Here is a 114235-nt window from a genome sequence, read left to right as displayed (position 1 = left end):
GGCAAGCCGGCCTACGTCGTCTGGCCGCGCGACCGCGACGAGGTGGCCGCCGTCGTGCGCGCCGCCCGGGCCGCGGGCGTGACGCTGACCGCGCGCGGGGCCGGCACGGGACTGTCCGGGGCCGCCACCCCCGACGACGGCGCCGTGCTCGTGTCGTTCGCGCGCCTGGACCGCATCCTCGAGATCGACCCGGTGGACGCCGTCGCGGTCGTCCAGCCGGGGGTCTCGCTGGCGGACCTCGACGCCGCCGCGGGCGAGCACGGCCTGACCTACCCGGTGCACCCCGGCGAGACGAGCGCGTCGGTCGGCGGCACGGTCGCCACCAACGCCGGCGGCATGCGCGCGGTGCGCTACGGCGTCACCCGCTCGCACGTGCTCGGGCTGGAGGCGGTGCTCGCCGACGGGTCGCTGGTGCGCACGGGCGGCAAGCTCCTGAAGATCTCGTCGGGCTACGACGTCACCCAGCTGCTCGTGGGCTCGGAGGGCACGCTCGCGCTGGTCACCGAGGTGATCGTGCGCCTGCACCCGCGCCTGCCCGCACGGCGCACGGTGCTCGCGCCGTTCCGCGGTGCCGAGGCGGTGACCGCCGCGGTCGGCGCGGTCGTCGCCTCGGGGCTGGGGCCGACGATCTGCGAGTACCTCGACGGCCCGACCATGCGCGCCGTGTGCGCGGCCGCCGAGCTGTCGCTGGGCCTGCCCGAGGCCCTCGTCGACGCCGACCACCTGCTCGTCGAGCTCGCCGGACGGCGCCAGGAGCGCGTCGACGAGGACGCCGAGGAGCTCGCCGGCGTCCTGGCCGACGCCGGCGCGGAGGACGTCTTCGACCTGCCCGCCGGCTCGGCGCGCCGCCTGGTCGAGGCGCGGGAGAAGACGTTCTGGGCGATCAAGGCCGCGGGCGCCGACGAGATCGTCGACCTGGTCGTGCCCCGCTCGGCGATGGCGGCGTTCCTCACGCGGGCCCGCGCGGCCGGCGACGCGCACGGCTCGCGCGTGCTGGGCTGCGGGCACGCGGGCGACGGCAACGTGCACCTCGCGGTCTTCCAGCCCGATCCGGCGCGCCTCGCGCAGACCCTGCACGACGTCTTCGCGGCCGGCACCGCGCTCGGCGGGGCGGTGTCGGGCGAGCACGGTGTCGGGCGCGCGAAGGCCCACCACCTCGAGGAGTTCGGCGACCCCGGCGCGCTCGACGTCGTCCGGCGCGTGCGGGCCGCGCTCGACCCCGAGGGCACGCTGAACCCGGGGTGCGCGCTGCGCTGACCGGCCGCCCCGAGCGCTACCGTGCACGCCGTGGCGGACCTCGTCATCGCCCGCAACCCCGACGCGACGTCGTCGCTCGGGTACCTGCTCCGGCTGCCCCTCGGCGACGGCCTGGTGTTCCGCACGTCGGACACCTGGCCGCGGACCAAGGCGCTCTACTGCCACCCCGCCGATCCCGGGGAGTGGCCGCCGGAGGACGAGCTGGACGTGGTCGAACGCGTCGCGCTGCGCTCGTGCGCGCGCCGGGGCGCCGCCATCGACGTCGTGCTGGATCGCGCTCGCGAGAACCGCTCGCAGATCGTGTACACCCGGGGTCGCGGTCGGGACATGGTGTTCTGGCAGTCGCCGCGGACGCGCAAGCAGGCGCGCCCGCAGGTCCGGACGCCGACGGCACGGCCCGCCGGGGTGGACGGCGACGGGCTCGAGATCGTCGTCGACGCCCACGAGCGCTACCCGTACGGGTTCCCGGGTCAGCAGGCCCGGACCGTCCGGCGCACGCTCCCGGCCGGCGACTACGGCGTCCTGCTCGACGGGACGCTGGTGGCGTCGGTCGAACGCAAGTCGCTGCCCGACCTGGTCTCCAGCCTCAGCAGCGGACGCCTGCGGTTCGCCCTCGGCGACCTGGCGGCGCTCCCGCGGGCGGCCGTGGTGGTCGAGGACCGGTGGTCGCAGGTGTTCGCGCAGCGCCACGTCCGTCCCGCGCAGGTCGCCGACTCCCTCGCGGAGCTGCAGGTCCGGTGGCCGGGCATCCCCATCGTCTTCGCCGAGACGCGGCCGCTCGCCGAGGAGTGGACCTACCGCTACCTCGCCGCCGCGCTGGCGTGGGCGCGCGACGAGCAGGCCATCGGGGTCCGCCTCCCCGGCGCGGTGCCGGAGCTGTCCGGCGCGGCGCCCTCCGGACCGTCGACCGCGGAGGTCCGGGCGTGGGCGCGCGCCGAGGGCATCGAGGTGCCCGACCGGGGACGGCTCCGGCCCGAGGTGTGGGAGCGGTACCGGGCGGCGCACGGCTGACCGGGTTGTCAGGTGGGGCTCGTCCGCCGAGACTCGTGAGCGTGGGCAACGATCTCGACGTCGTCGTCATCGGGGCCGGGTTCGCCGGGCTCTACACGATCCATCGCCTGCGCGGGCTGGGGTTCGCCGTGCACGGGCTCGAGGCCGCGGACGGCGTCGGCGGCACCTGGTACTGGAACCGGTACCCCGGCGCGCGGTGCGACTCGGAGAGCTACTACTACTGCTACGCCTTCTCGCGCGAGCTCGAGCAGGAGTGGGACTGGTCGGAGCGCTACCCCGGCCAGGCGGAGATCCTCTCCTACCTCGAGCACGTGGCCGACCGGTTCGACCTGCGGCGCTCCATCTCGTTCTCGACGACGGTCGTGTCGGCCGCCCACGACGGCGACCGCTGGGTGATCGACACCGAGGGCGGCGAGCGGTGGACGTGCCGGTGGCTGGTCACCGCGGTGGGCTGCCTGTCGTCGGCGAACGTCCCCGACATCCCCGGGCTCGACGGGTTCGCCGGCGAGTGGCACCACACCGGGCAGTGGCCGCACGAGGGCGTCGACGTCACGGGCCGCCGGGTCGGGGTGGTCGGCACCGGGTCCACCGGCATCCAGGCCATCCCGGTGCTCGCCGCGTCGGCCGGGCACCTCACCGTCTTCCAGCGCACCGCGAACTTCAGCATCCCCGCCCGCAACGCCCCGCTCTCCGCCGAGGAGGCCGCGGGCTACAAGGCCGACTACGCGGCGATCCGCGAGGTCCAGCAGGCCTCGACCAACGGGCACCCGTTCGTCGTCAGCGACGTCGACACCCTCGCCCTGCCCGACGACGAGCGCCGCGCCCTCTTCGAGCGCGCCTGGGAGCGCGGCGGGCTGCGCTTCCGCGCGGCGGTGCGCGACGTGCTCGCCGACCCGGAGGTCAACGAGACGGCGTCGGACTTCATCCGGTCGAAGATCCACGAGACCGTCGACGACCCGGCCGTCGCCGCGGTGCTGACCCCGCACGATCACCCGTTCGCCACCAAGCGCCCGCCGATCGACACCGACTACTTCGAGACCTACAACCGGGCGAACGTGTCCCTGGTCGACGTGCGCGCCGACCCGATCGCGCAGATCACGCCGGGCGGCGTGCGGCTGGCCTCGGGCGCCGAGCACCCGCTCGACGTCCTCGTGTTCGCCACCGGCTTCGACGCGCTGTCCGGGCCGCTGCTGCGGCTGGGCCTCCGCGGCCGCGACGGCCTCGCCCTCACCGAGGCCTGGTCCGAGGGCGCGGCGACCTACCTGGGGCTCGGCGTGGCCGGCTTCCCGAACCTGTTCACGATCACCGGGCCGGGCAGCCCGTCGGTGCTGACCAACATGCCGACCTCGATCGAGCAGCACGTCGACTGGATCGCCGACCTCCTCGGGCACCTGCGGGCCCACGACCTCGACGCCGAGCCGACGCCCGAGGCCCAGGCCCGGTGGGCCGACCACGTCCGCGAGGCCGCGGACGCGACGCTGCTGCCGCAGGCGGCGAGCTCCTGGTACCTCGGCGCGAACGTGCCGGGCAAGCCGCGCGTGTTCCTGCCCTACGCCGGCGGGTTCGCCCGCTACCGGGAGATGTGCGACGCCGAGGCGCAGGCCGGCTACCCGGGGTTCGCGCTGCGGGCGCGGCGCCGGGCCGCCTGAGCTCCCTCGGCGTGTCGCGCCGCGAGGATGTGGTGATCCTGGCCCTATCGGCGTGCTGTGTTGAATTGCCAGCGATGCCGCATCGCTCGTACGGGATCAGGCCGTCTGAAGGGCCGGGCGGTCGGGGTGGTCGGCGCGGACGACGAGGTCGGCGACGGTCACCGGGTCGACTTCCGTGGCGTAGCGCGCGTACGCGGGCAGCGTCCAGGCCTCGTCGGCGGGGGTGCGGCGCGCCAGCACGGTCTCGGACAGGGCGAGGTGCACGGCGAGCTCGGCCGGCAGACCGCGCCCGAGCAGCAGGGGGCCGTCCACCACGACGATGCCGCCCGCCGGGACCGCGAGGCGCTCCGCCCGCGCCGCCCGGTCGACGGCGACGTCCCAGAGCCGGGGCAGCACCTGCCCGCTGCCGCCGGGGCCGAGCGGGGCGAGCACCTCGCGGACCAGCGCGCCCGCGTCGAGCCAGTCGTCGTAGAACGAGTCCGGGTCGGTGCGCCCGCGCTCGAGGCGCACCGACGCCGGGCGCAGGAAGTCCCACGCCGACACCCGCACGACGGGCCGGGAGCGCACGCGCAGCGGGTCGACGAGCGCGTCCGCGAGCACCTCCGGGCGGGCCGGCGGCGCACCGTCGACCAGCACCCGGACGTGCCCGGGACCGGCCCGCTCGACGGCGGCGACGATCTCGTCGGCGAGCGCGGCGGGGGTGAGCGGGCGGATCGGCATCGCCCACCATCATGCGCGTCAGCTCCGCGAGCGCTCCGAGCGCGCCGCGTCCTCGATTGCCTCCTGGCCGGCCTGGTCCTCGGACGCCAGGTCGGCCTCGTCGGCCTCCGGCGGGCGCGGGTGCATCATCAGCAGCGCGATCATCGAGACCACCGCGCAGATGATGATGTAGATCGAGATCCAGGTGGTGGAGCCCGTCCCGGCCAGGATCGCGGTCGCGATCAGCGGCGCCGGCCCGCCCGCGGTGATCGAGGCGAGCTGGTAGCCCAGCCCCGCGCCGGTGTAGCGGATGCCGGTGCCGAAGCTCTCGGAGATCAGCGCCGCCTGCGGCCCGTACATCATGTCGTGGAAGATCAGCCCGAGGATGATCCCCAGCAGGATCAGCCCGCCCACCTTCGTGTTGAGCAGGGCGAAGTAGGGGAAGGCGTAGAGCCCCGTGAGCACCACGCCGATGCCGTACACCAGCCGTCGGCCCAGCACGTCGGAGAGCCAGCCGAAGAACGGCACGCTGATGATGCCCAGGCACGCGGCGAGGATGAGGTAGAGCAGCAGGTCGCTGCGTTCCAGGTCGAGCTGCTGGGTGCCGTAGGCGAGCACGAACGAGGTGAAGATGTAGAACGGCGCCTGCTCGGCGGTGCGGACGAACATCGCCTTGAGCACGTCGCGCCACTGGGTGCGCAGGGTCTCGGCCAGCGGCAGCTTGGCGACCTTGCCGGATGTCTTGACCTGCGCGAACGCCGGCGACTCGAGCACGGTAAGCCGCACCCACAGCCCGATCCCGATGAGCACCACGCTGGCGATGAACGGCACGCGCCAGCCCCACTCGAGGAACTCCGGGCCGGAGAACTGCCACACCACGAAGGTGCCGAGGGCGAGCCCGATCGGCACGCCGGCCTGCGGCCACGCCGCCATCAGCCCGCGCTGGCGCCGGTGGCCCCACTCCATCGACATGAGCACCGAGCCGCCCCACTCGCCGCCGACGCCGATGCCCTGCAGCACGCGCAGCAGGGTCAGCAGGATCGGGGCGAGCACGCCGATCGAGGCGTAGGTGGGCAGGCAGCCGATGAGCACCGTCGCCCCGCCCATGAGCAGGAGCGTCGCGACGAGGCTGTACTTGCGACCGATGCGGTCGCCGTAGTGCCCGAAGATCGCCGCGCCGATCGGGCGGGCGGCGAAGCCCACGAACTGGGTGGAGAACGCCAGGAGCACGCCGCCGGCCTCGGAGTCGGCGAAGAACAGCGGCCCGAAGACCAGGGCGGCGGCGGTGTTGTAGAGGAAGAAGTCGTACCACTCGATGGTGGTGCCGACGGTGCTCGCGACGACGGCCCGGCGCTTGAGCGCCCGACGGTCGACTCCGGCGGGAAGTGTGCTCATGGTGAAGTATGGTCACGGCCACACTCACACAGGGCAATAGGTCCGGCGCTGCGAGTGACTGCGCCGTTCGGCCCCCCGCCGCTCAGATGACCGAGAAGCGGTCGGTCAGCGCCTCGCCGTCACTGCGCGAGATGACGCAGCTGACCTCCCGGCCGCCGCGCGTGGCGCCCGCCGAGCCCGGGTCGGCGAAGGCCGCCCGGCTCGGCACGACGGCGGTCATGCGCAGGTCGTCGCGGGCGACGCCGCCCGACTCCGCGACGAGCAGGTCGGAGTCGACGTACATCGCGCAGTAGGCGCGCCCGAAGTCCGCCAGCGCGCCCTCGCCCGGGTACGACACCGCGCGGCCCTCGCCGATCGGCGCGGTCGACGCGACGACCTCGACGTCGTGGGGCGTGCCGCACTGCGCGTCGGCCTCCGGCCCGAAGCCGCCGCCGACCGCCAGCTGCCCGCGGGCGCACTGGCCCTCGAACAGCGTGTACTGCTCGAGGTCGCCGCCGGGCCCGAACGTCAGGACGTCGGGGGCCGGGGTGAACGGGCGCCAGCCGCCCATCAGCGCGCCGGCGAGGAGCACCACGAGGACGGCGCCCACGACCGTGCCGGCGACCACGACCCGTCGCGGCACGGCCGGGCGCGCCGTCCCCCCGGCGCTCAGTTCTCCTGCTCCACGCGCATCGCCTGCTCCTCCGCGGAGCCCGGCTCGTTGTCGATGGCCGCGACCTCGCCGATCGCGTCGTCGCTCGGCAGTCCGGTCGGCTCGACGCTGCCGTCCGCCGAGGACACACCGAGCTCGATCTCGCGCGCCTCCTCGGCGAGGCTCTCGGCCTCGGTGACGCCGTCGGCGCCCTCGGCGTCCAGCAGGACCGCCCCGCCCACGCCGTCGACGGCGTTCTCCGGGTCGTCGACCGACTCGTCGAGCTCGTCGATCGGCGTCGCCGCCAGGGGCCGGTCCGGCGGCTGCTCGGCCGTGGCCTCGGGCTCCTCCTGCGGCAGGCGGTAGTCGATGCTGGGCGGCTCGCTCTCCCACTCCTGGGTGCCGCCGAGGCGGACGTCCCGGCTGTAGCCCTCCGGGGTGTCCATGCCGTCCTCGAGCGGATCGGCGTCCAGGCGGTCCTCGTCCAGGATCACCGACGGCTCGGTGTCCAGGCTCGTCATGTCGTTGTCCAGGACGGCCTCGCCCCGTTCGACGGACTCCTCGCTCACGCGTCCTCGCTCCTCACCGCGACAGCGGCGGACAGTCTCCGCCGTCCCGCTGCCCTTCCCGTCACCGGGGCCCGTCATGCCCCGGCGCGGGTCGGGCGCGACGAGAGGCTCAGCCCCGGATGCGGGTGGTCGCGTCGCCCCACTCCTTGGCCCGGAGCTCGAACTTCTGGATCTTGCCGGTCGAGGTCTTCGGCAGGTCCTCGACGATCTCGACGTCGCGAGGTGCCTTGTAGCGCGCGATGGCGCCCTTGACGTGGTCGATGATGGCCCCGGGCTCCGCGGACTGCCCCTGGCGCAGGACGACGAACGCCTTCGGCCGCTCGCCCCACTGCTCGTCGGGGACGCCGACCACCGCCGCCTCGAGCACCGCGGGGTGCGAGAGCACGGCCTGCTCGACCTCGACGGTGGAGATGTTCTCGCCGCCGGAGATGACGACGTCCTTGGCGCGGTCGCGCAGTTCGACGTAGCCGTCCGGGTGCATGACCCCCAGGTCGCCCGAGTGGTACCAGCCGCCGGCGAACGCCTTGGCCGTCGCGTCGGGGTCGCGGAAGTAGCCGGACATGACGTTGTTGCCGCGCATGACGATCTCGCCCATGGTCTCGCCGTCGTGGGGCACGTCGACGAGCTGCACCGAGGCCCAGTCGGCGACGTCCTCGCCGAGCGTCTCGACCACCCGCAGCGGCTCGCACTGCAGCATCCCGACGCCCTGGCGCGCCTGCAGCTTCGCCCGCGCGTGCTCCTCGAGCCCGCGCCACTCCTCCTGCCACTGGCACACCGAGTACGGCCCGTAGGTCTCGGTGAGCCCGTAGACGTGCACGATCCGGAAGCCCATCTTCTCCATCTCGAGGATGGTCGTGGGGCTCGGCGGCGCACCGGCGGTGGTCACGACCAGCGCGTAGTCCAGCGTCCGCGCCTCGGCCGCGTTCATGATCGTGGTGACGACGGTGGGCGCGCCGTTGAGGTGGGTGACCCGGTGCTCGCCGATGAGCGCCCAGATCGCGTCGCCGCGCACCTCGCGCAGGCAGACGTGGGTCCCGCCGATCGCGGTGATCGCCCAGGGGGTGCACCAGCCGTTGCAGTGGAACATCGGCAGCGTCCACAGATAGACCGTCGACGGGTCGTGGTAGCTGTGCACGATCTCGCCGAACGAGTTCAGGTACGCGCCGCGGTGGTGGTACTGGACGCCCTTGGGCCGCCCGGTGGTGCCGCTCGTGTAGTTGATGCTGATCGTGGAACGCTCGTCGGCGACCTCCCACGCCAGGTCCTCCCCATCGGCGTGCTCCCCTGATTCGCCGCCCCGGGCCAGCAGGTCGTCCCAGCTCGTGCCGTCCACCGACGCCCCGGCGTCCGGGCCCTGCGGGTCGACCAGGTTGACGATCTCGCGCACGGTCTCCAGCGAGCCCGCGATCGGCTCGACGGTGCCCCGCAGCGCCGAGTCGACCACCAGCACGCTGGCCTGCGAGTGGTCGAGGATGTAGCGGACCTCCTCGCTGGACAGGCGCGTGTTCACCGCGACGAGCACCGCGCCGGCCAGCGGCACCCCGAAGTGCGCGACGAGCATCGGCGGCACGTTGGGCAGCAGGCACGCCACACGGTCGCCCGGCCCGATCCCGCTCGCGCGCAGCGCGCGGGCCAGGCGCTGGGCCTCCGCGGCGAACTGCGCGTAGGACATCCGCTCGGCGCCGTGCACGATCGCCGTCTTGTCGGGATACACGTCCGCGGAGCGGCGCAGGAAGGCCAGCGGCGTGAGCGGGGTGATCCAGGTCTCGGGCGCGTCCACACCCGGATCATCGCGCCTCAGGCGCCGGTGCGGGAGTCCCGGTCCGGATCCGTGACGAGCGCGGCCACCAGCGCCGCGCGCTCGGGCATGCGGGTGACGTCGGTGCGCTCGTGACGCCGCAGTCGCCCGAGGCCTTCCGCGCGGCGCTGGGCCGTCACGTCACCGAGAGCCCGGGCTGACCCCCAGCCAGCACCCCGCGGCCGCCAGCACCGCCTCGACGCCCCGGCGCAGCAGGGCGTCCGGAGCGGTGGGCACGAAGTGCGGCGAGTGCACGCCCGGGGCGCGCCCGCTCACGACCGCCGCCTCGGGGTGCCCGGGGTCGTCGGCGAAGAGCCCGGGGTCGAGCGCCCCGAGGTTCCAGAACACCGAGGGCACGCCGGCGGCCTCGCCGAAGCACCCGAAGTCCTCGCTGCCCGACCGGCGCGGCGCCTCGTGCACGTCCGTGTCGCCGAAGCGCGCCGCGAACGCCGCCCGCACCCGCTCGGTGGCCTCGACGTCGTTGACCAGCAGCGGGAAGTCGGTCAGCGGGGCGATCACGGGTTCCTGCGGGGCGCCCGACGCCGCGGTGCCCGCAGGCGTGCATCACCGGCACGGTGACGCCGTCCGCGTCGACGGCGGTGTCGCGGCTGCGGTGGGGCACGGCGTCGACCTCGGCCACCGGGAGGCCGTCCATGTCCGCCCGCAGCAGCACACGCGGCCCGGGGCCGTTGTGCAGCAGCCCGACCACGCCGGTGCCCCCGACGCCGGTGGTGACCTCGAGCCCGATCGCGCGCAGCCGGTCGGCCAGGAGCGCCGCGGTGCGGTGCTCGGCGAACGCGAGCTCGGGGTGCGCGTGCAGGTCGCGGTAGAGCGCGACCACGCCGGGGAGCCGCTCGTCGAGCCCTGCGGTCACCATGGGCCTCCGTCCGGGTCGGGAGGCCCCATGGTGTCAAGGCCGGGCGTACTCCGGACGGTCGTCCGACCCCGGCGCGGTGTCCAGGCCCGCCGCCGCCCAGGCGCGGAACCCGCCGACGACGTCGGTGGCCCGGTGCAGGCCGAGGTCCTGGAGGGCCGCGGCGGCGAGGGAGGACGTGTAGCCCTCGGAGCACAGCACGATCCACTGCTGGTCGTGGTCGGTGACCTCGGCGACGCGGGCGTCGGAGGCGGGGTCGAGGCGCCACTCGAGGTGATTGCGCTCGATCACCAGGGCGCCCGGCACCGTGCCCTCGTCGAGGCGCTGCCAGCCGGGGCGGATGTCCACCAGCCGTGCGCCGTCGGCGAGCGCCGCGGCGGCCTCGGCGGGCTCGAGGCGCCGCAGCCGGGCCCGGGCGGCGGCGAGGAGGTCGTCGATGGTGCTCACTCCGGCGATGCTCCCGGTGCGACGAGCTCCGAGCGGGTCCGGTGCAGCACGCCGGCCCGGACCCCGTAGTACGACATGGCCGACAGCGGCGGCGAGTAGGCGTGCACGCTGACCGCGGTCTCGGCCGCGCGGTTGGAGACGTCGTGCACGTGGCCGAGCCCGAACGCGACGGACCGGCCGGGGGCGAGCGCCCGGCGGCGCAGGCCGGGGCCGCGGGCGGGCAGCTCCTCGGCAGGGCACGTGCCGTCGTCGTCGCTGCCCGCGGTCCAGCGCCACTCGGTCAGCGCGCCGCGCACCACGGTCAGCGCGCCGATCGACCCGCCGTGGTCGTGGAGCTCGGCGGCCTGGTCGGTGGCCCAGGAGATGAGCCAGACGTCGAGGTGCGGGTCGGCGTGCAGGCGCCGCGACCAGCGCTGGACGGGGTCGACCTCGACCGCGTGCCGGCCGGCGTCGACCTCGGCGGCCACCTCACGGGTGAGCGCGAGCAGGTCGGCGAGGCTGGCCGGGGTCGGGCCGTCCTGCCAGCGCCGCAGGTCGGGGCGCCGCGAGCGGGGACGGGTGAACGGGCTGGCAGGAGCGTGCACGGGCTGGTCGACCAGGGCGGTCACGGAACTCGTCCTCCGGGGGTGCGGGCGTCCGCGCACGCACGTCACCGGCCGTCGGTAGCCGGTCCTCGGGAGGGCGGTGCGGTGCGGTGCGCGGGCGAGGGACGTCGCGGCCGGGATGGCACGCGACCCGTCTCGTCAGGCCCGGCGACACCGCTGGTCGAACAGGTGCGCACGACGGCTCTCCCACAGGGGGCCGAGGAGGAAGTGCTGCACGCGTGCATTGGACCACGGGGGCGGGTGTGCGTCACGTCCGGGTCGCCGCGCACGGCGGGGTGTCGGGGGGCGGTCCTAATCTGGAGCGGATCGCCTCACCACCACCACCCGGAGGGCACCACGGAGCGCACGTCTGCGTCGGCCGACAGAACGCGTAGCAGAGGGGGGAGCACGCCGAGAGGCGAGCCGGACCATCGACGTCGCCCACAGGGGTGGGTCCGGCGTCTCGCCCGCGACTGTTGGCGCCACCGGGCGCTGTCGGTCGCCGCCCTCACCGCCTCGGTGTTCGGGGTCAGCCTCGAGGCCGTCGGCCCCCTGCTCGTCGGCACGGCGGTCGACCGTGCCGTCGCCGGGTCCACCGACGGGCTCGGGTGGCTGGTCGGCGCGATGGCGGCCATCGCCGTGGTCCGCTTCGGCGCGGCGTTCCTGCGCCGCTACCTCGGCGGGCGGCTCTCGCTGGGGGTGCAGCACGACCTGCGGCGCCGCGTGTTCGGTTCGGTCTCGCGCCTCGACGGCCCGAAGCAGGACGCGCTGCGCACCGGCCAGGTGGTCTCGCGCGCCAACTCCGACCTCCAGCAGGTCCAGGGCCTGCTCGGCATGGTGCCGCTGGTGGCGGGCACGGTCGGCCAGCTCGTCGTGTCGATCACGATCATGCTGTTCCTGTCGCCGCTGCTGACGGCGGTCTCGCTGGTGGTGCTGCCGCTCGGTGTCGTGTTCACCGCGCGCCTGCGGCGCCGCCTGTTCCCCGCGACGTGGTCGGCCCAGCAGCGCGCGGCCGAGGTCGCCCAGCACGTCGAGGAGACGGTCACCGGTGTCCGCGTGGTCAAGGGTTTCGGCCAGGAGACGCGCGAGGTCGGCCGGCTGCGCGAGGCGGCGCGGCGGCTCTACGCCGAGCGCCTGCGCGCCTCGTGGCTCAACGCCCGCCTGACCCCGACGCTCACCGCGCTGCCCACCGTCGGCCAGCTCGTGGTGTTCGCGCTCGGGGGCGTGCTGGCGGTCGACGGGGCGATCTCGCTGGGCGTGTTCATCGCGTTCACCTCCTACATCGCCGCCCTGGTCGGCCCGGCGCGGCTGGTCGCGGGCCTCGTGGTCACCGGCCAGCTCGCCCGCGCGGGGGTCGAGCGCGTCTACGAGCTCATCGACTCGCAGCCCGAGATCGTCGACGCGCCGACCGCCCGCACGGTGCCCGACGGCCCGCTGGGCGTGCGGCTCGAGGACGTGCGCTTCGGTTATGCACGCAGCGAGCCGGTGCTCGACGGCCTCTCGCTCGACATCACCCCGGGCGAGACGGTCGCGCTGGTCGGCACCTCGGGCTCGGGCAAGTCGACCGTGGCGCTGCTCGCGCCCCGGTTCTACGACGTGCAGGGTGGCGCGCTGCGCATCGGTCCGCCGGACGACCTCCCGGACGCGGAGCAGCAAGGGGAGCACGCCGATAGGGGAGCCGGATCATCGATGATCGACGTGCGCGACCTGCGGCTGGACTCGCTGCGCCACGCGGTCGGCGTGGTGTTCGAGGAGGCGTTCCTCTTCTCCGACACCGTGCGCGCCAACATCGCGTACGGCTGCCCGGACGCCACCGAGGAGCAGATCCGCGCGGCCGCGGTCGCCGCGCAGGCCGACGCGTTCATCACCGCGCTGCCGGAGGGCTACGACACCCGCGTCGGCGAGCGCGGGCTCACCCTGTCGGGCGGCCAGCGCCAGCGCGTCGCCCTGGCCCGCGCCCTGCTCTACGACCCCCGCGTGCTCGTCCTCGACGACGCGACGTCCGCGGTGGACGCCACCACCGAGGCCGCGATCGGCGAGACGCTGCGCGCAGTCACCGCGCAGCGCACCACCGTCGTCATCGCCCACCGCCGCTCCACCCTCGCGCTCGCCGACCGCATCGCCGTCCTCGACGGCGGCCGCGTCGTCGACGTGGGCACCCGCCAGGAGCTGGAGGGCCGGTGCCGCCTGTTCCGCGAGCTGCTCGCGGGCCCGCCGGAACGCATCGACGAGACAGGGCGGATCGACGAGACCGGGCGGGTGCCCGACGACGCGCCGGACACCGCGGCGGCGCCGACCTTCACCCGCTCGCTGTGGCCCGACGACCCCGCGCCCGACCGGCCCGTGCCCGCCCCGGCGCCCGTCACCGTCGCGGCCGGGTCGGAGGCGCTCGCCGGCGGGATCGACGGCGGGGCCTCGCCGGAGATCCGCGCGCATCTCGACCGCCTGCCGCCCGCCACCGAGGAACCCGATGTGCACGGCGAGGACCCGACCGCGCCCGACCCCGCGTTCCGCCTCGGCAAGCTCCTGCGCCCGGTGCGCTGGGCCCTGCTGCTCGCCGTCGTGCTGCTCGGCCTCGACGCGGCCGCCACGGTCGCGTTCCCCTCGCTCGCGCGCCTCGCGGTCGACGGCGGCATCCAGGCGCGCTCGCTCGACGTGCTGTGGCTCGCCGTCGGGCTGGGCGTGGTGGTGGTCGCCCTCGACTGGTTCGTGGTCGCCGCCCAGACCGTGCTCACCGCCCGCATCGGCGAGGGCAGGCTCTTCCTGCTGCGCACCCGCAGCTTCGCCCACCTCCAACGCCTCGGCCTCGACTTCTACGAGCGCGAGCTCGGCGGCCGGATCATGACGCGGATGACCACGGACGTCGACGCGCTCTCGACGTTCCTGCAGACCGGGCTCGCGCAGGCGTTCGTCGCGCTCCTGACGATCATCGGCGTGGCCGTCGCCCTGCTGGTCACCGACGTCGAGCTCGCCCTGGTCGCGCTCGCGGTGATGCCCGTGCTCATCGTGGCCACGGTGATCTTCCGGCGCCTGTCGTCGGCGGCCTACGCCGAGGCGCGCGAGCGGGTCAGCGTGGTCAACGCCGACCTGCAGGAGAACGTCGCGGGGCTCCGGGTCGCCCAGGCCCACACCCACGAGGAGCTCTCGGCGGCCACCTTCGCCGGCAACAGCGACGCCTACCGCCGGGCCCGCCTGCGCGCCCAGCGCCTCATCGCCACGTACTTCCCGTTCGCGGCGATGCTCTCCGACCTCGCGCAGGCCGCGGTGCTCGGCGTCGGCGCCGCCCGCGTGGCCACCGGCGGCCTGTCCCCCGGCATCCTCGCCGCGTTCCTGCTCTACCTCGCGATGTTCTTCGGGCCCGTGCAGCAGCTCTCGCAGGTCTTCGACGGCTACCAGCAGGCCCGCATCGGCCTGCTGCGCATCGGCGAGCTGCTGCGCACGCCGACCTCGGTGCCCGCCCCGGAGCACCCGGTCGTGGTCGACGACCTGCGCGGCGAGGTCGAGCTGCGCGACGTCGGCTTCTCCTACGCCGGCGCCGAGACCCCGGCCCTCGCCGACTTCTCGCTGCACGTGCCGGCGGGGCAGACGGTCGCGCTGGTCGGGGCCACGGGCGCGGGGAAGTCGACGGTGGTCAAGCTCGTCGCCCGGTTCTACGACGCCTCCTCGGGCAGCGTGCTGATCGACGGCGTCGACGTCCGCGAGCACGACCTGCCGACGCTGCACCGTCGCCTGGGCGTCGTGCCGCAGGAGGCGCACCTGTTCGTCGGCGACGTCGCGACCAACATCGCCTACGGCGACCCCGAGGCCACCCCGGCCCGCATCGAGCAGGCCGCCCGCGACGTCGGGGCGCTCGAGATGATCGCCTCGCTGCCCGGGGGCTTCCGTCAGCCCGTCGGCGAGCGCGGCGGCGGCCTGTCGGCCGGGCAGCGCCAGCTCGTCGCCCTGGCGCGCGCCGAGCTCGTCGACCCGCGGCTGCTCCTGCTCGACGAGGCCACCGCCGCGCTCGACCCGTCCACCGAGGGCGCGGTGCTGGCGGCGGGCGAGCGCCTGGCGGCGCCGCGCACCACGTTCGTCGTGGCCCACCGGCTCGCCACCGCCGCGCGCGCCGACCACATCGTCGTCATCGACGCCGGCCGGATCCTCGAGGAGGGCACGCACGCCGAGCTCCTCGCCCGCGACGGCGCCTATGCCCGGCTCTGGCGTGCCGGGGCGGGGACGGTCGACGACGCGGTCGGCGAGGGCGGGCTGGTCGACCCGGACGACGACCTCGCGCGCGCCGGCTGAGCGGTCCGGGTCACCCGGTTCCGGGCGCTGCGGCTGCGTGACATGGCGCACGGTGCGTGCCCGTCCGGTGGCCCAGCGGCACCATGCGCGGGAAGAGCACTCGCATGGACCGGTGCAGTAGGCGACAGGGCACCGACCCCGGGAGGTGTCAAGCGCTAATCTGGACACGCTTCCGACGCCACCGCGACGACTGATTGAGGCGATTTCGAGTCGTGTCGAGTAGTAGCCCGACCGCCCAGTTCGGACCCAACGAGTGGCTGGTCGACGAGATGTACCAGCGCTACCTGGCCGACCCCGACTCCGTCGACGCCGCGTGGCACGACTTCTTCGCCGACTACAGCCCCGACACCGCGCCCGACGAGGCCGGGGCGCACGCGAGCGCCGGCAACGCGTCCAACGGCACGCTCTCGGCCGAGTCGGCCGAGCCGCGCGGGTCGTCGAACGGCGAGGTCGAGACGGAGACCGAGCCCGCGCAGCAGGCGCCCCAGCAGGCCCCGCCCCAGCAGGCCCAGCAGCAGGCCCCGCCCCAGCAGGCGCAGCAGCAGGCCCAGCAGCAGGCCCCCCGGCAGCAGGCCTCCCCGCAGGCCCCGAGCGAGAAGGCCCCCGTGACGAGCGCGCCGACCCAGTCGTCCCCGTCCGGCACCGACAGCACGAGCAAGCCGGCGGCCGGCACCACGAGCCCGGCGAAGTCGGCGCAGCCCGGTGCGGGCAACGGCGCCGTCGAGACGACCAAGCCGCTGCGCGGAGCGGCCAACGCGATCGCCAAGAACATGACGGCGTCGCTGCAGCTGCCGACGGCGACGAGCGTGCGCGCGGTGCCGGCCAAGCTGCTGGCCGACAACCGCATCGTGATCAACAACCACCTGCGGCGCACGCGCGGCGGGAAGGTGTCGTTCACCCACCTGCTGGGCTACGCGATGGTGCGCGCCCTCGCGGACTTCCCCAACATGAACCGGCACTTCGGCGAGGACGAGAAGGGCAAGCCCGCCGTCGTCGACCCCGGTCACGTCAACCTCGGCCTGGCGATGGACCTGCCGGGCAAGGACGGGTCGCGCTCGCTCGTGGTGGTGGCCCTCAAGGGCACCGAGAACATGAGCTTCGCCCAGTTCTGGGCGGCCTACGAGGAGATGGTGCGCAAGGCGCGCACCGGCGCCCTGACCAGCGAGGACTTCGCCGGGGTCACGATCTCGCTGACCAACCCGGGCACCATCGGCACCAACCACTCGGTGCCGCGCCTGACGGTCGGCCAGGGCACCATCGTCGGCGTCGGCGCCATGGAGTACCCCGCCGAGTTCCAGGGGGCGAGCGAGGAGAAGCTCGCCGACATGGGCATCAGCAAGATCATCACGCTGACGTCCACGTACGACCACCGGATCATCCAGGGCGCCGAGTCCGGCGACTTCCTGCGCCGCATCCACCACCTCGTGCTCGGCGAGGACGGCTTCTACGACGACATCTTCGCGTCGCTTCGGATCCCCTACGAGCCGATCCGCTGGCGCCAGGACCTGCCGTCGTCGCAGATCGACCGCACCGCGCGGATCATCGAGCTGATCGACGCGTACCGCACGCGCGGCCACCTCATGGCCGACACCGACCCCCTCTCGCACCCGCAGCGCAAGCACCCCGACCTCGACATCGCGTCGCACGGCCTGACGCTCTGGGACCTCGACCGCGAGTTCCCGGTCGACGGTTTCGCCGGGCGCGGCTGCATGAAGCTGCGCGACGTCCTCGGCGTCCTGCGCGACTCGTACTGCCGCACCATCGGCATCGAGTACATGCACATCCTCGACCCCGAGAAGCGCGCCTGGCTGCAGGAGCGCATCGAGCGCCCGCACGAGAAGGTGCCGGTCGCCGAGCAGAAGTACATCCTCTCGAAGCTCAACGCCGCCGAGGCGTTCGAGGCGTTCCTGCAGACCAAGTACGTCGGGCAGAAGCGCTTCTCGCTCGAGGGCGCCGAGACCGTCATCCCGCTGCTCGACGCCGTGCTCGACACGGCCGCCGCGCACGAGATGGACGAGGTCGTCGTCGGCATGCCCCACCGCGGGCGGCTCAACGTGCTGGCCAACATCGTCGGCAAGCCCGTCTCGCAGATCTTCCGCGAGTTCGAGGGCAACCTCGACCCGGGCCAGGCGCACGGCTCCGGCGACGTGAAGTACCACCTCGGCGCCGAGGGCAAGTTCTTCCGCATGTTCGGCGACGGCGAGACGACGGTGTCGCTGACGTCGAACCCCTCGCACCTCGAGGCCGTCGACCCGGTGATGCAGGGCATCGTGCGGGCCAAGCAGGACATGCTCGACAAGGGCCCGGAGGGCTTCACGGTCCTGCCGGTCGCCCTGCACGGCGACGCCGCGTTCGCCGGCCAGGGCGTCGTGGCCGAGACGCTGAACCTCGCGCTGCTGCGCGGCTACCGCACCGGCGGCACCGTGCACGTGATCGTCAACAACCAGGTCGGCTTCACCACCGCGCCCGAGCACACCCGCTCGACGCACTACTGCACCGACGTGGCGAAGATGATCGACGCGCCGGTCTTCCACGTGAACGGCGACGACCCGGAGGCCTGCGTCTGGGTGGCGCGGCTGGCCGTGGAGTTCCGCGAGCGCTGGAACTCCGACGTCGTGATCGACATGATCTGCTACCGCCGCCGGGGCCACAACGAGGGCGACGACCCCTCGATGACCCAGCCGGAGATGTACGACGTCATCGACGCCAAGCGCTCGGTGCGCAAGACCTACACCGAGTCGCTGATCGGTCGCGGCGACATCTCGCTCGACGAGGCCGAGCACGCGCTGCGCGACTACGGCAGCCAGCTCGAGCACGTGTTCAACGAGGTCCGCGAGCTCGAGAAGGCCGACCCCGAGCCGAGCCCGTCGGTCGAGTACGAGCAGGCCGTGCCGAACTCGCTGCAGACGGCGGTGCCGCTGGACGTCGTCCAGCGGATCGCCCGCGCGCACACCGACCTGCCCGAGGGCTTCGCGGCGCACCCGCGCGTCAAGCCGGTCCTCGAGCGGCGCGCCAAGGCCGCGGCCGCCGACTCGGAGGAGGGCATCGACTGGGCCTACGCCGAGCTGCTGGCCTGGGGCTCGCTGCTCATCGACGGCAAGCTGGTGCGCCTGTCGGGCCAGGACTCGCGCCGCGGGACCTTCGTGCAGCGCCACTCGGTGGTCATCGACCGCCACACGGGCGCGGAGTACTACCCGCTGCGCAACCTCACCGCCGACCAGGGCAAGTTCATGCCCTACGACTCGGCGCTCTCGGAGTTCGCGGCCGTGGGCTTCGAGTACGGCTACTCGGTGGCCAACACCGAGGCGCTGGTGCTGTGGGAGGCGCAGTTCGGCGACTTCGTCAACGGCGCCCAGTCGATCATCGACGAGTTCATCTCGTCCGGTGAGGCGAAGTGGGGCCAGACCTCCGACGTCGTGCTGCTGCTGCCGCACGGCCACGAGGGCCAGGGCCCCGACCACACCTCGGGGCGCATCGAGCGCTTCCTGCAGCTGTGTGCCGAGGGGTCGATGACGGTCGCGGTGCCGTCGAGCCCGGCGAACTACTTCCACCTGCTGCGCCGCCACGCCACCGACGGCGTGCGCCGTCCGCTCGTCGTCTTCACGCCGAAGTCGATGCTGCGGAACAAGGCGGCGGTCAGCCCGGTGGAGGACTTCACCTCGGGCGGCTACCGGCCGATCCTCGACGACCCGGCCTTCGACCAGACCCGGGGCGAGCACGCCCCGGAGGACGTCACGCGCCTGCTGCTCTGCGCCGGCAAGATCTACTACGAGCTGGTCGCCGCGCGCGAGAAGGCGGGCCGCACCCACGACACGGCGATCGTGCGGATGGAGCAGCTCTACCCGCTGGCCACCGACGAGCTGGGCGCAATTCTCGACCGGTACCCGAACGCCGTCACCGACGTGCGCTGGGTGCAGGAGGAGCCGGCGAACCAGGGCGCCTGGCCGTTCCTGGGCCTGTGGCTCCCGGAGCGGATGAACGGCCGCCTGCCCCACCTCACGCGCATCTCCCGGCGCCGCATGGCCGCCCCGGCAGCCGGTGTCGCCAAGGTGCACGAGGTGGAGCAGAAGGCGCTCATCGCCGAGGCGCTCGCGGACTAGCTGCTCGTGTACTTCACCGACCGCGGGATCGAGGAGCTCGAGGAGCGGCGGGGCGAGGAGGAGGTCAGCCTGGCCTGGCTGGCCGACCGCCTCCGCGCCTTCGTCGACGCCCACCCGGAGCACGCCGGCGCCGCCGACCGGTTCGCGACGTTCCTCGCCCGCGACGACAGCGACGACGAGTAGGGCGCGACTGCCGACTGCGCGGGCGCGCCGGGTTCGGCCGCTCGCCGGTTCCGAGCGAAGGGCCCCTTCGCTCGCACAGACGGGCGAGGGGCACCCTCGGCCAGAACGTCGCGTCCGGCCCGGCGCCGTCGGCCGGAGATCACGGGCACCTCGTCCACCTCGCCCGGGCCGTGGCGGTGCACCACGTGCTCCTGACCTCCCGATCAGACGGCGTCGACGCGGTCGGACTCCTCGTAGCGCAGCACCGGCAACAGAGACGGCTCGCCCGCCGCGGGGTCGGCCGCGCAGGCGTCGACCGCCGCGTGCAGGGCGGCCGCGTCGAGCCCGGCGCCGAGGAACACGAGCCGGGCGCCGGCGACGTCGGCGGAGCGGGGTGCCGGGCGCACCCGGATCGCCGTGCCGACCGTCTGCACGACGAACGGGGCGGCGCCGGGGAAGCGCACCACGCCCTTGGACCGGAACACGCCGGTCGGCCCCGCCTCGAGGAACGCCGCGAACCGCGCGGGGTCCAGCGGGGTGTCCCGCTCCACGGTGACGCTCTCCCCGGTGGCGTGCGGGTGCTCGTCGCCGGCGACCTCGCGCAGCAGCACGTCGAACGACAGCTGCCCCGACCGGGGCGGGCCGCGACGGGCCGGCGGGTCGACGAGCAGCGCCGGGTCCACCGCCCCGCGGACCACCGGGAGCACCGGGCCGGGGGCGACCGCCCGCAGCGCGGCGAGCAGCGGGGCGGGGTCGTCGACGCGGTCGACCTGGTTGAGCACGACGAGGTCGGCGAGCCGGACCGACGGGTCGGGCTCCCCGGCACCCTCCACGGCGTCGACCACCACGACCAGGACCCCGTACGCCGCGTGCCGCGCCTCCCCCGCGATGGCGTCGAGCAGGAGGCGCACCAGCTCGCGGGGCTCCGCGAGGCCGCTGGCCTCCACGACGACGAGGTCGAGGCGCGCGGCCGGCGCCGTCAGCTCGGTGAGCAGGGCGGCGAGGCCGTTGGCGTCGGTGGTGCAGCACAGGCAGCCGTCGGCCAGCGAGGTCACGGCGCTGGCCTGCCCGGCCACGAGCATCGCGTCGATCCCGATCGCGCCGAAGTCGTTGACGACGACGCCGATCCGGACCCCGTCGGCGCGGCGCAGCAGGTGGTTGACCAGCGTCGACTTGCCGGCACCGAGGTGACCGGCGACCAGCACCACGGGGACGCGACGGGGCACGCCGATCACCCTGGCACACGGTGATCGGCGCGCCCGGAGCCGCTACTACTGGATGCCCGCCGAGTTCAGCCAGTCGCGGGCCACGGTGGCGGGGTCGGGGCGGTCGGGCCCGGCGAGGCGCTGGTTGAGCTGGGTCAGCTGGGCGGTGTCCATCTTCGCCGAGATCTGGTTGAGCGTGTCGGTGACGCGGGGGTCGGACGACTTCGTCCGGTTGATCAGCGGCACGACGTTCTGGGCGGCGAAGTTGGAGCGCGGGTCCTCGAGCACGACGAAGTCGTTCTCGGGGATCGAGGCGTCGGTGGTGAACAGGTCGGCGGCCTGGACGGTGCCGTCACGCAGCGCGGCGACGGTCAGCGGCCCGCCCGCGTCGAGGGCGCGGAACTCGCGGAACGTGCAGTTGTAGATCCGCTGCAGGCCGGGGACGCCGTACGAGCGCTGCTGGAACTCCGGCGGGCCGCCGAAGGCGATCGTCGAGCACAGCGGGGCGAGGTCCTCGATCGAGCGCAGGTTGTTCTGCGTCGCGTAGGCGCGGGTGACGACGACGGCGTCCTTGTCCTCCGCGGCGCTCTGCGCGAGCAGCTGGAGCTGGGGCGGCAGGGCACCGGAGACCTGCTGGTAGACCTGGTCGGAGGCCGTGGCCGTGGCCTGCGGGTTGAGGAACTGCAGCAGGTTGCCGGTGTAGTCGGGCACCAGGTCGATCTCGCCGCGCTGCAGCGCCGGGAAGTAGGTCTCGCGGCTGCCGATGCCGAAGCGCCGCTCGACGGTGACGCCCTTGGACTCCAGGGCGCTCGCGTAGATCTCGGCGAGCAGGCGGTTCTCGGTGAAGTTCGCCGAGCCGATGCGGACGGTGCCCTGCGCCGAGGGCGCGGCGGGCTGGGTGGCGAGCGGGTCGGAGCCGCCCCCGCACCCGGCGAGGAGGACGCCGACGGCGGCGACCGCGGCCAGGAGCAGCGCGCGGGGAGATCGGATCATCGGTCGGGCCTCTCTGGGGATGGCGGGGTGGGAACGGAGGACGGGGCCGCGGCAGCGTGGCGGTCGGGACGGCCACGGAGCCGGAGACGGTCGGGACCGGGCGTCACGAACCGCCCGAGGAGCTGGAGCACGAGCTCGACGACGATGGAGAGCACCGCGACGATCAGCGCGCCGCCGAGCATCTGCGGGAAGTCGCGCACCGAGAAGCCGTCGATGATGTAGCGCCCGAGGCCGCCCAGCCCGACGTAGGCGGCGATCGTCGCGGTGGCGACCACCTGCAGCGTCGCGAACCGCACCCCGCCGAGCACGAGCGGCACGGCGGCGGGCACCTCGACCTGCAGCAGGATCTGCGACTCGCGCATCCCCATCCCGCGCGCGGCGTCGACGGCGCCCGGGTCGGCGCCCGCGACCCCGGAGTACGCCCCGGCGAGCATCGGCGGGATGGCGAGCAGCACCAGCGCGAGCGTCGGCGGCAGCAGGCCGAGCCCCAGCAGCAGCACGAACAGCACGAGCACGCCCAGCTCGGGCAGCGCCCGCAGGCCGTTGGCGACGCCGACGACCGCGAGCCCGCCGCGGCGGGTGTGCCCGATGACCGCGCCCAGCGGCAGCGCGATGACCGCGGCGATGGCGACGGCGAGCAGCGTGTAGCCGAGGTGCTCGAGCACCCGGGTCGGGATGCCGGCGGACCCGCTCCACTGCGCGGGCGCGGAGAACCACTCGACGAGACGTCCGAGCACGCCTACACCCCCGCCCCGGCGCGAGCCCACGGCGAGAGCGTGCGGCCCAGCGCGAGCCACAGCGCGTCGAAGAGGAAGGCGAGCAGGACCGAGCCGACGATGCCGGTGGCCACCATCGCCGTGTAGTCCTGCTGGAACCCGTCGGTCATCAGCGTGCCCAACGACTGGATGCCGACGAGGGCACCCACCGTCACCAGCGAGAACGCCGACACCGACGCCACCCGGATGCCGGCGGTGAGCACGGGGACGGCGAGCGGGAGCTGGACGCCGAACAACAGCCCCGCGGGCCGGTAGCCGACCGCGGTGGCCGCCGTGGTGACCGTGGCGGGCACGGCGTCGAGCGCCTCGGCCACGCTGCGCACGAGCAGCGCGACCGTGTAGATCGTGAGCGTCAGCCCGACGTTGACCGGGCTGAGGATCGGCGTGCCCAGCAGCACCGGGATGAAGACGATCAGCGCCAGCGACGGCACCGTGTAGAGCGCACCGGACAGCGGCACGAGGACCCGGCGGGCACCCGCCGAGCGGTGCGCCCACCACCCCAGCGGCAGGGCGATGACCAGGCCCAGGATCACCGGGACGACCGCGAGCAGGACGTGGGCGATCACCAGCTCGTCGATGTCGTAGCCGAACGCCCTCACCGGGGGGCGCTCCTGTCGAGCAGCGCCAGCACGTCGTCGGTGTCGACCCCGCCGCGATAGCGGCCGGCGCCGTCGACGGCGACCCCGCGTCCGGCCGGCGAGCTCAGCGCCGCGTCCAGGGCCCCGCGCAGCGTGCCGGCGGCGTCGGCCGCGGCGTCGTCGCCGTCGGTGACGTAGACCGAGCCGAGGTCGTGGCGCGCGCCGTCGGGGCCGAGCCAGGCCGCAGGGCGCTCGCTGCCGTCGAGGAGCACGGTCCACTCCCCCGGGACCGCGGGACCGGCCGTGTCGCCGTTGGCGTCGGCGCGGGTCGGCAGGTCGACCAGCCGCAGCGCGGTGGCCGGCAGGAAGCCCAGCCGCCGGTAGCCGCGGTCGCGCCCCACGAACCCGGACACGAAGTCGTCGACGGGCTGGGCGAGCAGCTCGTCCGGGGGCGCGAACTGGGCCAGCCGGCCGCCGACGCGCAGTACGGCCACCCGGTCGCCCAGGCGGATCGCCTCGTCGATGTCGTGGGTGACGAACAGGATGGTCTTGCCGAGGTCGGCCTGCAGGCGCAGGAGCTCGTCCTGGAGCTCGACGCGCACCACGGGGTCGACTGCGGAGAACGGCTCGTCCATGAGCAGCACCGGCGCGTCGCCGGCGAGCGCGCGGGCCACGCCGACCCGCTGCTGCTGGCCGCCGGAGAGCTGGGCGGGCCAGCGCTGGGCGAGCGCGTCGTCGAGCCCGACCCGCTCGAGCACCTCGGCCGCCCGCGCCCGCGCCTCGCGCCGCGACAGGCCCTGGAGCACCGGGACGGTGGCCACGTTGTCGATCACGCGGCGGTGCGGGAAGAGGCCTGCCTGCTGGATGACGTAGCCGATGCCGCGGCGCAGCTCGGCCGGGTCGCCCTGCGCGACGTCGCGCCCGGCGAGGAGCACCGCGCCCGACGTGGGCTCGACCATGCGGTTGACGGTGCGCAGCGAGGTGGTCTTGCCGCAGCCCGACGGCCCGACCAGCACGGTGATCTCGCCCTCGCGTGCCGTGAGTGACAGCGACTCCAGCCCCACCGTGCCGTCGGCGAACCGCTTCCCCACGTCCCGGAACTCGATCACGTACTGGCTCCCGGGTCCCGCCGGCGGCACAGGGTCGGCCACCGAGTCGAGGCGGAATGTAATCGGCGGCCCCGACAGCCGCGACCGATCACCGCCCCGCGACACCGGCCGGTGTGATACCGGTCTCAGCGCGGGGGTCAGCCCGCCCGGCGGTCCTCGGGCGTCAGCGGCCCCCGGCGCAGCAGCTGCGTGAACGCCTCGCCCGGCATCGCGCGGGCGAACAGCCAGCCCTGGTAGGCGTGCACGCCCAGGTCGCGCAGCACCGCGAACTGGTCTTCGTCCTCGACGCCCTCGGCCACGCAGATCTGCCCGATGGCGGCCGTGAGGTCGACGACGGCCCGGGCCACGGCGCGGTCGGACTCGCCGGTCGCCACGCCCCGGACGAAGCCGCGGTCGAGCTTGACGATCTGCGCGGGCAGCCCCGTCAGCCGCGAGAGCGAGGAGTAGCCGGTGCCGAAGTCGTCCACCGCGAAGCGCACACCGGCGGCGATGAGCTCGTTCATCTCGCGCAGGGTCGTCGACGGGAGGTCGGCCAGGCAGGTCTCGACCAGCTCGAGCACCAGGCGGTCGTAGGGCAGGCCCGCGACGGTGACGGCCTCGTGCACGGTGTCGAGGAAGTCGGGGTCGCCGGGCAGCAGCCCCGCGAGGTTGACCGCCACCGAGGGCACCGTGCCGTCGGGGCCGGACGGCGGCCACACGGCGGCCTCGCGGACGGCGGTGCGCAGCACCCAGCGGTCGAGGTCGCCCATCAGGTCGGCGGCCTCGGCCACGGGCAGGAACTTGTCGGGGAAGAGCAGGCCGTGCTCGGGGTGCTGCCAGCGCACCAGCGCCTCGGCGGTCTGCACGCGACCGTCGGCGCCGACGACCGGCTGGAAGTGCAGCACCAGCTCGTCGTTGACCATGGCCTCGCGCAGCTGGGTCTCGAGGCGCAGCGCCTCGTCGGCACCCTTCATGATCGCCTCGTCGGCGAGCGCGAACCGGCCCGTGCCGCCGCTCTTGGCCTCGAAGAGCGCGGCGTCGGCGAAGCGCATGAGGTCGCCGGTGCCCGGGTGCGCCGGCGCCGGGTCGAGGCCCGCCAGCTCGGTGGCGCGCTCCCGGCGCAGCACCTGCTCGACCGGGTCGGCCGTCGGGTCGATCTCGGGCTGGGACGGGTCGGCGTGCGCGTCGGCACCGATGGTCGCGCCGACCGCCGCCCCGACGGTCGCCGAGATCCGCACGAGCTGCCCGTGCACCGGGATCGCGGTGCGCAGGATGCCCGCGACCGTGGCCGTGAGCGCGTCCAGCCCGCCGTGCAGGTCGACGTCGGCGCACACCACGACGAACTCGTCGCCGGCGCTGCGCGAGGCCGCGCACCCGGCGGGCAGGCGCTCGCGCAGCCGCGCGGCGAGCTCGACGAGCAGCTCGTCCCCGGCGTCGTGACCCAGCGAGTCGTTGACCCGCTTGAAGTTGTCGAGGTCGCAGAACAGCACCCCGGTGCGTCGCGCCGTCGGGCCGGCGAGCAGCCGCGAGACCGTCGTGGTGAGCGCGCGCCGGTTGGGCAGGCCGGTGAGCTCGTCGTGCATGGCCTGGTGGCGCAGGCTCGCCTCGACCCGCCGCGCGTCGGTGACGTCGGTGAACACGACGAGGTGGGTGACGCCGCCGTCGTCGTGCACCGAGACCGAGACGTGCAGCTCGCACCACACCGGGTCGGCGGCGGCGCCGCCCGCGCCGCGCTCGCGGGTGCGCAGCGCCCGCGGCGCGCACGACCAGCTCACCGACCCCGCCGAACCCGCCGGCCGCGAGAGCAGCGGCGTCACCGGCCCCGGCCCCTCGGCCGTTTCGGCGGCGAGGTCGAGCAGCTCGTCGGCGCGCCGGCCGCGCAGCGCCTCGGGGCCCTGGCCGAGCAGCCGGCACAGCGCCTGGTTGGCCTTGACCAGCCGCTCGTCGTCGTCGAAGAGCGCGATGCCGACGGGGGCGACGGCGAGCAGGTCGGTGAAGCGCTGGGTCAGCGCGCGCAGCCGCTCCTCGGCCTGGCGCCGGGCGGTGACGTCGGACGCGGTGCCGAGCACGGTGCCGTCGGCACGCAGGGCGGCGTGCAGCTGCAGGATGCGCCCGGTGCCGTCGCCGAGGCGCGCCTCGGCCTCCAGCGGCGCGCCCTCGGACACCAGGGCCGTCCAGCGGCGCACGAACCCGCCGCGGTCGGCGGGGTGCAGCGCGTTGAGGAGGTCCTCCGCGCGCCGCCGGGGGCGCGCCTCGATCCCGAGCAGCTCGGCGAGCACCGGCGAGAGCCACGCGGAGCCGGAGGTGAGGTCGACCTCCCAGTGCCCCAGCCCGGCGATGCGCTCGACGTCGGCCGCGGAGGGCCCGTCGGCCAGGTCGGCGGCGGTGGCGCTCTCCGGGCCCGACAGGGGCGACGGGGGCGACGGGGGCGACGGGGCCGCCTGGGGCACCAGCACCAGCGTCGCGCCGCCCACCGCGTCCCGCCAGACCACGACGTGCACCGGCAGCGGCGCGGCCGCCACCCGCCGCAGCCGCGCGGTGAGCAGGCCCTCGGGACCCGCGCCGGGGTCGACGGGCGCGACGGCGACGAGCAGGTCGTGCAACGGGCGGCCGAGCATCCCGCGCGGCTCGACGGTGCCGGCGGGGTCGACGAGGTGGGCGACCTGGTCGCGCACGGCCACGACGCGGCCGTGGACGTCGTGGTGCAGCGCGGCGCCCGGCGGCAACGACACACCGCCCTCGGGGCCGCCGTCCGCGGGGGGCAGGACCGCGAGCGCCCCGGCCCGGTGCTTCGCCCCGGCGGCGAGGGCGAGGCCACGCGAGCCCGGCACCGGCACGGCACTCCCCACGTCTGCGCTCCCCTCGCACGCGGGTCCCGCGCCGTCCTGGATGGAACGGCCCCTCCGCGTCTGTCTCAGCAACGAAGGAGACCCGGTGGGGGTCCGGGTAGATCACCCCGTGGAGGGACGCCGCGCGACGACCGCGAGTTCCCACGCGTTCTGCTGCACGACACGGACGAACGACCTTGAGGACACCGACCGGTCGTCGCGCCGAAGCGGACGGAGTCCACGACGAGCGGCAGACGGCCCAGGGCCACTCGGCCGATGGACCACCGGATCACCCACCTGCGGAACACCGACCTACCGACCGTGCTCCCGAGGGGCCACGAACGGTCTCGATCACGCCGCGAACGTCCCGCAACCACCGGAAGGATGACGGGTGATCGGCCGGGTGAGCGACACCGACACGCCGGGGATCGTGGCCACCGCCCGGTACCCGACGCGCCGGCACCGCGAAACCGTCGTGGACGACCGGTCGCCGCGTCATCCCTGGTGCACAACTGGATGGCGTGCCACCAGGTGACGGGGGATCGCTAGTGCCCGTGCCCCTCGGCGGCGACCTCGGCGACGTGTCGGCGCACGACGCCCTCCTCGGCCGCGGCCCGGGCGACCGCCTCGGCCACCGCCGGCGCCACGCGGGTGTCCAGCGCGCTGGGCACGATGTGGTCGGCGCCGAACTCCTCGTCGCCGGCGGCGATGTCGGCGATCGCGTCCGCCGCGGCCAGCTTCATGGCCTCGGTGATGCGCCGGGCGGCCGCGTCGAGCGCGCCGGCGAACACGCCCGGGAACGCGAGCACGTTGTTGATCTGGTTCGGGTAGTCGCTGCGCCCCGTCGCGACGACCGCCGCGTGCTTGCGTGCGACCTCGGGGTCGATCTCCGGGTCGGGGTTGGACAGCGCGAACACGATGGCGCCCTCGGCCATCGACGCGATCACCGACTCGGGGATGGTGGAGCCCGAGAGCCCGAGGAACACGTCGGCCCCGGCCACCGCGGCGGCGAGGTCGCCGCGCACGCCCCGCGGGTTGGTCTGCTCGGCCAGCGCCATCTTCTCGACGTTCATCCCGTCCCGGCCCGCGTGGATGACGCCGCGGGAGTCGAGCACGACGACGTCGCTCGCCCCCGCCGAGAGGAGGATCTTCGCGCAGGCGACCCCGGAGGCGCCGGCCCCGCTGACGACGACCTTGAGCGAGGCGAGGTCGCGGTCCAGCACGCGGGTGGCGTTGCGCAGCGCCGCGAGCACGACGATGGCGGTGCCGTGCTGGTCGTCGTGCATCACCGGGCAGTCGAGCGCCTCGATCAGCCGGCGCTCGATCTCGAAGCAGCGCGGCGCCGCGATGTCCTCGAGGTTGACCGCGCCGAAGCTCGGGCGCAGGTGCACGAGCGTGTCCACGATCTCGTCGACGTCCGTGGTCTCGAGCACCAGCGGGATCGAGTCGAGGTCGGCGAACGCCTTGAACAGCGCCGACTTGCCCTCCATGACGGGCAGGGACGCGCGCGGGCCGATGTCGCCCAGCCCGAGGACGGCCGTGCCGTCGGAGACCACGGCCACCAGGCGGTGGGTCCACGTGTAGCGGGCGGTGAGCGCCTTGTCGTCGGCGATCGCGCGGCAGACCTTCGCCACCCCGGGCGTGTAGGCGATGGCGAGGTCGCGGCGACCGGACAGGCCGACGGTCGGCGTCACCGAGAGCTTGCCGCTCTCGTGCGACGCGAACACCTCCTCCTCGGTGATGTCGCGGCCGTCGAGGGCGGGCTGGTTCGTGGTGGCGTCGTTGCCGGGGTCGCTCACGGTGGCTCCAAGCGGACGGTGGGGGTCGGCAGCGTCCCGGGGGGTGGGCTGCCGAGGTCGGGATACCCGGGCGGGAGGTGGTGGCGGCACCCGCGGTCGGCGGGTGCCGGGCGGGCCGTCGGCGCGGGTGGGCGCGCGGCCCGGGCCATGCTCCTCTGGAGCGCTCTCGCTCGCCCGGTCGCGGGCGATCCTCGCGCGTCGGCGGGTCCCGTGTCTGCGTCCGGGGTCACGCGGCGCGCCGTGACCGCTCGTCGACTACCGCGCGTGCAAGCGCCCCGGGTGCGGCCACAGCCGCCAGCGGACGGGGCCGAGCGCCTCGGCCGGGCCGAGGGTGCGGGAGTCGGTGGAGGCCGTCGGCGCGTCGCCGACGGCGAACCAGCCGTCGTCGGCGGCGAGGGCCGCGCGCTTCACCGAGAGCTGGTCGGGCCGCGCCGGCCACCGGACGAGGGCGACCTCCCCGGGCCGCACCGCGGCCCCCGGGAACGCGAGGACGACGTCGCCGTCACGCAGCGTCGGCACCATCGACCCACCGCGCACGAGCACCCGCCGCGGACGGCGTGCCAGCAGCTCACGAAGGGTCCTCACCGGCGGCGCTCCACGTGTCGGCGGGCGGGGCTGGGGGTACGTTCTCTGTCGTCGGAACGATCACCATTCCCCATCAGGAAGAGGGAGGCGAGATGGGACTGCTCTCCAGCGTCCTGCGACCGCGCCTGGAGGCCACCGCACACTGCGACCTCCCCTGCGGCGTCTACGACCCGGCCCAGGCCCGGATCGAGGCCGAGTCGGTCAAGGCGATCCAGGAGAAGTACCAGTCCAACGAGGACCCGGCCTTCCGGACCCGCGCCATCCAGATCAAGGAGGAGCGCGCGGACCTCGTCAAGCACCACCTGTGGGTGCTCTGGACGGACTACTTCAAGCCCCCGCACTTCGAGAAGTACCCGCAGCTCCACGAGCTGTTCAACAAGGCCACCAAGGCCGCGGGCGGCGGCGCCGACGGCGCCAAGTCCTCGATGGACCCGCAGACCGGCCAGCAGGTCCTCGACCACATCGCCGAGATCTCGGACATCTTCTGGGAGACCAAGAAGGGCTGAGTCCCCCGCGCGGGAGCACCCGGCGCGCCCGTCCCCGGTCCCGGGGGCGGGCGCGTCGTCGTCCGCAGGGCCGCCGAACGGGTAGGAACGCCCCGTGAGCGAGACCCCCCTCGGACGCCTGTACGTCCTGCGGCACGGCGAGACCGCGTGGTCTCGCGACGGACGGCACACCAGCCGGACCGACCTCCCGCTGACCGGGAAGGGCGAGGAGGCGGCGCGGACCGCCGGGCACCTGATCCTCACCCTGCGCGGCGCCGACGCCCCGCCCCCGGCCGTCTGGACCAGCCCCCGCCGGCGTGCCACGGAGACCGCGCGGCTGGCGGGCCTGGAGCCCTCGACGGTCCGCGAGGACCTCGTCGAGTGGGACTACGGCGCCTACGAGGGCCGCACGACGCCCGAGATCCGCGAGGAGGTGCCGGGCTGGACGGTGTGGACGCACCCGTCTCCCGGCGGTGAGACCGGGGCCGAGGTGGCCGCCCGCCTCGACCAGGTCCTCGCCGACGCCGGGCGGGAGCTCGCGGGGCGTGACGTCGTGCTCGTGGGCCACGGCCACGCCGGGCGGGTGCTGATCGCCCGCTACCTGGGCCTGGACCCGTCGGCCGGGGTCGGCTTCGCCTTCGACGCGGCCTCGGTGACGGTGCTCGGCCACGAGCGCGGGGTGCCGCGCATCGACCTGCTCAACGCCCCCGGCGGCCTCGTCGAGGCCCCGCCCCTGCCGGCCGACCGGCATTGACGACCCTGATGGCGGCCGGCGTCCTGGTCCGCGACGGGCGGGTGCTCCTGGGGCTGCGGCGTGCCGACCGCGCCTCCTACCCGGGCGTCTGGGACCTGCCGGGCGGGCACGTCGAGCCCGGCGAGTCGGCGGTCGCCGCGGCCCGCCGCGAGCTGCGGGAGGAGCTGGGCGTCGACGCGGCGCTCGGGGCGCCCTGGCGCGTGCTGGTGGACGGGGACGCCGAGCTCTCGGTGTGGCTGGTCCACGCGTGGGCCGGGGAGGTCCGCAACGTCGCCGACCACGAGCACGAGCGGCTCGGCTGGTTCACCGCCGCGGAGCTGCCCGCGCTCGATCTGGCGCACCCGTCCTACCCGTCGCTGCTGGCCGAGGCGCTCGGCTAACGACCGGCCCGGAACCGGAACGACCGCTCCCCGGCCTCGGCGGAGGCGTCGAGGAAGCCGGCGTCGCGCAGCCGGTCGGGCATGGTCGCGGGGTCGACGACCACCATGGTGTCGCCGACGTGCAGCAGCCGGAAGCGCAGGCTGCGCACGCTGTCCGACCCCGCGAACACCCCGCCCGGGCGCAGCACCCGCGCCGCCTCCGCGAACACCTTGTCCTGGTGGGCGGGCGAGGGGACGTGGTGGAGCACGGTGAAGCAGACGACGACGTCGAAGCTCGCGTCGCGGAAGGGCAGCCGCGCACCGTCCGCGGTGTGCACCTGCACCCGTCCGGCCATGTCGCGGTCCAGCGCGGTCGCCAGGCGCGGGTCGACCTCCACGGCGGTCAGCGAGCCCGTGCGCTCGACCAGCCAGCGCGTCGTCACGCCGTAGCCCGGCCCGATCTCGAGGACGTCGCCGCCGAGGTCGAGGTCCGCGAGCGCCCAGGGCATCACCTGGCCGTGCATCCGCTCGGCCCAGCGCTCGGAGCGGCACAGCCGGCGGTGCATCGCGTTCATGGCCACGCCTGTCGAACCTACTGTTGCGCCCACGCGCGCGCGGGCGCGCAGAGCAGGCCGTAGAGCACCCCGGCGGCCGCGATGATGATCGGGTAGCCCCACTCCGGGCGCTGCGAGGGCACGGCGGCGTAGAACGCGCACCCGATCGTCAGGAGCTGGGCGACCAGCGCCGGCCCGCGGGCCCCCCGCTCGCCGCGCAGCAGCAGGACGGCCACGACGCCGAGCCCGAGGGCCAGGAGCAGGACGAAGCCCCAGACGGCGAAGCCCACGCCCGCGGTGGCCATGAGCACCGTCACGACGACGCCGACGACACCCTCGGCGAGCACGCCCAGGGCCGCGAGGAGGACCGGGCGGGGGGTCGACGTCACCCCTCCAGCCTAGGGACGGCCGAGAGATCGGCGACATCCCGGGACCACACCCCCCGATCGGAGAGCGCACGGCGTCTACGGTGAACCTCGTGCGTGCGCTGCTCGTGGCCAATCCCTCGGCCACCACGACGACGGCGGCCGGTCAGGACGTCATCGCGCACGCGCTCGCGAGCGAGATCAAGCTCGACGTCGTCGCCACCCGCTACCGGGGCCACGCGGCCGAGCTCGCCGCCCGGGCCCGCACCGAGGCCGTCGACCTCGTCATCGTCCTCGGCGGCGACGGCACGGTGAACGAGGCGCTCAACGGCCTGCTCGCCGACGGCCCCGGCGAGGGCGTGCCGGCGCTCGGGGTGGTGCCCGGCGGGTCGGCCAACGTCTTCGCCCGCGCCCTGGGCGTGTCCCGGGAGCCGCTGGAGGCCACCCACCGGCTCCTCGGCGCCCTGGCGGAGGGCCGGTCCCGCACGGTGGGGCTGGGGCGCGCCGACGAGCGGTGGTTCAGCTTCAACGCCGGGCTCGGCTGGGACGCCGACGTCATCGCCTCGATGGAGCGCGCCCGCGGGCGCGGCCACGACGCCACCCCGGCGCGCTACGTCACCACGTCGGTCCGCCGCTGGACGCGCACGCGCCTCGACCCGCCCGACCTCACCGTCGAGATCGCGGGCGAGGAGCCGGTCGGCGGGGTCCGGCTGGCCATCGTGTCCAACACCGACCCGTGGACCTACCTGGGGGCGCGCCCGGTGCGCACCAATCCCGGGTGCTCGTTCGACGGCGGCCTCGGGCTGTTCGCCCTGAAGTCGGTCGGCCTGCCGACGGTGCTGCGCCTCGTGCACCAGGTGCTGCGCCGGGACGGTGCGTCGGGCCTGAAGTCGGTGGTGCGCCACGACGACGTCCCCGCCCTGCGGATCACCAGCGACGAGCCGGTCAACCTGCAGGTCGACGGCGACCACCTCGGGCAGCGCAGCGACGTCGAGTTCGTGGCCGTCCCGGACGCGCTCCGCGTCGTCGTCTGACCCCGATCGGGGCCCGCGTCAAACCTCCGTGAGGCCCGACGGGCGGTCAGTGGCCATCTGAATCGAGTCCACCTGCTGCCGCTCGTCGTGGGGCCACGGACGGGTGGACGGCTCGTCGTGCTGTAATCGTCGCTCGTCGCAGCCGGGCGGTCATGACCGTCCGCGCAATTCCACTCACCGACCGAGTTCGCCCGCCGAACCGCTTGGCACTCGATCTCATCGGTCGCGTCCTGCAGATTGAGTCGCATCCCCCGCAAATGCCGGGACGGACGCACGACCCCGCGTGGATCGGCGTTCCGGACCGGTCGGGTCCGTCGTCCGACACCACGGACGACGGGCGGGAGATCGGGCGACAGTGAGTGTCCCTGATCTCCGTTGGCAGGTCACGGCGCCACACCGGAGTCGTGACAACGGTCGGAGAAAGACGACCACGACCGGTGCGCTCCCCGAGGCGCACCCACCGAGGAGCTCAGAACGATGGACTGGCGGAACGACGCTGCTTGCCGCGACGAGGACCCGGAACTGTTCTTCCCGGTCGGCACGAGTGGCCCTGCGCTCTCCCAGATCGCGCGTGCGAAAAGCGTCTGCCGGCGCTGCCCCGCGATGACCGAGTGCCTGACGTGGGCGCTCGAGTCCGGCCAGGACGCCGGCGTCTGGGGTGGCGCGAGCGAGGACGAGCGCCGGGCGCTCAAGCGCCACGGCGTGCGCCCCGAGGTGCACACCGGATTCTGATCCGGATCGAGGACGCCAGCTCCCCGGCGTCCTCCCCGGGTCACCGACCCCGACCCCGGCGCATCTCGAGCACGCTCCCCCGCGCCGGGACCGGGCCGGACGCTCGCTCCCCACGCGTCCGTCCCGGACACGCAGGAGGCACACCACGCAGGCCCCGGGCCGTCCCCCGAAGACGGCACCGGGGCCTTCGTGTGCGTGCCGGGCTCAGCGACCGCGGTGCTGCAGCGGCACCCGCAGGACCGCGCGGGTGCCCGCGTCCTCGCCGGGCAGGATGCGCAGGGAGCCGGCGAGCTCGGAGTCGACGAGCGTGCGCACGATCTGCAGGCCCAGACCCGGGGCCCGCTCCAGCGAGAACGTCTCGGGCAGCCCCCGGCCGTCGTCGCGGACCTCCACCTCGAGCTGGGCGGCCGTCCGGGTCGCGGCGATGACCACGGTGCCCGAGGACCGCTCGGCGAACCCGTGCTCGAGGGCGTTGGCGACCAGCTCGGTGAGCACCATGACCAGCGGCGTCGCCATGACCGCCGACAGCACGCCGACCTCGCCCTCGCGGCGCATCGCGACCCGCGCGCCCGGGCGGGTCACGTCGTTCATCATCGGCAGCACGCGGTCGAGCACGTCGTCGATGTCGACCTTCTCGTCCACCGACGCGGCCAGCGCCTCGTGCACCAGCGCGATCGAGGTGACGCGGCGCACCGACTCGGTGAGCGCCTCCTGGGCCTCCACGTGGGGCGTGCGGCGGGCCTGCAGGCGCAGGAGCGCCGCGACGGTCTGCAGGTTGTTCTTCACGCGGTGGTGGATCTCGCGGATCGTCGCGTCCTTGCTGAGCAGGGCGCGGTCGCGGCGGCGCACGTCGGTGACGTCCCGGACGAGCACGAGGGCGCCGCTCGGCACGCCGCGCGGGTGCAGCGGCAGGGCCCGCAGCACGGCCGTCGCGCCGTGGCCCTCGAGCTCGGCGCGCTGCGACGGGGTGCCGGCCAGCGCGCCGCGCACGTGCTCGGCCGCCTCGGCGCCCTCGAAGGCGTCGTCGGCGACCTCGCGGACCACCGCGGCGAGGTCGACCCCGACCAGCTCCTCGCTCCAGCCGAGGCGGTGGAACGCCGACGCCGCGTTCGGGCTCGCGTAGAGCACCCGGCCCGACGTGCTGATCCGCACCAGCCCGTCGCCCACCCGCGGCGACGAACGGCCCTCGTCGCGCCCCTCGGCGGTCGGGAACGTGCCGTCGGCGACCATCTGGCACAGGTCGGCCGCCACGGCCGTGTAGGAGACCTCGAGCGTGCTCGGCACCCGGGGGGCCGCGAGGTTCGTGTCGCGTCCCAGCACGGCGACGACCTCGCCCCCGCCGGGCTCCCGGACCGGCACCACCTCGCGGCGCACCGACCGGCCCCGGTGCCAGCGCGGCTGGTCCTCGCGGCGCATGGTGGTGTCGGCGAAGGCCCGGTAGAGCTGCGGGTGCTGGCTCGCCGAGGCGCGCACGCCGACCATGTCCTCGGGATGAGCGGTCGCCGTCGTCGTCGGGCGGCACTGGGCGACGCACAGGAGGTCGGCCCCGTCGACAAGTCCAGCTCCGCTCCGCTGCGTGTCCTGCGGCGTGCGCACCCACAGCAGGAAGTCGGCGAACGACAGGTCCGCGAGCAGCTGCCACTCGGCGACCACGCGCTGCAGGTGCGCCGCCGCGGCCCCGGAGAGCGCTGTGTGGGCAGCCAGCAGGTTCGAGAGCGTCGACACCGGGCGGCCGCGGTTCCCCACGGCGATCATCCAACCACCGCGCCGGTCGGGCCCCCGCGACGTGGGATGATGGGTGCATGTCGAAGCGCGCGCGCCAGAAGCGGGACCGCAAGAAGAAGAGCAGCAATCACGGCAAGCGGCCCCACGCCTGAGGGCTTGCCCCCGAACACGCGAAAGGCCCGTCCGAGGACGGGCCTTTCGTGTGGGTGGACCTCCTAGGACTTCCAGGACTCCACGCGGGTCTGGTTGACCTCGACGACCGTGCCGGCCGGGCCACGCTCGACGGTGACCTCGGCCTGCTCGAGCATCGTCGCGCGGATCTGCTCGCGCAGCCGCTGGTGCAGGCCGGCGGGCGCGTGCTCGCCCCGGCAGCTGCGGCTCAGCAGGGTCTTGACCTTCTCCTCGAGCCCGTAGCGGGCCAGGCAGGGCCCGCACTCGTCGAGGTGGCGGCGCAGCTGGGCGTCCCGGGCCTCGTCGCACTCGTGGTCGAGCAGGAGCCAGACCTCGGCGAGCACCTCGGAACAGTCGGTCTCGTGGTGATCCCCGCAGCTCATCGTCCGGCCCCCTCTCCCGTGGTCACCGTCTGGCCGCCGTCGCGGATGAACCCGCGGTCGCGTGCCGTGTCGGTCAGTGCCACCCGCAGCTGGCGGCGTCCCCGGTGCAGCCGTGACATCACGGTGCCGATCGGGGTACCCATGATCTCGGCGATCTCCTTGTAGGCGAACCCCTCGACGTCGGCGAGGTAGACCGCCATCCGGAAGTCGTCCGGCAGGTTCTGCAGCGCGTCGCGGATGTCGGTGTCCGGCAGGTTCTCCAGGGCCTCGGCCTCCGCCGACGGCAGTCCGGCGCTGGAGTGCTCACCGGCCTGGGCGAGCTGCCAGTCGGTGATCTCCTCCGTGGGCGACTGCTGGGGCTGGCGCTGCCGCTTGCGGTAGGTGTTGATGTAGGAGTTCGTGAGGATCCGGTACAGCCACGCCTTGAGGTTGGTGCCAGGCCGGAACGAGGCGAACGACGAGTACGCCTTGAGCACGGTCTCCTGGACCAGGTCCTCGGCGTCGGCCGGGTTGCGGGTCATCCGCAGGGCCGCGCCGTAGAGCTGGTCGACCATCGGCATGGCGTCGCGCTCGAAGCGCGCCGCGCGCTCCTCGGGCGTCTCGGTCGTCACGTCGACGACCTCACCGACCCCGTCGGTGCGCTCGTCGGTCTCGTCGGGGGTCTCAGGAGTCACAGCCCTCGCCGCGTCGGCCACGGGGCTCCCTTCGCGCCGCGCCGTCGCGGGCGCGGTCGGGACGTCGATGAATCCCGAGGAGACTACCCGCGTGGGTCGCAGGGCATCCGGTCCCGCGGACGACGTCACGCCGTCGAACGGCGTCGCGGCGGCCGGCCCGGCCGCCGCCCTCGTCATCACTGCTGGCATGTCCGGCTCAACGCGGTGCCGGGGGGCGGGATTCCCGGGCTAGGCTCGCCCGCCGTGGCCGCATCGACCCCGGCCCTGGCGGCCCTGGACGACGCCGGGATCGCCTACACGACCCACCCGTACACCGCGCCCGGGAGGACCGCCGCCTCGCAGGGTCGAGCTCCGCTGCGCTCCGTCTCCTACGGCACCGAGGCCGCCGAGGCGCTGGGCCTCGACCCGCGCCGGGTGCTCAAGACCCTGGTCGCCGAGGTCGACGGGACGCCGGTGCTGGCGATGGTGCCGGTGTCGGGGACCCTCGACCTCAAGGCGCTCGCGGCCGCGCGGGGCGGTAAGCGGGCGGTGATGGCCGACACCACCGCCGCCCAGCGCCTCACCGGCTACGTCGTCGGCGGCATCTCGCCGCTCGGCACCCGGCAGGCGCTGGACGTGGTGATCGACCTCTCGGTGGCCGAGCACGGGACCGTCTGGTGCTCGGCGGGCCGCCGGGGGCTGCAGATGGCGCTGACCCCCGACGACCTCGTCGCCGCCACCGGGGCGGAGCTGGCCGAGATCGCCGCCGACTAGCCGAAGAACACCCGCAGGTCGGCGACGACCGCCTCCGGGACCTCCATCACCGCGAAGTGCCCGCCGCGCTCGTGGCGGCTCCAGTGCACGACGCCCGTGTTGTCCCGCTCGGCGAACACCTTGATCGTCTGGAAGTCGTCGGCGAACACCTGCACGCCGGTCCGCGCGGCGCTGACCCGCGGCTCGGCGCCGGCGCGCGCGTCCTCGAGGTAGAAGCGCACGGCCGTCGCGGCGGTGTTGGTGAGCCAGTACAGCGAGACCTGGGTGAGGATCTGCTCCTCGGTGACCAGGCTCGTGCCGTTGCCGAAGGAGTTGAACAGCTCGTGGTAGGCGAGCTGACCGACGGGCGAGTCGGCGACTGCGCGACACCTCCGCCCGAATGCTGGCCCTCCTCTCGCTGCTGCAGTCCCGGCCCGACTGGCCGGGCCCGGAGCTGGCCGCGCGCCTCGGCGTGAGCGTCCGGACGATCCGCCACGACGTCGCCCGCCTGCGCGAGCTCGGCTACCCCGTCGACGCCGAGACCGGACGCGCGGGCCGCTACCGGCTCGGGGTCGGGGCGTCGCTGCCGCCGCTGCTGCTCGACGACGACGAGGCGGTGGCGGTCGCCCTCGGGCTGCGCGCCGGCACCGGGCTGGCCGGGACCCGCGAGGCCGGGGAGCGGGCGCTCGCGAAGCTCGACCGGGTGCTGCCCCACCGCCTGCGCCGCACCGTCGCCGCGCTCACCGAGGCCACCGCGCGCGGCCCGGAGAACACCGTCTCCGACGCGCCGGACCCCGAGGTCGACCCTGCGCTGCTGCGCGCGGTGGCCGAGGCGATCCGCGACCGGACGGCGCTGCGCGTCGCCGGGGCCGACGGGCCGGCCCGCCTCCTCGAGCCCTACCGCCTCGTGAGCTGGGAGCGGCGCTGGTACGTGGTGGTGCGCGCCCCCGCGACCGGGACGTGGACCGTGCTGCGCGCCGACGGACTGGAGCTGCGCACCCCGGGCGGGCCGCGCTTCTCCCCCGTCGACCCGCCCGAGGACCTCACCGACCTGGTGCTGCGCGAGGTGGCCACGGCGGGCTGGTCGGTGCACGCGCGGATCGTCGTGGCGGCGCCGGCGTCGGAGGTGCTGGCGCGGATCAACCCCGCGGTGGGTGTGGTCGAGCCCCGCGACGCGCACAGCTGCGTGCTCGTCACGGGCGCCGACAGCGTGGCCACCGTCGCGGCCTACGTCGGCATGCTCGACCTGGACTTCCGGGTCGAGGGCCCGCCGGAGCTCGTGGCCCAGCTGCGCACGACGGGCGAGCGCTACCTGCGGGCCGTGTCGGACTGAGCCATGTCGACGACGAACCGGAACCGCACGTCCCCGCGGCCCAGCCGGTCCATCGCCTCGCCGAGCCGGTCGGGCCCGACGACCTCGACGTCGGCGACGATCCCGTGCTCGGCGGCGACGTCGAGCATCTCGCGGGTCGCGGGCACGCCGCCGCTCCCGGTGCCGGCGATGCGCTTCTCGCCGACGACCAGGCTCATCGGGTCGATCGCGAGGGTGGCCGGCGGGATGCCGGCGAGGACGTAGGTGCCGTCGACCGCGAGCGCGCCCAGGTAGGGCGCGAGGTCGAGGGGGTGGCCGGTGGTGTCGAGCAGGACGTCGAACCGGCGGGCCTGGCGGGCGAGCGCGTCCGGGTCGCGGGTGAGGACGACGTCGTCGGCACCGAGGGCCTTGGCCGCCTCGGCCTTGCTCTCGCTGCTGGTCAGGGCGACGGTCTCGGCGCCCAGCGCGTGGGCGAACCGGATCGCCAGGTGCCCGAGGCCGCCCACCCCCACCACGCCGACGGTCGTGCCCGGCCCCGCGCCGAAGCGCCGCAGCGGCGCCCACGTCGTGATCCCCGCGCAGAGCAGCGGCGCGGCGCCCGCGGGGTCGAGGCCGGCGGGCAGGGCGTACACGAAGTGGCGGTCGACGACGATCTCGGTGGAGAACCCGCCCTGGGTGGTGCCGCCGGAGACCCGGTCCTCGCCGCCGTAGGTCAGCGTCGGGAAGGCGTCGCAGTCGTTCTCCCGCCCGGCGCGGCACGGCGCGCAGGTGCGGCACGAGTCGACGATGTTGCCGACGGCCACGCGGTCGCCCGGGGCGAGGTCGGTGACCTCGTCGCCGGTCGCCGCGACGACGCCGGTCATCTCGTGGCCCGCGACCAGCGGGAACGCCGCCGGGTCGCCGCCGGCGAGCGCGTGCCGGTCGGTGGCGCAGACGCCGCAGTGGGTGATGCGCACGACGACGTCGGAGGGCCGCGGGTCGCGACGCTCGACGGTCCACGGCTGCGGCGCGGCGCCCGGGGCCGGTGCGGCCCATCCGGTGACCTCGTGCATGGCTCCTCCTGTCGTGACCAACCAGTTGGTTACGTCCGACCGTAGCACGTGACCAACCAGTTGGTTAGGATCGGACCGTGCCCAAGGACGGAGCGGCGACGCGCCGCCGGCTGCTGGACGCCGCGACCGCGGAGTTCTCGCGCTACGGCATCGCGGGGGCGCGCGTCGACCGGATCGCCGACGCCGCCGAGGCCAACAAGGCACAGATCTACGCCTGGTTCTCCTCGAAGGACGGGCTGTTCGACGCGGTGTTCGCCGAGCACCTCGCGCTGATCGTCGACCTCGTCCCGTTCGACGCGACCGACCTCCCGGGCTACGCGGTCCGGCTCTACGACGCCTACCTGGAGACGCCGTCGGTCATCCTGCTCGCGACCTGGGCGCGCCTCGAGCGCGTCCCGACCGGCGACCTGCTGACCTCCGTCGGCGACGTGATGGCCGGGAAGCTCGATGCGATCCGGTCGGCCCAGGCCGACGGGCTGATCGACCCCGAGCTGGCACCGGGCGACGTCTACTCGCTGGTGATCGCGCTGTCGATGACCTGGTCGCCCGCGGCCACCGTGATCACGGCCGCGCCGGACGACCCGGCCGCCGACCACGAGCGTCGCCGGACGGCCCTGGCCGCCGTCGCGCGCCGCGCGTTCGCCCCGGGCTAGACGGTCTCGCGCGCGAGCACCCGCGCCAGCCAGGGGCCGACGGCGGCGGCGACCGGCCCGCGGGCCTTCAGCGAGTGGTCGCCCGCGAGGACGACGACCTCGCGCGTGGCGGTCGGGGCCGGCACGCCGAAGCGGTCGCGCTCGCCCGAGACCGCGAGCACCGGCACGGTGACCGCATCGATCTCGGGGCCGCGGTCGGGGCGGGTGCCGTCCTTGCGCGCCGGCGCCAGCAGCGGGAAGGCGAGCGCGAGCACGGCGACCGGAGCGAGCGCCGCCGCCCCGCGACAGGCGACCCGCGCGCCCGAGGAGCGCCCGCCGTGCACCTGGGGCACGTCGGGGATCGTGCGGCCCAGGTGCCGGACGACCGCCGCCCACGCCTCGTCGAGCTGCGCGGCCGGCGGCGGGGCCCTGCGCCCGGCCACGCGGTAGGGCTGGAGCACGCGGGCGACGGCGAGGCCGGCGTCGCGGGCCGCCGCGCGCGCCCCGAGCAGGTCGGGCGCCTCGACCCCGCCACCGGCCCCGTGGCCGAGGACGAGCAGCCCGCGCGGCGCGCCCCCGGGCTCGTCGAGGTGGACCTCGGCCGCGCCGTGCGGCGTCTCGACGGTGATCACTGCGTCGCCGGCACGTCCAGGTCGAGCGCGAGGCCCTGCTGCTCGGGCTCCTCGTGGCTCTCCTCGACCAGCTCCGGCCCGTGGTTCTTCACGTTGTTGACCTTGGTGGACACCTGGCGCAGCTCGAATGACGTCAGCAGCTCGGGCGGGGGCGGCTCGAGCAGGCCGGTCGGGTCGTCGTTGTCCGGGTCGAGCCAGGCCGTCCAGCGCTCCTGCGGGAGCACGAGCGGCATCCGGTGGTGGATGTCGACCAGCGGACCGGCGGCGTCGATGGTGACGACCGTGGTGGTGATCAGTGGCGACGTGCCCTTCGGTGCGTCCTTCGGCCGCCAGGTCTCCCAGAGGCCGGCGAAGGCCAGCGACCTCCCGTCGGGCAGCGTGATGAAGTACGGCACCTTGCGCCCGCCGGGGCCGTCGCGCTGCCACTCGAACCAGCCGTCGGCCGGGAGCAGGCAGCGGCGGCCCTTCACCGCGCGCCGGAAGGCGGGCTTGCTGGTCAGCGAGTCGGACCGCGCGTTGATCATGCGGCTGCCGATCTTCGGGTCGTCGGCCCACCCCGGCACCAGGCCCCAGCGCATGGCCCGCAGGCTGCGCTCGAGCCGCTGCGGGTCGGCCTTCCCGGCGCCGTCGCGCGGGTGCCGGTCGACCACACCGATCACCGTGGTGGTGGGCGCGACGTTGTGGTCGGGGCCGGGCCACGCGCCGTCGGTGGCGTCGACGGCGTCGAACTCCTCGGCGAGGGTGGCCGGGTCCTTCGACTGGCTGTAGCGGCCGCACATGCCGTCCATCCTGGCACCGGGCACCGACAGGGGTCGGGGCGCGAGAGGATGGCCCCATGAGCGATCAGCCCTGGGACGCACCGACCGCCGACGCCCCGGTGCGGGGCACGGTGGCGGTGCCGGGGTCGAAGTCGGTCACCAACCGGGCGCTCGTGCTCGCCGCGCTCGGCACCGACGGCGTCACCCGGCGGGTCCGGGGCGCCGCCCGCTCGCGGGACACGACGCTGATGGCGGGGGCCCTGCAGGCGCTCGGGGCCTCGGTGACCTCCACCGAGGGCCGCGCCGGCACCCTCGACCTGGCGATCACCGCGCCGGCCGCCTTCCACGGCGCGCACGTCGACTGCGGCCTCGCCGGCACCGTGATGCGCTTCGTGCCGCCGCTGGCCGCGCTCGCCGACGGGCCCGTGGTGCTCGACGGCGACCCGCGGGCCCGCGAGCGGCCCATGGGCGGGATCGTCGAGGGCCTGCGCGGGCTCGGCGTGGAGGTCACGGGCGAGGCGCTGCCGCTGACCGTCGCGGGCGGCCCGCACCCGCCCGGGGGCGAGGTCACCGTCGACGCGTCGGCCTCGAGCCAGTTCGTCTCCGGGCTGCTGCTCTCGGGCGCCCGGTACGCGCGCGGGGTGACCGTCACCCACGCCGGCGAGCGCGGCGTCCCCTCGCTGCCCCACGTCGCGATGACCGTGGCGATGCTGCGCTCCGCGGGCGTGACCGTGGACGAGGGCGCCTCGAGCTGGCACGTCGCGCCCGGCCCGGTCGCCGCGCCGGCGGTGCTCGACGTCGAGCCGGACCTCTCGGGCGCGGCCGTGTACCTGGCCGCCGCGGTGGCCACGGCGGGCGAGGTGACGATCGCGGGCTGGCCCGACACCGACCTGCAGCCCGGCGCCGTGGTGCGCCGCGTGCTGGAGGCCTTCGGTGCGCGGGTGACGCTGTCCGCGGAGGGCCTCACGGTGCGCGGTCCCGACCGCCTCGACGGCGTCGACGTCGACCTGCACGAGGTCAGCGAGCTCACCCCCACCGTCGCCGCCCTGGCTGCCCTCGCCGCGCGGGACGGGGCGTCGTCGCGGCTGCGCGGGGTCGCGCACATCCGCGGCCACGAGACCGACCGCCTCGCCGCCCTGGTCGCCGAGCTCGGCACGGTGGGCGCGCGGGTCGCCGAGACCGAGGACGGGCTGGAGATCGCCCCGGCGCCGCTCACCGCGCCGACGCGACCGTGGCAGGCCTACGCCGACCACCGGATGGCGACGGCGGGCGCGATCGTCGGGCTCGTCGTGCCCGGCGTGACGATCGACGACGTCGCCGCCACCACGAAGACCCTGCCGGACTTCGCCACCGACTGGCCCGCGCTCGTCGGCGCCGGGGTCGGGGTCTGAGGCGGTGACGCCGAGCGGATCCCGGGGCGGCGGGCGGGGCGCGACGTCCCGGCTGGACGAGTCGGACGTCCGGGTGCGGCCCGGGCGGGGGACCCGTCCGCGCAGCAAGCGCCGCCCCGAGCACGCCGACGCCACGGAGGCGATGGTCGTCGGGGTCGACCGGGGCCGCTGGACGTGCGCGCCCGACGAGGACCCGCAGCGGCGCGTGGTCGCCATGCGGGCCCGCGAGCTGGGCCGCACGCCGGTCGTGGTCGGCGACCGGGTGGGCCTGGTCGGCGACGTCTCCGGGGGCGAGGACGCCCTCGCGCGCATCGTGCGGGTCGCCGAGCGCCGCAGCGTGCTGCGCCGCACCGCCGACGACACCGACCCCTACGAGCGGGTCGTCGTCGCGAACGCGTCGCACCTGGTGATCGTCACCGCACTCGCCGACCCCCCGCCGCGCACCGGGTTCGTCGACCGCGCCCTCGTCGCCGCCTACGCCGGCGGCCTGGAGCCGGTGCTGTGCCTGACGAAGGCCGACCTCGCCGACCCGGCCGAGTTCGCCGCGAACTACGCGGCCCTCGACCTGACCGTCGTCGTCACCCGGGCCGACCGTGACCCCGTGGCGCTCCGCGAGGTCGTCGAGGACCGCGTGTCGGCGCTCATCGGGCACTCCGGGGTCGGCAAGTCGACGCTGGTCAACGCCCTCGTGCCGGACGCCGACCGGGCCGTGGGCGAGGTCTCCGGGGTCGGGAAGGGACGGCACACCTCGACCTCCGCGGTCGCGCTGGCCCTGCCCGAGCTCCCGGGAGACGGAGCGGAGCGGGGCTCGTCCCGCCACGTCAGCGGGTGGGTCATCGACACCCCGGGCATCCGCTCGTTCGGTCTGGCGCACATCGCCCCGGACGACGTGGTCGCGGCGTTCGGCGACCTGGCCGCGGCGATCGAGGAGTGCCCGCGCGGCTGCGGGCACCTGGGTCCCCCGGCCGACCCGGAGTGCGCGCTCGACGCGGAGGTCGCGGCCGGGCGCCTGTCCCCCGCGCGACTGGAGGCGCTGCGCCGGGTCCTGGAGGCGCTGCGGACCCCGGCGTGGGAGACGTGAGCGGAGGAGGGCGGACCAGGGCACCGCCGACCGTGCCGCTGGTGCCGACCGGGGTGCCCGTCACGGGCGGTGTGGGTCCTCCCGGACCACCACGTCCGCCCGGTGCGCGGTGGCGGCGATGAACCGGGCGTTCGCGGCGTCGCTCCCGTCGGCGCGGGCGACGGCCTCGGCGTGGCTGCGGCCGTGGTGCTCGTGGCGGGCGACGAGCCGGGCGCGGCGCACGTCCTCGTCGGGCGCGACGAACCACGCCTCGTCGAGCAGCGCGCGGACGCCGTCCCAGGGCGGCTCGTCGACCAGCAGGTAGTTGCCCTCGGTGACGACGACGAGCGCCTCGGGCGGCACCTCCAGCGCTCCCGCGATGGGCTCCTCGACCTCGCGGCGGAACTCGGGCGCCCAGACCGTCGTCGCGCGGTAGCGCACGCGGTCGAGGAAGGCGACGTAGCCCGCGGCGTCGAAGGTGTCGGGGGCGCCCTTGCGGTCGCGGCGGCCCAGGCGGTCGAGGACCGAGTTCGCGAGGTGCCACCCGTCCATCCCGACCACCGCGACCCGGGGGCCGGCGAGGGACGCGGCGAGCGTCGACTTGCCCGCGCCGGGGCCGCCGACGATCCCGAGCAGCCGGCGGCGGCCGTCGGCGCGGGCGGCGGCGAGGAGGTGGGCGATGCTGGCGGTCGAGTCCGGGGTCACGCCGCGCATGATTGCCCACCACGGGGTATCGCAGGGGGATGCAGCTCCCCGTCCCCGAGCCGGGACCCCACGCCGCGGTGGCGTTCGTCCGTGACCACCTCGCGGACCTCGCATGCGACACCCCCGCCGCGTCCGGCTCCTTCCGCGGCGGGCAGAGCGCCGCCGACGCGGCCCTCGCCGCGCTCGACGTCACCGGCTACGCGGGACGTCGCAACCAGGTCCTGCCCGAGTCGCGGCGCGGGGCCTCGCGCATGTCGCCCTACATCCGCCACCAGCTCGTCGACCTCACCGAGCTGTGGGACCACGTCGCCGACGCCCCGGCGAACGACCGGCGCAAGTACCGCGACGAGCTGACCTGGCAGGAGTACACCCGCCACCTCTACGCCCGCTTCGGCCGCGACGGCGAGCCCGCGCTGCGGGACGAGCTGCGCGCCTCCCCGCCGTCGCCGGCGCAGCCGTGGGACGAGCCGTGGCCGCGGGACATGGCGTGCATGGACGCCACGGTGCAGGAGCTGCACGCCGACGGCTGGCTGGTCAACCAGACGCGGATGTGGCTGGCCAGCCAGTGGACGGTGCGCGCCGGCGCGCGGTGGCGCGACGGCGAGGAGGTGTTCTTCACCCACCTCCTCGACGGCTCCCGGGCGGCCAACCGGCTCAACTGGCAGTGGACGACGGGCGCGGGCAACGGGAAGGCCTACGCGTTCTCGCGGTGGCAGGTCGAGAAGCGGGCGCCGGCCCTGTGCCGGGGGTGCGTGCTGCGGGACGCGTGCCCGGTGCAGTCGTGGCCGTCCGACGAGCGCACGACGCGCGTCCCGGTCTCCGACCTGCTGCGCGGCGACCCCGACCCGGAGGTGACGGCGGGGCCGGCGCTGCCGTCCACCGGGGACGTCGACGCGGTCTGGCTGACGGCCGAGTCGCTCGGCGACGCCGACCCCGCCCTGGCCGCGCACCCCGACGTCCCGGCGGTGTTCTGCTTCGACGAGCCGCTGCTGCGGCGCCTGATGCTCTCGGGCAAGCGGCTGGTGTTCCTCACCGAGACGCTGGCCGACCTCGCGACGCGGCGGCCGGTCGAGATCCGCCGCGGGCGGGTGGCCGACGAGCTCGCCGGGCGGCGCCTGGCGGTCACCTTCGCGCCGGTGCCCGGCTTCCGCCGGCGCGCCGCCGAGCTCGAGCCCGCGGTGGTGCACCCGTGGCCGTGGCTGTTCCGCCCGCGCGCCGGGCGGATGCAGTCGTTCACGGCGTGGCGCAAGGGCATGCCGGCGCAGCCGGACCGCTCCTGACCTGTGCCAGGCTGAGCCATGGTCCGCGAGCAGCAGCCGTGGCTCGACGTGCCGTTCGGCGAGAAGGACGAGGCCAAGGCCGCCGGCGCGCAGTGGGACTGGCGGGCCAAGCGCTGGTACGCCCCGCGCCCCGGGATGCCGGAGCTGGCGCGGTGGCTGCCGGCGCCGTCGTCGTCACCGGACTCGTCGGGGGACGTCGACCTCGCCGAACGCGCACCCGCGCCCGAGGTCGAGCTCGGGGGCGGGCGGTCCTGGCCGGCGGGCGCCGAGGGCGAGGTCCGGCTCGCGGAGGCGTTGCGGGGCCTGACCGAGGCCGGCCCGCACTCGGGGCGCCGCCCCCCGTGGCGGGTGCTGCACGCGGTGCCGATGGGCCCGGGCCGCGGCGAGATCGACCACGTGCTGCTCGGGCCGCCGGGGCTGGTCACGGTCACCACCGAGCACCACCACGGCCGGGCGGTCCGCGTCGACGGCGACCGCATGACCGTCGACCGCGAGCCGGTCGACCACGTGCCCCGCGCGCGGGCCGAGGCGGAGCACGCCGGGCGGCTCCTCGCCGCCGCCCGGCGTGACGACCCCGGGGCGGCGCCGCCGACCACCGGCGCGCTGGCCGTCGTCGCGGCGTCGCTGACCATCGCCCCCGGCGCCACGGCGCCGCCGGGCGTGCTCGTGGCCACCCCGGTGGGCCTCCCGCGGCTGATCACCGCCCTGCCCGCGGCGCTGGCCGACGACGAGATCGACGAGCTCTACACCGTGGCCCGGCGACTGGGTACCTGGACGCGCGAGCTCTGAGGCAGGAGCGGGCAGTGACCAGCCGTCAGAAGGGCGGCGGGTCGGGGTCGTCAGGGGGTGGCGGGCGGCCGGTCGGTGGGCCCGCGAACGGTCCCGACGCAGATGGGCCCGGAGTGGGCGTCTCGGCGCGCGGCGGGGAGGGGTCGTTCTCCCAGATCGGGGCGGGAAGACGCACGAGCGGTCGCGCATCGTGATCCAGCGACGCAGCGCCGCCGACGGGAACCGGGCCAACGCCTCCTGGGCGCGCCGTCGCCGCCGCACGGCCACCCGTTCCCAGACCGAGGCGTTCACGCCGAGCGTCTGCCCGTAGGGCGAGAGCCCGGTGGTCGGACCAGGCGCAGCGCCCTCCTCCGCCGCCCGCGCCTCCGCCTCCCGTGCGGCACGATCTTCGGCGCGGGCGGTGCGCCAGCACGCGAGCTGGTGCTGCAGGTCGGCGATCAGCCGCGCCCAGCCCGTGTGGTCGTCGGGCCGCAGGCCGGCGAGCGCGGCCTCGCCGACGTGGAGCTCGACGACCGTGCGAGGCGCGCCCTCGATCGGCGGTTCCGGCGGCGTCGTGGTGGCCTGGGCCGGGCGGTGCCGGGTGATGAGGGCGGCGACGAGGGCGCCGGTGTGGTCGGTGACCGCCACCCGCCACTCGGCGTCGGCGTAGGCGGCCGCGAGCTCGCGGGCCGTGCCGGCCGGGATGACGCCCCATCCGGGGAGCCGGGCCGGGCGGTCGTCGATGTGCAGCAGCGTCGCGAGACCGACGCGCAGCTCGCACCGGGACTGCCGCGTCGGGCGCCGGGCGGAGGGCGAGTCCGGGGACGGGCTCGGACACGGGTCCGGTGGCGCCTCGGCAGGATCGGGGGTGCGGCGCGGCTGGGGGTCGTCGGGCAGCGCGGCGGCGAGCACCGCGGCGACGATCTCGTCGTCGGTCGCGCCCGCGTTGGCGGGGTGGAACACCGCGAGCACGACGTCGGCCCGGATCGTCTCGATCAGTCCGGTCCGGCCCGCCGCCTGGGCCCGCGCGGCCAGCGCGTTCACCCGGCGCGTGACGCTCACCCCGCCCGGCAGCGGCAGGTCCATCGCCGAGATGTTCACCGTGCCGGCCTCGGTGCAGCGCGCCCGCACGCGGCGCTGGCGGCGGTGCTTGCGGTAGAGGGTCTGCGCCCACTCCGGGTCGAGGGCCTTGGCCCGCGCCTGCACCTCGTCGATCAACCGCGACGGCGTGAGCGACCCGGCCTCGTCCACCAGCCCGTCGATCACCGCGGTGGCGTGCTCGTCGGACAGCGCCGAGGTCCCGCGCACGAGGATCGCCACCCGCTGCTCGTCGATGCGCCCCGCTCGCCAGGCCGCACCCAGCCGGGGACGGCGCTCGGCGGCCTCGGCCAGGTCGAGCACCCGCCCCACCGCCGTGCGCGACGCCGCGAGCACGACCCGCAGCTCGTCGCCCGCGGCGGGCACGTCCGTCTCGGCCCGCCCGCCCGGCTCGTCCGGATCGGCCCGGGAGGCCTCCCGCGCCGCGAGGTGGAAGCACGCCTGCTGGTGCGCGAGCTGGCGGCGCTGCGCAGCCACCAACCGCACGGTGTCGTACGGAGACACCCGCATGGGGTCGATCCGCTCGAGCACGACGGCGAGCCCGGCGCCGGTGGGGAGCTCCTCGAGCCCCGCCGGCACCTCCACGTAGCCGTCATCGAACATGTGTTCGATACTACCGGGCACCCCCGACAGCCGAGCGCCGTTCCGCTCAGATCTGCCGCACCCAGGCGACGACCAGCGCCACGGCGCCGAGCACGACCACGCCGGACACGGGCACGACCCACGGCGACCGCCGGGTGCCCAGCACGGACTCGGTGAGCCGCACGTGCAGCGCCGCCAGCCCCCACCAGACCAGCGCGAGCACCACCAGCACCCCCACCCACGCCCACGCGTGCGCCGCCCACGCCCCCACGAGGGACGGGCCACCCCAGGCGTCGTCGTACGGCCCGGGGACGACGAACCCGTAGAACGGGCCGCGCGCGGTGCCCAGCAGCGCCATCCAGGTCAGCCACCAGAACACCAGTCCGAACACGACGCCGAGCAGGCCGTGGACCATGACGCGGGCGCCGCGGACCCGGTCACGCAGCGACGACGTGGCGAAGCCTCCGCACCCGAGGTGGCGTCGCGCGGCGTCCACGCCCCCGGCCGGCCCGCTGACCGCGACCGCCACCATCACCCCCGCCGACGCCGGGAGCAGCCCGAGGCCGTACGCCAGGCGACGCCCGACGGTGCGACGCCCACCGACGGCCGACCGCGCCGCCGGGGCCGACCGCGCCGCCGGGGCCGACGGGCGGGTGGTCGTCGCGGTGCGGCTCATGCCCGAGGACGGTAGGGACCACCCCCGACACCGCGCATCGACCCGAGGGACCGGATCCGCCTCCCCCGCAGGGATGAGATCAGAGCAGCTCGAGCACGAACGGCAGCTCCTGGACGCCGTACCAGGCGAGCTCGTGGTCCTCGGCCTCGCCGAGGGTGAACTCGGCGTCCGGGTCGCCCAGGTCGGCGGCGTCGACGACGGCCGCCGCGGCCCGCACCGCGCCCCCGGCCTCCTCGAGGTCGAGGTGCACGGCCGCCAGGCGCGCCATCGGGATGGGGCCCGCGACGCGCACGACGGCGTCGTCGAGGTCGGGGCGCAGGGTCACCTCGTCGACGTCCGCGCTCACCACCGCCCGACGAGGAGGCACGGAACCGTCCTCGGCCAGCTCCGTGGCCAGCAGGCGCAGCGACGCCCGCGTGGCCTCGGTCATCGCCACGTACTCGAGCTCCTCGTCGTCCCCGGCGGCGTAGGCCTCCCGCAGGCGCGGCGTCAGGGCGAAGGCCGTGCCGGAGAGCGGCTGCAGCTGCTCGGTCTCGAGCAGCCGCCGCAGTCCGGCCACCGTGGCCGGGACGTAGATCCTCACCGTTCCCCTGTCCTCTCGCGCTCCCACCGCGCGGCGGTCGTCCGCAGCGCGACCTGCGCGACCTCGGCCTGCTTGCGGGGGTCCATGACGTTCCAGCCGGTCACGGCCCGGTCCTCCGCGTCCGGCGCGTGCTCGGTCACCGTGATCCCGGCCGCGCGCAGCCGAGCGATCTCCCCGGCGGTCCGCCCGCCGATCAGCCCGCGCAGCCAGCCGTCGGTGGCCCCGACGGGATTCGACCACACCGTCGGTGTCTCCCCCGACCGGGCCAGCGGCACGAGGACGAGCGCCTCGTCGACGCGGGGCAGGTGGGCGTCGAGCAGGAGGTCGGCCGACGTCGCCGAGCACACCCCGCCGTCGACGTAGCGGCGCCCCGCGATGCGCACCGGCGAGAACCAGCCCGGCACCGCGCACGACGCCGTCGCCGCCTCGGCCATCGACGCCGGCGGCGCCCCGGGCCGCCCGAACGGCACGCGGGCCCCGGTGTCGTAGTCCATCGCCACGATCCGCACCTGGGGCGCCTCCGGCCACTGCTCGCGCGCCCACTTGGTGGCCCAGCGGTGCAGGCCGGTGGTGTCACCCCGGCCGGTCGGGAGCAGCGCCGCCCCGAACGCCAGCGGCGGGAACCGGCGTGGGCGCCGCGCGATCTCGCCCAGCAGCCGCAACGACCCGGGGCCGACCCGCGGCACCGGCGGCAGCCCCCGGCGCGCCGTCGACTGCGGCGCGCCCTTCGGCCGGGTCGGGGCGGGCGGCGGGTCGAGCAGCTGGGCGAGCATGTCCGCCACCGGCACCCCGCTGGCCAGCGCCGCCGCGATCACCGAGCCCGCCGACGTCCCGATCAGCACGTCCGCCTCGCGCGCGTCGCGCCCGGTCTCCTGCTCCCAGGTGGTCAGTGCCGCGATCGTCCACGCGTAGCCCAGCTGGCCGCCGGTGCCGAGCACCAGGCCGAGGCTCACCGCAGCCCCGTCATCGCGGCACCGTCGCGCGCAGCTCCGCCAGCGACTCGGTGACCAGCTCGCCCAGCTCGTCCACGTCGGCCATCGAGTCGCGGTCGGCGTTGAAGCCGTAGAACACGCCGCCGTCGTACGAGGTCAGCCCGACCGCCAGCGACTGCCCCTTCGCCAGCGGCACCACCGGGTACATCTCGAGCATCCGGGCCCCCGCCGCGTACAGCGCGTGCTGCGGGCCCGGGACGTTGGAGATGACGAGGTTGAACAGCCGGCGCGCGAAGCCGTTCGCGGCCCGGGCGCCCAGCGCGTGCAGCGTCGGCGGCGCGAACCCGCCCACCCGCACCAGCGCGTTCGCGCCGACCGACTGGCCCGACTCCTTGTGCTCGCGCATCGCGTGGGCGACGTGGTGCATGCGCAGCACCGCGTTGGGCTCGCCCACGGGCAGGTCGACCAGGAACGACGCGATCTGGTTGCCGAGCAGCCCGGCGCCCTGGATCGACCCCGTGGTCTCGGCGTCCCCGCGCACCGACAGCGGCACCATCGCCCGCATCGTCGTGGTCGGCGACACCGTCGCGCCCCGCGAGAGCAGCCAGTTGCGCAGGGCCCCGGAGATGACGGCCAGCACGACGTCGTTGATCGTGCCGCCGTGCGCGCGGCGGACGGCGCGGTAGTCCTCGAGGTCGGTGCGGGTCATCGCGAACCGGCGCTGGGTGGAGATCGGCACGTTGAGCGGGCTCACCGGCGCCGGGCGCACAGCCGTGCGCACCGCCGAGAACAGGCCCCCGGCGACGCCCGCGACCTTCGTGACGGTGTCCGCCGCGTCGCGCACCGCGTCCCGGGCGGCCTCGACCGCGTTGCCGGGACGGGAGACGTTCTCGCTCATCGCGTCGTAGATCAGCCGCCACGACGACGGCTCGGTCCGCGCGACCCACTCGATGTCCGGGGTCGGACGGCCGTTCGCGGTGTCGTCGAGCACCACCTGGCCGATGTCGATCGAGGCGACCCCGTCGACCATTGCCTGGTGCGTCTTGGTGACCAGCGCCACCCGCCCGCCGGAGAGCCCGTCGACGAGGTACATCTCCCACAGGGGCCGGGTGTGGTCCAGCGGCCGCGACATGAGGCGGGCGACCAGGTCGCACAGCGCCCGCTCGGTGCCCGGCGACGGCAGCGCGGAGCGCCGCACGTGGTAGGTGACGTCGAAGTCGACGTCGTCGATCCACACCGGCCGGGCCATCCGCCCGGGCACCTCGCGGATCTTCTGGCGGTAGCGCGGCACCAGCCCGATCCGGCTCGAGATCAGCTCGACCAGGCCGTCGTAGTCGAACCCGGACCGTGGCTTGCGGAAGACGGACACGCTCCCGACGTGCATCGGAGTCGTCGGTTGATCCATGTAGAGGAACGAGGCGTCCAGCGCCGACAGGCGGTCCGGCATGGTCGCGATCGTCGCACAGGGACCGAACCGCGGCCGGGGGTCGGGGCGTCTGCCAGGCTGGTCGTGATGTCGCCCTCACCGCGCTCCTCCCGCGATCGTCCGGTGTCGCCGAAGGACGCGTTCGTGACGGTGTACGGGCGCAAGCCGGTGCTCGAGGCGCTCGGCGACCCCGCCCTCGAGGTCGACAAGGTCGTGCTCGCCGAGGGCGCCGACCGCGACGCCGTGCGCACCTTCACCGAGGCCGCCCGGGCGCGCGGCCTGGTGCTGCAGCGGGCGTCGGCGCAGCGGGTGAAGGTCCTCGCCGGCAACGGTCGCCAGGACCAGGGTGTGCTCGCCGACGTCGTCGCCCCGCGGATGCGCCCGCTCGAGCACTTCCTCGACGACCTCGCGCCCGAGGCGCCCGCGCGGGTCCTGGTGCTCGACGGCCTGACCAACCCGGCCAACGTCGGGATGATCCTGCGCTCCGCCACCGGCGCGGGGCTCGAGGGCGTCCTGCTGCCCCGGCGCGGGGTGCCCTCGATCGACCCGCTGGTGATCAAGGCCTCGGCGGGGGTCGCCTTCCACGCGCCCGTGCTGCGGGCCCGCACCGCCGCCGACGGCCTCGCCGCCCTCGCCGAGGCGGGGTTCGTGCTCTACGGGCTGGACAGCGGTGGCGACACCTCACTCTTCGACGCCGAGCTCCCGGACCGGGTCGCGCTCGTCGTCGGCGGCGAGACCGACGGCCTCACCGACGAGGTCCGCGCCGAGCTGCACGGGCCGGTGACGATCCCGCTGGCCGAGGGCGTCGAGTCGCTCAACGCCGCCGTCGCCGCCTCGGTGGCCTGCTTCGAGCTGGCCCGCCGCCGGGGCTGAGTTCTCCGGAACGGCCCTCGCCCCGCGCCCCGCGCTGCCTACGCTCGGTCCCGTTCCCGCGGACCGGTCCTCCCCCGGCCCCGCCCCGCTCGCGTGTGCCGGGAGGACCCGTGACAGCCCCTGCGACCGTGCCCGTGACCACCCCGGCCCGCGCCCGCCGGGTGGGCGCCGTGCCCGCCCCGCGTGTCCGCCCGCTCGACGAGGTGCTCGCCGAGCCCTCCCCGCCGACCCGTCCGGCCCCGGTGCTCGACCCATGGCGCGCCCAGCACGAGCTCGACCGGCTCGCCGCCTCCTTGCGCCCGCTCGCGGCGCGCCTGCTCACCGCCGTGGGCGACGTCCTGGCCGGGCGTCGGCCGGCCCGGCACCTCGACACCCTGCTCACGCCGGACGCGCTGGCCACCCTCGCGCGCGCCGCACCGTCACCGGGCACTCCGGGTGCATCGGGCTCGCCGGGACGAACGCGCCCGGGCCCCGCCGGCGCGGCCCTGCGCGGGCTGCGGGTGTGCGCCGTCGGGCCGCGCGCCGCCGAGGTGGCGGCCGTCGTCCCCGGTCACGAGCGCGTGCGGGCGGTCGCGGCCCGGCTCGAGCGCGCCGACGACGGACCCGCCGACCCCGGCCGGTGGCGCCTGGTGGCGCTGTGGGCGGGGTGACGGCTCGCGTCCGGGATCAGCCCGGCGTCCGGGGCGGCGCCCCGTGGCACTGCTTGTACTTGCGGCCCGAGCCGCACGGACAGGGCGCGTTGCGCGACGGGGTGTCGGCGCGCCGGGCCTGCTGCGGGTTGGCGCGCGCGGCCCGGCCGCCGCCGGTGGCGCCGTCGCCCGCCGCGTGCCGGGCGGCCTGGCCGTCCTCGTCGGGGCCGCTGTAGTTCAGCTCCTGCGGGCGGCGCCCGCCCAGGCCCGCGCCCCGGAAGGCGTCGGGCATCGCGCCCTGACCGAGCTGCGAGAGCGCCGGACCCGCGGCCGTGACCGGTCCGCCGTCCTGCGCCTCCTGCGGGGCGGGCTGGGCGGCCCGGCGACCCCCGTTGCCGGGGCGCTGCGTCGCCGGCGCCGGGCCGCCGCCGGGCCGGTTGCGCCCGCGGCGACCGGTCGGCGCCGACGCCGCCGGAGCGGCCGGAGCCTGGGGCGGAGCGCCCGCGGGGGGCATCGCGCCGGGCGGGACCGGACCCGCCGGGCCGCCGGGGGCGCGCTGCGGCACCGGGATCGCGCTGGTCGGCGCGCCGGTGAGGCGCGGGTCGACGGGCAGCGGCGCCGCCCCCGCGGTGGTCCGCGTCTGCGTGGTGCGCGGGTCGGGTGTGTCCGGCGTGATCGCCGCCTGGACGTTGGTGTCCGTGGAGGGGTTCGCCCCCGGCACCGCGTCGACGGGCGCCTGCTCCTCGACCTGGATCACCAGGTTGAACAGGAACGCGACGGACTCCTCGCGGATGCCCTCCATCATGGAGGTGAACATCTCGAAGCCCTCGCGCTTGTACTCGATCTTGGGATCGCGCTGCGCCAGCGCCCGCAGGCCGATGCCCTGCTTGAGGTAGTCCATCTCGTACAGGTGCTCGCGCCACTTGCGGTCGAGCACCGAGAGCACGACCTGGCGCTCCAGCTCGCGCATCCCGCCCGCGGGGGCGATCTGGTCGATCTCCGCCTCGCGGCGCGCGTAGGACGCGAGCGCGTCCTCGGTGAGCACGTCGACCAGCAGGTCGCGGTCGATGTCGTCGTGCTCCTCGACGAGGTCCTCCCACGCGATCCCGACCGGGTAGAGCTGCTTGAGCCCCGTCCAGAGCTTCTCGAGGTCCCAGTCCTCGCTGTAGCCCTCGGCCGTCGCGCCGTCGACGTAGGCCGTGACCACGTCGACGATCATGTTCTGGACCTGGTCGGACAGGTTCTCGCCCTCGAGGACGCGGTGGCGCTCGGCGTAGATCACCGTGCGCTGCTGGTTCATCACCTCGTCGTACTCGAGGACGTCCTTGCGGGCCTCGAAGTTCTGCTGCTCGACCTGCGTCTGCGCGCTGCGGATCGCCCGCGAGACCATCTTGGCCTCGATGGGCATGTCCTCGGGGAGGTTGAACCGCGTCATGATCGACTCGACCATGGCGCCGTTGAACCGCCGCATGAGCTCGTCGCCCAACGACAGGTAGAACCGCGACTCACCCGGGTCGCCCTGGCGGCCCGAGCGCCCGCGCAGCTGGTTGTCGATGCGCCGCGACTCGTGGCGCTCGGTGCCCAGCACGTAGAGCCCGCCGGACTCCTTGACCGACGCGGCCTCGCGCTCGACCTCGTCCTTGACCGCGGCCAGCGTCTCGTCCCACGCCGCCTCGTACTCCTCGCGGGTGTCGACCGGGTCGAGGCCCTTCGCCCGCAGGCGCTGGTCGGCGATGAAGTCGGGGTTGCCGCCGAGCACGATGTCGGTGCCGCGACCGGCCATGTTGGTGGCCACCGTGACCGAGCCGCTGCGCCCGGCCTCGGCGATGATCTGGGCCTCCTGCTCGTGGAACTTGGCGTTGAGCACCGAGTGCGGCACGCCCCGTTCGGTGAGCAGCTTGGCCAGGTACTCCGAGCGCTCGACGCTCGTGGTGCCGATGAGCACCGGCTGCCCGCGCTCGTAGTGCTCGGCCACGTCGTCGGCGACGGCCTCGAACTTGGCCGGCTCGGTCTTGTAGACCAGGTCGGCCTGGTCGATGCGCTGCGGCGGGCGGTTGGTCGGGATGGTGACCACGCCGAGCTTGTAGGTCTTCGAGAGCTCCGCCGCCTCGGTCTGGGCGGTACCGGTCATCCCGGAGAGCTTGTCGTAGAGGCGGAAGTAGTTCTGCAGCGTGATCGTCGCCAGCGTCTGGTTCTCCGGCTTGATCTCGACGCCTTCCTTCGCCTCGATCGCCTGGTGGAGACCCTCGTTGTAGCGGCGGCCCACGAGCACGCGGCCGGTGAACTCGTCGACGATCAGGACCTCGCCGTCGCGGACGATGTAGTCCTTGTCGCGGAGGAAGAGCTCCTTGACCTTGATCGCGTTGTTCAGGTACCCGACGAGCGGGGTGTTGGCGGCCTCGTAGAGGTTGTCGATGCCGAGCTGGTCCTCGATGAAGGACACGCCCTCCTCGGTGACACCGATGGTCTTCTTGCGCTCGTCGACCTCGTAGTGGACGTCGCGCGTCATCTTCGGCGCCAGGCGGGCGAACTCGGTGTACCAGCGCGCGCTCTGCTCGGCGGGCCCCGAGATGATCAGCGGCGTGCGGGCCTCGTCGATGAGGATCGAGTCGACCTCGTCGACGACGGCGAAGGCGTGCCCGCGCTGCACGCACTCGGCCTTCGACCAGGCCATGTTGTCGCGCAGGAAGTCGAAGCCGAACTCGTTGTTCGTGCCGTAGGTGATGTCGGCCCGGTAGGCCCGGCGGCGCTCGTCGGCGGGCATGCCGGAGTAGATGGCGCCGACCTCGAGCCCGAGGAAGCGGTGCACGCGGCCCATCCACTGGGAGTCGCGCTGGGCCAGGTAGTCGTTGACCGTGATGACGTGGACCGGCTCGCCGGAGATCGCGTTGAGGTACGCCGGGAGCGTCGAGACCAGCGTCTTGCCCTCGCCGGTGCGCATCTCGGCGACGTTGCCCTCGTGCAGCGCGGCCCCGCCCATGATCTGCACCGGGTAGTGGAACTGCCCGAGCGTGCGGGACGCCGCCTCGCGGACGACCGCGAAGGCCTCGGGCAGCAGGTCGTCCAGCGACTCGCCGTCCGCGTAGCGCTCGCGGAACTCGTCGGTCTTGGCGCGCAGTTCGTCGTCGGTCAGCTCGGCGATCTCGTCGGCGAACGTGTCGACGTAGTCCGCGATCTTGCCGAGGCGCTTGACCGTGCGCGTCTCCCCCGCACGCAGCAGTCGGTTCAGGACCACGGTGGTGACCTCGCTCGTCCTCGTCGGCGCCACGGTTCCCGGGCCCGATCACGTACACCGGCGCACACGACGGCACGGGCCCGTTCCCCATCGTAGGCGTTCGGGGAACGGGCCCGGCCGGTGCGGTGTCGAGGCGGACCCGGTGTGGACCCGCTGAGGGAGAGGGTCAGACCAGGGCGATGACGCCGTAGGCGTAGCCGTGGCGGCGGTACACCACGCTCGGGCGGCCCGTGTCCTTGTCGGAGAACAGGAAGAAGTCGTGCCCGACGAGCTCCATCTGGGAGAGCGCGTCGTCGACGGTCATCGGGATCGCGTGGTGCTCCTTGGTTCGCACCACCTGTCCGGGCTGGTACGGGTCGACGTCCTCGCCCGTCGCGGAGGCGTCGTCGACCGGGGTGCGGGCGGCCGGGACATCGATGTCCCAGCCCTCGCTCCCCTCGGGAGCCTCGCGGTCGAGCAGCTCGGTGGCCGTCGTGGCGGACGAGGCGAGGGCGGCCTCCTGGGCGGACAGACCGCCCGTGGCCTGCGCCACCGAGGTCGGCACGCGCCGCCCGTGGCTCACGCGGCGGCGGTCGTGCGCGCGCCGCATGCGGGCCTCGAGGCGCGCGACGGCCTGGTCCATCGCGCAGTAGAAGTCGGCCGAGCATCCTTCTCCGCGCACCACGGGGCCGCGTCCGCGACCGGTGATCTCCACGCGCTGGCAGTTCTTGGATCGACGGGGGTTCGGCTCGTGGGAGAGCTGGACCTCCATTCGGACGATCTTGTGGTCGTAACGTTCGAGACGGCCCAATTTGTCTGCCGTGTGCTCGCGGAAGTGTTGCGGGACCTCGACGTTCCGTCCGCAGACAACGATCTCCAAGACGACCTCCCGGTCTGGGGGTACGGTGCGCGGCCCGCTCGTCGGGGAGGGATCGGATCGGCATGCCTCGCCGGGACCGGGACCGCGTCGAAACTGCGTTCGCGCCTCCTGTCGTTCACCGACTCAGGATGTGAGGCGTCACCGTAGTGACAACTCCCGTTCTCAGGGAAGGTCCGATCTGTCCGGAGAGGAGCGTCCGGACGACACCCGCGCGGGTGGCCCACCCGCCGTGCCGAGGTCCGGGTGGGTGATCACCCGGCGATCCCGCGCTCCCCCACCCGGCCGCAGCGGGGTGCGCGTCCGGCGGGTGCGCGGGTCGGCGACGGTGAGCACCACGACCACGTCGACCGGCCGTCCCGCCGCCGCGAGCAGGCTCGTCGCGGCGCGGGCCGTCGCCCCGGTGGTCAGCACGTCGTCGAGCAGGGCCACCGCGCAGCCCGGTGGCGGCAGCCCGCGGGGCCGCAGCCGCAGGTGGCGGGCGAGGTTGTCGGCGCGGGCCGCGGCGTCCAGCCCGACGGCGTCCGCGGCGCCGCGCCCCAAGGCCAGCGCGCGGGACACGCACGGGAGGGGCGGCGGCGCGGAGCTCGGCGCGCCGGCGGGGGCGGTCCCGCCCGACCGCCCCGCCACCACCGCCCGCGCGAGGCGCAGCACGTGGTCACCGCCCCGGGCCCGCGCCGCCGCCGGCCGCGACGGCGCGGGCACGATCGCGGCGGGCGGCACCGCCCCGGCGCGCAGCGCCTCGGCGACGAGCCCGGCGAGCGGTCGCGCGAGCTCGCGGCGGCCGCGCTCCTTGTAGCCCAGCAGGACCTCGCGGGGACTGCCGGCGTAGGGGGCCAGCGCGAGCACCGGCGGCAGTCCGGGCACGTCGAGCAGCGCGGGGCTCCGCCACCGGTCGCGGCACGCCGCGCACCAGCGCTCGCCGTCGCGCCCGCACCCGGCGCACGGCGCGGGCAGCACGAGATCGGCGAGGGCGAGGAACGCGTCCCCCAGGGTCGTGGGCACACCGACCAGCCTCGGCCCGCGCCGCGCCGGGCACCAAGCAGCACGCTCCGGACCCGGGGACGCATCCGGCGGATGGGGACGGCGGTCGGACCAGGACGGGCGGACCAGGACGGGCGTCAGCCCGGGTACGCGGGCACCGTGCCCGCGCCGAAGCCCGGCACCGACTGCCACACGTCGCCGCCGGCGGTGCTCCCGCCGTCGAGGGGCAGGGTCCAGGTGCCGCCCTGGTCGGACACGACCAGCGGGCGTCCGGGCCGGGCGGCCACGGCGGTGACCGGCGGTGTCAGGTTCGTCGTCGAGAGGGACTCGACGTCCAGGCCGTCGACCGAGGCGAGGGTGACGGGCCGGTCGGCGCGGTTGCCGACGACGACGAGCTGGTCGGTGCGCGTCCAGCCGACGTCGAGAACCTGGTCGAGCGCCTCGGGCCGCAGCTCGGTGACCGACCCGAGCCGGGCGCCGCCGGCGCCGTCGCGGGCGATCGCCGCCACCAGCACGTGGCCCCCGGACACGAGCGCGATCCGGGACCCGTCCGGCGAGATGCGCGCCGCCGACACCGGCCCCACCGCCCCCGGCGACGCGGTGACGCCCGCGGCGGCCAGGGCGGCGGCGTCGACCCCGACGGGCCGTACCGCGCCGCCGGGACCCTGGCGCACGGCCCGCACGACGGTGGTGCCGTCCTGCACCGACCAGACCTCGGCACCGTCCGGGGTCCACGTGGGCCGGGACAGCGAGCGACCCTCGATCCCGCTGACGGCGAGCTCGGAGCCCCCGGCGCCGGTGAGCAGCCGTGCCCGGCGCGCCATCGGGTCGCCGGTCGGGGTGTCCTCGGCGACCACGGCCACGTCGCCCTCGAAGCTCGCCGACGCCGACACGGCGCGGTAGGCACCCCGCCCGGCCGGGCCGCCCGCGGGCTCGCCCGAGAGCAGGCGCAGCGCCCCGCCGTCGGCCACCAGCACCGGCACCTCGGCGTCGCCGGGGCCGCCGACCACCGGGTCCACCGGCAGGTCCGGGCGCCGGGCGACCTCGGGGGGCAGCCCCGCGAGGGTGTCGGCGACGGCGATCTCGGGGGTGCCCGGGAGCAGCGGCTCGCCGTCGACCAGCAGGCGCACCTGCGCGACCCCGATGCCCGCGAGCGTCAGCGTCACCTGCTGGGCGATCTCGCGGCGGCGCGGGTCGTCGAGCGGGCCGGTGCGCGACAGGTCGACCACGGCCGTGCCCTCGGCGGTGAGCGTGACGTCCGAGCGCAGCGAAGTGCCCACCGGCAGCGAGCTCACCGCCGCGCCGGCCAGCGACGCCGACGGCCCGGCGAGCAGGTACTGCAGCGTGCGCGTCGGCACCGACCGCGCCGGGCTCGTCGCCAGGTAGCGCGGGTCGGACACGGGCCCGGCGCGCCGGGTGTCGAGGAACCAGGTGCGCACCGGGCGGGTGTTCGCGCGCAGGTCCGAGCGCCGCACGATCGTGCCCGTCGGCAGCGAGGAGATGCGCCACTGGCCGTTCTGCTCGGTGAGGCCCACGTCGACCTCCACCGGGCGCACGCCGGCGACGAACACGCCCTCCGGGGTGAGGACGCCCAGCGCGGTGGCCCGGATGCGCACCGAGGACTGGCCCACCGGGGCCGGGCGGTCGGTGAACACCGTGTCCACCTGGTCGTTGACGACGACCGGCGCGGCGCCGTCGTCCCAGGTCCCCGCCGCGGCGGGCGTGAGGAAGGCGCGCGCGGCCTGGTGGCGCTCCGCGGTCGACCCCGACGCGAGCACCCAGCCGCGCACGGTCTCGAGCGGACCGGCGTCGCGGGCGGGTCCCGGCGGGGCGGTCGGCTCGGCCGCGTCGCCCACCCGGCGCAGGACGGTGACGTCCGACGACCCGGGCACGGACGCGCAGCCCGCCGCGAGCGCCAGCAGCAGGGCCAGGGCGAGGAGCGTGCGCCTCACCGCGCCACCGACGTGCCCGGGTCGGACGGCGGGGAGGGCTCGGGGAAGGTCACGGCGTCCAGGTCGTCGATCTCGTCGAGGTCGTCGTGCTCGTCGCGCAGGTCGCGGCCGTGGTCCTCGGCGCCGCCGTCGGCCTCGTCGGCGTCCATCGGCGGCAGCGCGGTGCCGGTGGTGGGCGCGGCGTCGTGGATGCCGGGCTCGGCGGCGGCCGGCGCGGCGGCCACGGGCAGCAGCGGCAGGGGGCTGGTGCGCAGGCGCTCGCCGTGGCGCAGCGGCAGCGTCAGCCGGAACACCGCGCCCCGGTCGACCTCGCCCCACGCCTGCAGCCAGCCGCCGTGCAGCCGGGCGTCCTCGAGGCTGATCGCGAGCCCGAGCCCGGTGCCGCCGCTGCGGCGCTGGCGCGACGGGTCGGCGCGCCAGAACCGGTTGAACACCAGGCCCGCCTCGCCGGGCTTGAGGCCGATCCCGTGGTCGCGCACCACCACCGCGAGCGCGCCCTCGCCGGCGGCGAGGCGCACCTCGATCGGCCGGCTCTCGCCGTGGTCGATGGCGTTGGCCAGCAGGTTGCGCAGGATGCGCTCCACGCGCCGGGGGTCGACCTCGGCGAGCACGGGCTCCTCGTCGTCGCCCAGGTCGAGCAGCAGGGGCGTCGCGGTGTCGTCGACGAGGTGCCGGACGGTCTCGGCCGCGCGGCGCACCACCGCGGCGACGTCGACGAGCTCGAGGCCCAGCTCGGCCATGCCGGCGTCGAGGCGGCTGATCTCGAGGAGGTCGGAGAGCAGCGTCTCGAACCGGTCGAGCTCGTCGACGAGCAGCTGCGCCGAGCGGGCCGCGGTGACCTCGGAGGGGTCGACCTGCGCGTGCAGCACCTCGGCGGCCATCCGCACGGTGGTCAGCGGGGTGCGCAGCTCGTGGCTGACGTCGGAGGTGAACCGGCGCTGCAGCGCCCCGAACTCCTCCAGCTGGCGGATCTGCGACTGGATGCTCGCCGCCATCTCGTTGTACGACTCCGCGAGCCGGGCGACCTCGTCGTCGCCGTGCACGGGCATGCGCTCGTCGAGGTGGCCGTCGGCGAACCGTTCGGCGACGTCGGCGGCCTGGCGCACCGGGCGCACGACCTGGCGCGTCACCACCGACGAGATGCCCGCGAGCAGCACGAGCAGCACCCCGGCCGCGAGCGCGAGCGTGCTCTGGACGAGCGCGAGCGTGCGCTGCTCCGCCGAGAGCGGGAAGAGCAGGTAGAGCTGCAGGTTGCGCCCGGCGGTGCGCACGGGCTGGCCGACCACCAGCGTCGGCACCGGCGCCGCCTGCCCCGACGAGGCCACCGTGAGGTACTTCGTGGCGAGGAAGCCCTGGAGCACCGACGCCCGCAGCTGGGGCGGGATGACCTGGGCCGGGCCCGCGCTGATCTCGCCCGTCGTGCCGCCCGGCACGGTGGGCAGCGTGCCCGGGACCGCCCCGAGCGTGTCCGAGCCGGCGATGAGCACCGCGTCGAACGCGCCGGCGTCGCTCACGGGGTCGCTGCCGCGCGTCAGGCCGTTCGAGCCGGCGTCCTGGCCGCTGGTGGACAGCCGGTCGAGGACGTCGTCGAGCACCGCCTGGGCGCCGTCGCGGTCGGGGTCGATGCGGGCGAGGTCGCGCTCGAGGGCCTGGCGGGAGATGTCGGCCTGGATGAGCGCGGCCTGCTCCTTGCCCTGGACGAGCCGGTCGGCGATCTGGGTCTGCAGCACGAGGCCGAGCACGGTGACCACGACGATCGACATCGCCAGGGTCGAGAGCACCACCCGTAGCTGCATCGAGCGGCGCCAGAGCACGCGGACCTGGCCGACGCGCTCGGCCACGAACCGGTCGAGGCGGCGGCGCAGCCCGGTCAGCAGGCCCGCCATGCCCGCACCTCCTGGATCAGGGCGGCCCGGCCTTGTACCCCACCCCGCGCACGGTCAGCACGACCTCGGGGTGCTCCGGGTCGACCTCGACCTTCGAGCGCAGCCGCTGGACGTGGACGTTGACCAGCCGGGTGTCCGCCGCGTGCCGGTAGCCCCAGACCTGCTCGAGCAGCACCTCGCGGGTGAACACCTGGCGCGGCTTGCGGGCCAGCGCCACCAGAAGGTCGAACTCCAGCGGCGTCAGCGGGATGGTGCGCCCGTCGCGGCGCACCTGGTGGGCCGGGACGTCGATCGTGACGTCGCCGATCTGCATCTGCTCCGCGGGCTCGGAGGGGAACTGCCGCAGCCGCGCCCGGATGCGCGCGACGAGCTCCTTGGGCTTGAACGGCTTGACTACGTAGTCGTCCGCGCCGGACTCCAGCCCGAGCACCACGTCCACGGTGTCGGTCTTGGCCGTCAGCATCACGACCGGGACCCCGGACTCCGCGCGGATCGCCCGGCAGACGTCGATGCCGTTCATCCCCGGGAGCATGAGGTCGAGCAGGACGAGATCCGGCGCGCTCTCGCGCAGGGCCGGCAGCGCACCGGGGCCGTCGTTCACGACGGTCGTCTCGAAGCCCTCGCCCTCGAGGACGATCGTCAGCATCTCCGCCAGCGAGGCGTCGTCGTCCACCACGAGGATCCGCGAGGTCATGTCTCAATGGTGTCACTTCTCACCGACGATCCGGAGGCGATATCGCCGGACCTTTCGGTCCCGAGGCGTTCTGCGACGATTGACTCAGCCGTTCGGGTGAGCGCCGCCTGCCCCTCGTCGGCACCCACGACCGACCAGGGCGCGAGCCATGTCCGCGCGACGAGCTGGTCGTACAGATCCGCGCACCGGGCCTGCAGCGCCGCGTCGGACTCGTAACCGTCGGGGGTGCGCGACGGGTCGGCCGCGGCGCGCTCGCGGACCCGCCGGGCGGCCACCTCCCCCGGCACGCGGACGAGCACCTGGGCGTCCGGGGCCGGCACCCCGAGCCGCGCGATCTCGAGGTCGTGCACCCAGGCCACGAACTCCCCGTCGGCGTCCTGCTCCCGCCGCGCCGCCCCGTAGGCGGCGTTGGAGGCGACGTAGCGGTCGACGAGGACGAGGTCGTGTGCCGCGCGGGCGGCGCGCAGCTCGTCGGCGGCGCCCGCCCGGTCGAGCGCGAACAGCACGGCCATCGCGTGCACCGAGGAGCGCAGGTCGCCGTGCGCGCCGTGCAGCGCCTCGCCCGCCAGGCCGGCGTGGACGTCGGCGTCGTAGCGGGGGAACGCGTGCGTGCTGACGCTGGCGCCGCGGCGGGCGGCGGCGTCGGCGAGCGCGGCGACCAGCGTCGCCTTGCCCGCACCGTCGAGCCCCTCGACGGCCACCATCACGCCCACGCCATCACACCCACGCGATCACACCCACGCCGTCCCACCCACGACGGAACCCTATGCGGCGGGCCCGTGGGTCCTGAGCGAAGGGCCCCGTCGCGCGAGTGGACGGGCGAGGGGCGCCCGTCGCCGGCACACCCGCAGGGTCGGTGGCGGCGCCCGCTCCGGTGAGCACGGAGATCAGGAGTGCGTCATGCACCTCGTGGCGCTCCCCGGGGCGTCCAGCGCACTCCTGATCTCCACGGCCCGGCCGTGTCGAGCGGAGGGCCCCTTCGCTCGGCATGGTTCGAGCGAAGGGGCCCTTCGGTCAGGTCGGACGCGCCGCGACAGCGCGCGCTGCCTCAGTAGCGGTAGTGCTCCGGCTTGTACGGGCCCTCGACGTCGACGCCGATGTACTCGGCCTGCTCCTTGGTGAGCTTGGTCAGCTCCGCGCCGAGCGCCTCGACGTGGACCTTCGCGACCTTCTCGTCCAGGTGCTTGGGCAGGCGGTAGACGCCGATCGGGTACTCGTCCGGCTTGGTCCAGATCTCGATCTGGGCGATCGTCTGGTTGGCGAACGAGTTCGACATGACGAAGCTCGGGTGCCCGGTCGCGTTGCCGAGGTTCAGCAGGCGGCCCTCGGACAGCAGGATGATCGAGTGGCCGTCGTCGAACTTCCACTCGTCGACCTGCGGCTTGATGTTGATCCGCGTGGCGCCCGACTTCTCGAGCTTCTCGACCTGGATCTCGTTGTCGAAGTGGCCGATGTTGCCCAGGATCGCCTGGTGCTTCATCCGCTTCATGTGGTCGAGGGTGACGATGTCCTTGTTGCCGGTCGTCGTGATGACGATGTCGGCCTCCTCGATGACGTTCTCGAGGGTGTTGACGTCGTAGCCCTCCATGAGCGCCTGGAGCGCGCAGATCGGGTCGGTCTCGGTGACCGTGACGCGGGCGCCCTGGCCGCGCAGCGACTCGGCCGAGCCCTTGCCCACGTCACCGAAGCCGGCGACGACGGCCTTCTTGCCCGAGATCAGCACGTCGACGGCGCGGTTGATGCCGTCGATGAGCGAGTGGCGGCAGCCGTACTTGTTGTCGAACTTCGACTTGGTGACCGAGTCGTTGACGTTGATCGCCGGGAAGAGCAGCTTGTCCTCGTTGAAGAACTCGTACAGGCGGTGCACGCCCGTCGTGGTCTCCTCGGTGACGCCCTTGATGCCCGACGCGACCTTCGTCCAGTGCTGCGGGTCCTCCTCGAGGCTGCGGCGCAGCGTCGCGAGCACGACCTGGTACTCGGCCGGGTCCTCGGCGGTGACGCTCGGGACGACGCCGGCCTTCTCGAACTCGACGCCCTTGTGGACGAGCATGGTGGCGTCGCCACCGTCGTCCAGGATCATGTTCGGGCCGCGGGTCTCGGCGTCCTTCCACGCGAGCATCTGCTCGGCGCACCACCAGTACTCCTCCAGCGTCTCGCCCTTCCAGGCGAAGCAGGAGATGCCCTTGGGCTCCTCGGGAGTGCCGTGGGGGCCGACGACGACCGCGGCGGCCGCGTGGTCCTGGGTGGAGAAGATGTTGCAGGAGGCCCAGCGGACCTCCGCGCCCAGCTCGACCAGCGTCTCGATGAGGACGGCGGTCTGCACCGTCATGTGCAGCGAGCCGGAGATCCGGGCGCCGTGCAGCGGCTTGGCCTCGGAGTACTCGCGGCGCAGGGCCATCAGGCCGGGCATCTCGTGCTCGGCGAGCCGGATCTCGCGGCGGCCGAAGTCGGCCTCGCCGAGGTCGGCCACGGCGAAGTCGATGCCGTTCTTCTCGGCGTACTTCTCGTTGGCGGTGCCCACTGCGTTCGTCATGACTCCTCGTCTTCTCGGGTGTGTCGGCGGCGACGGACCGTGCGGCCTCGCCCGTGCCCGGGGGCGGTGTCCTCGACCGGCGGACGGGACACGCCGGGAGGTCACGGGACTGAGAGCACGGTCCACCACCATCCAGGCGCCCTTGCGATGGTGCGGACCACTGCCGAGCGTGGCGGACCGGACCGGCCCGTTGCAGCGCCACTCGACAGCTTCCGTTCGCACGAGGTGTGCGATCGATGCCGTGGGAGAAGTCCAGCACAGGCCCCATGGACGGTCAACCGGGACGCGCCCCGCCCGGGGCCGGACGCATGCATCCGGTGAGCCGTCCGCGCAGGTCCGCTCCGGGTCACCACGGAGCGCGTCGGCCGGATCACACCGGGCTCCCCGGGACGCCGACGAGGGGGTGATCCTCCACCCCGGACCGTAGGATGCGTGACCGGAACCACAGACACACCCGGTCATACAGGAGGCCACGGACGTGCTCGGACAGATGCAGGACTACCCGCTCGCCCTGCCGCACGTGTTCCACCGCGCCGAGCAGCTGTTCGCCCACAAGCCGATCGTCGGCGTCGGGGCGGGCGGCACGGTGCACCGGACCGACTACGGGGCCTGGGCCCAGCGGGTCCGGCGGGCCGCGGCGGCCCTCGACTCCCTCGGGGTCTCGGCCGAGGGCCGGGTCGGGACCTTCTGCTGGAACAGCCCGGCGCACCTCGAGCTCTACTTCGCGGTGCCGTGCAGCGGCCGCGTGCTCCACACGCTGAACATCCGGCTGTTCACCGAGCAGCTGATCTACATCGCCAACCACGCCGAGGACGAGGTCGTCTTCGTCGACCGCTCGCTGCTGCCGCAGTTCTGGCCGCACGTCGACGAGATGACCACGGTCCGCAAGGTGATCGTCATCGACGACGGCGCGGACACCGAGATCCCCGACGACGAGCGCGTCCTGCGCTACGACGAGCTGCTCGACTCCGTCGAGCCGTTCGAGGGCCGCTTCGAGATCACGGACGAGAACCAGGCCGCGGCGATGTGCTACACGTCGGGCACCACCGGCAACCCGAAGGGCGTCGTCTACTCGCACCGCAGCTCGGTGCTGCACTCGATCGCCGTGCTGATGGCCGACGTCGCGGGCCTCGTCGAGCGCGACGTCCTGCTGCCGATCGTGCCGATGTTCCACGCGAACGCCTGGGGTACGCCGTACGCGGCGGTGTTCGCGGGCTCCTCGATCGTCTTCCCCGGGCCGAACATGACCCCCAAGGCGATCGCCGGCATCCTGCGCGACCAGAAGATCACCGTCACGGCGGGCGTCCCGACCATCTGGATGGGCGTCCTGCCCGAGCTCTCCGAGGGCGACCTGCCTGACCTGCGCCTGCTGCTCTGCGGCGGGTCGGCGGTGCCGAAGTCGCTGTCCGAGGCGTGGCGCCAGAAGATCGGCCTGCCGATCACGCAGGCCTGGGGCATGACCGAGACCAGCCCGATCGCCACCACCGGGGTGCTCAAGAGCGTCCACGACGGCCTCTCCGACGACGAGCTCGCCGACGTGCGCGCCACGGCGGGCACGCCCTCGCCGCTGGTCGACCTGCGCATCTGCGACCCCGACTCCGGCGAGGTCCTGCCCTGGGACGGCGAGACCTCCGGCGAGCTCCAGGCCGCCGGGCCGTGGATCGCGTCCTCGTACTACCGCAACGAGGACGGCGGCAAGCAGTTCACCGAGGACGGCTGGCTCAAGACCGGCGACGTGGCGGTGATCGACCGCTACGGCTACGTCAAGCTCGTCGACCGCACCAAGGACCTCGTCAAGTCCGGCGGTGAGTGGATCTCGTCGGTCGACCTCGAGAACGAGATCATGTCGATGGAGGGCGTCGCCGAGGCCGCGGTCATCGCCATCCCCGACGAGAAGTGGTCGGAGCGCCCGCTCGCCTGTGTCGTGCCGAAGCAGGGCGTCGAGCTCACCCGCGAGGCGGTGCTCGAGCACATCGCGACCCGCGTCGCGAAGTGGCAGGTGCCCGACGACGTCGTCTTCATCGACGAGGTGCCCAAGACCTCGACGGGCAAGTTCTCGAAGAAGACGCTGCGCGAGAAGTTCGCCGGCCACCAGGCGCCCGCGAAGGCCTGACGGGACACGGGAGGAGGGCCGGTCCGTCGGTGGACGGGCCGGCCCTCCTCGCGTGCGCCTACTGCGGCTGGGTCGGCGGCGCCGACGGGCCGCCCGGGTTGGTCACCGACCCCTCCTCGCCCCGCTCGCGCTTGCCGAGCACGGAGTTGCGGCGCGAGTAGGCGAAGTAGATGAGCACGCCCAGCACCATCCAGACGATGAACCGGATCCAGGTCTCGACGGTCAGGTTGATCATCAGCCACAGGCAGCTGAGCACCGCGAGGGTGGCCACGAGCGGCAGCGCCTTGACGGTGAAGCTGCGCGGCAGGTCCGGGCGGCGGCGCCGCAGGTAGACGGTGCCGACCGCGACGAGCACGAACGCGAACAGGGTGCCGATGTTGACCATCGACTCGAGCTCGTCGATCGGGAAGAAGCCAGCGAGCACGGCGCAGAGCCCGCCGATGATGATCGTGATCGTCACCGGCGTGCCGCGGGAGCCGGTCTGGGCGAGCTTGCGCGGGAGCAGGCCGTCGCGGCTCATCGCGTAGAACACCCTGCTCTGGCCGAGCATGAGCACCATGACGACCGTGGTGAGCCCGGCGAGGGCGCCGATGGAGATCACCGTGGAGGCCCAGTCCGCCCCGACGAGCGAGAACGCCGTGGCCAGCGTGGCGCTGTCCTCGCTGCCGGGCGGGGTGGCGAGCTGGGTGTAGTTGACCATGCCCACCAGCACGAGGGAGGTGGCCACGTAGAGGATGGTGACGACGCCGAGCGAGCCGAGGATCCCGCGGGGCAGGTCCTTCTGCGGGTTGCGGGTCTCCTCGGCGGTGGTGGACACCGCGTCGAAGCCGATGAACGCGAAGAACACCAGCGAGGCGCCGGCGAGCAGGCCGTAGATGCCGAAGGTCGAGCCCTCGCTGCCCGCGATCAGCGACAGCAGCGACGCGTCGGCGCCGCCCCCGCTCTGGCGCTCGCCCCCGGGCGGCGGGATGAACGGGGTGTAGTTCTGCGCCTGGATGTAGAACAGCCCGACCACGATGACGAGCAGGACGACGAGCACCTTGATCGAGGTGATGATCGCGCTGACCCGGCTCGAGAGCTTGATGCCGAGCACGAGGACGACCGTGAGGGCACCGATGACGAGGACGGCGCCCCAGTCGAAGGTCACCGCGCCGAGCTCGATCGAGGCGGCGGAGCTGCTGCCGCCGAACAGCTCGCCCAGGTACTGCGCCCAGCTCTTCGAGACCACGGCCGCGCCGAGGGCGTACTCGAGGATGAGGTCCCAGCCGATGATCCAGGCGATGAACTCGCCGAAGGTCGCGTAGGAGAACGTGTAGGCGCTGCCGGCCACCGGCACCGTCGAGGCGAACTCGGCGTAGCAGAGGCCCGCGAAGCCGCAGGCGATCGCGGCGATCACGAACGAGATCGCGATGGCCGGACCGGTGATGTCGCCGGCCACGCGCGCCGTGATCGTGAAGATACCGGCGCCGATGAGGACCGCGACGCCGAAGATCGTCAGGTCGATGGCGCCGAGCTCGCGCCGGAGCTTGCTGCCGGGCTCGTCGGTGTCGGCGATCGACTGTTCGACGGACTTGGTCCGAAAGAGCCCGCCTTGTTGGGTCGACGTCATGCGCGGTCCTCCAGGGTCCAACCGTGGCGGGAACGAGGGTCGGGCGGGACCCTACGCCCGGGTACGGCCCCGATCAGTACGGAGACGGCCAGAACCGTGACGGCGTGTTCACGTCGGTGCGCCGACCGGACGTGCGCCGGCGTCCGGTCGGTGGAGATCAGCGGGGCGAGGGGTCGAGCGCCTCGTCGACCGGTCCGGCGTCGCTGCGGTCGAGGTCGGGCTCGAGGTACACCAGCCGGGCCTCGGGGACGGCCGCGCGCAGGCGGGCCTCCGCGTTGTCGATCGCCTCGGCCACCACCTCGGTCGACAGCGACGACGACACCGCGATCTTCGCGGCGACCAGCAGCTCCTCGGGCCCGAGGTACTGGGTGCGCAGGTGGATGACCCGCTCGACGGGGCCGCCGACGAGCGCGCCGGTGATCGTCCGGACCAGCGGCGCGCCGGCCCCCTCGCCGATGAGCAGGCTCTTCGTCTCGACGATGAGGATGACCGCGATGACGCCGAGCAGCACACCGATGCAGATGGTGCCCACCGCGTCCCACACCGGCTCGCCGGTCAGCGTGGAGAGGCCGACGCCGCCCAGGGCGAGGATGAGGCCGATCAGCGCGCCGGTGTCCTCGAGCAGCACGACCGGCAGCTCCGGGTTCACCGACTGCCGGATGAACCCCCACCAGGTGGCGTCGCCCTTGAGCTCGCGGGACTCGTGCACCGCGGTGCGGAAGCTGAACCCCTCGAGGACGATCGCCACGACGAGGATGACCACCGCGACGATCGGGGAGGTCAGCTCCTCGGGCGACGAGAGCTTGTGGATGCCCTCGTAGATCGCGAACACCGAGCCGAGGCTGAACAGCAGGAGCGCGACGACGAACGAGTAGAAGAACCGGTCACGGCCGAAACCGAACGGGTGCTCGGGTGTCGCGGCCCGCTTGGCGCGCTTGCGCCCCAGCAGGAGCAGGCCCTGGTTGCCGGTGTCGGCGACCGAGTGGACCCCCTCGGCGAGCATCGACGACGAGCCCGTGACGGCGAAGCCGACGAACTTGGCCACGGCGATGCCGGCGTTGGCCGCCAGCGCGGCGACGATCGCCTTGCCGCCTCCGGATGCGGACACGGAGCCCTCCAGGGTACGAACCGGGCAGATGTGAGGGCGGGGTGAAATCCGCCGACCCGAATCTAACGCCCGCGCCCGCTCCGCTACCCGGCGCCCAACCCGTCCGCGGCGGCGAACGCCAGGGCCGGGCCGCCGACCGGGGCGACCGTGACCGGCCCGTCGCACGCCGGCACCCAGGCGGCGGTGCCGCGCGGGACCTCCTGGCTCTGGCCGCGCGCCGAGCGCAGACGCACCGCGCCCTCGACGGTGATCACGATCCGGGGGCCCTCGATGCCGAGGTCGGCCTCGTCCTCGGCGCCGTCGAACGCGCAGCGGGCGAGGCTGAAGAACTCCGACGGCGAGAACCGCCGGACCGGCCCCGCCCCCTCCCCGGACAGCAGCGTCGGGGCGCCGGGCGAGAAGTCGAGCACGCGGAGCAGCTCGGGGACGTCGACGTGCTTCGGGGTCAGCCCGCAGCGCAGGACGTTGTCGGAGTTGGCCATGAGCTCGACGGCTGCCCCCGCCAGGTACGAGTGGGGCGAGCCCGCGGGCTGGTAGAGGCACTGGCCGGGCGCGAGGGCGACGCGGTTGAGCAGCAGCGCGGCGAGGACCCCGGCGTCGCCGGGGTAGCGCTCGCCGAGGTCGAGCAGCGTGCGGGCCTCGGTGGTGAACTCGCCGCGCTCGCGGGCGTGGGCAACGCAGCCGTCGAGCAGGGCGGGCACCAGCTCGTCGACGGCGCGCTGCGGCAGCGTGATCCAGGTGGTGAACAGCGCGCGCAGGCCGTCGGCGTCGGGCTGCGCGGCGAGCAGCTCGGTGTGGTGGTCGAGCGCGCGCACGTCGAGGGCGCGCAGCAGCCGCACGGTCTCGGCCGGCTCGCGGAACCCCGCCAGGGCGTGGAACTCGGTGAGCGCGCAGAGCAGCTCGGGCTTCGGCAGCGGGTCCGGGTAGTTCCGGTCCGCGGCCGTGCGCGGCACGCCCGCCGCCTCCTCGCGCGCGTAGCCCGCCGCGGCCTGCTCGGCCGACGGGTGCGCCTGCAGGCTCAGCGGCTCCTCGGCGGCGAGCACCTTGAGCAGGTAGGGCAGCCGGTCCGACCAGCGCTGCCGGCGCGACGGCCCGAGCGTGCCCGCCGGGTCGTCGCGCAGGGCGTCGGTCAGCGACCGGGCGTGCTCGCCCGTGAGCTGCGAGGGCTCGTCGCGGTGCGCACCGAGCCAGAGCTCGGCCTGCGGGTGCGGCGACGGGACCTCCCCACCGAGCAGCTCGGCGAGGTGTGTCCGGGAGCCCCACGCGTACGTGCGCACGCTGCCCCTGAGGACCTCCACGTGTCGGTGCCCCTCTGTGGTGTCAGGCGGTCCGGACCCCGGAGGCGCGGGCCCCGAGGGCCAGGCCGAGGTAGACCGCGGTGAAGTCGAGCCGGGTGGCCAGCACGGCGGCGCGCAGTGCGTCCCGCGACGGCCCCTCCCCCGCCAGCTCGACGTCGTCGATCTCCAGGACGTCCGCGCCCGGGTGGCGGGCACCGACGTCGCCGACGAGACGGCGGGTCGCGAGGTCCTCACGCACCGCCAGGAGCACCAGCCGGGGCGGCGGCGCCGCCGGGGCCGGGTCGTCGAAGGGGTCGGCGAAGATCGACGCCTCCCCCGTGCTCTCGACCAGCCGGGCCAGCAGCGCCGGCTGGGCGCCCGCCGCGGCCGCGGTCGTGGCCTGCGCGACCACCCCCGCGTGGGTGGCCAGCACGGTCGCGCCGTACCCCGCGAGCAGGCCCGCGATCGGGTCGGCGCCCCACAGCAGCGGGGTCCGCTCGGCGACCCGCAGCGCGAGGCTCTTGGCGGGGTTGACGAACGCCTCGCCGCGCGGGCCGTCGCGCTCGGCCTCGGCGTCGAGGCGGTCGGCGAGGTCGCCGAGGTCCAGGTCGAGGAGCTCCAGCGCGCCGGCCACGGCCAGGCCGGTCGCGAGCACGGTGGCGGTGTCGAGCCCGTCGGCGTCCTCGCCGGGGACCGCGAGCGTCATCCGCGGCGTCACCGCGAGGGCGCGCCCGGCCCCGGCCGCGGCCGCCGGACCCTCCGCGGGGCCGGTGAGCACGACGTGGGCGCCCCGGCGGACCGCGCGGTGCACCGACTCGGCGACGTCGGCCTCGACCGGGTCGCCCTCGCGCCCGCGGTGGGTCGCGACGACCACGTCGAGCGGGCCGAGCCAGGGCGGCGCCACCCCGCTGACGATCACCGGGAGCGGCGCGGTCGGCGTGAGGAGCGCGGCCATGAGCCGGCAGGCGGACTCGGTGGTGCCGGGCCGGGTCAGGAGCACCAGCGCGCGGGGCCGCAGGCCCGCGAGCTCGCGGGCCACGCCGCCCTCACGGGCGGCCTCCGCGGTCGCCCGGACCTGGGCGCCTGCGGTCGCGACCGCGCGCAGGATGCCGGCGTGGTCGGCGGCCAGCAGGCGTGACTCGTCGGAGAGCAGGGCGTCGTCGAGCATCGCGACTCACCCCTGCGACGACGGGTCCGGCTCCGCTGCGCTGCGCGTCCCGGATGATTGCTCGGGGCCCCCGGTCGCCTCGGACAGCAGGAGCACCGGGATGCCGTCGGTGACCGGGTAGCGCCGGTCGCAGACGGTGCAGGTCAGCACGGGGCTCATGGCGGCCTCCGCGTCCTCGGGCGTGCCCGGGCGCAGCGCGCCGTGGTCGGGCGCGGGGCACGCCAGGATCTCCAGCAGGTCGGGGTCCAGACCGAGCGGCATGGGGTCTCCTCCTCGATCGGGTCAGCCGCGGACGAGGCCGAGGACCTCGTCGCGCAGCGCGGCCACGGCGTCGTCGTCGGCGGCCTCGACGTTGAGCCGCAGCAGCGGCTCGGTGTTGGACGGGCGCAGGTTGAACCAGGAGCCGTCGGGCAGGGTGACCGTCAGGCCGTCGAGATCGTCGGTGGTGACGCCGTCGCGGTCCCCGAAGGTCTGCTCCACCTCGGCCATCACCGCGCGCGGGTCGTCGACCGTCGAGTTGATCTCGCCCGACGCGGCGTAGCGGGAGTACTGCGCCATGAGCTCCGAGAGCGGCCGGTCCTGCTCGCCGAGGGCGGCGAGGACGTGGAGGGCGGCGAGCATGCCGGAGTCGGCGCGCCAGAAGTCGCGGAAGTAGTAGTGCGCCGAGTGCTCGCCCCCGAACACCGCGCCGGTCTCGGCCATCGTGCCCTTGATGAACGAGTGCCCGACGCGCGAGCGCACCGGCGTGCCCCCGGCCTCGGCGACGATCTCGGGGACGGCGCGCGAGGTGATCAGGTTGTGGATCACCGTGGAGCCGGGGTGCTTGCCCAGCTCGCGGGTCGCGACGAGCGCGGTGATGGCGCTGGGGCTGACCGCGTCGCCCTTCTCGTCGACGAGGAACACCCGGTCGGCGTCGCCGTCGAACGCGAGCCCGGCGTCGATGCGCCCGAGCGTGGTCACCTCGCGCTGCAGGTCGCGCAGGTTGTCCGGGTCGAGCGGGTTGGCCTCGTGGTTGGGGAACGAGCCGTCGAGCTCGAAGTACAGGGGGTAGACCTCGATCGGGAGCGGGTCGAGCACGGCGGGCACCGTGTGCCCGGCCATGCCGTTGCCCGCGTCGACGACGATCGACAGCGGGCGGATGCCCGAGAGGTCGACCAGCGAGCGCAGGAAGGCCGCGTAGTCGTCGAGGAGGTCGCGGTGGCTGACCGTGCCCCGCTCGCCGGAGACGTCCGCGGTGACCTCGCCGGGCCCGCGGTCGAGCAGCGCGGCGATCTCGTCGAGACCCGAGTCCTGGCCGACCGGGGCGGCGCCCGCCCGGCAGAGCTTGATGCCGTTGTAGCTCGCCGGGTTGTGGCTCGCGGTGAACATCGCGCCGGGCATGTCGAGCGCGCCCGAGGCGTAGTAGAGCTCGTCGGTGCCGGCGAGGCCGATGGCGACGACGTCGACGCCGAGCGCGGTGACGCCCTCGGCGAACGCCTCGGAGAGCTCGGGCGACGACTCGCGCATGTCGTGGGCGACCACGACGCCCCGGCCGCCGCCGAGACCCGACTCCTCGTCGAGCAGCACGCGCGCGAAGGCCGCCCCCACGTCGCGCACGAAGGTCGCGTCGAGCTGGCTGCCCACCAGGCCGCGGATGTCGTAGGCCTTGACGACCTGGTCGATCACCTGGGCCCGGTCCGGTGCCGCTTGTTGCGTCCCCTGCTGCGCACTGGCCACGTGACCAGCCTATCCGCGCGACCGACCCGCTGCGCCCGCCGGGCGGGCACGTCCGCCGATGGGTGAACGGTGGTCCACGACCGTTCGGTGATCGCCGGGAACGGTCAGGAGGAGGCGGGGTCGGGCAGCACCCGGAGGTGGCCGCGACGGCCCGTCGGCGTGCTCGCGACCCCGCCGAGACCGCTCGCCATCCCCGGCAGCGGGGCCGGCGGCAGCGCCCCGCCGACGCCCGTCCCGGCCGTGACCCGCGGTCGCCCGTCGGCGCCGTCGAGCGGGCGGTCGGCCCGGCCGGCCTCGCGGACGGCCTCGGCGAGGGCGGTGAGGTCGTCGGCGGAGGGCTCCGCCGGGAACTCGCCCTCGTAGCGCACGACCTCCCACCCGCGCGGGGCGGTGAGGCGGACGGCGTGGCGTTCACAGAGGTCGTAGGAGTGCGGCTCGGCGCTCGTCGCCAGCGGACCGACCACGGCGGTCGAGTCCGAGTAGACATAGGTCAGGGTGGCCACGGCCGCGTGACCACACCCGGTCCGTGAGCACTTCCGCACTCCTCGCACGAAGCAGGACAGTAGTCCGCCGAACGGCCCTGATCGCGCAGGCGCGCGGGGCGCGTCGGGCTCGTCCGGGCACGTCGCAGCGTGCCGGGACCGCCCCGCGTAGGCTCCGCGGGCGTGACCAGGAGCGCGAGCCGCCGGAGCAGCACGCCGGCGCCCGGGCCGCGACGGCGGCGCCGCGACCGGCGCGGGCGCGGCCTGCGGATGCCGCTCTACCCGTCGGGCTCCCCCGCGTCCCGCACGCGCGCCGAACGCTTCGACGCCCTGGTGCTCGAGGCCCTCGAGCCGATCGAGGAGCGCTGGAGCACCGAGCTCGCCGACCTCGACGTGGCCGTCGACGACGTGCCGGAGGTGCCCGCGGGCACGCGCTCCCCGGTGGACGACGAGGCCGTGCTCGGCGACGGCGAGGTGCCGCTCGCGCGCCTGGTGCCCGCCGGCATGGACCGGCGCGGCGCCGTGACCCGCGCGCGCATCGTGCTCTACCGCCGCCCGCTCGAGGCGCGCGCGCTCGACGGCGAGGACCTCGCCGACCTGCTCCACGACGTGCTCGTCGAGCAGGTGGCGGGCTACCTGGGCGTCGAGCCCGACACGATCGCGGGCGAGGAGTAGCCGGCTACTCCCAGCTGTGGTGGACGGCCTCGACGTTGTGGCCGTCGGGGTCGCGGAGGAACACCGCGTAATAGCCGGGGTGGTACTCGGGGAAGATCCGCGGCGCGTGCAGCACCTCGGCCCCGTGCGCCAGGGCCGCCTCGTGCACGGCGTCGACCGCCGCCCGGTCGGGCGCGGCGAACGCGAGGTGCAGCTCCTGCTCGACGCCGTGGCCGGGCGCGAGCCAGAAGTCCGCGTGCGCGCCGCCGCCGGAGCGCAGGCCGACGACCTCGGGCGCTCCGGGCGGACCGGTGGGGATGCGCAGGCCGACCTCGAAGCCGAGGGGCGCGAACACCGCGGTGTAGAAGGCGACGGAGGTCTCGACGTCACCACAGGGGAAGCCGACGTGGTCGAACATGCCGCGGAGCGTAGGACCGCCCCCCGACACCGGGGCCGCCCGACAGGCGGGCCGCTAGTCGAGCCGTTTCCTCGACGGCAGCGCCGACAGGGCCGTGAACAGGACGAGCGCCAGCTGCAGCAGGAGGAGCAGGAGCCGCACGGTCTCGTCGCGGTCCACGACGACCGGCCCGCCACCCGGCGGCACGGAGACGCCGACGAGGTGGCCCCAGGCGGGCACGACCTCGGCGGGCGCGCCGCCGACGCTCGCCGACCACCCCGACTCCAGCTCCGCGGCGACCACGAGCAGGCGGCGGTCGGCGCCCGGCGACACGCGCACCGCGACGGTGGGCAGGTCCGAGGGCACCGTCGTCAGCCCGGCGGGTCGCCGCGGAGCCGCGCGGGCCTCGGTCGCGTCGTCGGAGATCGGCGGCTCGAGCAGCACCGCGCCGGCCACGGGCAGCGCCACCCGGGCCGTCGGGCGGCCGTCGGACACCGGCGGGGCGTCGGTGAGCAGCGGCCCGGCGGCGGCGCGCACCGAGCGCGCGGTCGCCGCGTCGGGCAACACGATCAGCCCGGTGCCGCCGGTGGCCAGTTCGGCGACACCCGCCTGGGCGGTGGCCGGATCGCCGGAGAGCAGGGCCTGCACGTCGCGCTGCAGGCGCGCGGGGGCCGCGGCGACCGGGGCGAGGTCGTCGTCGCCGTAGCGCGGCAGCTCGGGCCCGGCGCGGCGGGTGGTGTCCGGGTCGCGGGTCACGACGACGACCCGCGCGCCCGCGGCCGCGAGCTCGCCCGCCGCCTGCGGTGCGAGGGTGGGCGCGGCGGTGTCGGCGAGCGCGCCGGAGCCCCCGCGCAGCACGGTGACCACGGCGAGCGCGGCGACCGCCGTCGCCACCACGGGGACGGCGACGCTGCGCGCCCGGGCGGTGCGGTCGACGCCGGCCCGGCTGCGCGGGCGCAGGCGCCCGGCCAGGCCCTCCATCGCCCCGGCGAGCCGCCCGCCGACGCCGGCGCCGCCGAGGTCCAGCTCGGACTCGCCGCGCCGGGCGGGGCCGCGGTCGACCGGCTCGCGGCGGCCGAGCAGCCGGCCGAGGGGCTCGGTGCGCGCGGCCGCGACCTGCGCGAGCAGGCTCCACAGCGCCCCGCACGCGGCGAGGGCGAGCGCCGGGCCGGTCCAGCCGGGCCGGGCGTCGCCGCCGGCGAGTGGGGGCAGCGCGAACGACCCGACGACGCCCGCGGCGACGATGCCGAGCAGCAGCAGGGCGAGCCCCGGGACCGCGGCCCGCCGCGGCGCGACCAGCGCCACGCCGACCGCCAGCACCACGAGCAGCAGTCCCGCCCAGGGCACGGTCGCGTCGCCGCCGGGGTCCAGTGAGAGGACGTCGAGGTCACCCACGAACCGCTCGGGCACCGGCGACCCGGTGCCGTGCAGGAGCACCTCGGGCGCGGCGAGCAGCACGGTCGGCCAGGGCAGGAGAAGCAGCACGGGCAGCAGGACGATCACGGCGAGCGACATGGCGCGCCGACCGGCCGCCCGCGGCGGCGCGGGCACGAGCACGAACCCGATCACCACGACGACGAGCACCAGCGCGTGCACCAGCGGGGCGAACGCGCTGACCACGCCGAGCGCGAGCGCGGTGCCCGCGGCCGTGCTCCACCACGACCCGCGCCGGCCGCTGACGCGCACGCCGCGCAGCACCGACACCACGCCGGCGAGCACCAGCGGCAGCAGGACCGCGGCGACCACGCCGTCGAGGCGGCCCTGGGCCACCGCGCCCGCGGTGATCCCGAGCAGTGCGTAGACCGCGGCCGCCAGGGCGCGCAGCACCCGGCCCACGCGCAGGTCGCGCGTCGCCAGGTACGCCGAGAGCCCGGCGAGCGGCAGCGCCGCGATCAGCAGGATCGACACGGCCGCCGGCGGGCCGCCCAGCGGGGCGACGGGGCCGCCGAGGGTCCCGACGACGGCGAGCGCGGCGGGGGCGGGCGCGCCGGTGCCGCCCGCGATCGGGTGCCAGCCCGCGAGGTAGGACGACCAGAGCTCGCGCAGCCCCGGGACCTCGGCGATGCGGCCACCGGCCAGGCCGAGCCCGAGGCGGGCGCGCTGGGTGAGGACCGAGACCAGCGTCAGGCCGACGACCAGCAGCAGCGGCGGGGCGAGCAGCAGCTCGCGGGCCACCCGGCCCGGGGTGACGGGGACGTAGACGACGCGCTCACCCTCGGGCGCGGGCCGGGGGTCGCTCGGGCGGATCGGCGCGACGGCCTCGGTCGGCGGCTCCGCGTCCGCGGGGAGACGAAGCGGAGCGGAGCTCGACCCATCCCGTGGCGCCCGCGGGCCGGGGAGCGCGACCGCCAGGGCCTCGCCGGGGCGGCGCAGACCGGCCGTGCGCCGGCGGCGCAGGGCCGCGCCGGCAGGCAGGGCCTCGGGACCGACCGCCGGGCGGCGCTCCGCGGCCTCCTCGGCCTCGCCCGACCGCGCGCCCTGCTCGGCCCACTCGGGCACGCGGCCGAGGTCGAGCTCCTCGCGCAGGCGCCCCCGCACCAGCGACGTCAGGCCGCCGCGCACGGCGTTGCGCAGCCGGGTGGTGCGGCTGGTCAACAGGCCCCGCAGCTCGCGGGGCAGGGCGGTGGCGCCGGTGCCGCGCCGCCGGCGCGCGTCGGCGAGGTCCGCCAGCCCCGGCCCCGAGCCCAGCACGCGGGACAGGCCCGCGAGCTCCGCGCCGGCCGCCCGGGTGCGGCGGACCAGCAGGAACCCGAGCGCGCGCAGCACGGCGAGCACCGGCAGCCGGAGCAGGCCGAGCACGAACGCGGGGCTCGAGCAGTTCGCCAGGAACGTCCGCACGCCGTGGGCGCGGTCGGTGGCGCGGTGGCGCGGGTCGACGCCGGCGGTGTCGAGCGTCCGGGCCCGGGTCGTCAGGCCGCGGGCGTGGCGCAGCCGGGCCGAGGGCGCGCAGAGGACGAGGCCGCCGGCGCGGTTGACGCGCCAGCCGTAGTCGACGTCCTCGCGCAGCAGGCCGAGCGCGGTGTCGTAGCCGCCGAGGGAGTCCCACTCGCGGCGGCGCACGAGCGATCCGGCCGACCCGACCGCCAGCACCTCGGAGTTGGTGGCGAACTGGCCCAGGTCGAGCTCGTCGGCGGCGATCCCGGTCTGCCGGGAGCCGGAGGCGTCGATCGAGACGCCCGCCTCGACGACGAGCCGGGGGTCGTCCCAGTCGAGGCACAGCGGGCCGAGCACCGCGGCGGACGGGGACGTCTCGGCGACCGAGAGCAGGACCTCGAGGCAGTTCGGGGCGGGGGCCGCGTCGTCGTGGAGGACCCAGAGCCAGTCGCCCGAGCCCCGCGGCTCCGTGCGTCCCCAGCGGCGGTCGGCGTCGTCGACGGCGGTGTGCACGGCCTCGGCGAAGCCCGTGTCGCGCGGCATGCGCAGCACGACGTCGACCTGGTTGCTCGACGCCAGGATCCCCGCGGTGCCGTCGGCGGAGCCGGTGTCGACCGCGATCACCCAGCGCGGGCGACGGGTCAGGTGGGCGAGCGCGTCCAGCGTGCCGGGCAGCCAGGCCTCACCGTCGTGGCAGACGAGGACGGCGAGCACCGGCGCCGCGCGCGACGAGACCGTCGGAGAGGGTCGAGCCACGGGCGCCGTCCTTCCCCTCGGGCCACCGTCCGAGGGCGCCCACGCTGCGGTCGGCGTCCGAGACTAGGACCCGCCCCGGTGGGGACCCGGCCCGGGTGTCAGACGGCGCGGCGCTTCAGACGCCGCCGCTCGCGCTCCGACAGCCCGCCCCAGATACCGAAGCGCTCGTCGTGCCCGAGGGCGTACTCGAGGCACTCGCCCCGCACCTCGCAGCTGTTGCAGATCTGCTTGGCCTCCCGGGTGCTGCCGCCCTTCTCGGGGAAGAACGCCTCCGGGTCGGTCTGCGCGCACAGCGCGCGCTCCTGCCACTCCTGCTCGTCCTCGGTCACCATGGCGAGCTCGGACAGCACGTCCCTCAGCCCCGCCTTCGGCGGCCCAAATCCCTCGCTACCCAGCACCACCGACCCGCTCTCCGCACCGTTCACGACGCCTCCCTCGCCTCGACTCCCCCGGCCCCCCGCTGAGCGGACGAGGCGTCGGCCCCGCACCGACGTGTCATCGCGTAGGAATTACACCGGTGTCGTTCCATCCGGGTCAAGCCGGGGGCCCCGTGTGGCCGCATGTCGCGACGACCGGTCGTCACGTGCGGTGAACGTCATGCGCTATCCGTAGCAATACACAACAGGTTCGCTACCCGGCTGCTCCGTCCGGCCCCATCGCGTCGGGGACACTGGTCGTGTGGCTCCCCGCGTGTCCCGGCTGCGATCGCCGGTCAGCCCCATCTTCCTGGTCCTCGTGGCCCTCACCGCCGCCGGGGGTGCGCTGACACTGCTGCCCGCCGAGGGCGCGATCGTCGGCGGCACCGTCCTGCTGGTGCTCGCCGGGTGGGCCGTGTCGCTGTGCCTGCACGAGTTCTCCCACGCCCTGACCGCCGACCGCTGCGGCGACCACTCGGTCCGGGGCCTGGGCTACCTCACCCTCGACATCCGCCGCTACGCGAACATCGGGCTGACGCTGGTGCTGCCGCTGCTCTTCCTCGTGCTCGGCGGCATCCCGCTGCCCGGTGGCGCGGTGTGGATCCAGCGCTCGGCGCTGCGGTCGCGCCCGGCGATGAGCGCGGTGTCGATCGCGGGGCCGATCGCCAATCTGGTGCTCGCCGGCGTGATCGCGCTCGCGCTGGCGCTCACCTCGCCGCCGCTGCCGCTCGCCGCCGCGCTCGCGTTCCTCGGTCTGATCCAGGTGCTGACGTTCGTGCTGAACCTGCTGCCGGTGCCGGGCCTCGACGGCTGGGGCGTCATCGACCCCTACCTGCCCTACGGCACGCGGGCCGGCGCGGCGCGGATCGCGCCCTACGCCCCGCTCGCGATCATCCTGCTGCTCTTCCTGGTGCCCGGCGCCTCGGCGGTCCTGTTCCTCGTCGCCGACGCCCTGTTCACCCTCGTCGGCGGCGACTCGCTGCTCGCCGCGGTGGGGCAGGACCAGTTCATCTCATTGTTGCGCTGAGACTCATTGTTGCGCTGAGACGGAGCAACGGCGTCGACCATCGGGCCGACCCGCCGGGCGCCGATGTCGGGGCCGGGGAGCACGATGGGTGGGGAAGCAGTCCCAGGAGCGGGGAGAGGAGCACCCGGTGCAGGTCACCGTTCTGGTCGGGGGCGTCGGGGGCGCCCGCTTCCTGCAGGGCGTCAAGGCCGCCGCGGGCCCGGGCGACACCATCCGCGCGGTGGTCAACGTCGGCGACGACATCTGGCTGCACGGGCTGCGGGTGTGTCCCGATCTCGACACCTGCATGTACACGCTCGGCGCGGGCATCGACACCGAGAAGGGCTGGGGGCGGGCGAAGGAGACGTGGTCGGTCCGCGAGGAGCTCGAGGCCTACGGCGCCGACCCGACCTGGTTCGGCCTGGGCGACCGTGACGTCGCGACCCACCTCGTGCGCACGCGGATGCTGCGCGCCGGCTTCCCGCTCTCGCAGGTCACGGCCGCGCTGTGCGACCGCTGGCAGCCCGGGGTCGAGCTGATCCCGGCGAGCGACGACCGCATCGAGACCCACGTCGTCGTCGACGACCCCGCGGACGGCGCGCGCCGCGCGATCCACTTCCAGGAGTGGTGGGTGCGCCACCGCGCCGCGCTGCCGGCTCACTCGTTCGCCTCGGTGGGCCGCGACCAGGCCACCGCCTGCCCGGACGCGCTCGCCGCGGTCGCCGCGGCCGACGTCGTGCTCGTCGCGCCGTCCAACCCCGTGGTCAGCGTCAACACCATCGTCGACGTCCCCGGCATGCGCCCGGCCCTGACCGCGGCGCCGGGCAGCGTGGTCGGGGTGTCGCCCATCGTCGAGGGGCACGCGGTGCGCGGCATGGCCGAGGCGTGCCTCGCCGCCGTCGACGTCCCGGTCAGCGCCGAGGGCGTCGGGCGCTGGTACGGCTCGCGCCGCACCGGCGGGCTGCTCGACGGCTGGCTCGTCGCCCCCGGCGACGGCGCCGAGGTCCCGGGCGTCGAGGTCCGCGAGGTGCCGCTGATGATGACCGACCCGGACACCACGGCGGCGATGGTGCGCGCGGCGTACGAGGTCGCGGGTGTCTGATCACGCCGCGGGCGGCCTGACCCTCTGGGGTGTCACCGGGCTGCCCGAGTTCCGCCCCGGCGACGACCTCGCCGCGGCGCTGGCCGCGGCGCTGGACGGGACGCTCGCCGACGGCGACGTCCTCGTCGTCACCTCGAAGGTGCTCTCGAAGGTCGAGGGCCGCCTCGTGCGCGTGCCCGCCGACCCCGAGGCGCGCGACACCGCCCGGCGCGCGCTCGTCGACCGGGAGACCGTCCGGCTGCTGGCCACCAAGGGCCGCACCAAGATCGTCGCCAACGCGCTGGGCATCGTGCAGGCGGCCGCCGGGATCGACGCGTCGAACGTCGCCGGCGACGAGGTGGCGCTGCTGCCCGAGGACCCGGACGCCTCGGCGGCCGCCCTGCGCGCCGCGCTGCGCGCACGGCTCGGGGTGGACGTCGCCGTGGTCGTCACCGACACCATGGGCCGCACCTGGCGCACCGGCCAGACCGACGCCGCCATCGGCGCCGCGGGACTCCGGGTCGTGCACCCCTACGGCGGCGCGGTCGACGCGCAGGGCAACGAGCTGGTCGTCACCGAGGTCGCCGTCGCCGACGAGGTCGCCGCGGCCGCCGACCTGGTCAAGGGCAAGCTCGGCGGCGTGCCGGTCGCCGTCGTGCGCGGCCTGCCGGCGGCGCTGCGCTCGGAGACCGCGCGGGGCGCCGACCTCGTGCGCCCGGTCGAGGAGGACCTCTTCTGGCTGGGCACCGACGAGGCCCTGGCGCGCGGGCGGCGCGAGGCGGTGCCGGCCCGGCGCTCGGTGCGCGCGTTCGCCCCGGACCCCGTGGACGCCGACGCGCTGCGGCGCGCCGGGGCCGCGGCGCTCACCGCGCCCGCCCCGCACCACACGCGCCCGGTGCGGTTCGTGCACCTCACCTCGCCGTCGGTCCGGACCCGGCTGCTCGACGCGATGGCCGACGCCTGGCGCGCCGACCTGCGCGGCGACGGGTTCGCCGAGGACGCGGTCGCCCGCCGGGTGGCGCGCGGGGACCTGCTGCGCACCGCCCCCGAGGTCGTGCTGCCGTTCCTCGTCCCCGAGGGCGCCCACGCCTACCCCGACGACCGGCGGAACGCCGCCGAGCACACGATGTTCACCGTCGCCGGCGGGGCCGCGGTGCAGGGGTTCCTCGTGGCCCTGGCCGCCGAGGGGCTGGGGTCGTGCTGGGTGTCCTCGACGATCTTCGCGCCGGACGTCGTGCGGGCCGAGCTCGCGCTGCCGGCGACGTGGGAGCCGCTCGGCGCGGTCGCGGTCGGGCACCCGGACTCCGTGCCGCCCCCGCGCGGCGAGCTGGGCGTCGACGACCGGTGGGTGGAGATCGGATGAGCACGCGCGACACGGAGCGAGGCGGAGCCGGCGCATGAGTACACACGAGCGCACCCTCGCCGCGGGCGTCCGCGCCGCCGTCACCACCGCCGCGGCGCACGCCGACGCCCGCGCGGTGCTCGACCGCTGGCGCCCGGCGGCCCGCGAGATCGACTCGGTGCGGCTGGCGCTGCTGTCCTACCTCGACGCCCGCCCCGACGCGTGCTCGCGCTCCTGCGCGCCGGGTCACCTCACGGCCTCCACGCTCGTGCTCGACGCCACCGGCGAGCGGGCGTTGCTGACGCTGCACCCGCGGGTCCACGCGTGGATCCAGCTGGGCGGGCACATCGAGCCCGACGACGCGACCCTCGCCGGCGCCGCGCTGCGCGAGGCGACCGAGGAGTCCGGCATCGAGGGCCTCGTGCTCGACCCCGAGCCGGTGCACGCCGAGGTGCACGCCCTGACCTGCTCGCTGGGGGTCCCGACCCGCCACCTCGACGTCCGCTTCGTCGCGCACGCGCCGCCCGGCGCGGTGGAGGCGATCAGCGAGGAGTCGCTGGACCTGCGCTGGTGGCCGCTGGCGGAGCTGCCCGACGAGGTCGCGTTCGGGCGCGCGCTCGCCTGACCGGCGCGGTTCAGTACGTCCGGTAGTCCTTCGGCGAGAACCGCGGGCCGAAGCGCGGGCGGCGGAAGCCCGAGGCCTCGATGTAGCGCACGGCCCGCTGGCGCTGGGGCGCGTAGCAGGCGAGGACCTCGAGCATCCCCGCGTCGTCGAGCTTGCGGCCCACCAGCGCCCAGCCGACCGTCGAGGGGATGTGGAAGTCGCCGACGCTGACCGCGTCCGGGTCGCCCCAGGAGCGCTGCGCCACCTCGGCGGCGGTCCAGATGCCGACGCCCGGGACCTTCTGCAGCAGCGCCCGCCCGGCCTCGCCGCGCATCTCGGCGGCCTTCTCGAGGCGGTGCGCGACGGTGGCGCAGGCGAGGATCGCGCGGCGGCGGCTCTGGTCGACGCCGGCCCTGTGCCACTCCCAGTCGGGGATCTCCCGGATGCGCCGCGGGGTCGGCGGCAGCTTCATCGGCCGCGGCGTCGGGCCCGGCGCGTCCTCGCCGAACCGCCAGCACAGCTCGCGCCACGACCGGCGCGCCTCGATGCCGGTGACCTTCTGCTCGAGGATCGCGGGCAGCAGCTGGTCCCACACCGTGCGCGTGGCGCCCAGACGCAGGCCCGGCATGCGGCGGCGGGTCTCGGCGACCAGCGGGTGGTGCCCGACGAACCCGGCGTCGTCGTCCTCGGCGCCCAGCAGCGCGGGCACCCCGTCGACGATCCACGCCGCACCCGGCCCCCAGGCCCGCGCGCGGACCTCGCCGTCGCGGCGGGAGAGGGCGAGCGTCGCCGGGCCCTCGGGGGTCGGCGTGGCGCGCCAGAGCGCCCCGGACCCCCCGGTCGGGCTCCGCGTCGCCGCGTCTCCGCCCTCGGCGCCGTCGAGCTCCGTGTGGAACGTCGGGTCGCCCTTGCCGCGACGCAGCGGGGAGACGAGCGCCCGCACGTCGAGCACGAAGTCGGGCCGCCAGACCCGCTCGGCCTCCGGCGCGGCGACCGCAGTCGACCGTCCGGCTCCTCTATCGGCGTGCTCCCCAAATCGCTGCGCGTCCGCGGGAGCCTCAGGCACCACCCGAGAATCTCAGACCGCCGTCGGGGATCGCGAGGCCGGGCCAGATGCGCACGCCGGCGAGCAGCTCGCACGACGCGCCGATCGTGGCGCCGTCGCCGACGACGGCGTCGGCGACCACGGTGTCGTCGCCGATGGTCGCCCCGGGCCCGATCACCGAGCGCTCGACGACCACGCCGTCGCCGATCCGCGCGCCGTCGAGGAGCACCGAGCCCGAGACCCGGCTGCCCTCGCCGATCTGCACGTCGGCGCCGACCGTCGTGCCGTCGGTGAGCGATGCCGACGCGGCCACCTTCGCCCCGGGCAGCAGCAGCGCCGTGCCGACGGGGCCCGGGAGCGCGGCGGTCGGCGCGGCCCCCTGCACGAGGTCGGCGCTGCCGCGCACGAACGAGGCGGGCGTGCCGAGGTCGAGCCAGTACGACGACTCGACGTGGCCCTGGACCCGCGAGCCGGCCGCGAGCAGGCCCGGGAACGTCTCGCGCTCGACCGAGACCGGCCGCCCGGCGGGGATCGCGTCGAGCACGTCGCGCCGGAAGACGTAGCAGCCGGCGTTGACCTGGTCGGTCGGCGGCGTGAGCGTCTTCTCGAGGAACGCGGTGACGCGGCCGGTGGCGTCGGTCGGCACACAGCCGAAGGCCGTGGGGTCGGGGACCCGCACGAGGTGCAGGGTCACATCGGCGCCCGCGGCGCGGTGCTCGCCGACGACCGCGCGGACGTCGACGCCGGAGAGGATGTCGCCGTTGAACACGACGACCTCGTCGAACCCCGGGGCGAGCGCGTCCGCGGCGTAGCGGATGCCGCCGCCGGTGCCGAGCGGCTCGGGCTCGGGGCGGCAGGTCAGGTCGAGGCCCATCGCGGCGCCGTCGCCCAGGAAGTCCTCGAACACCTCGGCGCGGTAGGCGGTGCCGAGCACCACCGTGCGGATGCCGGCGGCCGCGATCCGTGACAGCAGGTGCGCCAGGAAGGGCACGCCGGCCGTCGGCAGCATCGGCTTCGGTGTGCTGAGCGTGAGCGGGCGCAACCGGCTGCCCTGCCCCCCGACCAGCACGACCGCGGCCGTCCGCGCCGGATCGATCACCGCCGTGTCCCCCGCCTGCATCCCTGATGAACCCCCTCGTCGATGACGAATCGTGACCGCGGGCGATAGTGTGGACCCTCTCCGGGCGCTCTGGCCGCACGACCCCGCCAGGGTCCCGCCCGTCGGGGGAACGAGCAGGAGGGGTGCGGTGGCCTCGAATGCGTGGGAGCGCGCCCAGGATGCCATCGCGCACGCCCACCAGCGGGCCACGGAGCGTGACGAGGACGTGGTCACGCCCGACACGGCCGTCTCGCCCTTCGACGCGTCGAGCACCACTGTGCTGCCGCACGCGCTGAGCTCGCGGCGGGGCCCGGGGCAGGACCCGGACCTCACGCAGCGCCTGCAGCGCGGCGATCCGCGCCGGCCGCCCGGGCAGACCAACGGGCACCACCGGGCGCCGGACGGCCCCGACGACGATGACGGCGACGCCACCACCGTGCGCTTCGAGACGCGGCCTACGGCCCACCCCGGCACCTCGCCGTTCCCGGCGAACCCGTTCCCCGGCGGACCCGGGCCGTCGACCGGTGACGCCGACCGCGACGAGACGCCGGTCGAGGAGCCCGCCCGTCCCTGGTGGCGCCGCCTGTTCGGTCGCTAGGCGGCGTCGACCGACGGCAGCGACCGGACGCCCGGTCGGTCAGGAGTCCGGCAGCGCCGCCACCCCGGGGCGGGCGCCGGCGAAGCGCCGGCCGATCTCGGCGCGCGTCCAGGCGTCGCCGCGGCGTTCGAGGAGCCGGCGGCCGGCGCGGGTGCGGGCGACGAGGCCGGAGAGGACGAGGTTGCGCAGCACCGTCGGCGGGACGGTCCAGGGGAACGCGTCGGGCAGCTGCAGGTCGCGGAGGGCCTCGCGGCCGAGGAACCAGCGCAGCAGGCCGAGCACGTGGCGGCGCTGCCACTCCCCGCGCTGGCCGGCGACGAGCGCGCCCGCGAGCGCCGGGCCGGCCGGCGTCACGTCGTCCTGGACGAGCAGGACGTGGTGCAGGAAGTGGTTCTGCTCGCGTTCGGTGGTGAACAGCCAGTCGTCGTCGACGCCCAGGAGCCAGCCGACGTAGCGCCACAGGTGCATGACCGCGCGCGACTCGGCGGGCGTGACCACCCAGCCCAGGGCCCGCGCCCCGAGCAGGCCGGTGCTGCTGAACAGGCCGAGGGTCGCCGCCTGGTCGGACCGGTTGACCGGCAGGCCCCAGTGCCCGACGTCCCAGCGCCCGTTGGTCTCGAAGCGCCGGTTCACCAGCGCGTGCATCGCCCGCACGTGCACGGTCAGCCGCCAGCCCTCGCCGTCGCGGCGCATCCCGCCCGGCGAGATCACCGCGCGCGCCCACTCCGTCGTCTCCCCGAGCCGGCGCATCGCCGTCGACCCGGTCAGCCCGCCGGTGGCGACGAGCAGGTCGGCGGGCCCGCCGAAGCGGTAGCCGCCGATCAGCGACAGCGTGAGCAGGACGTCGTCGAGCGTGCGCCCCATCCGTCGCAGGGCACGTCCACCCCGCTCGACCTGCGCGAAGTCCACCCACGACGGCGTGTCCTCGACCGCGGCGAGGAACCGCGCCAGCGCGGTGTCCGCCCGGCGGTGCCCCTCCGGCTCGCCGCGGGCGAGTGCGCGGTGGAACGCGGCCATGGTGACGCGCTCGGCGTCACCCCGGGGCCGGCTCATCGCCGCGGCGAGGTCGGCGCCGACCTCGTCGCGCGCGACCATCCGCGTCCCGATGCGGTCCAGCAGCTCCTCGTCGACGCCGCGGACCCGGGCGACCAGGCCCAGGGGCCGCGCGATGCGTCGGGAGCGCTCGGGCGCGGCCCGGAACCGGCCGGGATAGCGCGGCTGCTCGACCTGCTCGCGTGCCACCATGGCGTCCATGCTGAGACGAGTTCCTGCTCGCGTTCAAGTCGCGTTCGGCCGGTGAGGGCGCCGCGGCGACGCCGGCAGCCGCGCCAGGAGCGGTCGCGGGTCATGGTCGAGCGGATCGTGGCGGCCGGGCGCGCCGTGCTGCTCGAGCGCGGCGTCGACGGTCTGACCACCAACCACGTCGCCGCCGCGGCCGGCGTCAGCCCGGGCTCGCTCTACCAGTACTTCCCGGACAAGGACGCGATCGTCGACGAGGTGGTCGCCCGCTACGCCGACGACCTCGAGGAGCGCGTCACCCGGGCCGTCGTCGACACCGCTGCCGAGCGCGACCCCGTCGCGGCCGTGCGCCGGGTGGTGCTCGCGCTGGTCGACGCGCTCGGCGAGCACCCCGCGCTGCTGCGGGCGGTGGCGCAGCGGCTGCCCCGCGCGGGCGACGACCGGCGCGCGGCGTTCGCGCGGCGGGTGGACGCGCTGCTGACGAGCACCCTGCTCGCACGCCACGGCGGGGAGCTGCGCCACCCGGCGGGGACGGTGGCCTGGCTGCTCGTGCGCACCGTCGAGAGCCTCGCCGTGGGCTACGTCCTCGAGGAGCCGCCGATCGCCCGCGAGGCGTTCGCCGACGAGGTCACCGCGCTGGTGCTGGGCTACCTCGGCCGGGCGCTAGAAGGCGGAGCGGGCCCCGGAGCGCGCCCGTAGCCCCAGGCCCGCACGCAGGGCGAGGCGCAGCGGGGCCCAGCGCGCGCCGCGGTAGCGGTCGGCGAGGAACCGGTAGGCGCTGCGGTGGTGCTCGGCGAGCATGCGGGACGAGGTGGGGGCGTCGCGCTCGGTGGCGTGCCCGCCGGTGTGCACGACCTCGGCGTCGGGGACGTAGACGTTGAGCCACCCGGCGCGCCCGAGGCGGTCGCCGAGGTCGACGTCCTCGAAGTACATGAAGTAGCGCGGGTCGAAGCCGTCCACCGAGTCCCACGCCGCGCGCCGCAGGAGCAGGCACGAGCCCGAGAGCCAGCCGGCGGTGCGCTCGGCGACCGAGCCCTCCTGCCGGTACGAGCGCGTCCACGGGTTGGCGGGCCACACGGCCGCGAACAGCGCGTGACCCACGCCGCGGCCCAGGCTCGGCTGCCGGCGCGCCGACGGGTAGACCTCGCCGCCGGTGCGGATCAGCGGCCCGAGGGCGCCGGCGCGCGGCCACCGGTCGCCCGCCTCGACCAGCGCGTCCAGGCTGCCCGGCCCGAACACGATGTCGGGGTTGGCGACGAGCACCCAGCCGACCTCGGCCGGCAGGCCCGCCACCGCGCGGTTCGCCGCCGCGCCGTAGCCGACGTTCTCGCCGATGCGCAGCAGCTCGACCCGCTCGTCGGCGGCGGCCGCGGCCTCCGGGGCGCCGTCGACCGAGCCGTTGTCCGCGAGGACCACGCGGTAGGGCCGGGACGTGGCCTTCTCCAGGGAGGACACGAACTCGGCGAGCGACTCGCCCGGGGAGTAGGTCACGCAGACGACGGCCAGACCGTCGCCGTAGTCATCCGGCACGCCCGCATTGTCGCCGGTCAGTCGTCGTACTCGTCGACCAGCCCGCGATACTCCGCCTCGAGCAGGGCGACCGCGTCCGGGTCGCCGCGCCACGCGGCCTCCTCGACGTAGGGGTGCGCCTCGTCGAGCCGCCCGGCGTCGACGAGGAACCGCCCGAGGTGGAACGCGGCGCCCGGCTCGCCGACCTCGTGCGCGCGGCGCAGCTGCTCCTCGGCGGCGTCGTGGTCGCCGTGGCGGTCGCGCAGGAACCAGCCGTGGAAGATGTGCCCGCACGGCGCGCCCTGCTCCGCCGCGCGGCGGTAGAGGTCGGCGGCCTCGTCGACGCGCTCGGCGGCCAGCCGGCAGTCGGCGAGGGCGAGCAGCGTCGCGGGCTTGGCCTCGTCGAGGAGGTCCTCGGCGAGCTCCGTGGCGGTCACCGGGTCGTCGAGATCCTCGAGGTGCAGCGCCACGAGGTTGAGCGGGGCCAGCTCGTCGCCGAGCCGCACGGCCCGGTCGAGCACGTACAGCGCCTCCTGGGTGCGCCCGCGCTCGCGCAGGAAGACGCCGTAGTCGTTGGTCGCCCCGGGGTCGTTGCCGTCGAGGCCGACGAGGAACGCCGCCTCGGCGCTGTCGTGGTCGCCGATGGCGGCGAGGGTCTCGCCCAGCAGGCCGGCGTGCTCGCTCTCGCGGCGGCCCATGACCAGCGGGGTGAGCAGGTCGGCGGCCTCGCGGCGCTCGCCGATGTCGAGGTGGGCCTGCGCGAGCAGCGCGGGCGCGGACGGCTCCCCGCTGGCCAGCGCCCGGCGCAGGACGGCGATGCGTTCCTCGACGCGGTCGACGGCGTCGGCGCCCGGCGCGGCCGCGAGCTCGCGCGCCTGCGCGCAGAGGGGCTCGTCCTGCTCCGGGACCGGCGGCGGCCCGGCGGATGTCTGCGTGGGTGTCCCGGTCGCCTCCGCCGCGGCCTGCTGCGTCATCGGATCAGTGTGCGCCGTCCGCGGGCGACCAGGAAGGCCTCACAGGCGCGGGCCGCGGGATCCGTCCTCGGCCGTCGGCAGGGTCAGCGGCCAGTAGCGCCAGGCGTCGGGCGAGGCCGAGGGTGCGGCGGTGGTCCGCGCGCGCCGGGCGACCCGTCGCTGCTCGGCCTGCCAGCGCTCGTCGCGGGCGACCCGTGCGCGCAGCCGGTGGCGCTCGCGCCCGGCGTCGATCACCAACCACACGGCGACGAGACCGAGCAGCGCCAGGAGCACCGTCTCAACACCCATGACCGTTCAACGGGCGCCGGCCGCCCGGGGACACGCGAATGACAACGACGGAAGGAGATCGTTAGCCCGTTCAGCCCAGCAACAACTCCGGATGGTGTGTCACCGCGTCGTGCAGGGCCTCTCGCCAGGGTGGTAGGGGCGCCACGCCCGCGGCGCGCCACGACGCGTCCGAGAGCACCGACCACGCCGGGCGCGGGGCCGGGCGCGGGAAGGACGCGGTGTCGCAGGGGCGGACGCGCTCGGGGTCGGCGCCCAGCTCCTCGAACACGGCGCGCGCGAGGCCGCACCACGTGGTGGCCCCGCCGCCGGCGGCGTGACGCGTGCCCGCGGGCGCCGACGACCGGGCCAGGGCCACCAGCCCGTCGGCGAGGTCGGCGGTCCACGTCGGCGAGCCGTGCTGGTCGTCGACGACGTCGAGGGTGTCGCGCTCGCGGGACAGGCGGGCCATGGTGCGCACGAAGTTCGGACCGGTCGCGCCGTAGAGCCAGGCGGTCCGCACGACGTGGTGGGCGCCGGGCAGCGCGGCGCGCACCCGCTGCTCCCCCGCCAGCTTGCTGCGCGCGTACACGCCCGCGGGGCCGGTCGGGTCGTCGGGCTCGAGCGGGCGCCGTTCGCCGCCGGGCAGGGGGCCCAGGACGTAGTCGGTGGAGACGTGCACCAGGGTCGCGCCGCCCTGCGCGCACGCCGCAGCGAGCAGCCCGGGCGCCTCGGCGTTGACCGCCCAGGCCGTCGCGGCCGCGTCCGGGTCGGTCTCGGCGAGGTCCACGGCGGTGTACGCGGCGGCGTTGACGAGCACCGCCGGACCGTCGCCCGGCGCCGCGAGCCACGCGCGCACCGCACCGTGCACCGCGTCGGGGTCGGTGACGTCCAGGTCCGCACGGGTCAGGGCCGTCACGGTGTCGGTCGGCGGGACGTCGGGGGCGCCGAGCCGGGCGACGAGGTCGGTCCCCAGCGCTCCCCCCGCGCCGACCACCATCCACCGCATCGGGACCCCCCTCCCGTCGATCACCCGGTCGGAGTCTCGCAGCCGTGCGGACGGGCGGCGGCGGCGCGGTGCGCGTGCCCGGTGACGACGCGGTCGGCGACCGGCCGGCACCCACCCTGCTCGGGACCGTGTTCCGCCCGGCGCGCTCACCGCGCGTCGCCGCGACGCGCCGACGAGCCGTCCAACGGGTGAGAGCCCCCGATCGAACCGGAGGCCGTCTAGCCTGCGGACCACGACGAACCCGGCCGTCACGGCGGGGTTGCCCAGCCCTGATCGCGGCGCCGCGCCCCGGGCGTGGGGGGTGTCGGAGATCGACGACGGTGACGGAACGGCGGAGGGAGGCGCGACGATGGATCGTGGCGACCCCCGTGACGTCACCCGGGACGCCGCCGCCCCGTCGCGCCGCGACCCGGCCCGCCGGTACGGCCCCTCCGCCGCCCGCCGCAGCCCCGGTCGTGCCGGCGGCCCGCCGGTCGACGACCGCCGTGACGATTCGCCCGACGACTGGGGCCCCTGGCCCGACGACAGCGTCACCGAGCCCGACCGCCGCCCGTCGGCGGCCCGCCGCCGTCCCGCCCGCGAGGACGGCGGGGCGGACGGCGCCGTGCCCGGGGCCCGCCTGCGGCGCCGCGACCTCGCCGAGCTCTCCGCGGCCCCGGCCGGCGCCCGCCGCGGCGGGGCCGGCGCGCCGCCGTCCGACCGCCCGCGCCGCCCCGGCCCGCCGCCCGACCGCGACGACCGGGACCCCCGCGACCGGCCCCGCAAGCCCCCACGCGACCGGGACCGCGACCGCGACCGGGAGCGGGACCGGCAGCGCGGCCGCCCCGGCTCGCCGCCCCCGCGCCCGCCCGGCCGGCCCCGGCCGTGGTGCGAGCCCGGGCCCCGGGACGAGCGGGGCGGGCGCCGGTCGTTCGCGCGGACGCTGCGCCTGGGGCTCGTGGTGCTCTCGGTGCTGGTCTTCGCGCTGTCGGGCACCGCGTGGGGCGCGCTGTCCGGCAGCATCAGCGGCTCGAGCGCGCTGGCCGACGGGCCGGTCGGCAACGCCGCCGACGGCGCCACCGACGTCCTGCTCGTCGGCGTCGACAGCCGCACCGACGCGCAGGGGCAACCGCTGCCCGCCGACGTCCTGCGCGAGCTCGGGGCCGGCGCCGCCGACGGCGTCGTCAACACCGACACGATGATGCTGGTCCGCATCCCCAACGACGGCAGCCGCGCGGTCGCGTTCTCGGTCCCCCGCGACAGCTACGTCTCCATCCCCGGCGCCTTCCGCCGGGACAAGATCAACTCGGCGTACCCCGGCGCGAAGGCCGAGGAGGCCAACCGGCTCGTGCAGTCCGGGGTCACCGACCCGCGCGAGATCGACGTCCGCTCCTCCGAGGCCGGCCGCCAGGAGCTGGTGCGCTCGGTCGCCGACCTCACGGGGCTGACCGTCGACCACTTCGCCGAGGTCAACCTCATGGGCTTCTACACGCTCACCAACGCCATCGGCGGCGTCGACGTGTGCCTCAAGAACCCCGTCGACGACGACCTCTCCGGCGCGCACTTCCCCGCCGGCCCCCGCACCGTCGCGGGCCACGACGCGCTCGCCTTCGTCCGCCAGCGCCACGGGCTGCCCAACGGCGACCTCGACCGCATCCGCCGCCAGCAGGCGTTCCTCGCGTCGATGTCGCGCAAGGTGCTCTCCAGCGGCACGCTCGCCGACCCGGTCACGCTGACCCGGCTGCTCGACGCCGTGCGCCAGTCGGTGGTGCTCGACGGCAACTGGGACCTGCTGCAGTTCGGCCGCCAGATGCAGGACGTCAGCGCGGGCGCGGTCGCGTTCCTGACCATCCCCACCAACGGCACGCGCAACGTCGAGGGCCGCGGCGAGGTCCTCGACGTCGACCCCTCCGAGGTGCGCACCTTCGTCAACGACGCCATCGGCCCCGAGGACTCCGCCGACGCCAACGACGAGGGGCCGGCCCCCGCGACCATCCCGGTCGACGTCCGCAACGCCTCGGACACCCAGGGCGCCGCCGCGCGCGTCGTCGCCGTGCTCTCGGCCCAGGGTTACGCGCGCACGGTGGCCGGCAACGCCGAGGCGCCGGCGCCGCGCTCGGAGGTGCTCTTCGGCCCGGCCGGTGACGGGGGCGGCGCCCGCGTCGCGCGCAGCCTCGGCGACCTGCCCACGCGCTTCGACCCGACGGTGCCGCCGAACGCGGTGCGCGTCCTGCTGGGCGCCGACTACCGCGGCCCGGGCGCCGCCGGCCCGGCCCCCGTGCCGGCCGGCGGCTTCAGCGCCGACGGCGAGGCGGTCGTCGCCCCGGCCCTGCCCCCGCAGCCGGCGATCACCGCCGAGGGCGTGCCCTGCATCGACTAGGTGTCGACTCGGTAGCGTCGTACCCCGATGACCACCGTCACCGACGCCCTGCTCGCGCCGCTGCTCGCCGGCGACCCCGCCAAGCCGCTGATCACCTTCTACGACGACGCCTCCGGCGAGCGCATCGAGCTCTCCGGGGCGACGTTCGGCAACTGGGTCGCCAAGACCGCCAACCTCCTGCGCGACGAGTGCGACGTCGAGCCGGGCACGACGGTGGCCGTGCTGCTGCCCGCGCACTGGCAGACCGCGGCGGCGCTGTGCGCGATCTGGTCGTGCGGCGCGGAGGCGGTCGCCGACCCCGCGGGCGCCGACGTCGCGCTCGCCGACGCGGACGGCCTCGAGGCCGCGGCCGGCGCGGGGCTCGTCGTCGGCTTCTCCCTCGACGCCTTCGGGCAGGGCCTCGGCTCCGTCGACTCCGGGGGGCGGCTGCCCCGCGGCGCCGTCGACTACGCGACCGAGGTCCGCGTGCACGGCGACCACTTCGACCCGCTCGCGCCGGTCCCCGACCACGCCGCCGCGCTCGCGGGCACCGACGCCGGCACGGTCGTCGCCACCGCGCGGGCGCGCGCCGCCGAGCTCGGCCTCGGCCCGGACGACCGGGTGCTCTCGACCGCCGCGTGGCCGGTGGCACCGGCGGGCGGGCTCGTGGACGGCTTCCTCGCGGTGCTCGCCGCCGGCGCCTCGCTGGTGCACGTCCGCCACCCCACGGGCGACCAGGAGCGCCGCGCCGGCACCGAGAAGGTCACCCGGGTGCTCGCGGCGTGATCACGACCGACCTCGCCCCGGACCTCGTCCGGGGCGTGATCGAGCTGGTGCCCGGCGAGCACGGCCTCGTCCCCCACCGGCTGCCCGCGCGGGCCCGCGCCCAGGGTGACGGCCAGATCCTCATGGCCGAGGCCCAGCCCTCGGGCGTGCGCGTCGTGGTCCGCACCCGGGCCACCGTCCTCGAGCTCGACACCCTGCGCACGCGCGTCGGATACGTCGGCCTTCCGCTGCGCCCCGACGGGGTCTACGACCTCCACGTCGACGGCGAGCTGGTCGCGCAGGGCGCCACGTCCGGGGGGAAGGAGCTGCGCCTGGACCCCACCACCGGCGTGGCGCGGACCGAGCCCGGACCGGCCGGCACCGTGCGCTTCGCGGGCCTCCCCGATCGGGACAAGCTCGTCGAGCTCTGGCTGCCCCACACCGAGATCACCGAGCTCGTGGCGCTGCGCACCGACGCCCCGGTCTCGCCGGCGCCGTGCGGGGGCCGGCGCGTGTGGCTGCACCACGGCAGCTCCATCAGCCACGGCTCGAACGCGGCGAGCCCGTCGACGACGTGGCCCGCGCTCGCGGCCGCGGCGGGCGGGGTCGAGCTGGTGAACCTCGGCTTCGGCGGCAGCGCGCTGCTCGACCCGTTCGTCGCCCGCACGCTGCGCGACACCCCGGCCGACCTGATCAGCATCAAGGTGGGCATCAACCTCGTCAACGCCGATCTCCTGCGCCGCCGGGCGCTCGGGCCGGCGCTGCACGGGTTCCTCGACACGATCCGCGAGGGCCGGCCGACGACGCCGGTGCTCCTGGTCTCGGCGATCCTCTGCCCGATCCACGAGGACACCCCGGGGCCCGGCGCCGTCGACCTCGCCGACGACGGGACGATGACGTTCCGCGCCACCGGCGACCCGGCCGACGTCGCGACCGGCCGGCTGACGCTGCGGGTGGTGCGCGACGAGATCGCGCGCGTCGCCGCCGCCCGCATACCCGACGACCCGCACCTGCACCACCTCGACGGGCTCGCGCTCTACGGCGAGGCGGACGCCGCCGCGCGGCCGCTGCCCGACCGGCTGCACCCCGACCCGGCGACCCACCGCCTCATCGCCCAGCGCTTCGCCGCGCACGCCTTCGCGCCGGGCGGGCCGTTCGGGCCGTCCGGGCCGTCCGGGCCGTTCGGACCCTGAGCGGCGCCGCGCGCTGACCCGGACGCCGCGCGCCCGCAGACACGAACGGCGCTCTCGCTGCGACAGGAACAGAAGCAGCGGGAGCGCCGTTCGTTGGTTCTCGGGCGGGCTCGGCGAGCCGCCCGCGTCACGCCTGCGGGGCGCCCGGGTACTGCTGCTGCGGCGGGTACTGCTGCTGCTGCTGCGGGTAGCCGCCCTGCTGCGGGTAGCCCGGCTGCTGCTGGTAGCCGCCCTGGCCCATGTCCTGCTGCTGCGGGTAGCCCTGCTGCGGGTAGCCCTGCTGCGGGTAGCCGCCGGCGACCGCCGCGTCCTGCTTCGGGTCCGGGCCGTACTGGTTGGCGCCGCGGGTGCCCTCGATGCAGTAGAAGACCAGCAGGACGATGCCGCCGACCAGCGGGACGAGGGCGATGAGCAGCCACCATCCGGTGCGGTCGGTGTCGTGCAGGCGGCGCACGGCGACGGCCAGCGACGGAAGCAGCACCGCCAGCGAGTAGAGACCGCTGAGCAGCCCGCCGCCGAACTGGAAGCCCGTGCCCGTGGCCGCGAAGCTGGCCGTCCCGATGAGCACGTCGATCAGGGCGAGCAGGATGTACGCGATCGCGTTGAACAGGACGAACATCCAGAATTCGGTGCGCCGCGCACGTCCGCCGAAGTCGACGTACTGCTTGAGCACCTTCAGGTACCACTGCATGGGAGGACCTCTCACGGAGCGTGGGGAGAGATCGCGGAGATCGCGGCCTCTATCGCCCGGCCAGGCTAGCTCTCCACACGCTCCGTGACGAGTACCCCGAACGGGCTACTTCTTGAGGAGGGACCGCGCCATCACCATGCGCTGGATCTGGTTGGTGCCCTCGTAGATCTGCGTGATCTTGGCGTCGCGCATCATGCGCTCCACGGGGAAGTCGACGGTGTAGCCGGCACCGCCGAATATCTGCACCGCGTCGGTGGTCACCGACATGGCGGTGTCCGACGCGAAGCACTTGGACGCCGAGGCGATGAGCCCCATCTTCTCGCCGCGCTCGGCCCGCGCCGCGGCCGCGTAGACGAGGTGGCGGGCGGCCTCGGTGTTCATGGCCATGTCGGCGAGCATGAACTGCAGACCCTGGAAGTCGGCGACCGCCTTGCCGAACTGGTGGCGCTCGCGTGCGTAGTCGACCGCGGCGTCGAGCGCGCCCTGGGCGATGCCCACCGCCTGCGCCCCGATGGTCGGGCGGGTGTGGTCGAGGGTGGCGAACGCGGTCTTCAGCCCGGTGCCGGGCTCACCGATGATCCGGTCGCCGGGGATGCGGCAGTTCTCGAAGTAGATCTCGGTGGTCGGCGAGCCCTTGATGCCGAGCTTGTGCTCCTTCGGGCCGACCGAGAAGCCCGGGTCGTCCTTGTGCACCACGAAGGCCGAGATGCCGTTGGCGCCCTTGTCCGGGTCGGTCTTCGCCATGACCGTGTACCAGTCGGAGACGCCGCCGTTCGTGATCCAGCACTTGGTGCCGTTGAGCACCCAGTCGGTCCCGTCCTGCTGGGCGCGCGTGCGCATCGAGACGGTGTCCGAGCCGGCCTCGCGCTCCGAGAGCGCGTAGCTGATCATCGACTCGCCCGACGCGATCGTGGGCAGGACCTGCGCCTTGAGCTCCTCGGAGCCCGACAGGATGATCGGCATCGAGCCGAGCTTGTTCACCGCCGGGATGAGCGACGCCGACGCGTCGACCCGCGCGACCTCCTCGATCACCATGCACGCGACGATCGAGTCGCCGCCCTCGCCCCCGTACTGCTCGGGGATGTGGATCGCGTGGAAGCCGTTCTGGGTCAGCGCGCGGCGCGCCTCCTCGGGGAAGCGCGGCGTCAGGTCGACCTCCGCGGCGTGCGGGGCGATCTCCTTATCCGCCAGCGCGCGGATCGACTCCCGCAGGGCGTCGCGCTCCTCGCCGAGGCTGTACAGGTCGAAGTCCGGGTCCACGGCGTTCCTCCACACACGACTCGCCCGTGCTCGTGACGGCACTGCGCCGCCACGATACTCGGACGTCCTACCGTCGTGGGGAGTCGTGACCCAGGTCCGCGTGTGGTCCCCGCTACGGTCGGTCGGCGCTCACCTGTTCCGGGGCCCGTCGCGCGAACGCGGGCGCGCGCTCGGGCCGCAGACCCACCCCGATGAGGTACGCGGGGATGATCGTCGCCGGCGGGAACGCGGCCAGGAGGCGACGGATCGGCTCCGGCGGGCCGCCCCGGCGGCCCTCGAGCACGGGCCGGACGAGGCCGCGGTGCATCACGCGCTGCAGCGTCTGCACCGCGATCGTCGGCAGCAGACGGCGCCGGCGGACGCGGTCGAGGTCGGCCGAGGTGACCTCCCCGGCCCGCAGCGGCTCGGCCAGCAGCGTCGCGGCGGCGACCGCGTCCTGGACGGCGAGGTTGATGCCGACGCCGCCGATCGGTGACATCGCGTGCGCGGCGTCGCCGAGGCAGAGCAGCCCGGGGACGTGCCAGCGGCGCAGCCGGTCGAGCCGGACGTCGAGGTGCTTGACGTCGTCCATGCTCGCCAGGGCGTCGACCCGGTCGGCGAGGTCGGGCGCGATCTCCGCGACGTCCGCGCGGAAGGCCTCGATCCCGCGCTCGCGCAGCGCCGCGTCGCCACCCTTCGGCGCCATGTACGCGATCTGGAAGTACCCCTCGCGCGGGATGACGACGCCGAACCGGCCCGGGGCCATGCGCGGGGTGAGCGCGGGCGCGTCCTCGTCGGCGCGGCGGGGCAGCCGGAACCACCACGCGTCCATGGGGCACGGGAAGTCCACGACCTCGAGGCCCGCCTCCGCGCGGGCGGTCGAGCCGCGCCCGTCGCACGCCACGACGAGGTCCGCGGCGAGCTCGCCGGCGCCCTCGGGGGTGCGATAGGTGACGCCGGTGACGGCGCCGCCGTCGCCGTGCCGCAGGCCGGTCATCTCCGTGCTCATCCGCAGGGTGAACGTCGGCTCGGCCGCGCCGGCGTCGGCGAGCAGGTCGAGGAAATCCCACTGCGGGACGATCGCGATGTAGGGGTGCCCGACCCGACCCTCCAGGCGCCGCAGGTCGCCGACCACGAGCGTCTCGCCGTGCTCGCCCACGGGGAACCCGACCCGGTCGAGGCGGCTCTGCGGCAGCGCCGCGAAGCGCTCGCCCAGGCCCAGCTCGTCGAGCAGGTCGAGCGTCGTCGGGTGCACGGTGTCGCCGCGGAAGTCACGCAGGAAGTCGCCGTGCTTCTCCAGCACCGTGACCTCGACCCCGGCCCGCGCCAGCAGCAGTCCGAGCACCATCCCCGCCGGGCCGCCCCCGACCACGCAGCACGTCGTCCGCTCCATCGTCCCCACCTCCAGCGATCTCAACGCCTGTTGAATCCTATTGTGGACCCTCAGGGGGCGGAAATCAACGGATGTTGAACTAGGGTCACACGGTGCCCTCCATCGACCCGACGCGCCGCGGGCGCCGTCCCGGCGACTCCGGGACGCGGGACGCGATCCTCGACGCGGCCCGCAGGCGCTTCGCGCACGAGGGCTTCCGGGCGGCGACGGTGCGGGCCATCGCCGGGGACGCGGGCGTCGACCCGGCGCTCGTCATGCACTACTTCGGCACGAAGCAGGTGCTGTTCGTCGCCGCGATGGAGTTCCCGCTCGACCCGGCGCAGGTCGTGCCCCACCTCGTCGGGTCGGGCATCGACGGGCTCGGCGAGCGGCTGGTCCGCCTCATGCTCGGAGTCCTCGACGAGCTCGGCGACACCAACCCGATGCTCGGGCTGGTCCGCTCGGCGATGGGGCACCCCGACGCGGCGCGGATGCTGCGCGAGTTCCTCGGCGAGGCGATCCTCGACCCGATCGCGGCTGCCGTCAGCGAGCAGACGGGCGCCGACCGCCCGCGGCTGCGCGCCGACCTGTGCGCGTCGCAGATCGTCGGCATCATCGTCGCCCGGCAGATCCTCGTGCTGCCCGAGCTCGCCGCCGCCGACCGCGAGACGCTCGTGGTCGCCTACGGCGGGACGATCCAGCGCTACCTGACCGTGTCGCTCGCGCCCTGAGCCTCCCCGTGCGCGCGGGCCGCGAGCGCCTCGTCCTTCGCGGCGACGGTCTCGGCGAGCCCCGCCTGGAACCGCTCCATCGCGCGGGCCAGCGCCGGGTCCGACGCGCCCAGCATCCGCACGGCGAGCAGGCCGGCGTTGCGGGCCCCGCCGATCGACACGGTCGCGACGGGGACGCCCGCGGGCATCTGCACGATCGAGAGCAGCGAGTCCAAGCCGTCGAGGTGCGTCAGCGGCACCGGGACGCCGATCACCGGCAGCACCGTCGCCGACGCGACCATGCCGGGCAGGTGCGCCGCGCCGCCCGCGCCCGCGATGACCGCCCGCAGCCCGCGCCCGGCGGCGGCCGCGGCCCAGTCGAGCATGACGCGCGGGGTGCGGTGCGCGGAGAGCACGCGCGCCTCCCACGGCACGTCGAACTCGTCGAGGGCCTCCGCGGCCGCGCGCATCGTCGGCCAGTCGGAGTCGCTGCCCATGACGATGCCGACAGCGGGGGCGGGGGACGGAGCCTGCGGAGCTCGACCCGGGGACGGAGTGGCGGTCATGCGTGCGGGTCCCATCCGTCGCTCCACACACCGGTGGAGAGGTGGTCGGCGGCCAGCCGGGCGCGGGTGCGCACGTCGCCGAGGTCGTCCCCCCGGACGGTCACGTGCCCGACCTTGCGGCCGGGCCGCTCGGCCTTGCCGTAGAGGTGCACCCGCGCCTCGGGGAACCGGGCGAGGGTGTGGTGCAGGCGCTCGTCGACGCCCATCGCCGGGACCGGGTCGCCGCCCAGGACGTTGGCCATGACCGTGACGGGCGCGGTGGTCGCGGTCGAGCCGAGGGGGTAGTCGAGCACGGCGCGCAGGTGCTGCTCGAACTGCGAGGTCACCGAGCCCTCGATCGTCCAGTGCGCCGAGTTGTGGGGGCGCATGGCGAGCTCGTTGACGACGAGGCCGTCCGCGGTCTCGAACAGCTCCACCGCGAGCAGCCCGACGACGCCCAGCGCGGCGGCCACGCGCAGCGCGAGCTCCCCGGCCTCCGCGGCGCGCTCGGGGGCCAGGCCGGGGGCCGGGGCGAGGACCTCGGTGCAGATGCCCTGCTCCTGCACGGTCTCGACCACCGGCCACACCGCCGCCTGCCCGAACGGCGAGCGCGCGAGGACGGCGGCGAGCTCGCGGCGCAGGGCCACCTTCTGCTCCACCATGAGCGGCGTGCCGGCGGCGAGGAGCTCGGCGACCGTGGTCTTCGCGGCGTCGGCGTCGTCGAGCACCCACACCCCGCGCCCGTCGTAGCCGCCGCGGACGGCCTTGAGCACCACCGGCCAGCCGTGCTCGGCGGCGAACGCGGTGACGTCCTCGACCTCGTCGACCGCGGTGAACGGGGGCACCGGCTCGCCGAGGTCCCGCAGCCGCGTGCGCATGACCAGCTTGTCCTGGGCGTGCAGCAGGGCGTCGGGGCCGGGGTGGACGGTGACGCCCTCGTCCAGCAGGGCGCGCAGGTGCTCGCCCGGGACGTGCTCGTGGTCGAAGGTCAGCGCCTCGGCGCCCGCCGCCGCACGGCGCAGGGCGTCGAGGTCGGTGTGCTCGCCCAGCACGACGTCGGGGGCCACCAGCGCGGCGGGCTCGTCCGGTCCGGTCGCGAGGACCCGCAGCGACTGGCCCAGGGCGATCGCGGCCTGGTGGGACATCCGCGCGAGCTGGCCGCCGCCGATCATCGTCACCACGGGCAGGCCGGTGCGCTGGTCCACGGTCGGAGGAGCGTACAAGCTGGTCAGGTGTGATCCGGCTCCGGTTCGGGCTCGGCGTCCCGGAGTCGTTCGAGCAGCGCGCACGCCCCCTCGTGCGTGGCGGGCAGCCGCACGATGCGCACCGTCGGCGACCCGACCAGGCCCTCGGCAGCCGCCAGCCGGCGGGTCAGCAGGCGTCGCAGCACCGCCGCGCGCTCGGGGAGACCCTCGCGCGGGGCGAGCACGACGACCGTGCCCCGCCCGAGGGCGGCGAGCGACTCGCCGGCGTCGAACACCACGCCCGCGGCGTCGCCGGCGATCGACAGCGGCGCGACGCGGCGCCAGTCCCGGACGTCGAGGGCGAGCACGACGAGCGCGCGGTCGTCGCCCGCGGACCGGCCGTGGGCGCGGGCGGCGCGGTAGACCTCGGCGAGGCGGGTGCGCAGGTAGCGGACGCTCGCGAGGCCCGAGAGCGGGTCGACCGCCGCGGTCTCGGCCATGTCCCCGCAGGCCACGTCCGTCCAGGCCAGCGAGACCGCGCGCAGCAGCCGCACGCCGTCGGGACCCCGTCCCGTCGATCGGGTGTCGACGACCGCGGCCCCCTCGGCGTCCGGGGCGCCCGAGACGGCGGTGCTCAGCGCGGCGAGGTCGGTGAGCGTCTCGGCGAGCCCGACGCCGGCGCTCGCGCGGGCCCCCGCCCACCCGGCGAGGGCGCGCTCGACGGCGCGGTCGTGGGCGGCGCGGCTGTCGTGGCGGGCCGTCGCGACCGCGCAGACCACGTCCATGGCGGGGTCCGGCCACTCCGCGGCGGCCGTCCACCCCAGGGCGCTGCTGCACGCGAACCACCGCTCGCGCAGGGCGGCGGCGCGCTCGGGCCGCGGCGTCGCACCGTGCAGCGCGGCGGTCACGGCCCCGGCGGTGCTGCTGACGTCCATCCCCTGGCCGGCCTCCCGTCCCGTGTCCTCGGCAGGAGAGACGCGCGGAGCCGTCGCCCATGACGGTGACGGTCACCGATTCGGCCGTAGGGACCACGACACACTCGACCGGACGGGTGAGGGGAAGTGGGGGCACGTGTCTGCTGACGACGCCGACGGCGGCTCCGGCGAGGACCTCCGCAGCGACGCCGAGCTCATCGTCCGCCTGCGGGGCCGCGGCGCCGACCACGACTCGACCGCCGCCTTCGCGACGCTCTACACGCGCCACCAGCAGGCCGCCAGGGCGCTCGCGCGCCAGCTCGCCCGCTCCTCTGCGGACGTCGACGACCTCGTCGCCGGCGCGTTCACCCGGATGCTCGAGGTCCTGCGCGCCGGGCGGGGGCCGACCGAGGCGTTCCGCGCGTACCTGCTGACCTCGGTGCGCCACCTCGCCTACGACCGCAGCCGCGCGGAACGCCGCCTCGACCTCACCGACGACATGGCCGACGTCCACGGCATCGACCCCGACGGCACCGTCGTCCCGTTCACCGACCCCGCCCTCGCCGGCCTCGAGCGGACGATGGCGGCGCGCGCGTTCGCGACCCTGCCCGAGCGCTGGCAGGCGGTGCTCTGGCACCTCGAGGTGGAGGGCGACAGCCCCGCCGACATCGCCCCGCTGTTCGGGCTTACCGCCAACGCCGTCTCCGCGCTGGGCTACCGCGCGCGGGAGGGGCTGCGCCAGGCGTACCTGCAGGAGCACCTCGCCGCCGGCACCGGACGCTGGGACCGGCGCCACCGCGAGACCGGCGAGAAGCTCGGCGCCTACACCCGCGGCGGGCTGGCGCGCCGCGAGGCCCAGCGCGTCGAGACCCACCTCGCCGAGTGCGCCGAGTGCCGCGCCCTGGCCGACGAGCTGCGCGACGTCAACGCCGGCATGGTCCGCGCGGTGATCGCGCCGCTGGTGCTCGGCGCCGGGCTCCTAGGCTACCTCGCCTCGCGCGGCTCGACCGGCCCGTTCGCGTTCCAGGCGAGCACCGGCGAGCTCGCCGTCGCCGGGGGCGGCGCGCTGGGCGTCCTGGGCGCGCTGACCGGCCTGGCGCCGCGTCCGGCCGTCCCGCCGCGGGTGCGGACCGCGGGCGTGGTGGGCCTCGCCGGCGCCGTGGGGGTGGCGGCGTTCGTCCTCGGTGACGCCCTCGCCCCGCCGGCGCTGCCGCCGGTGCAGGCCGCGCCGGCGCTGGTCCCGCCTCCCGTACCCCTGGTCACCCCACCGACCCTGCCGTCGGGGACGCTCCCACCGGCCGCGCCGCCCCGCGGCGCGCCGGTCGCTCCCCCGTCCCCGGCGGCACCCGTCCCGGCGCGCCCGGCCGGCCCGGCCGGCCCGGCCGGCCCGGCCGGCCCGGCCGGGACCGCCGACGCGGCCCTGGCCCTGCCGGGCCTGCTCGACGCGACCGGACCGGCGCCGTCCTCGCCGACCCCGCGGTCGTCGCCGTCTCCCCCGTCCTCGCCGACCCCGCGCCCCGCCGCCACCCGCTCCCCGGAGCCGGCGAGGGAGGCCGCCCGGTCCGACGCCCCCACCGCGGCGCTGCGCACCGCCCGGGGCGGCGACGGTGACGGTGACGGTGACGGCGACCGGGACACCGGTGCCGGCGCCGGCCGCCGCGACTGCCTGATCACCGCGCGGCTGCCGGTGCTCGACACGCGGGGCGCGATCTGCCGGACCGCCATCGCGGCACGGGAGGCGTCACTAGACTCGCCGCGGTGATCGGGGTCCGCTACGTGCCGGGATGGGCCGCACGGCTCGCCGGGCGCCACGGCGAGCTGGTCAAGTTCGCGACGGTCGGGGCGATCACGTTCGTCGTCGACACCGCGGTGTTCGTGGCGGCGAAGTCCACCGTCCTCGAGCCCAAGCCGGTCACCGCGAAGATCGTGGCGGTGCTCGTCGCCACCATCCTCGGCTACGTGCTCAACCGCGAGTGGTCGTTCCGCCTTCGCGGCGGCCGCGGGCGACCGCACGAGGCGCTGCTCTACTTCGCGGTGTCGGGCGTCGCGCTGGCCATCAACGCCGCGCCGCTGGGCATCTCGCGCTACGTGCTCGACCTCGCCCAGCCCGTCGTGTCGGCACTGACCGAGCACGTCGCCGACCTGGTGAGCGCCCAGATCGTCGGGACCCTCTTCGCGATGGTCTTCCGCTGGTGGGCGTTCCGGCGCTGGGTGTTCCCCGACGAGGTCGGTCCGCTGCGGTAGGCGCGTCCCCGACCCCGCGGGCGAGCACCACCGCCGGGGTATACACCATCGCCGACGCCGAGCCCGTCGAGCTGTTCGTCATGATCGAGACCGGTCTCGCCGCGCGGGGCGTCCCGCCCGCCCGCTGGGGCTCCCGGTGCCGCTGGCACGCGCAACGGCGCTGGTCGCGGAGGTGGAAGCCCGCCTGCGGGGCACGACCCCCGTCCGCACCCGGGACGCGGTGCGCCACACCGTCCCTAGCGAACGCTCGACGTGAGCGCCCTGCGGGCCCGATCGGGGTATGCCCCTCCACCGACGGATGTCCTCCACGCCACCGACTGGTGATCAGGACGACCGCCGGTCTACGACGACGAGCCGGTCGTCGCCCGAACGCGCTGAGGGTTCCAAGGTTCTTGATACCTTCGGTACCGCCCGGCCGTCGGGGCCTCCGCGGTTCCGGGCTCGAAGGACGCGGAGGAGGACCAGCTGTGCCGAAGCTGCCGTGCCCGCACCGGCCCATCGGGCGGGGTGTCCCCGCCGACCCGCTGCTCGAGCCCGACGAGCTCGAGCAGTGCGACGGGCTGATGGTCCTCGTCCTCGATCCCGTCACCGGTGCCGCCGACACCTACGGCCCCTACCCCGCCGGCCGCGCCCGCGAGGAGGCCCACGGCCGCCGCCGGGAGCTCGACGCCGAGGACCTCACCGAGGTCACCGTCGCGCTCGTGCGTCACCACCGCGCCCGCTGAGGCCAGGCAGGGGTCCGTCCGCGGAGCCCGACACCGTGGGCCTCACCGCGGCCCGGTGGTCGGCAGCGGGCGGGGCGCGGCGACGGCACGGTCGGTGCGGGGCACGGGCAGGAACACCGAGAACGTCGCGGGCCGCGTGCGGGCGAGCTCGAGGCGCCCGCCGTCGGCCTCGATCAGCGCGCGGGCCAGGGCGAGCCCGAGCCCGGTGGACGCGGCCCCGGAGACGCCGCGGTCGAAGACGTGGGGCGCGAGCTCGGGCGGCACGCCGTCGCCGTGGTCGCCGACCTCGACGACGATCATGTCGTTGTCGGAGAGCCGGGCGGTCAGCGTGACCGTCCCCTTGCCGTGGCGCAGCGCGTTGTCGACGAGCACGCCGAGCGCCTCGCGCAGGCGTCCCGAGGTGGCGCGCGCGACGAGCCCCTCGGGCGTGCGGACCCGGACCGTGCGCCCCTCGGCGCGCAGCGGGTCGCGCCACTCGTCGGCGACGGCGTCGAGCTCGCCCGCCACCTCGATCGGCGCCGCCCCGGCCGCCCGGGCGGCGCGCGCCGACGCGAGCAGCTCGTCGAGGACCTCGGCGAGACGCTCCGCCTGCTCCAGGGCGGCCGCACCCTCCCCCGCGACGTACTCGTCGGGGTGCGCGGCGAGCTCGTCGAGACGCAGCTGCAGGGCGGTCAGGCGGCTGCGCAGCTGGTGGGACACGTCGCCGACCAGCTCGCGCTCGCGCTGGACCAGCTCGGCGAGCGCGGTGGCCGACGAGTCGAGCACGTCGGAGACGCGGTCGAGCTCGGGGATGCCGTGGCGGTGCGGCGCGGGCCGGAAGTCGCCGGCCCCGAGCCGGGCGGCGCGGCCGGCAACCTGTTGCAGCGGATCGGCCAGGCGCCGGGCGGTCAGGGTCGCCACCACCGCGCCGACCGCCACCGACAGCAGCACCGCGGCGAGCACGAGCGCAGTGGCCTGCAGCTGGCGCGCCCGCATCTCCGTGATCGGCTCCGAGAGCACCGCCGTCCCGCTGAGCCCGAAGGGCAGGGTCTCGCTGACCGTCGGGCCCGGCGCGAGCTCGCCCAGCGTGCTGACCCCGCGCGGCGTGCGGACCACCAGCGACCCGCCGGGCGGCACCGCGATGCCGACCGCGCTGAGGTCGACGGCCCGGTCGACCGAGACCTGCGAGTCGAGGGTGGCGACGACCTGGCGCAGCCGGGAGTTGATGTCCGCGCGGGTGAAGTCCTCCACGAGGCGCCAGGTGGTGAGCGCCAGCGGCCCGCCCAGCACCGCCACGGTGATCGTGACGACGATGAGCGTGGAGACGAGGATCCGGCGTCGCACGAGCTCAGACCTAGGTGTTGAAGCGGAACCCGACCCCGCGCACCGTGCTGATGCGCCGGCCGCCGCCGGCCCCGCCCCCGTCGTCGGCGAGCTTGCGGCGCAACCAGGACATGTGCATGTCCAGGGTCTTCGACGTCTTCATCTCCGGGTCGTTCCAGACCTCGCGGAGGATCTCCTCGCGGGACACCACCTGCCCGGCGTGGGCCATGAGCACCCGGAGCAGCTCGAACTCCTTGTTGGCCAGCCCGACCTCGACCCCGTCCACCGTCACCCGCCGCGCGGACGGCTCGAGGCGCACGCCGCCGGCGTCGAGCACCTCGGGCGCCCGCCGGCGCAGCAGCGCCCGCACCCGCGCGAGGAGCTCGGCGAGCCGGAACGGCTTGCCCACGTAGTCGTCCGCGCCGGCGTCCAGTCCGACGACGAAGTCGACCTCGTCGGTGCGCGCGGTGAGCATGAGCACCGGCAGGTCCGGCTGGTCGGCGCGCACCCGCCGGCAGACCTCGAGCCCGTCCATCCCGGGCAGCCCGAGATCGAGCACCATGAGGTCCGGCCCGGCGGCGCCCGCGTGGTGGAGCGCGGCCTGACCGTCGCCGACGACGTCGACCTCGTAGCCCTCGCGCTGCAGCGCGCGGGAGAGTGGTCCGGCGATCGCCGCGTCGTCCTCGACGAGCAGCACGGTGGTCACGGCGCCACAGTAGACCCAGGACGACGGCCTGCTGGCACGATCGGCCGCCATGTGCTCCGCCGGGCCGACCAGCGACTCCGCCGACCTCGACCTCGCCCTCACACTTGCCGACGCCGCCGACGCGGTGACCCTGCCCCGCTTCCGCGCGGTCGATCTGCGCGTCGAGCGCAAACCGGACCGCACCCCCGTGACCGACGCCGACACGGCCTGCGAGGACCGCCTGCGCGCCGTGCTCGCGACCGAGCGCCCCGGCGACGCCGTGCTGGGCGAGGAGCGCGGAGGGAGCCTCGGCGAGGACCGCGTCTGGGTGATCGACCCCATCGACGGCACCAAGAACTTCTCCCGCGGCGTGCCCGTGTGGGCCACGCTCGTCGCGCTGGTCGAGCGCGGGCGACCCGTCGTCGGCGTCGTCAGCGCGCCCGCCCTGGGCCGGCGGTGGTGGGCCGCCGCGGGGCAGGGCGCCCACACCAGCGACCCCGCCCGCGGCGTCGACGGCGGGCGCATCGAGGTCTCGGGCATCGCCGCCCTCGACGACGCCTACGCCTCCACCACCGACCTCGACCACTGGCGCACCCTCGGGCGCCAGGACCACTGGCTCGCCCTGACCCACGCCTGCTGGGAGAGCCGCGCGTTCGGCGACTTCTGGCACCACTGCCTGGTCGCCGAGGGCGTGCTCGACGTCGCCGTGGAGCCGGAGGCCAACACCTGGGACCTCGCGGCCGCGCAGATCCTCGTCGAGGAGGCCGGCGGGCGGCTGACCGACCTCACCGGCGCCGCACGGCCCGACGGCGGCGACTCGCTGACGACCAACGGGCGCCTGCACGACGCGGCCCTGGAGCTCGTCCGCCGCTAGCCGGAGCCCGCCAGCCGCGCCCACACCAGCCGCCCGAACAGCGAGAAGCAGGCGGCCGACTCGTCGTCGAACCGCGTCCACTCGAACCGCCCACCACGTTCGCACCAGAACACCTCCCAGCCCTCGTCCTCCCCCGGCACCGGACGCACGCACCACGTCCGCTCGACCTCGGCGTCGACGCTGACCGCCGCCCCGCCCACACCGGCGGCGAGCAGCCAGCCCGCCAGCTCACCGGCTCGCACACCGGGTTCGACGCAGCCGGGCGCGGTGCGGTTCCACCGGACACCGCGGGTCGGGACTGGCACGATCACCGCCGTGACCGCGCCCGAGGTGTGGTTCGAGGACCTGCCCGCCGGGCGGCGCATCGCGCTGGGCACGGTGGTCGTCGACCACGACGAGATGCTGGCGTTCAACCGCCGCTTCGACCCGCAGCCCTTCCACGTCGACGAGGAGGCGGCGCGCGCGTCGCTCTTCGGCGGCCTGTGCGCGTCGGGGTGGTTCACCGCCTCGCTGTGGATGCGCTGCTACGTCGACAGCGTCCTGTCGCGCTCGGCGTCCATGGGTTCCCCGGGCGGCGACGAGATCGCCTGGCCCGCGCCGGTGTTCCCGGGCGACCGGCTGGAGGCGGGCATGGAGGTCGTCGCCGCGCGGGTCTCCGCGAGCCGCCCGCAGCTCGGGCTGATCACCCTCACCGGCACGCTGACCCGCGACGGGGCCACCGAGGTGTTCCGGGCCCGCTTCACCGGGATGTTCGGGCGGCGCGACGGCGACGCCGCCACCGGCTGACGCGCACGGGCGCCTCGACGGCGTCCTCGGGCTCGTCGTCGGGCTCGAGCTCGTCGGGCTCGAGCTCGTCGGGCTCGAGCTCGTCGTCCGGCTCGTCGTCCGGCTCGTCGTCCGGCTCGTCGCCGGACCAGACGCCCCACCGGCCGGCGGCGAGCTCCAGCCCGCCGCGGTCGTCCGCCACGCCCTCGACCAGCGAGGCCAGGCGCTCGACGTCCCCGAGGCCGGAGAACTCCCACGGCTCCTCGGTGCCCGCCGTGGACACGATGAGCGTGCCCGCCCCGAGCAGGCGCTCGACGCCGCTGCTGCGGGTGCGCACGCCGGTGATCGTCGCGCCGGCCACGTCGACGCTCTCGCGGGTGAGCACGCCCTCGCGCACGAGCAGGCGCCGGTCGGTGACGACGAGGTGCGTGCAGCGCCAGCGCACGAGCGGCAGGACCGCGAGCCAGACGACCGCGAGCACCGCCAGCAGCACGAGCGCGAGCCGCACGGCCGTGCGCGTCGAGCCCTCGGCGATCCCGCCGGCCAGGCCCGCGAGCAGGGCGGCGAGGAACACCGCGACCGGCGGCACGAGCGCGGGCACGACGAGCATGCGCCAGTGCGGGCGCCGGTGGGCGAGGACGTGCTCGCCGCGGCGCAGGACACCGTCGGGGTAGGCCACCGGCACCTCCTCCCCGGATCGACCCCGAGGTTAGCGAGCCGCGGGCCGCACGTGGACGACGTCGCCCGCCGACACGACGGTGGTCTCCCCGTCCGGGGCACGCACGGCGAGGCGGCCGTCGCGGTCGACGTCCACGGCGCGGCCGGCGAGCGTGCGGTCGCCCGGCAGGGTCACCGACACCTCGCGGCCGAGCGTGGCGCACCGCGCGCGGTAGTCGTCGACGATCCCGGCCGCGACGACGTCGCCGTGCGCGTCGCGCCACCGCCGGTCGAGGTCGGCCAGCGCGCGGAGCACGGCGACGAGCACCGCGGGGCGATCGGGGTCGGCCCCCTCGGCGACGAGCGACGTGGCGCCCGCGGGGAGGTCGGCGGCGGGCGTGGCGACGTTGAGGCCGATCCCGATGACGAGTGCGCGGTCGCCGCCCGTCCCCGCCCCGACCTCGGCGAGGATGCCGGCGCCCTTCGCGGCGGGCTCGGCGCCCAGGAGCAGGTCGTTGGGCCACTTCAGCGCGGCGGGCACGGTGCTGACCCGTCCGACCGCCTCGACCAGCGCGAGGCCGGCGAGCAGCGGGGCCCACCCCCAGCGCTCGACGGCCACCTCGCGCGGGCGCAGCAGCACCGAGAACGTCAGGCCCTCGCCGGCGCGGTCCTCCCACACGCGGTCGCGCCGCCCGCGCCCGGCGTCCTGGTGCTCGGCCACCCGCACCGTCCGGTCCGGCGCCCGGTCGGGGCCGCCCGCGCGGGCGAGGAGGTCGGCGTTGGTCGAGCCGGTGCTGGCGACGACCTCGATCGACGCCCACGGTCCCGACGGCGGGCCGAGGGCGCGTCGCAGCGCGTCGGCGTCCAGGGGTGCGGCCACGAGCGGGCACGGTAGTGCCGCTGGTCACCTCCTCGCCCGCGTGGCCCGGACGTGTCGGGGCCGGTCGCTACAGTGCCGCCCCATGCGCGACACGAGTTCAAGGGAGCACGCCGATAGGGGAGCTGCAGCATGACCGCCGCGACGGAGCCGTTGCCGCAGCCGGACGACGCCTCGGAGGAGCCGGACGTCCACACCTCGGCGGGCAAGCTCGCCGACTGGTACCGGCGCCAGGAGGACGTGGTCCACGCCGGCAGCGAGCGCGCCGTCGAGCGCCAGCACGCCAAGGGCCGCAAGACGGCACGCGAGCGCATCGACCTGCTGCTCGACGAGGGCAGCTTCCTCGAGTTCGACGCGATGGCGCGCCACCGCTCCACCAACTTCGGGCTCGACGCCAACCGTCCCTACGGCGACGGCGTCGTCACCGGGCAGGGCACCGTCGACGGCCGCCCCGTCTGCGTGTTCTCCCAGGACGCGACGGTGTTCGGCGGCGCGCTCGGCGAGGTCTACGGCGAGAAGATCGTCAAGGTCATGGACGTGGCCATGAAGATCGGCTGCCCGGTCGTCGGCATCAACGACGGCGGCGGCGCGCGGATCCAGGAGGGCGTCGTCGCCCTCGGGCTCTACGGCGAGATCTTCAAGCGCAACGTGCACGCCTCGGGCGTCGTCCCCCAGATCTCGCTGGTCATGGGGCCGGCCGCGGGCGGGGCGGTGTACTCCCCGGCGCTCACCGACTTCACGGTGATGGTCGACGAGACCTCGTTCATGTTCATCACGGGTCCGGACGTGATCAAGACCGTGACGGGCGAGGACGTCGGGTTCGAGGAGCTGGGCGGCGCCCGCACGCACAACGCGACCTCCGGCAACGCCCACTACCTGGCCTCCGACGAGGACGACGCGATCTCCTTCGTGCAGGAGCTCCTGGGCTACCTGCCGTCGAACAACCTCACCGACCCGCCGCGCGTGGGCTCGGGCGGGGGTGACGCAGTGGAGGAGTCCGGCTCGGTCCCGGACGGCATCGGCGAGACCGACCTCGAGCTCGACACCCTCGTGCCCGACTCGCCCAACCAGCCCTACGACATCCGCGAGGCGATCACGCGGGTCGTCGACGACGGCGACTTCCTGGAGATCCAGGCGCTGTACGCCGCCAACATCGTCACCGGCTACGGGCGCGTCGAGGGCCGTCCCGTCGGCATCGTGGCCAACCAGCCCACCCAGCTCGCGGGCTGCCTCGACATCGGGGCCAGCGAGAAGGCCGCGCGGTTCGTGCGCACGTGCGACACCTTCAACATCCCGGTGCTGACCTTCGTCGACGTGCCGGGATTCCTGCCCGGCACCGACCAGGAGTACAACGGCATCATCCGCCGCGGCGCCAAGCTGATCTACGCCTACGCCGAGGCGACGGTCCCGCTGGTCACGGTCATCTGCCGCAAGGCCTACGGCGGCGCCTACGACGTCATGGGCTCCAAGCACCTCGGCGCCGACGTCAACATCGCCTGGCCCACCGCCCAGATCGCCGTCACCGGCGCCTCGGGGGCGGTGAGCATCCTCTACCGCAAGGAGCTCAAGAAGGTCGAGGACGAGGGCGGGGACGTCGAGGCGCGGCGCGCGGAGCTGCAGCAGGAGTACGAGGACACCCTCGCCAACCCCTACGTGGCCGCCGAGCGCGGGTACGTCGATGCCGTCGTCCCGCCCTCGCACACCCGCGGCTACGTCGCCCGGGCGCTGCGGATGCTGGAGACCAAGCGCGAGACGCTCCCGCCGCGCAAGCACGGGAACGTTCCGCTGTGAGTGAGGACGAGGCTCCGGCGCGTCCCGTGCTGCGGATCGTGCGCGGCGAGCCCGACGCCGCGGAGATCGCGGCGCTGACGGCCGTGCTGGCCGCGGCGGGCGGCGGGGGCGGCGGGGGCGGCGGGGGCGACGAGGCCCCCGACGACCCCGCGCCGCGATCGGGCTGGGCGCGTCACGTCGACCTCGTGCGGGCCCCGGTGCACCCGGGGCCCGGTGGGTGGCGGGCGTCGGCCCGGCCACGGTGACCCTCCCCTCGATCCCCTGGTGAATCCCTGATGGCCCTGTTGCGCCGACGACGTCGCACCCCGATCGGTGGCGAGACCTATCGCGACGCCGATCACGCGCTGATGCCGATCCCGCCGACCGGCGGGCTGGTCAGCGCGCAGCTGCGCAACGTCGAGGGGCGCCCGCTGCCGGGGGTCACGGTGTCGGTCATCGAGACCGAGGGCCTGCGCCGGGTGGTCACCGAGGCGGTCACCGACCCGTTCGGCTTCTACACCGCGGCCGTGCCCAGCGGCTCGTACACGCTGCGCGCGACTCTCGGCGGCTACACCTCGCTCACCCGCGACATCCTCGTCGGCCGCGGCGACCACGCCGCGCTCGGCGCGCTGACCATGGCCACCGACCAGGGCAGCACGCGCCCGTCGCCCGGCGAGTGGGTGATCGACGACGCCCACAGCCGGCTGGGGTTCGTCGCCCGCCACATCGCCCTGTCGCGGGTGTACGGCCAGTTCACGCGGTTCCGCGGCTCGATCCAGATCGCCGAGGACATCGAGGACTCCAGCATCGACGTCGTCATCGACGCCGCGAGCATCGAGACCCACAACGCGCAGCGCGACGCCCACCTGCGCTCGCAGGACTTCCTGGCCGTCGACGAGCACCCGCAGCTGCAGTTCTCGAGCACGCGCTTCGCGGTGCGCTCGGGCAACTCGTGGACGATCGACGGCGAGCTCACGATCCGCGGGCGCACGAACGACGTCCGCCTCGACACCACCTACCTCGGCACGCAGTCGTGGAACGGCACGCGCATCGGCGCCACGGCCACCACCTCGCTGCACCGCGAGCACTTCACGCTCAACTGGCAGCAGATGGTCGCCCGCGGCATCCCCGTCGTCGGGTCCACCATCCAGATCCACCTCGACGTCCAGGCGGTGCTCCAGCTCTGAGACTTCATGGCCCCCTATCGGTGGCCGCCTGGGCGGATGAGAATTCGGT

The 114235-nt window shown here is 75.4% G+C and carries 110 protein-coding genes and 1 riboswitch (1 of these 111 cut by a window edge); of the genes, 43 read left to right on the top strand and 67 right to left on the bottom strand.

Annotation, left to right across the window (positions count from 1 at the left end; all coding sequences use genetic code 11):
• The 3 genes in view from PHK61_RS16820 to PHK61_RS16810 are tightly spaced (at most 41 nt apart) and all read left to right on the top strand, a layout consistent with a single transcriptional unit that may run on beyond the window.
• Positions 1 to 1257, top strand: the 3' portion of a protein-coding gene (locus tag PHK61_RS16820; RefSeq protein ID WP_274282146.1) for an FAD-binding oxidoreductase. Its footprint begins 105 nt before the window's first position; 1257 of the gene's 1362 nt are visible here — the last part of the coding sequence; its start codon lies beyond the left edge, outside the window; the stop codon is at positions 1255 to 1257.
• Between the two features lie 30 nt (positions 1258 to 1287).
• A complete protein-coding gene (locus PHK61_RS16815; protein ID WP_274282145.1) occupies positions 1288 to 2268 on the top strand; it encodes an ERCC4 domain-containing protein in 981 nt (326 codons plus the stop codon).
• A gap of 41 nt (positions 2269 to 2309) precedes the next feature.
• Positions 2310 to 3917: a flavin-containing monooxygenase gene (locus PHK61_RS16810; RefSeq protein WP_274282144.1), complete on the top strand. Its 1608-nt coding sequence runs from the start codon at positions 2310 to 2312 to the stop codon at positions 3915 to 3917.
• Positions 3918 to 4013: 96 nt separating this feature from the next.
• On the opposite strand, the gene PHK61_RS16805 is transcribed toward PHK61_RS16810, so the two are convergent.
• The 9 genes from PHK61_RS16805 to PHK61_RS16765 all read right to left on the bottom strand — a co-directional run bounded on the left by PHK61_RS16805 (position 4014) and on the right by PHK61_RS16765 (position 10938).
• Positions 4014 to 4637, bottom strand: a complete 624-nt coding sequence (locus PHK61_RS16805; protein ID WP_274282143.1) for a nucleoside/nucleotide kinase family protein — start codon at positions 4635 to 4637, stop codon at positions 4014 to 4016.
• Positions 4638 to 4655: 18 nt separating this feature from the next.
• Entirely contained in the window at positions 4656 to 6011 is a 1356-nt protein-coding gene (locus PHK61_RS16800) for an MFS transporter (protein ID WP_274282142.1), read from the bottom strand.
• Between the two features lie 82 nt (positions 6012 to 6093).
• Positions 6094 to 6633 carry a hypothetical protein gene (locus PHK61_RS16795; protein ID WP_274282141.1) on the bottom strand — a complete coding sequence of 180 codons (540 nt, stop codon included), beginning with the start codon at positions 6631 to 6633 and terminating at the stop codon, positions 6094 to 6096.
• Between the two features lie 26 nt (positions 6634 to 6659).
• Positions 6660 to 7211 carry a hypothetical protein gene (locus PHK61_RS16790; RefSeq protein ID WP_274282140.1) on the bottom strand — a complete coding sequence of 184 codons (552 nt, stop codon included), beginning with the start codon at positions 7209 to 7211 and terminating at the stop codon, positions 6660 to 6662.
• A gap of 109 nt (positions 7212 to 7320) precedes the next feature.
• Positions 7321 to 8991: an acyl--CoA ligase family protein gene (locus PHK61_RS16785; RefSeq protein ID WP_274282139.1), complete on the bottom strand. Its 1671-nt coding sequence runs from the start codon at positions 8989 to 8991 to the stop codon at positions 7321 to 7323.
• Between the two features lie 17 nt (positions 8992 to 9008).
• Positions 9009 to 9149: a hypothetical protein gene (locus PHK61_RS16780; protein WP_274282138.1), complete on the bottom strand. Its 141-nt coding sequence runs from the start codon at positions 9147 to 9149 to the stop codon at positions 9009 to 9011.
• Position 9150: 1 nt separating this feature from the next.
• On the bottom strand, positions 9151 to 9528 hold the full coding sequence (locus tag PHK61_RS31920; RefSeq protein WP_337993970.1) for a zinc-binding metallopeptidase family protein: 378 nt from the start codon (positions 9526 to 9528) through the stop codon (positions 9151 to 9153).
• Between the two features lie 391 nt (positions 9529 to 9919).
• Positions 9920 to 10330, bottom strand: coding sequence for a rhodanese-like domain-containing protein (locus PHK61_RS16770; protein WP_274282137.1), 411 nt, complete (start codon positions 10328 to 10330; stop codon positions 9920 to 9922).
• Complete coding sequence (locus PHK61_RS16765) at positions 10327 to 10938, bottom strand: cysteine dioxygenase (protein ID WP_274282136.1); 612 nt, start codon at positions 10936 to 10938, stop codon at positions 10327 to 10329. Before PHK61_RS16765 ends, PHK61_RS16770 begins: the two co-directional genes overlap by 4 nt.
• Before the next feature lie 468 nt (positions 10939 to 11406).
• On the opposite strand from PHK61_RS16765, the gene PHK61_RS16760 reads away from it, so the two are divergent.
• The 3 genes from PHK61_RS16760 (at position 11407) to PHK61_RS16750 (ending at position 19481) form a co-directional block, all read left to right on the top strand.
• Positions 11407 to 15198 carry an ABC transporter ATP-binding protein gene (locus PHK61_RS16760; protein WP_274282213.1) on the top strand — a complete coding sequence of 1264 codons (3792 nt, stop codon included), beginning with the start codon at positions 11407 to 11409 and terminating at the stop codon, positions 15196 to 15198.
• Positions 15199 to 15467: 269 nt separating this feature from the next.
• A complete protein-coding gene (locus tag PHK61_RS16755) occupies positions 15468 to 19298 on the top strand; it encodes a multifunctional oxoglutarate decarboxylase/oxoglutarate dehydrogenase thiamine pyrophosphate-binding subunit/dihydrolipoyllysine-residue succinyltransferase subunit (protein WP_420791405.1) in 3831 nt (1276 codons plus the stop codon).
• A gap of 6 nt (positions 19299 to 19304) precedes the next feature.
• Positions 19305 to 19481 carry a DUF6104 family protein gene (locus PHK61_RS16750; RefSeq protein WP_274282134.1) on the top strand — a complete coding sequence of 59 codons (177 nt, stop codon included), beginning with the start codon at positions 19305 to 19307 and terminating at the stop codon, positions 19479 to 19481.
• A gap of 203 nt (positions 19482 to 19684) precedes the next feature.
• On the opposite strand, the gene PHK61_RS16745 is transcribed toward PHK61_RS16750, so the two are convergent.
• The 8 genes from PHK61_RS16745 to PHK61_RS16710 form a co-directional block, all read right to left on the bottom strand.
• Positions 19685 to 20686: a CobW family GTP-binding protein gene (locus PHK61_RS16745; protein ID WP_274282133.1), complete on the bottom strand. Its 1002-nt coding sequence runs from the start codon at positions 20684 to 20686 to the stop codon at positions 19685 to 19687.
• A 45-nt stretch (positions 20687 to 20731) separates the two neighbouring features.
• Positions 20732 to 21658: an ABC transporter substrate-binding protein gene (locus PHK61_RS16740; RefSeq protein ID WP_274282132.1), complete on the bottom strand. Its 927-nt coding sequence runs from the start codon at positions 21656 to 21658 to the stop codon at positions 20732 to 20734.
• A complete protein-coding gene (locus PHK61_RS16735; RefSeq protein ID WP_274282131.1) occupies positions 21655 to 22395 on the bottom strand; it encodes an ABC transporter permease in 741 nt (246 codons plus the stop codon). The genes PHK61_RS16740 and PHK61_RS16735 overlap by 4 nt, the downstream gene beginning before the upstream one ends.
• 2 nt (positions 22396 to 22397) lie before the next feature.
• Positions 22398 to 23033: an ABC transporter permease gene (locus tag PHK61_RS16730; RefSeq protein WP_274282130.1), complete on the bottom strand. Its 636-nt coding sequence runs from the start codon at positions 23031 to 23033 to the stop codon at positions 22398 to 22400.
• The gene (locus tag PHK61_RS16725) at positions 23030 to 24121 is read right to left on the bottom strand and encodes an ABC transporter ATP-binding protein (RefSeq protein WP_274282129.1); all 1092 of its coding nucleotides are present in this window, start codon (positions 24119 to 24121) and stop codon (positions 23030 to 23032) included. Before PHK61_RS16725 ends, PHK61_RS16730 begins: the two co-directional genes overlap by 4 nt.
• A 137-nt stretch (positions 24122 to 24258) precedes the next feature.
• Positions 24259 to 26949, bottom strand: a complete 2691-nt coding sequence (locus tag PHK61_RS16720; RefSeq protein ID WP_274282128.1) for a putative bifunctional diguanylate cyclase/phosphodiesterase — start codon at positions 26947 to 26949, stop codon at positions 24259 to 24261.
• 524 nt (positions 26950 to 27473) lie between these two features.
• Entirely contained in the window at positions 27474 to 28727 is a 1254-nt protein-coding gene (locus PHK61_RS16715) for an NAD(P)-dependent malic enzyme (protein ID WP_274282127.1), read from the bottom strand.
• A gap of 255 nt (positions 28728 to 28982) precedes the next feature.
• Positions 28983 to 29312, bottom strand: coding sequence for a S26 family signal peptidase (locus PHK61_RS16710; RefSeq protein WP_274282126.1), 330 nt, complete (start codon positions 29310 to 29312; stop codon positions 28983 to 28985).
• A 92-nt stretch (positions 29313 to 29404) separates the two neighbouring features.
• Here PHK61_RS16710 and sodN point away from each other — a divergent pair, with 92 nt between their 5' ends.
• The 3 genes from sodN (at position 29405) to PHK61_RS16695 (ending at position 30931) form a co-directional block, all read left to right on the top strand.
• On the top strand, positions 29405 to 29818 hold the full coding sequence (gene sodN / locus PHK61_RS16705) for a superoxide dismutase, Ni (protein ID WP_274282125.1): 414 nt from the start codon (positions 29405 to 29407) through the stop codon (positions 29816 to 29818).
• Positions 29819 to 29912: 94 nt separating this feature from the next.
• Complete coding sequence (locus PHK61_RS16700) at positions 29913 to 30551, top strand: histidine phosphatase family protein (RefSeq protein ID WP_274282124.1); 639 nt, start codon at positions 29913 to 29915, stop codon at positions 30549 to 30551.
• A gap of 8 nt (positions 30552 to 30559) precedes the next feature.
• Entirely contained in the window at positions 30560 to 30931 is a 372-nt protein-coding gene (locus tag PHK61_RS16695; RefSeq protein ID WP_274282123.1) for an NUDIX domain-containing protein, read from the top strand.
• Here PHK61_RS16695 and PHK61_RS16690 read toward each other — a convergent pair.
• Both PHK61_RS16690 and PHK61_RS16685 read right to left on the bottom strand, forming a co-directional pair.
• Positions 30928 to 31485 (bottom strand): class I SAM-dependent methyltransferase, encoded by a 558-nt coding sequence (locus PHK61_RS16690; protein ID WP_337993971.1) that lies wholly within the window; start codon positions 31483 to 31485, stop codon positions 30928 to 30930. The genes PHK61_RS16695 and PHK61_RS16690 overlap by 4 nt on opposite strands.
• A gap of 17 nt (positions 31486 to 31502) precedes the next feature.
• Complete coding sequence (locus PHK61_RS16685; RefSeq protein ID WP_274282121.1) at positions 31503 to 31853, bottom strand: hypothetical protein; 351 nt, start codon at positions 31851 to 31853, stop codon at positions 31503 to 31505.
• A gap of 89 nt (positions 31854 to 31942) precedes the next feature.
• Between PHK61_RS16685 and PHK61_RS16680 the strand changes: the two genes are divergently transcribed.
• Both PHK61_RS16680 and PHK61_RS16675 read left to right on the top strand, forming a co-directional pair.
• On the top strand, positions 31943 to 32863 hold the full coding sequence (locus PHK61_RS16680; protein WP_274282120.1) for a diacylglycerol/lipid kinase family protein: 921 nt from the start codon (positions 31943 to 31945) through the stop codon (positions 32861 to 32863).
• 477 nt (positions 32864 to 33340) lie between these two features.
• Positions 33341 to 33595 (top strand): WhiB family transcriptional regulator, encoded by a 255-nt coding sequence (locus PHK61_RS16675; RefSeq protein WP_274282119.1) that lies wholly within the window; start codon positions 33341 to 33343, stop codon positions 33593 to 33595.
• A 204-nt stretch (positions 33596 to 33799) separates the two neighbouring features.
• Here the strand turns inward: PHK61_RS16675 and PHK61_RS16670 are convergent, their stop codons facing one another.
• Entirely contained in the window at positions 33800 to 35320 is a 1521-nt protein-coding gene (locus tag PHK61_RS16670) for a sensor histidine kinase (RefSeq protein WP_274282212.1), read from the bottom strand.
• 77 nt (positions 35321 to 35397) lie between these two features.
• On the opposite strand from PHK61_RS16670, the gene PHK61_RS32080 reads away from it, so the two are divergent.
• The gene (locus PHK61_RS32080) at positions 35398 to 35472 is read left to right on the top strand and encodes a 50S ribosomal protein bL37 (protein ID WP_378022413.1); all 75 of its coding nucleotides are present in this window, start codon (positions 35398 to 35400) and stop codon (positions 35470 to 35472) included.
• Positions 35473 to 35535: 63 nt separating this feature from the next.
• On the opposite strand, the gene rsrA is transcribed toward PHK61_RS32080, so the two are convergent.
• Both rsrA and PHK61_RS16660 read right to left on the bottom strand, forming a co-directional pair.
• Positions 35536 to 35874 (bottom strand): mycothiol system anti-sigma-R factor, encoded by a 339-nt coding sequence (rsrA, locus tag PHK61_RS16665; RefSeq protein ID WP_274282118.1) that lies wholly within the window; start codon positions 35872 to 35874, stop codon positions 35536 to 35538.
• Positions 35871 to 36485, bottom strand: a complete 615-nt coding sequence (locus PHK61_RS16660; RefSeq protein ID WP_274282211.1) for a sigma-70 family RNA polymerase sigma factor — start codon at positions 36483 to 36485, stop codon at positions 35871 to 35873. The genes rsrA and PHK61_RS16660 overlap by 4 nt, the downstream gene beginning before the upstream one ends.
• A 306-nt stretch (positions 36486 to 36791) precedes the next feature.
• Here PHK61_RS16660 and PHK61_RS16655 point away from each other — a divergent pair, with 306 nt between their 5' ends.
• Complete coding sequence (locus PHK61_RS16655) at positions 36792 to 37301, top strand: aminoacyl-tRNA deacylase (protein WP_274282117.1); 510 nt, start codon at positions 36792 to 36794, stop codon at positions 37299 to 37301.
• Here PHK61_RS16655 and PHK61_RS16650 read toward each other — a convergent pair.
• Complete coding sequence (locus PHK61_RS16650) at positions 37298 to 37522, bottom strand: hypothetical protein (RefSeq protein ID WP_274282116.1); 225 nt, start codon at positions 37520 to 37522, stop codon at positions 37298 to 37300. The genes PHK61_RS16655 and PHK61_RS16650 overlap by 4 nt on opposite strands.
• A gap of 137 nt (positions 37523 to 37659) precedes the next feature.
• Between PHK61_RS16650 and PHK61_RS16645 the strand changes: the two genes are divergently transcribed.
• Positions 37660 to 38613 (top strand): helix-turn-helix transcriptional regulator, encoded by a 954-nt coding sequence (locus tag PHK61_RS16645; RefSeq protein ID WP_274282210.1) that lies wholly within the window; start codon positions 37660 to 37662, stop codon positions 38611 to 38613.
• Here PHK61_RS16645 and PHK61_RS16640 read toward each other — a convergent pair.
• Positions 38589 to 39644 carry an NAD(P)-dependent alcohol dehydrogenase gene (locus PHK61_RS16640; RefSeq protein ID WP_274282115.1) on the bottom strand — a complete coding sequence of 352 codons (1056 nt, stop codon included), beginning with the start codon at positions 39642 to 39644 and terminating at the stop codon, positions 38589 to 38591. The genes PHK61_RS16645 and PHK61_RS16640 overlap by 25 nt on opposite strands.
• 77 nt (positions 39645 to 39721) lie before the next feature.
• Here PHK61_RS16640 and PHK61_RS16635 point away from each other — a divergent pair, with 77 nt between their 5' ends.
• Positions 39722 to 40297 (top strand): TetR family transcriptional regulator, encoded by a 576-nt coding sequence (locus tag PHK61_RS16635; RefSeq protein WP_274282114.1) that lies wholly within the window; start codon positions 39722 to 39724, stop codon positions 40295 to 40297.
• Here the strand turns inward: PHK61_RS16635 and PHK61_RS16630 are convergent.
• Positions 40294 to 40908 carry an alpha/beta hydrolase family protein gene (locus PHK61_RS16630; protein WP_274282113.1) on the bottom strand — a complete coding sequence of 205 codons (615 nt, stop codon included), beginning with the start codon at positions 40906 to 40908 and terminating at the stop codon, positions 40294 to 40296. The two genes, PHK61_RS16635 and PHK61_RS16630, sit on opposite strands and share 4 nt — an antisense overlap.
• Entirely contained in the window at positions 40905 to 41687 is a 783-nt protein-coding gene (locus PHK61_RS16625) for an SOS response-associated peptidase (RefSeq protein WP_274282112.1), read from the bottom strand. The genes PHK61_RS16630 and PHK61_RS16625 overlap by 4 nt, the downstream gene beginning before the upstream one ends.
• 56 nt (positions 41688 to 41743) lie before the next feature.
• Between PHK61_RS16625 and aroA the strand changes: the two genes are divergently transcribed.
• A complete protein-coding gene (aroA, locus tag PHK61_RS16620) occupies positions 41744 to 43057 on the top strand; it encodes a 3-phosphoshikimate 1-carboxyvinyltransferase (RefSeq protein ID WP_274282111.1) in 1314 nt (437 codons plus the stop codon).
• A gap of 4 nt (positions 43058 to 43061) precedes the next feature.
• A complete protein-coding gene (rsgA, locus tag PHK61_RS16615) occupies positions 43062 to 44138 on the top strand; it encodes a ribosome small subunit-dependent GTPase A (protein ID WP_274282110.1) in 1077 nt (358 codons plus the stop codon).
• A gap of 60 nt (positions 44139 to 44198) precedes the next feature.
• Here rsgA and PHK61_RS16610 read toward each other — a convergent pair whose 3' ends face one another.
• Positions 44199 to 44822, bottom strand: a complete 624-nt coding sequence (locus tag PHK61_RS16610; RefSeq protein ID WP_274282109.1) for a nucleoside/nucleotide kinase family protein — start codon at positions 44820 to 44822, stop codon at positions 44199 to 44201.
• Between the two features lie 38 nt (positions 44823 to 44860).
• On the opposite strand from PHK61_RS16610, the gene PHK61_RS16605 reads away from it, so the two are divergent.
• From PHK61_RS16605 to PHK61_RS32065, 4 genes are all read left to right on the top strand, one after another.
• Positions 44861 to 46102: an FAD-binding domain-containing protein gene (locus tag PHK61_RS16605; protein ID WP_274282108.1), complete on the top strand. Its 1242-nt coding sequence runs from the start codon at positions 44861 to 44863 to the stop codon at positions 46100 to 46102.
• Between the two features lie 18 nt (positions 46103 to 46120).
• On the top strand, positions 46121 to 46891 hold the full coding sequence (locus PHK61_RS32075) for a DUF5710 domain-containing protein (RefSeq protein WP_420791402.1): 771 nt from the start codon (positions 46121 to 46123) through the stop codon (positions 46889 to 46891).
• An 847-nt stretch (positions 46892 to 47738) separates the two neighbouring features.
• Positions 47739 to 48029 carry a hypothetical protein gene (locus PHK61_RS32070; RefSeq protein ID WP_420791401.1) on the top strand — a complete coding sequence of 97 codons (291 nt, stop codon included), beginning with the start codon at positions 47739 to 47741 and terminating at the stop codon, positions 48027 to 48029.
• A 69-nt stretch (positions 48030 to 48098) separates the two neighbouring features.
• Positions 48099 to 48557, top strand: a complete 459-nt coding sequence (locus PHK61_RS32065) for a hypothetical protein (RefSeq protein WP_420791400.1) — start codon at positions 48099 to 48101, stop codon at positions 48555 to 48557.
• Between the two features lie 60 nt (positions 48558 to 48617).
• On the opposite strand, the gene PHK61_RS16595 is transcribed toward PHK61_RS32065, so the two are convergent.
• The 4 genes from PHK61_RS16595 to PHK61_RS16580 all read right to left on the bottom strand — a co-directional run bounded on the left by PHK61_RS16595 (position 48618) and on the right by PHK61_RS16580 (position 52188).
• On the bottom strand, positions 48618 to 49226 hold the full coding sequence (locus PHK61_RS16595) for a hypothetical protein (RefSeq protein WP_274282106.1): 609 nt from the start codon (positions 49224 to 49226) through the stop codon (positions 48618 to 48620).
• Positions 49227 to 49305: 79 nt separating this feature from the next.
• Positions 49306 to 49809 carry a DUF6912 family protein gene (locus tag PHK61_RS16590; protein ID WP_274282105.1) on the bottom strand — a complete coding sequence of 168 codons (504 nt, stop codon included), beginning with the start codon at positions 49807 to 49809 and terminating at the stop codon, positions 49306 to 49308.
• Positions 49806 to 50762 (bottom strand): patatin-like phospholipase family protein, encoded by a 957-nt coding sequence (locus tag PHK61_RS16585; RefSeq protein WP_274282104.1) that lies wholly within the window; start codon positions 50760 to 50762, stop codon positions 49806 to 49808. The genes PHK61_RS16590 and PHK61_RS16585 overlap by 4 nt, the downstream gene beginning before the upstream one ends.
• 10 nt (positions 50763 to 50772) lie before the next feature.
• Positions 50773 to 52188 carry a WS/DGAT/MGAT family O-acyltransferase gene (locus PHK61_RS16580; RefSeq protein ID WP_274282103.1) on the bottom strand — a complete coding sequence of 472 codons (1416 nt, stop codon included), beginning with the start codon at positions 52186 to 52188 and terminating at the stop codon, positions 50773 to 50775.
• Between the two features lie 66 nt (positions 52189 to 52254).
• On the opposite strand from PHK61_RS16580, the gene PHK61_RS16575 reads away from it, so the two are divergent.
• Positions 52255 to 53040 carry a TrmH family RNA methyltransferase gene (locus PHK61_RS16575; RefSeq protein WP_274282102.1) on the top strand — a complete coding sequence of 262 codons (786 nt, stop codon included), beginning with the start codon at positions 52255 to 52257 and terminating at the stop codon, positions 53038 to 53040.
• Positions 53041 to 53150: 110 nt separating this feature from the next.
• A complete protein-coding gene (locus PHK61_RS16570) occupies positions 53151 to 53690 on the top strand; it encodes an Rv3235 family protein (protein WP_274282101.1) in 540 nt (179 codons plus the stop codon).
• A 16-nt stretch (positions 53691 to 53706) separates the two neighbouring features.
• Here the strand turns inward: PHK61_RS16570 and secA are convergent, their stop codons facing one another.
• The 8 genes from secA to ahcY form a co-directional block, all read right to left on the bottom strand.
• On the bottom strand, positions 53707 to 56904 hold the full coding sequence (gene secA, locus PHK61_RS16565) for a preprotein translocase subunit SecA (protein WP_274282100.1): 3198 nt from the start codon (positions 56902 to 56904) through the stop codon (positions 53707 to 53709).
• Positions 56905 to 57070: 166 nt separating this feature from the next.
• On the bottom strand, positions 57071 to 57763 hold the full coding sequence (hpf, locus tag PHK61_RS16560) for a ribosome hibernation-promoting factor, HPF/YfiA family (protein WP_274282099.1): 693 nt from the start codon (positions 57761 to 57763) through the stop codon (positions 57071 to 57073).
• Positions 57764 to 57925: 162 nt separating this feature from the next.
• Positions 57926 to 58765 carry a ComF family protein gene (locus PHK61_RS16555; protein WP_274282098.1) on the bottom strand — a complete coding sequence of 280 codons (840 nt, stop codon included), beginning with the start codon at positions 58763 to 58765 and terminating at the stop codon, positions 57926 to 57928.
• A gap of 116 nt (positions 58766 to 58881) precedes the next feature.
• The gene (locus PHK61_RS16550) at positions 58882 to 60696 is read right to left on the bottom strand and encodes an LpqB family beta-propeller domain-containing protein (RefSeq protein ID WP_274282097.1); all 1815 of its coding nucleotides are present in this window, start codon (positions 60694 to 60696) and stop codon (positions 58882 to 58884) included.
• Entirely contained in the window at positions 60693 to 62582 is a 1890-nt protein-coding gene (gene mtrB, locus PHK61_RS16545) for an MtrAB system histidine kinase MtrB (RefSeq protein WP_274282096.1), read from the bottom strand. The genes PHK61_RS16550 and mtrB overlap by 4 nt, the downstream gene beginning before the upstream one ends.
• A gap of 16 nt (positions 62583 to 62598) precedes the next feature.
• Positions 62599 to 63276 carry an MtrAB system response regulator MtrA gene (gene mtrA, locus PHK61_RS16540; RefSeq protein WP_274282095.1) on the bottom strand — a complete coding sequence of 226 codons (678 nt, stop codon included), beginning with the start codon at positions 63274 to 63276 and terminating at the stop codon, positions 62599 to 62601.
• Positions 63273 to 63989: a dTMP kinase gene (locus PHK61_RS16535; RefSeq protein WP_274282094.1), complete on the bottom strand. Its 717-nt coding sequence runs from the start codon at positions 63987 to 63989 to the stop codon at positions 63273 to 63275. Before PHK61_RS16535 ends, mtrA begins: the two co-directional genes overlap by 4 nt.
• 335 nt (positions 63990 to 64324) lie before the next feature.
• Positions 64325 to 65809, bottom strand: coding sequence for an adenosylhomocysteinase (gene ahcY, locus PHK61_RS16530; protein WP_274282093.1), 1485 nt, complete (start codon positions 65807 to 65809; stop codon positions 64325 to 64327).
• Positions 65810 to 65936: 127 nt separating this feature from the next.
• Positions 65937 to 66019: riboswitch (S-adenosyl-L-homocysteine riboswitch) on the bottom strand.
• A gap of 268 nt (positions 66020 to 66287) precedes the next feature.
• Here ahcY and PHK61_RS16525 point away from each other — a divergent pair.
• A complete protein-coding gene (locus PHK61_RS16525; RefSeq protein ID WP_274282092.1) occupies positions 66288 to 67922 on the top strand; it encodes a long-chain fatty acid--CoA ligase in 1635 nt (544 codons plus the stop codon).
• Between the two features lie 58 nt (positions 67923 to 67980).
• On the opposite strand, the gene PHK61_RS16520 is transcribed toward PHK61_RS16525, so the two are convergent.
• The 7 genes from PHK61_RS16520 to PHK61_RS16490 form a co-directional block, all read right to left on the bottom strand.
• Positions 67981 to 69531, bottom strand: coding sequence for an amino acid permease (locus PHK61_RS16520; protein WP_274282091.1), 1551 nt, complete (start codon positions 69529 to 69531; stop codon positions 67981 to 67983).
• Positions 69532 to 69688: 157 nt separating this feature from the next.
• Positions 69689 to 70639 carry a cation diffusion facilitator family transporter gene (locus PHK61_RS16515; protein WP_274282090.1) on the bottom strand — a complete coding sequence of 317 codons (951 nt, stop codon included), beginning with the start codon at positions 70637 to 70639 and terminating at the stop codon, positions 69689 to 69691.
• 83 nt (positions 70640 to 70722) lie between these two features.
• Positions 70723 to 71937, bottom strand: a complete 1215-nt coding sequence (gene manA / locus PHK61_RS16510; RefSeq protein WP_274282089.1) for a mannose-6-phosphate isomerase, class I — start codon at positions 71935 to 71937, stop codon at positions 70723 to 70725.
• Positions 71938 to 71959: 22 nt separating this feature from the next.
• On the bottom strand, positions 71960 to 73084 hold the full coding sequence (locus PHK61_RS16505; protein ID WP_274282088.1) for an SIS domain-containing protein: 1125 nt from the start codon (positions 73082 to 73084) through the stop codon (positions 71960 to 71962).
• 6 nt (positions 73085 to 73090) lie between these two features.
• A complete protein-coding gene (locus PHK61_RS16500; protein WP_274282087.1) occupies positions 73091 to 73345 on the bottom strand; it encodes a Trm112 family protein in 255 nt (84 codons plus the stop codon).
• 21 nt (positions 73346 to 73366) lie between these two features.
• Complete coding sequence (locus PHK61_RS16495; protein WP_274282209.1) at positions 73367 to 74749, bottom strand: phosphomannomutase/phosphoglucomutase; 1383 nt, start codon at positions 74747 to 74749, stop codon at positions 73367 to 73369.
• A 155-nt stretch (positions 74750 to 74904) separates the two neighbouring features.
• Positions 74905 to 75342 (bottom strand): DUF3499 domain-containing protein, encoded by a 438-nt coding sequence (locus PHK61_RS16490; RefSeq protein ID WP_420791404.1) that lies wholly within the window; start codon positions 75340 to 75342, stop codon positions 74905 to 74907.
• Positions 75343 to 75552: 210 nt separating this feature from the next.
• Here PHK61_RS16490 and PHK61_RS16485 point away from each other — a divergent pair, with 210 nt between their 5' ends.
• Positions 75553 to 75957 carry a metallopeptidase family protein gene (locus PHK61_RS16485; RefSeq protein WP_274282208.1) on the top strand — a complete coding sequence of 135 codons (405 nt, stop codon included), beginning with the start codon at positions 75553 to 75555 and terminating at the stop codon, positions 75955 to 75957.
• Between the two features lie 4 nt (positions 75958 to 75961).
• Here PHK61_RS16485 and PHK61_RS16480 read toward each other — a convergent pair whose 3' ends face one another.
• The 3 genes from PHK61_RS16480 to PHK61_RS16470 form a co-directional block, all read right to left on the bottom strand.
• Positions 75962 to 76354 carry a VOC family protein gene (locus PHK61_RS16480; protein WP_274282085.1) on the bottom strand — a complete coding sequence of 131 codons (393 nt, stop codon included), beginning with the start codon at positions 76352 to 76354 and terminating at the stop codon, positions 75962 to 75964.
• 54 nt (positions 76355 to 76408) lie between these two features.
• Positions 76409 to 79963 (bottom strand): glycosyltransferase family 2 protein, encoded by a 3555-nt coding sequence (locus tag PHK61_RS16475; protein WP_274282084.1) that lies wholly within the window; start codon positions 79961 to 79963, stop codon positions 76409 to 76411.
• A 98-nt stretch (positions 79964 to 80061) separates the two neighbouring features.
• Positions 80062 to 80295, bottom strand: a complete 234-nt coding sequence (locus PHK61_RS16470) for a WhiB family transcriptional regulator (protein ID WP_133825325.1) — start codon at positions 80293 to 80295, stop codon at positions 80062 to 80064.
• A 346-nt stretch (positions 80296 to 80641) separates the two neighbouring features.
• Between PHK61_RS16470 and PHK61_RS16465 the strand changes: the two genes are divergently transcribed.
• The 4 genes from PHK61_RS16465 to PHK61_RS16450 all read left to right on the top strand — a co-directional run bounded on the left by PHK61_RS16465 (position 80642) and on the right by PHK61_RS16450 (position 84433).
• A complete protein-coding gene (locus PHK61_RS16465) occupies positions 80642 to 81406 on the top strand; it encodes a site-2 protease family protein (RefSeq protein WP_274282083.1) in 765 nt (254 codons plus the stop codon).
• A gap of 127 nt (positions 81407 to 81533) precedes the next feature.
• A complete protein-coding gene (cofD, locus tag PHK61_RS16460; RefSeq protein WP_274282082.1) occupies positions 81534 to 82487 on the top strand; it encodes a 2-phospho-L-lactate transferase in 954 nt (317 codons plus the stop codon).
• A complete protein-coding gene (locus tag PHK61_RS16455; RefSeq protein WP_274282081.1) occupies positions 82480 to 83829 on the top strand; it encodes a coenzyme F420-0:L-glutamate ligase in 1350 nt (449 codons plus the stop codon). Before cofD ends, PHK61_RS16455 begins: the two co-directional genes overlap by 8 nt.
• A gap of 34 nt (positions 83830 to 83863) precedes the next feature.
• The gene (locus tag PHK61_RS16450; RefSeq protein WP_274282080.1) at positions 83864 to 84433 is read left to right on the top strand and encodes an NUDIX hydrolase; all 570 of its coding nucleotides are present in this window, start codon (positions 83864 to 83866) and stop codon (positions 84431 to 84433) included.
• A gap of 10 nt (positions 84434 to 84443) precedes the next feature.
• Here PHK61_RS16450 and PHK61_RS16445 read toward each other — a convergent pair whose 3' ends face one another.
• Positions 84444 to 85364 (bottom strand): DNA-3-methyladenine glycosylase family protein, encoded by a 921-nt coding sequence (locus PHK61_RS16445; protein WP_274282207.1) that lies wholly within the window; start codon positions 85362 to 85364, stop codon positions 84444 to 84446.
• Between the two features lie 106 nt (positions 85365 to 85470).
• Positions 85471 to 86577, bottom strand: a complete 1107-nt coding sequence (gene manB / locus PHK61_RS16440; RefSeq protein WP_420791399.1) for a mannose-1-phosphate guanylyltransferase — start codon at positions 86575 to 86577, stop codon at positions 85471 to 85473.
• 127 nt (positions 86578 to 86704) lie between these two features.
• Between manB and PHK61_RS16435 the strand changes: the two genes are divergently transcribed.
• Complete coding sequence (locus PHK61_RS16435) at positions 86705 to 87154, top strand: hypothetical protein (protein ID WP_274282078.1); 450 nt, start codon at positions 86705 to 86707, stop codon at positions 87152 to 87154.
• 39 nt (positions 87155 to 87193) lie between these two features.
• Here the strand turns inward: PHK61_RS16435 and PHK61_RS16430 are convergent, their stop codons facing one another.
• The gene (locus PHK61_RS16430; protein ID WP_274282077.1) at positions 87194 to 88399 is read right to left on the bottom strand and encodes an oxygenase MpaB family protein; all 1206 of its coding nucleotides are present in this window, start codon (positions 88397 to 88399) and stop codon (positions 87194 to 87196) included.
• 102 nt (positions 88400 to 88501) lie between these two features.
• Here PHK61_RS16430 and PHK61_RS16425 point away from each other — a divergent pair, with 102 nt between their 5' ends.
• On the top strand, positions 88502 to 89092 hold the full coding sequence (locus tag PHK61_RS16425) for a TetR/AcrR family transcriptional regulator (protein ID WP_274282076.1): 591 nt from the start codon (positions 88502 to 88504) through the stop codon (positions 89090 to 89092).
• Here PHK61_RS16425 and PHK61_RS16420 read toward each other — a convergent pair.
• The 4 genes from PHK61_RS16420 to rfbD form a co-directional block, all read right to left on the bottom strand.
• Positions 89057 to 89923 (bottom strand): glycosyltransferase family 2 protein, encoded by an 867-nt coding sequence (locus PHK61_RS16420; protein ID WP_274282075.1) that lies wholly within the window; start codon positions 89921 to 89923, stop codon positions 89057 to 89059. The two genes, PHK61_RS16425 and PHK61_RS16420, sit on opposite strands and share 36 nt — an antisense overlap.
• A 17-nt stretch (positions 89924 to 89940) precedes the next feature.
• On the bottom strand, positions 89941 to 90876 hold the full coding sequence (locus tag PHK61_RS16415; RefSeq protein ID WP_274282074.1) for a tetratricopeptide repeat protein: 936 nt from the start codon (positions 90874 to 90876) through the stop codon (positions 89941 to 89943).
• A 39-nt stretch (positions 90877 to 90915) separates the two neighbouring features.
• Positions 90916 to 91164, bottom strand: a complete 249-nt coding sequence (locus PHK61_RS16410; protein WP_274282073.1) for a hypothetical protein — start codon at positions 91162 to 91164, stop codon at positions 90916 to 90918.
• A gap of 70 nt (positions 91165 to 91234) precedes the next feature.
• Entirely contained in the window at positions 91235 to 92140 is a 906-nt protein-coding gene (rfbD, locus tag PHK61_RS16405) for a dTDP-4-dehydrorhamnose reductase (RefSeq protein WP_274282206.1), read from the bottom strand.
• A 358-nt stretch (positions 92141 to 92498) separates the two neighbouring features.
• On the opposite strand from rfbD, the gene PHK61_RS16400 reads away from it, so the two are divergent.
• Genes PHK61_RS16400 through PHK61_RS16390 form a run of 3 tightly spaced genes read left to right on the top strand, consistent with a single transcriptional unit; the run spans position 92499 to position 96445 of the window.
• Positions 92499 to 94508: an LCP family protein gene (locus tag PHK61_RS16400; RefSeq protein WP_274282072.1), complete on the top strand. Its 2010-nt coding sequence runs from the start codon at positions 92499 to 92501 to the stop codon at positions 94506 to 94508.
• Positions 94509 to 94535: 27 nt separating this feature from the next.
• A complete protein-coding gene (locus PHK61_RS16395; RefSeq protein ID WP_274282071.1) occupies positions 94536 to 95273 on the top strand; it encodes a TIGR03089 family protein in 738 nt (245 codons plus the stop codon).
• A complete protein-coding gene (locus PHK61_RS16390; RefSeq protein ID WP_274282070.1) occupies positions 95270 to 96445 on the top strand; it encodes a GDSL-type esterase/lipase family protein in 1176 nt (391 codons plus the stop codon). The genes PHK61_RS16395 and PHK61_RS16390 overlap by 4 nt, the downstream gene beginning before the upstream one ends.
• Before the next feature lie 127 nt (positions 96446 to 96572).
• Here PHK61_RS16390 and PHK61_RS16385 read toward each other — a convergent pair whose 3' ends face one another.
• The 3 genes from PHK61_RS16385 to PHK61_RS16375 form a co-directional block, all read right to left on the bottom strand.
• The gene (locus PHK61_RS16385) at positions 96573 to 97136 is read right to left on the bottom strand and encodes a DUF805 domain-containing protein (RefSeq protein ID WP_274282069.1); all 564 of its coding nucleotides are present in this window, start codon (positions 97134 to 97136) and stop codon (positions 96573 to 96575) included.
• Positions 97137 to 97241: 105 nt separating this feature from the next.
• Positions 97242 to 98396: an acyl-CoA dehydrogenase gene (locus PHK61_RS16380; protein WP_274282068.1), complete on the bottom strand. Its 1155-nt coding sequence runs from the start codon at positions 98394 to 98396 to the stop codon at positions 97242 to 97244.
• 112 nt (positions 98397 to 98508) lie between these two features.
• Entirely contained in the window at positions 98509 to 99768 is a 1260-nt protein-coding gene (locus tag PHK61_RS16375) for an FAD-dependent oxidoreductase (RefSeq protein WP_274282067.1), read from the bottom strand.
• A 92-nt stretch (positions 99769 to 99860) separates the two neighbouring features.
• Here PHK61_RS16375 and PHK61_RS16370 point away from each other — a divergent pair, with 92 nt between their 5' ends.
• Positions 99861 to 100478: a TetR/AcrR family transcriptional regulator gene (locus tag PHK61_RS16370; protein WP_274282066.1), complete on the top strand. Its 618-nt coding sequence runs from the start codon at positions 99861 to 99863 to the stop codon at positions 100476 to 100478.
• Here the strand turns inward: PHK61_RS16370 and purE are convergent.
• From purE to PHK61_RS16355, 3 genes are all read right to left on the bottom strand, one after another.
• Entirely contained in the window at positions 100451 to 100954 is a 504-nt protein-coding gene (gene purE, locus PHK61_RS16365; protein ID WP_274282065.1) for a 5-(carboxyamino)imidazole ribonucleotide mutase, read from the bottom strand. The two genes, PHK61_RS16370 and purE, sit on opposite strands and share 28 nt — an antisense overlap.
• Before the next feature lie 65 nt (positions 100955 to 101019).
• Positions 101020 to 102207 carry a 5-(carboxyamino)imidazole ribonucleotide synthase gene (locus tag PHK61_RS16360; RefSeq protein ID WP_274282064.1) on the bottom strand — a complete coding sequence of 396 codons (1188 nt, stop codon included), beginning with the start codon at positions 102205 to 102207 and terminating at the stop codon, positions 101020 to 101022.
• Positions 102208 to 102230: 23 nt separating this feature from the next.
• Entirely contained in the window at positions 102231 to 103121 is an 891-nt protein-coding gene (locus PHK61_RS16355; RefSeq protein WP_274282063.1) for a serine/threonine-protein kinase, read from the bottom strand.
• A 136-nt stretch (positions 103122 to 103257) separates the two neighbouring features.
• Here PHK61_RS16355 and PHK61_RS16350 point away from each other — a divergent pair, with 136 nt between their 5' ends.
• From PHK61_RS16350 to PHK61_RS16340, 3 genes are all read left to right on the top strand, one after another.
• A complete protein-coding gene (locus tag PHK61_RS16350) occupies positions 103258 to 104862 on the top strand; it encodes a sigma-70 family RNA polymerase sigma factor (RefSeq protein ID WP_274282062.1) in 1605 nt (534 codons plus the stop codon).
• The gene (locus PHK61_RS16345; protein ID WP_274282061.1) at positions 104859 to 105344 is read left to right on the top strand and encodes a GtrA family protein; all 486 of its coding nucleotides are present in this window, start codon (positions 104859 to 104861) and stop codon (positions 105342 to 105344) included. The genes PHK61_RS16350 and PHK61_RS16345 overlap by 4 nt, the downstream gene beginning before the upstream one ends.
• A 467-nt stretch (positions 105345 to 105811) precedes the next feature.
• Complete coding sequence (locus tag PHK61_RS16340; RefSeq protein WP_274282060.1) at positions 105812 to 106069, top strand: hypothetical protein; 258 nt, start codon at positions 105812 to 105814, stop codon at positions 106067 to 106069.
• A 42-nt stretch (positions 106070 to 106111) separates the two neighbouring features.
• Here PHK61_RS16340 and PHK61_RS16335 read toward each other — a convergent pair whose 3' ends face one another.
• Positions 106112 to 107392 (bottom strand): ATP-binding protein, encoded by a 1281-nt coding sequence (locus tag PHK61_RS16335; protein ID WP_274282059.1) that lies wholly within the window; start codon positions 107390 to 107392, stop codon positions 106112 to 106114.
• Positions 107393 to 107402: 10 nt separating this feature from the next.
• Positions 107403 to 108077 (bottom strand): response regulator transcription factor, encoded by a 675-nt coding sequence (locus PHK61_RS16330; protein WP_274282058.1) that lies wholly within the window; start codon positions 108075 to 108077, stop codon positions 107403 to 107405.
• A gap of 49 nt (positions 108078 to 108126) precedes the next feature.
• Here PHK61_RS16330 and hisN point away from each other — a divergent pair, with 49 nt between their 5' ends.
• A complete protein-coding gene (hisN, locus tag PHK61_RS16325) occupies positions 108127 to 108930 on the top strand; it encodes a histidinol-phosphatase (RefSeq protein ID WP_274282057.1) in 804 nt (267 codons plus the stop codon).
• On the opposite strand, the gene PHK61_RS16320 is transcribed toward hisN, so the two are convergent.
• Positions 108927 to 109241, bottom strand: coding sequence for a hypothetical protein (locus PHK61_RS16320; protein ID WP_337993969.1), 315 nt, complete (start codon positions 109239 to 109241; stop codon positions 108927 to 108929). The two genes, hisN and PHK61_RS16320, sit on opposite strands and share 4 nt — an antisense overlap.
• Positions 109242 to 109245: 4 nt before the next feature.
• Between PHK61_RS16320 and PHK61_RS16315 the strand changes: the two genes are divergently transcribed.
• Positions 109246 to 109716, top strand: a complete 471-nt coding sequence (locus PHK61_RS16315; RefSeq protein WP_274282056.1) for a MaoC family dehydratase — start codon at positions 109246 to 109248, stop codon at positions 109714 to 109716.
• Here the strand turns inward: PHK61_RS16315 and PHK61_RS16310 are convergent.
• Entirely contained in the window at positions 109670 to 110374 is a 705-nt protein-coding gene (locus PHK61_RS16310) for a PH domain-containing protein (RefSeq protein WP_274282055.1), read from the bottom strand. The genes PHK61_RS16315 and PHK61_RS16310 overlap by 47 nt on opposite strands.
• Before the next feature lie 30 nt (positions 110375 to 110404).
• On the bottom strand, positions 110405 to 111232 hold the full coding sequence (locus tag PHK61_RS16305) for a biotin--[acetyl-CoA-carboxylase] ligase (RefSeq protein WP_274282054.1): 828 nt from the start codon (positions 111230 to 111232) through the stop codon (positions 110405 to 110407).
• A gap of 129 nt (positions 111233 to 111361) precedes the next feature.
• On the opposite strand from PHK61_RS16305, the gene PHK61_RS16300 reads away from it, so the two are divergent.
• Genes PHK61_RS16300 through PHK61_RS16290 form a run of 3 tightly spaced genes read left to right on the top strand, consistent with a single transcriptional unit; the run spans position 111362 to position 114186 of the window.
• Entirely contained in the window at positions 111362 to 113020 is a 1659-nt protein-coding gene (locus PHK61_RS16300; protein ID WP_274282053.1) for an acyl-CoA carboxylase subunit beta, read from the top strand.
• On the top strand, positions 113017 to 113265 hold the full coding sequence (locus PHK61_RS16295) for an acyl-CoA carboxylase epsilon subunit (RefSeq protein WP_274282052.1): 249 nt from the start codon (positions 113017 to 113019) through the stop codon (positions 113263 to 113265). The genes PHK61_RS16300 and PHK61_RS16295 overlap by 4 nt, the downstream gene beginning before the upstream one ends.
• A gap of 30 nt (positions 113266 to 113295) precedes the next feature.
• A complete protein-coding gene (locus PHK61_RS16290) occupies positions 113296 to 114186 on the top strand; it encodes a YceI family protein (protein WP_274282051.1) in 891 nt (296 codons plus the stop codon).
• Positions 114187 to 114235 lie beyond the last annotated feature (49 nt).

The organism is Actinomycetospora lutea, from assembly GCF_028737205.1.
Classification (GTDB): Bacteria; Actinomycetota; Actinomycetes; order Mycobacteriales; family Pseudonocardiaceae; genus Actinomycetospora; species Actinomycetospora lutea.
This window is presented reverse-complemented; position numbering and strand designations above follow the sequence as displayed.

Bases quoted from the DNA above. Each gene is read 5' to 3' on its own strand.
- PHK61_RS16470 (WP_133825325.1), bottom strand. From the start codon at position 80,295: ATGGTGACCGAGGACGAGCAGGAGTGGCAGGAGCGCGCGCTGTGCGCG.
- rfbD (WP_274282206.1), bottom strand. From the start codon at position 92,140: ATGGTGGTCGGCGCGGGGGGAGCGCTGGGGACCGACCTCGTCGCCCGG.
- PHK61_RS16410 (WP_274282073.1), bottom strand. From the start codon at position 91,164: ATGGGTGTTGAGACGGTGCTCCTGGCGCTGCTCGGTCTCGTCGCCGTG.
- ahcY (WP_274282093.1), bottom strand. From the start codon at position 65,809: ATGACGAACGCAGTGGGCACCGCCAACGAGAAGTACGCCGAGAAGAAC.
- PHK61_RS32075 (WP_420791402.1), top strand. From the start codon at position 46,121: ATGGTCCGCGAGCAGCAGCCGTGGCTCGACGTGCCGTTCGGCGAGAAG.
- mtrA (WP_274282095.1), bottom strand. From the start codon at position 63,276: ATGACCTCGCGGATCCTCGTGGTGGACGACGACGCCTCGCTGGCGGAG.
- PHK61_RS16395 (WP_274282071.1), top strand. From the start codon at position 94,536: ATGACCACCGTCACCGACGCCCTGCTCGCGCCGCTGCTCGCCGGCGAC.
- hisN (WP_274282057.1), top strand. From the start codon at position 108,127: ATGTGCTCCGCCGGGCCGACCAGCGACTCCGCCGACCTCGACCTCGCC.
- PHK61_RS16755 (WP_420791405.1), top strand. From the start codon at position 15,468: ATGTACCAGCGCTACCTGGCCGACCCCGACTCCGTCGACGCCGCGTGG.
- PHK61_RS16580 (WP_274282103.1), bottom strand. From the start codon at position 52,188: ATGCCGGACCGCCTGTCGGCGCTGGACGCCTCGTTCCTCTACATGGAT.
- rsrA (WP_274282118.1), bottom strand. From the start codon at position 35,874: ATGAGCTGCGGGGATCACCACGAGACCGACTGTTCCGAGGTGCTCGCC.
- manB (WP_420791399.1), bottom strand. From the start codon at position 86,577: ATGCAGGCGGGGGACACGGCGGTGATCGATCCGGCGCGGACGGCCGCG.
- aroA (WP_274282111.1), top strand. From the start codon at position 41,744: ATGAGCGATCAGCCCTGGGACGCACCGACCGCCGACGCCCCGGTGCGG.
- PHK61_RS16800 (WP_274282142.1), bottom strand. From the start codon at position 6,011: ATGAGCACACTTCCCGCCGGAGTCGACCGTCGGGCGCTCAAGCGCCGG.
- PHK61_RS16505 (WP_274282088.1), bottom strand. From the start codon at position 73,084: ATGCTCGACGACGCCCTGCTCTCCGACGAGTCACGCCTGCTGGCCGCC.
- PHK61_RS16740 (WP_274282132.1), bottom strand. From the start codon at position 21,658: ATGATCCGATCTCCCCGCGCGCTGCTCCTGGCCGCGGTCGCCGCCGTC.
- PHK61_RS16450 (WP_274282080.1), top strand. From the start codon at position 83,864: ATGAGTACACACGAGCGCACCCTCGCCGCGGGCGTCCGCGCCGCCGTC.
- PHK61_RS16385 (WP_274282069.1), bottom strand. From the start codon at position 97,136: ATGCAGTGGTACCTGAAGGTGCTCAAGCAGTACGTCGACTTCGGCGGA.
- PHK61_RS16520 (WP_274282091.1), bottom strand. From the start codon at position 69,531: ATGACGTCGACCCAACAAGGCGGGCTCTTTCGGACCAAGTCCGTCGAA.
- PHK61_RS16690 (WP_337993971.1), bottom strand. From the start codon at position 31,485: ATGAACGCGATGCACCGCCGGCTGTGCCGCTCCGAGCGCTGGGCCGAG.
- PHK61_RS16605 (WP_274282108.1), top strand. From the start codon at position 44,861: ATGCAGCTCCCCGTCCCCGAGCCGGGACCCCACGCCGCGGTGGCGTTC.
- PHK61_RS16355 (WP_274282063.1), bottom strand. From the start codon at position 103,121: ATGGACGTCAGCAGCACCGCCGGGGCCGTGACCGCCGCGCTGCACGGT.
- sodN (WP_274282125.1), top strand. From the start codon at position 29,405: ATGGGACTGCTCTCCAGCGTCCTGCGACCGCGCCTGGAGGCCACCGCA.
- PHK61_RS16300 (WP_274282053.1), top strand. From the start codon at position 111,362: ATGACCGCCGCGACGGAGCCGTTGCCGCAGCCGGACGACGCCTCGGAG.
- PHK61_RS16430 (WP_274282077.1), bottom strand. From the start codon at position 88,399: ATGGTGGCACGCGAGCAGGTCGAGCAGCCGCGCTATCCCGGCCGGTTC.
- PHK61_RS16400 (WP_274282072.1), top strand. From the start codon at position 92,499: ATGGATCGTGGCGACCCCCGTGACGTCACCCGGGACGCCGCCGCCCCG.
- purE (WP_274282065.1), bottom strand. From the start codon at position 100,954: ATGGGCAGCGACTCCGACTGGCCGACGATGCGCGCGGCCGCGGAGGCC.
- mtrB (WP_274282096.1), bottom strand. From the start codon at position 62,582: ATGGCGGGCCTGCTGACCGGGCTGCGCCGCCGCCTCGACCGGTTCGTG.
- PHK61_RS16290 (WP_274282051.1), top strand. From the start codon at position 113,296: ATGGCCCTGTTGCGCCGACGACGTCGCACCCCGATCGGTGGCGAGACC.
- PHK61_RS16480 (WP_274282085.1), bottom strand. From the start codon at position 76,354: ATGTTCGACCACGTCGGCTTCCCCTGTGGTGACGTCGAGACCTCCGTC.
- PHK61_RS16595 (WP_274282106.1), bottom strand. From the start codon at position 49,226: ATGAGCCGCACCGCGACGACCACCCGCCCGTCGGCCCCGGCGGCGCGG.
- PHK61_RS16695 (WP_274282123.1), top strand. From the start codon at position 30,560: ATGGCGGCCGGCGTCCTGGTCCGCGACGGGCGGGTGCTCCTGGGGCTG.
- PHK61_RS16625 (WP_274282112.1), bottom strand. From the start codon at position 41,687: ATGTGCGGCCGCTACAGCCAGTCGAAGGACCCGGCCACCCTCGCCGAG.
- PHK61_RS16485 (WP_274282208.1), top strand. From the start codon at position 75,553: ATGCCGCTCTACCCGTCGGGCTCCCCCGCGTCCCGCACGCGCGCCGAA.
- PHK61_RS16805 (WP_274282143.1), bottom strand. From the start codon at position 4,637: ATGCCGATCCGCCCGCTCACCCCCGCCGCGCTCGCCGACGAGATCGTC.
- PHK61_RS16675 (WP_274282119.1), top strand. From the start codon at position 33,341: ATGGACTGGCGGAACGACGCTGCTTGCCGCGACGAGGACCCGGAACTG.
- PHK61_RS16640 (WP_274282115.1), bottom strand. From the start codon at position 39,644: ATGCACGAGGTCACCGGATGGGCCGCACCGGCCCCGGGCGCCGCGCCG.
- PHK61_RS16375 (WP_274282067.1), bottom strand. From the start codon at position 99,768: ATGGAGCGGACGACGTGCTGCGTGGTCGGGGGCGGCCCGGCGGGGATG.
- PHK61_RS16425 (WP_274282076.1), top strand. From the start codon at position 88,502: ATGGTCGAGCGGATCGTGGCGGCCGGGCGCGCCGTGCTGCTCGAGCGC.
- PHK61_RS16500 (WP_274282087.1), bottom strand. From the start codon at position 73,345: ATGCCGCTCGGTCTGGACCCCGACCTGCTGGAGATCCTGGCGTGCCCC.
- PHK61_RS16415 (WP_274282074.1), bottom strand. From the start codon at position 90,876: ATGACGCAGCAGGCCGCGGCGGAGGCGACCGGGACACCCACGCAGACA.
- PHK61_RS16575 (WP_274282102.1), top strand. From the start codon at position 52,255: ATGTCGCCCTCACCGCGCTCCTCCCGCGATCGTCCGGTGTCGCCGAAG.